At 64.0% G+C, this 114,592-nt stretch carries 103 protein-coding genes, 1 tRNA gene, 1 other RNA gene and 1 riboswitch; of the genes, 33 read left to right on the top strand and 72 right to left on the bottom strand.

Annotated elements, in window-relative coordinates:
- The first annotated feature begins 87 nt into the window (after positions 1-87).
- The 3 genes from ABD654_RS09605 (at position 88) to ABD654_RS09595 (ending at position 3,420) form a co-directional block, all read left to right on the top strand.
- Complete coding sequence (locus ABD654_RS09605; protein ID WP_344704650.1) at positions 88-1,680, top strand: MFS transporter; 1,593 nt, start codon at positions 88-90, stop codon at positions 1,678-1,680.
- 86 nt (positions 1,681-1,766) lie between these two features.
- A complete protein-coding gene (locus ABD654_RS09600) occupies positions 1,767-3,092 on the top strand; it encodes an MFS transporter (protein WP_344704648.1) in 1,326 nt (441 codons plus the stop codon).
- Between the two features lie 61 nt (positions 3,093-3,153).
- Positions 3,154-3,420, top strand: coding sequence for a DksA/TraR family C4-type zinc finger protein (locus ABD654_RS09595; protein ID WP_344704646.1), 267 nt, complete (start codon positions 3,154-3,156; stop codon positions 3,418-3,420).
- Between the two features lie 305 nt (positions 3,421-3,725).
- Here ABD654_RS09595 and ffs read toward each other — a convergent pair.
- The 3 genes from ffs to ABD654_RS09580 all read right to left on the bottom strand — a co-directional run bounded on the left by ffs (position 3,726) and on the right by ABD654_RS09580 (position 4,981).
- Positions 3,726-3,822: signal recognition particle sRNA small type (gene ffs, locus ABD654_RS09590), an RNA gene on the bottom strand.
- A gap of 41 nt (positions 3,823-3,863) precedes the next feature.
- Positions 3,864-3,940: transfer RNA gene (locus ABD654_RS09585), tRNA-Met, on the bottom strand.
- 96 nt (positions 3,941-4,036) lie between these two features.
- Complete coding sequence (locus ABD654_RS09580) at positions 4,037-4,981, bottom strand: choline ABC transporter substrate-binding protein (protein WP_344704644.1); 945 nt, start codon at positions 4,979-4,981, stop codon at positions 4,037-4,039.
- Between the two features lie 186 nt (positions 4,982-5,167).
- On the opposite strand from ABD654_RS09580, the gene betI reads away from it, so the two are divergent.
- The 4 genes from betI to ABD654_RS09560 all read left to right on the top strand — a co-directional run bounded on the left by betI (position 5,168) and on the right by ABD654_RS09560 (position 11,745).
- Positions 5,168-5,794 carry a transcriptional regulator BetI gene (gene betI, locus ABD654_RS09575; protein ID WP_344704642.1) on the top strand — a complete coding sequence of 209 codons (627 nt, stop codon included), beginning with the start codon at positions 5,168-5,170 and terminating at the stop codon, positions 5,792-5,794.
- Entirely contained in the window at positions 5,787-7,256 is a 1,470-nt protein-coding gene (betB, locus tag ABD654_RS09570) for a betaine-aldehyde dehydrogenase (protein ID WP_344704640.1), read from the top strand. The genes betI and betB overlap by 8 nt, the downstream gene beginning before the upstream one ends.
- A gap of 20 nt (positions 7,257-7,276) precedes the next feature.
- Positions 7,277-8,962: a choline dehydrogenase gene (gene betA / locus ABD654_RS09565; protein ID WP_344704638.1), complete on the top strand. Its 1,686-nt coding sequence runs from the start codon at positions 7,277-7,279 to the stop codon at positions 8,960-8,962.
- Positions 8,963-9,285: 323 nt separating this feature from the next.
- Complete coding sequence (locus ABD654_RS09560) at positions 9,286-11,745, top strand: acyl-CoA dehydrogenase (RefSeq protein ID WP_344704636.1); 2,460 nt, start codon at positions 9,286-9,288, stop codon at positions 11,743-11,745.
- 100 nt (positions 11,746-11,845) lie between these two features.
- Here ABD654_RS09560 and ABD654_RS09555 read toward each other — a convergent pair whose 3' ends face one another.
- The 3 genes from ABD654_RS09555 to cobA all read right to left on the bottom strand — a co-directional run bounded on the left by ABD654_RS09555 (position 11,846) and on the right by cobA (position 16,378).
- Positions 11,846-13,708 (bottom strand): SLC13 family permease, encoded by a 1,863-nt coding sequence (locus ABD654_RS09555; RefSeq protein ID WP_344704634.1) that lies wholly within the window; start codon positions 13,706-13,708, stop codon positions 11,846-11,848.
- 121 nt (positions 13,709-13,829) lie between these two features.
- On the bottom strand, positions 13,830-15,401 hold the full coding sequence (locus ABD654_RS09550; protein WP_344704632.1) for a coiled-coil domain-containing protein: 1,572 nt from the start codon (positions 15,399-15,401) through the stop codon (positions 13,830-13,832).
- 143 nt (positions 15,402-15,544) lie between these two features.
- Positions 15,545-16,378 (bottom strand): uroporphyrinogen-III C-methyltransferase, encoded by an 834-nt coding sequence (cobA, locus tag ABD654_RS09545; protein WP_344704630.1) that lies wholly within the window; start codon positions 16,376-16,378, stop codon positions 15,545-15,547.
- A 275-nt stretch (positions 16,379-16,653) separates the two neighbouring features.
- On the opposite strand from cobA, the gene ABD654_RS09540 reads away from it, so the two are divergent.
- Complete coding sequence (locus ABD654_RS09540) at positions 16,654-17,856, top strand: amino acid aminotransferase (RefSeq protein ID WP_344704628.1); 1,203 nt, start codon at positions 16,654-16,656, stop codon at positions 17,854-17,856.
- 224 nt (positions 17,857-18,080) lie between these two features.
- Positions 18,081-19,601: an NCS2 family permease gene (locus ABD654_RS09535; protein ID WP_344704626.1), complete on the top strand. Its 1,521-nt coding sequence runs from the start codon at positions 18,081-18,083 to the stop codon at positions 19,599-19,601.
- 56 nt (positions 19,602-19,657) lie between these two features.
- On the opposite strand, the gene ABD654_RS09530 is transcribed toward ABD654_RS09535, so the two are convergent.
- From ABD654_RS09530 to leuC, 18 genes are all read right to left on the bottom strand, one after another.
- Positions 19,658-20,917, bottom strand: a complete 1,260-nt coding sequence (locus ABD654_RS09530) for an MATE family efflux transporter (protein ID WP_344704677.1) — start codon at positions 20,915-20,917, stop codon at positions 19,658-19,660.
- Between the two features lie 170 nt (positions 20,918-21,087).
- A complete protein-coding gene (locus tag ABD654_RS09525; RefSeq protein WP_344704624.1) occupies positions 21,088-21,684 on the bottom strand; it encodes a YceI family protein in 597 nt (198 codons plus the stop codon).
- Between the two features lie 30 nt (positions 21,685-21,714).
- On the bottom strand, positions 21,715-22,269 hold the full coding sequence (locus ABD654_RS09520) for a cytochrome b (RefSeq protein ID WP_344704622.1): 555 nt from the start codon (positions 22,267-22,269) through the stop codon (positions 21,715-21,717).
- A gap of 117 nt (positions 22,270-22,386) precedes the next feature.
- On the bottom strand, positions 22,387-23,631 hold the full coding sequence (locus ABD654_RS09515) for an O-succinylhomoserine sulfhydrylase (RefSeq protein WP_344704620.1): 1,245 nt from the start codon (positions 23,629-23,631) through the stop codon (positions 22,387-22,389).
- 20 nt (positions 23,632-23,651) lie between these two features.
- On the bottom strand, positions 23,652-25,172 hold the full coding sequence (purF, locus tag ABD654_RS09510) for an amidophosphoribosyltransferase (protein WP_344704617.1): 1,521 nt from the start codon (positions 25,170-25,172) through the stop codon (positions 23,652-23,654).
- A gap of 100 nt (positions 25,173-25,272) precedes the next feature.
- A complete protein-coding gene (locus tag ABD654_RS09505) occupies positions 25,273-25,821 on the bottom strand; it encodes a CvpA family protein (RefSeq protein WP_344704615.1) in 549 nt (182 codons plus the stop codon).
- A 5-nt stretch (positions 25,822-25,826) separates the two neighbouring features.
- The gene (locus ABD654_RS09500) at positions 25,827-26,537 is read right to left on the bottom strand and encodes an SPOR domain-containing protein (RefSeq protein WP_344704613.1); all 711 of its coding nucleotides are present in this window, start codon (positions 26,535-26,537) and stop codon (positions 25,827-25,829) included.
- A gap of 45 nt (positions 26,538-26,582) precedes the next feature.
- Positions 26,583-27,890, bottom strand: coding sequence for a bifunctional tetrahydrofolate synthase/dihydrofolate synthase (folC, locus tag ABD654_RS09495; protein WP_344704676.1), 1,308 nt, complete (start codon positions 27,888-27,890; stop codon positions 26,583-26,585).
- Positions 27,883-29,007 (bottom strand): acetyl-CoA carboxylase, carboxyltransferase subunit beta, encoded by a 1,125-nt coding sequence (gene accD / locus ABD654_RS09490; RefSeq protein ID WP_344704611.1) that lies wholly within the window; start codon positions 29,005-29,007, stop codon positions 27,883-27,885. Before accD ends, folC begins: the two co-directional genes overlap by 8 nt.
- 90 nt (positions 29,008-29,097) lie before the next feature.
- The gene (trpA, locus tag ABD654_RS09485) at positions 29,098-29,934 is read right to left on the bottom strand and encodes a tryptophan synthase subunit alpha (RefSeq protein WP_344704609.1); all 837 of its coding nucleotides are present in this window, start codon (positions 29,932-29,934) and stop codon (positions 29,098-29,100) included.
- 54 nt (positions 29,935-29,988) lie between these two features.
- Complete coding sequence (gene trpB / locus ABD654_RS09480; protein ID WP_344704675.1) at positions 29,989-31,176, bottom strand: tryptophan synthase subunit beta; 1,188 nt, start codon at positions 31,174-31,176, stop codon at positions 29,989-29,991.
- A 203-nt stretch (positions 31,177-31,379) separates the two neighbouring features.
- On the bottom strand, positions 31,380-32,030 hold the full coding sequence (locus ABD654_RS09475; RefSeq protein WP_344704607.1) for a phosphoribosylanthranilate isomerase: 651 nt from the start codon (positions 32,028-32,030) through the stop codon (positions 31,380-31,382).
- Positions 32,027-32,965, bottom strand: coding sequence for a tRNA pseudouridine(38-40) synthase TruA (gene truA, locus ABD654_RS09470; RefSeq protein WP_344704605.1), 939 nt, complete (start codon positions 32,963-32,965; stop codon positions 32,027-32,029). Before truA ends, ABD654_RS09475 begins: the two co-directional genes overlap by 4 nt.
- A 13-nt stretch (positions 32,966-32,978) precedes the next feature.
- Complete coding sequence (locus ABD654_RS09465) at positions 32,979-33,962, bottom strand: FimV/HubP family polar landmark protein (protein ID WP_344704603.1); 984 nt, start codon at positions 33,960-33,962, stop codon at positions 32,979-32,981.
- A 158-nt stretch (positions 33,963-34,120) separates the two neighbouring features.
- The gene (gene asd, locus ABD654_RS09460; protein ID WP_344704599.1) at positions 34,121-35,233 is read right to left on the bottom strand and encodes an aspartate-semialdehyde dehydrogenase; all 1,113 of its coding nucleotides are present in this window, start codon (positions 35,231-35,233) and stop codon (positions 34,121-34,123) included.
- A 79-nt stretch (positions 35,234-35,312) separates the two neighbouring features.
- Positions 35,313-36,398, bottom strand: coding sequence for a 3-isopropylmalate dehydrogenase (leuB, locus tag ABD654_RS09455; RefSeq protein WP_344704597.1), 1,086 nt, complete (start codon positions 36,396-36,398; stop codon positions 35,313-35,315).
- A 33-nt stretch (positions 36,399-36,431) separates the two neighbouring features.
- Positions 36,432-37,079 (bottom strand): 3-isopropylmalate dehydratase small subunit, encoded by a 648-nt coding sequence (leuD, locus tag ABD654_RS09450; protein ID WP_344704595.1) that lies wholly within the window; start codon positions 37,077-37,079, stop codon positions 36,432-36,434.
- A gap of 2 nt (positions 37,080-37,081) precedes the next feature.
- Positions 37,082-38,548 carry a 3-isopropylmalate dehydratase large subunit gene (leuC, locus tag ABD654_RS09445; RefSeq protein WP_344704593.1) on the bottom strand — a complete coding sequence of 489 codons (1,467 nt, stop codon included), beginning with the start codon at positions 38,546-38,548 and terminating at the stop codon, positions 37,082-37,084.
- Between the two features lie 316 nt (positions 38,549-38,864).
- Here leuC and ABD654_RS09440 point away from each other — a divergent pair, with 316 nt between their 5' ends.
- The gene (locus ABD654_RS09440) at positions 38,865-39,785 is read left to right on the top strand and encodes a LysR family transcriptional regulator (RefSeq protein ID WP_344704591.1); all 921 of its coding nucleotides are present in this window, start codon (positions 38,865-38,867) and stop codon (positions 39,783-39,785) included.
- Complete coding sequence (locus tag ABD654_RS09435) at positions 39,782-41,065, top strand: dicarboxylate/amino acid:cation symporter (RefSeq protein ID WP_344704589.1); 1,284 nt, start codon at positions 39,782-39,784, stop codon at positions 41,063-41,065. Before ABD654_RS09440 ends, ABD654_RS09435 begins: the two co-directional genes overlap by 4 nt.
- Here the strand turns inward: ABD654_RS09435 and ABD654_RS09430 are convergent.
- A complete protein-coding gene (locus ABD654_RS09430; protein WP_344704587.1) occupies positions 41,047-42,258 on the bottom strand; it encodes a methyltransferase in 1,212 nt (403 codons plus the stop codon). The two genes, ABD654_RS09435 and ABD654_RS09430, sit on opposite strands and share 19 nt — an antisense overlap.
- 94 nt (positions 42,259-42,352) lie before the next feature.
- Here ABD654_RS09430 and ABD654_RS09425 point away from each other — a divergent pair, with 94 nt between their 5' ends.
- On the top strand, positions 42,353-43,672 hold the full coding sequence (locus tag ABD654_RS09425) for a hypothetical protein (RefSeq protein WP_344704585.1): 1,320 nt from the start codon (positions 42,353-42,355) through the stop codon (positions 43,670-43,672).
- 33 nt (positions 43,673-43,705) lie between these two features.
- Here ABD654_RS09425 and ABD654_RS09420 read toward each other — a convergent pair whose 3' ends face one another.
- Positions 43,706-44,221 carry a zinc ribbon-containing protein gene (locus ABD654_RS09420; RefSeq protein ID WP_344704584.1) on the bottom strand — a complete coding sequence of 172 codons (516 nt, stop codon included), beginning with the start codon at positions 44,219-44,221 and terminating at the stop codon, positions 43,706-43,708.
- A gap of 201 nt (positions 44,222-44,422) precedes the next feature.
- Between ABD654_RS09420 and leuS the strand changes: the two genes are divergently transcribed.
- The 5 genes from leuS (at position 44,423) to ABD654_RS09395 (ending at position 50,199) form a co-directional block, all read left to right on the top strand.
- Positions 44,423-47,020, top strand: a complete 2,598-nt coding sequence (gene leuS / locus ABD654_RS09415; protein ID WP_344704583.1) for a leucine--tRNA ligase — start codon at positions 44,423-44,425, stop codon at positions 47,018-47,020.
- Complete coding sequence (locus ABD654_RS09410) at positions 47,017-47,526, top strand: LPS-assembly lipoprotein LptE (RefSeq protein ID WP_344704581.1); 510 nt, start codon at positions 47,017-47,019, stop codon at positions 47,524-47,526. The genes leuS and ABD654_RS09410 overlap by 4 nt, the downstream gene beginning before the upstream one ends.
- Positions 47,523-48,581: a DNA polymerase III subunit delta gene (gene holA / locus ABD654_RS09405; RefSeq protein ID WP_344704579.1), complete on the top strand. Its 1,059-nt coding sequence runs from the start codon at positions 47,523-47,525 to the stop codon at positions 48,579-48,581. Before ABD654_RS09410 ends, holA begins: the two co-directional genes overlap by 4 nt.
- Before the next feature lie 219 nt (positions 48,582-48,800).
- On the top strand, positions 48,801-49,187 hold the full coding sequence (locus ABD654_RS09400; protein WP_344704577.1) for a PA2779 family protein: 387 nt from the start codon (positions 48,801-48,803) through the stop codon (positions 49,185-49,187).
- Positions 49,188-49,341: 154 nt separating this feature from the next.
- Positions 49,342-50,199 carry a PA2778 family cysteine peptidase gene (locus tag ABD654_RS09395; protein ID WP_344704575.1) on the top strand — a complete coding sequence of 286 codons (858 nt, stop codon included), beginning with the start codon at positions 49,342-49,344 and terminating at the stop codon, positions 50,197-50,199.
- Positions 50,200-50,292: 93 nt separating this feature from the next.
- Here the strand turns inward: ABD654_RS09395 and nqrM are convergent, their stop codons facing one another.
- The 8 genes from nqrM to ABD654_RS09355 all read right to left on the bottom strand — a co-directional run bounded on the left by nqrM (position 50,293) and on the right by ABD654_RS09355 (position 58,502).
- Entirely contained in the window at positions 50,293-50,550 is a 258-nt protein-coding gene (gene nqrM / locus ABD654_RS09390) for a (Na+)-NQR maturation NqrM (RefSeq protein ID WP_344704573.1), read from the bottom strand.
- 232 nt (positions 50,551-50,782) lie between these two features.
- Positions 50,783-52,015, bottom strand: a complete 1,233-nt coding sequence (nqrF, locus tag ABD654_RS09385) for an NADH:ubiquinone reductase (Na(+)-transporting) subunit F (protein WP_344704571.1) — start codon at positions 52,013-52,015, stop codon at positions 50,783-50,785.
- Between the two features lie 68 nt (positions 52,016-52,083).
- Positions 52,084-52,701, bottom strand: a complete 618-nt coding sequence (nqrE, locus tag ABD654_RS09380; protein ID WP_344704569.1) for an NADH:ubiquinone reductase (Na(+)-transporting) subunit E — start codon at positions 52,699-52,701, stop codon at positions 52,084-52,086.
- A 1-nt stretch (position 52,702) separates the two neighbouring features.
- A complete protein-coding gene (locus ABD654_RS09375; protein WP_344704567.1) occupies positions 52,703-53,371 on the bottom strand; it encodes an NADH:ubiquinone reductase (Na(+)-transporting) subunit D in 669 nt (222 codons plus the stop codon).
- A gap of 2 nt (positions 53,372-53,373) precedes the next feature.
- Positions 53,374-54,186 (bottom strand): Na(+)-translocating NADH-quinone reductase subunit C, encoded by an 813-nt coding sequence (locus ABD654_RS09370; RefSeq protein ID WP_344704565.1) that lies wholly within the window; start codon positions 54,184-54,186, stop codon positions 53,374-53,376.
- On the bottom strand, positions 54,186-55,412 hold the full coding sequence (locus tag ABD654_RS09365) for an NADH:ubiquinone reductase (Na(+)-transporting) subunit B (RefSeq protein ID WP_344704563.1): 1,227 nt from the start codon (positions 55,410-55,412) through the stop codon (positions 54,186-54,188). Before ABD654_RS09365 ends, ABD654_RS09370 begins: the two co-directional genes overlap by 1 nt.
- On the bottom strand, positions 55,412-56,764 hold the full coding sequence (locus tag ABD654_RS09360; RefSeq protein WP_344704561.1) for a Na(+)-translocating NADH-quinone reductase subunit A: 1,353 nt from the start codon (positions 56,762-56,764) through the stop codon (positions 55,412-55,414). The genes ABD654_RS09365 and ABD654_RS09360 overlap by 1 nt, the downstream gene beginning before the upstream one ends.
- Before the next feature lie 274 nt (positions 56,765-57,038).
- On the bottom strand, positions 57,039-58,502 hold the full coding sequence (locus tag ABD654_RS09355) for a glyceraldehyde-3-phosphate dehydrogenase (protein ID WP_344704559.1): 1,464 nt from the start codon (positions 58,500-58,502) through the stop codon (positions 57,039-57,041).
- Positions 58,503-58,714: 212 nt separating this feature from the next.
- Here ABD654_RS09355 and mfd point away from each other — a divergent pair, with 212 nt between their 5' ends.
- Positions 58,715-62,164, top strand: a complete 3,450-nt coding sequence (gene mfd, locus ABD654_RS09350; protein WP_344704557.1) for a transcription-repair coupling factor — start codon at positions 58,715-58,717, stop codon at positions 62,162-62,164.
- Between the two features lie 17 nt (positions 62,165-62,181).
- Positions 62,182-63,237 (top strand): L,D-transpeptidase family protein, encoded by a 1,056-nt coding sequence (locus ABD654_RS09345; protein WP_344704555.1) that lies wholly within the window; start codon positions 62,182-62,184, stop codon positions 63,235-63,237.
- Positions 63,238-63,339: 102 nt separating this feature from the next.
- Here the strand turns inward: ABD654_RS09345 and ABD654_RS09340 are convergent, their stop codons facing one another.
- From ABD654_RS09340 to topA, 4 genes are all read right to left on the bottom strand, one after another.
- On the bottom strand, positions 63,340-63,603 hold the full coding sequence (locus ABD654_RS09340) for an Lpp/OprI family alanine-zipper lipoprotein (protein ID WP_344704553.1): 264 nt from the start codon (positions 63,601-63,603) through the stop codon (positions 63,340-63,342).
- 221 nt (positions 63,604-63,824) lie between these two features.
- Positions 63,825-64,457, bottom strand: a complete 633-nt coding sequence (locus ABD654_RS09335) for a L,D-transpeptidase family protein (protein WP_344704551.1) — start codon at positions 64,455-64,457, stop codon at positions 63,825-63,827.
- Positions 64,458-64,501: 44 nt separating this feature from the next.
- Positions 64,502-64,966, bottom strand: coding sequence for a 2-hydroxyacyl-CoA dehydratase (locus ABD654_RS09330; protein WP_344704549.1), 465 nt, complete (start codon positions 64,964-64,966; stop codon positions 64,502-64,504).
- 37 nt (positions 64,967-65,003) lie between these two features.
- The gene (gene topA, locus ABD654_RS09325; protein WP_344704547.1) at positions 65,004-67,640 is read right to left on the bottom strand and encodes a type I DNA topoisomerase; all 2,637 of its coding nucleotides are present in this window, start codon (positions 67,638-67,640) and stop codon (positions 65,004-65,006) included.
- A gap of 339 nt (positions 67,641-67,979) precedes the next feature.
- Between topA and lipA the strand changes: the two genes are divergently transcribed.
- Complete coding sequence (lipA, locus tag ABD654_RS09320) at positions 67,980-69,053, top strand: lipoyl synthase (protein ID WP_344704545.1); 1,074 nt, start codon at positions 67,980-67,982, stop codon at positions 69,051-69,053.
- A gap of 124 nt (positions 69,054-69,177) precedes the next feature.
- Here the strand turns inward: lipA and lipB are convergent, their stop codons facing one another.
- From lipB to ABD654_RS09265, 11 genes are all read right to left on the bottom strand, one after another.
- The gene (gene lipB / locus ABD654_RS09315; RefSeq protein WP_344704543.1) at positions 69,178-69,843 is read right to left on the bottom strand and encodes a lipoyl(octanoyl) transferase LipB; all 666 of its coding nucleotides are present in this window, start codon (positions 69,841-69,843) and stop codon (positions 69,178-69,180) included.
- A gap of 1 nt (position 69,844) precedes the next feature.
- Positions 69,845-70,156 (bottom strand): HP0495 family protein, encoded by a 312-nt coding sequence (locus ABD654_RS09310; protein WP_344704541.1) that lies wholly within the window; start codon positions 70,154-70,156, stop codon positions 69,845-69,847.
- Between the two features lie 45 nt (positions 70,157-70,201).
- Positions 70,202-71,443: a D-alanyl-D-alanine carboxypeptidase family protein gene (locus tag ABD654_RS09305; protein ID WP_344704539.1), complete on the bottom strand. Its 1,242-nt coding sequence runs from the start codon at positions 71,441-71,443 to the stop codon at positions 70,202-70,204.
- Positions 71,444-71,515: 72 nt separating this feature from the next.
- Positions 71,516-72,430 carry a septal ring lytic transglycosylase RlpA family protein gene (locus ABD654_RS09300; protein WP_344704537.1) on the bottom strand — a complete coding sequence of 305 codons (915 nt, stop codon included), beginning with the start codon at positions 72,428-72,430 and terminating at the stop codon, positions 71,516-71,518.
- A complete protein-coding gene (gene mltB, locus ABD654_RS09295; protein ID WP_425552754.1) occupies positions 72,427-73,515 on the bottom strand; it encodes a lytic murein transglycosylase B in 1,089 nt (362 codons plus the stop codon). The genes ABD654_RS09300 and mltB overlap by 4 nt, the downstream gene beginning before the upstream one ends.
- A gap of 15 nt (positions 73,516-73,530) precedes the next feature.
- Positions 73,531-74,691: a rod shape-determining protein RodA gene (gene rodA, locus ABD654_RS09290; protein WP_344704535.1), complete on the bottom strand. Its 1,161-nt coding sequence runs from the start codon at positions 74,689-74,691 to the stop codon at positions 73,531-73,533.
- 2 nt (positions 74,692-74,693) lie between these two features.
- On the bottom strand, positions 74,694-76,616 hold the full coding sequence (gene mrdA / locus ABD654_RS09285; RefSeq protein ID WP_344704533.1) for a penicillin-binding protein 2: 1,923 nt from the start codon (positions 76,614-76,616) through the stop codon (positions 74,694-74,696).
- 91 nt (positions 76,617-76,707) lie between these two features.
- Positions 76,708-77,175, bottom strand: a complete 468-nt coding sequence (rlmH, locus tag ABD654_RS09280) for a 23S rRNA (pseudouridine(1915)-N(3))-methyltransferase RlmH (protein ID WP_344704531.1) — start codon at positions 77,173-77,175, stop codon at positions 76,708-76,710.
- Complete coding sequence (rsfS, locus tag ABD654_RS09275; protein ID WP_344704529.1) at positions 77,172-77,555, bottom strand: ribosome silencing factor; 384 nt, start codon at positions 77,553-77,555, stop codon at positions 77,172-77,174. The genes rlmH and rsfS overlap by 4 nt, the downstream gene beginning before the upstream one ends.
- A 67-nt stretch (positions 77,556-77,622) precedes the next feature.
- Entirely contained in the window at positions 77,623-78,339 is a 717-nt protein-coding gene (nadD, locus tag ABD654_RS09270) for a nicotinate-nucleotide adenylyltransferase (protein ID WP_344704527.1), read from the bottom strand.
- Between the two features lie 9 nt (positions 78,340-78,348).
- On the bottom strand, positions 78,349-79,635 hold the full coding sequence (locus tag ABD654_RS09265; RefSeq protein WP_344704525.1) for a glutamate-5-semialdehyde dehydrogenase: 1,287 nt from the start codon (positions 79,633-79,635) through the stop codon (positions 78,349-78,351).
- A gap of 180 nt (positions 79,636-79,815) precedes the next feature.
- Between ABD654_RS09265 and ABD654_RS09260 the strand changes: the two genes are divergently transcribed.
- Both ABD654_RS09260 and ABD654_RS09255 read left to right on the top strand, forming a co-directional pair.
- Positions 79,816-80,682, top strand: coding sequence for a hypothetical protein (locus ABD654_RS09260; RefSeq protein WP_344704523.1), 867 nt, complete (start codon positions 79,816-79,818; stop codon positions 80,680-80,682).
- Positions 80,682-81,620, top strand: coding sequence for a GGDEF domain-containing protein (locus ABD654_RS09255; RefSeq protein WP_344704521.1), 939 nt, complete (start codon positions 80,682-80,684; stop codon positions 81,618-81,620). Before ABD654_RS09260 ends, ABD654_RS09255 begins: the two co-directional genes overlap by 1 nt.
- Positions 81,621-81,700: 80 nt before the next feature.
- On the opposite strand, the gene ABD654_RS09250 is transcribed toward ABD654_RS09255, so the two are convergent.
- From ABD654_RS09250 to mpl, 3 genes are read right to left on the bottom strand one after another with little or no spacing between them, the layout of a single operon-like run.
- Positions 81,701-82,324 (bottom strand): LysE family translocator, encoded by a 624-nt coding sequence (locus ABD654_RS09250; protein ID WP_344704519.1) that lies wholly within the window; start codon positions 82,322-82,324, stop codon positions 81,701-81,703.
- A 12-nt stretch (positions 82,325-82,336) separates the two neighbouring features.
- The gene (locus ABD654_RS09245; RefSeq protein ID WP_344704517.1) at positions 82,337-82,987 is read right to left on the bottom strand and encodes a flavin prenyltransferase UbiX; all 651 of its coding nucleotides are present in this window, start codon (positions 82,985-82,987) and stop codon (positions 82,337-82,339) included.
- On the bottom strand, positions 82,984-84,399 hold the full coding sequence (gene mpl / locus ABD654_RS09240; protein ID WP_344704673.1) for a UDP-N-acetylmuramate:L-alanyl-gamma-D-glutamyl-meso-diaminopimelate ligase: 1,416 nt from the start codon (positions 84,397-84,399) through the stop codon (positions 82,984-82,986). The genes ABD654_RS09245 and mpl overlap by 4 nt, the downstream gene beginning before the upstream one ends.
- 212 nt (positions 84,400-84,611) lie before the next feature.
- Between mpl and ABD654_RS09235 the strand changes: the two genes are divergently transcribed.
- From ABD654_RS09235 to azu, 10 genes are all read left to right on the top strand, one after another.
- Positions 84,612-85,004 carry a glutaredoxin family protein gene (locus ABD654_RS09235; protein ID WP_344704515.1) on the top strand — a complete coding sequence of 131 codons (393 nt, stop codon included), beginning with the start codon at positions 84,612-84,614 and terminating at the stop codon, positions 85,002-85,004.
- Positions 85,005-85,156: 152 nt separating this feature from the next.
- Entirely contained in the window at positions 85,157-86,755 is a 1,599-nt protein-coding gene (locus ABD654_RS09230) for an ABC transporter substrate-binding protein (RefSeq protein ID WP_344704513.1), read from the top strand.
- 91 nt (positions 86,756-86,846) lie between these two features.
- Entirely contained in the window at positions 86,847-87,893 is a 1,047-nt protein-coding gene (locus ABD654_RS09225) for an ABC transporter permease (RefSeq protein ID WP_344704511.1), read from the top strand.
- A complete protein-coding gene (locus ABD654_RS09220; RefSeq protein WP_344704509.1) occupies positions 87,890-88,861 on the top strand; it encodes an ABC transporter permease in 972 nt (323 codons plus the stop codon). Before ABD654_RS09225 ends, ABD654_RS09220 begins: the two co-directional genes overlap by 4 nt.
- Before the next feature lie 52 nt (positions 88,862-88,913).
- The gene (locus ABD654_RS09215; RefSeq protein ID WP_344704507.1) at positions 88,914-89,930 is read left to right on the top strand and encodes an ABC transporter ATP-binding protein; all 1,017 of its coding nucleotides are present in this window, start codon (positions 88,914-88,916) and stop codon (positions 89,928-89,930) included.
- A complete protein-coding gene (locus ABD654_RS09210; protein ID WP_344704505.1) occupies positions 89,927-91,027 on the top strand; it encodes an ABC transporter ATP-binding protein in 1,101 nt (366 codons plus the stop codon). Before ABD654_RS09215 ends, ABD654_RS09210 begins: the two co-directional genes overlap by 4 nt.
- Positions 91,028-91,042: 15 nt before the next feature.
- Positions 91,043-91,960, top strand: coding sequence for a LysR family transcriptional regulator (locus tag ABD654_RS09205; RefSeq protein ID WP_344704503.1), 918 nt, complete (start codon positions 91,043-91,045; stop codon positions 91,958-91,960).
- A gap of 47 nt (positions 91,961-92,007) precedes the next feature.
- Positions 92,008-93,306, top strand: a complete 1,299-nt coding sequence (pepQ, locus tag ABD654_RS09200) for a Xaa-Pro dipeptidase (RefSeq protein ID WP_344704501.1) — start codon at positions 92,008-92,010, stop codon at positions 93,304-93,306.
- Positions 93,307-93,411: 105 nt separating this feature from the next.
- Positions 93,412-93,582, top strand: coding sequence for a hypothetical protein (locus tag ABD654_RS09195; protein WP_344704499.1), 171 nt, complete (start codon positions 93,412-93,414; stop codon positions 93,580-93,582).
- 11 nt (positions 93,583-93,593) lie between these two features.
- Positions 93,594-94,067, top strand: a complete 474-nt coding sequence (gene azu / locus ABD654_RS09190; protein WP_344704497.1) for an azurin — start codon at positions 93,594-93,596, stop codon at positions 94,065-94,067.
- Positions 94,068-94,172: 105 nt separating this feature from the next.
- Here azu and ABD654_RS09185 read toward each other — a convergent pair whose 3' ends face one another.
- The 14 genes from ABD654_RS09185 to cobT form a co-directional block, all read right to left on the bottom strand.
- Complete coding sequence (locus ABD654_RS09185; RefSeq protein WP_344704495.1) at positions 94,173-95,405, bottom strand: CynX/NimT family MFS transporter; 1,233 nt, start codon at positions 95,403-95,405, stop codon at positions 94,173-94,175.
- Between the two features lie 226 nt (positions 95,406-95,631).
- Positions 95,632-96,072 carry a YtoQ family protein gene (locus ABD654_RS09180; RefSeq protein WP_344704493.1) on the bottom strand — a complete coding sequence of 147 codons (441 nt, stop codon included), beginning with the start codon at positions 96,070-96,072 and terminating at the stop codon, positions 95,632-95,634.
- A gap of 197 nt (positions 96,073-96,269) precedes the next feature.
- Positions 96,270-97,040 (bottom strand): ABC transporter ATP-binding protein, encoded by a 771-nt coding sequence (locus ABD654_RS09175; protein WP_344704491.1) that lies wholly within the window; start codon positions 97,038-97,040, stop codon positions 96,270-96,272.
- Positions 97,037-98,011: a FecCD family ABC transporter permease gene (locus tag ABD654_RS09170; protein WP_344704489.1), complete on the bottom strand. Its 975-nt coding sequence runs from the start codon at positions 98,009-98,011 to the stop codon at positions 97,037-97,039. Before ABD654_RS09170 ends, ABD654_RS09175 begins: the two co-directional genes overlap by 4 nt.
- A gap of 8 nt (positions 98,012-98,019) precedes the next feature.
- Positions 98,020-98,931 (bottom strand): cobalamin-binding protein, encoded by a 912-nt coding sequence (locus tag ABD654_RS09165; protein WP_344704487.1) that lies wholly within the window; start codon positions 98,929-98,931, stop codon positions 98,020-98,022.
- The gene (locus tag ABD654_RS09160) at positions 98,921-100,759 is read right to left on the bottom strand and encodes a TonB-dependent receptor domain-containing protein (RefSeq protein WP_344704485.1); all 1,839 of its coding nucleotides are present in this window, start codon (positions 100,757-100,759) and stop codon (positions 98,921-98,923) included. The genes ABD654_RS09165 and ABD654_RS09160 overlap by 11 nt, the downstream gene beginning before the upstream one ends.
- 158 nt (positions 100,760-100,917) lie before the next feature.
- A riboswitch (cobalamin riboswitch) is annotated at positions 100,918-101,182 on the bottom strand.
- A 71-nt stretch (positions 101,183-101,253) separates the two neighbouring features.
- Positions 101,254-101,694, bottom strand: a complete 441-nt coding sequence (locus ABD654_RS09155; protein ID WP_344704483.1) for a bifunctional adenosylcobinamide kinase/adenosylcobinamide-phosphate guanylyltransferase — start codon at positions 101,692-101,694, stop codon at positions 101,254-101,256.
- Positions 101,640-102,329, bottom strand: a complete 690-nt coding sequence (locus tag ABD654_RS09150) for a histidine phosphatase family protein (protein ID WP_344704481.1) — start codon at positions 102,327-102,329, stop codon at positions 101,640-101,642. Before ABD654_RS09150 ends, ABD654_RS09155 begins: the two co-directional genes overlap by 55 nt.
- Entirely contained in the window at positions 102,281-103,048 is a 768-nt protein-coding gene (gene cobS, locus ABD654_RS09145; protein WP_344704479.1) for an adenosylcobinamide-GDP ribazoletransferase, read from the bottom strand. Before cobS ends, ABD654_RS09150 begins: the two co-directional genes overlap by 49 nt.
- Entirely contained in the window at positions 103,045-103,635 is a 591-nt protein-coding gene (locus ABD654_RS09140) for a bifunctional adenosylcobinamide kinase/adenosylcobinamide-phosphate guanylyltransferase (RefSeq protein WP_344704477.1), read from the bottom strand. Before ABD654_RS09140 ends, cobS begins: the two co-directional genes overlap by 4 nt.
- Positions 103,619-104,701 (bottom strand): threonine-phosphate decarboxylase CobD, encoded by a 1,083-nt coding sequence (gene cobD / locus ABD654_RS09135; RefSeq protein ID WP_344704475.1) that lies wholly within the window; start codon positions 104,699-104,701, stop codon positions 103,619-103,621. Before cobD ends, ABD654_RS09140 begins: the two co-directional genes overlap by 17 nt.
- Positions 104,701-105,681: an adenosylcobinamide-phosphate synthase CbiB gene (cbiB, locus tag ABD654_RS09130; protein ID WP_344704473.1), complete on the bottom strand. Its 981-nt coding sequence runs from the start codon at positions 105,679-105,681 to the stop codon at positions 104,701-104,703. The genes cobD and cbiB overlap by 1 nt, the downstream gene beginning before the upstream one ends.
- Positions 105,678-106,397, bottom strand: coding sequence for an adenosylcobinamide amidohydrolase (locus ABD654_RS09125; RefSeq protein ID WP_344704470.1), 720 nt, complete (start codon positions 106,395-106,397; stop codon positions 105,678-105,680). The genes cbiB and ABD654_RS09125 overlap by 4 nt, the downstream gene beginning before the upstream one ends.
- A complete protein-coding gene (cobT, locus tag ABD654_RS09120) occupies positions 106,394-107,482 on the bottom strand; it encodes a nicotinate-nucleotide--dimethylbenzimidazole phosphoribosyltransferase (protein ID WP_344704468.1) in 1,089 nt (362 codons plus the stop codon). The genes ABD654_RS09125 and cobT overlap by 4 nt, the downstream gene beginning before the upstream one ends.
- A 118-nt stretch (positions 107,483-107,600) precedes the next feature.
- On the opposite strand from cobT, the gene edd reads away from it, so the two are divergent.
- Complete coding sequence (gene edd, locus ABD654_RS09115; protein WP_344704466.1) at positions 107,601-109,460, top strand: phosphogluconate dehydratase; 1,860 nt, start codon at positions 107,601-107,603, stop codon at positions 109,458-109,460.
- Here the strand turns inward: edd and ABD654_RS09110 are convergent.
- From ABD654_RS09110 to ABD654_RS09085, 6 genes are all read right to left on the bottom strand, one after another.
- Positions 109,454-110,113 (bottom strand): bifunctional 4-hydroxy-2-oxoglutarate aldolase/2-dehydro-3-deoxy-phosphogluconate aldolase, encoded by a 660-nt coding sequence (locus ABD654_RS09110; RefSeq protein WP_344704464.1) that lies wholly within the window; start codon positions 110,111-110,113, stop codon positions 109,454-109,456. The two genes, edd and ABD654_RS09110, sit on opposite strands and share 7 nt — an antisense overlap.
- A gap of 42 nt (positions 110,114-110,155) precedes the next feature.
- On the bottom strand, positions 110,156-110,833 hold the full coding sequence (gene pgl, locus ABD654_RS09105; protein WP_425552753.1) for a 6-phosphogluconolactonase: 678 nt from the start codon (positions 110,831-110,833) through the stop codon (positions 110,156-110,158).
- A 1-nt stretch (position 110,834) separates the two neighbouring features.
- Positions 110,835-112,358, bottom strand: coding sequence for a glucose-6-phosphate dehydrogenase (gene zwf, locus ABD654_RS09100; RefSeq protein WP_344704462.1), 1,524 nt, complete (start codon positions 112,356-112,358; stop codon positions 110,835-110,837).
- A gap of 56 nt (positions 112,359-112,414) precedes the next feature.
- A complete protein-coding gene (locus ABD654_RS09095) occupies positions 112,415-113,215 on the bottom strand; it encodes a DUF2797 domain-containing protein (protein ID WP_344704671.1) in 801 nt (266 codons plus the stop codon).
- Positions 113,216-113,252: 37 nt separating this feature from the next.
- On the bottom strand, positions 113,253-113,540 hold the full coding sequence (locus ABD654_RS09090) for a YeaC family protein (protein WP_344704460.1): 288 nt from the start codon (positions 113,538-113,540) through the stop codon (positions 113,253-113,255).
- Between the two features lie 66 nt (positions 113,541-113,606).
- Positions 113,607-114,449 (bottom strand): rhomboid family intramembrane serine protease, encoded by an 843-nt coding sequence (locus tag ABD654_RS09085; protein ID WP_344704458.1) that lies wholly within the window; start codon positions 114,447-114,449, stop codon positions 113,607-113,609.
- Between the last annotated feature and the right edge of the window lie 143 nt (positions 114,450-114,592).

Below are 114,592 nucleotides of genomic sequence, written 5' to 3'. Positions count from 1 at the left end.
GGCTCCCCCGTTTATTCTCGTCTCGGCAATGCGTATCTTTCCGTACAGCACTGCTTTTTGCGCTACCTGTATCCAAGGGGATATGCCATGACCAGAAAAAATGCCGATATTGACCAGTGGGATATTGAAGATCCCGATTTCTGGCAAAAAGAAGGCAAAGCCGTTGCCACCCGCAACCTGTGGATTTCCATCCCCAGCCTGCTGCTCGGGTTTGCGGTATGGATGATGTGGGGCATGATCGCCACCCAAATGCAGAACCTGGGGTTTGCTTTCAGCGTCGATCAGCTGTTTTCGCTGACCGCCATTGCCGGGCTGGCCGGCGCCACGCTGCGTATTCCCGCCTCGTTCATGATCCGCGTGGCCGGCGGGCGCAACACCATTTTCCTCACCACCGCTTTGCTGATGATTCCCGCCGCGGGCACCGGCATTGCGCTGATGAATCCGGCCACGCCGTTCTGGGTTTTTCAGGCTCTGGCGCTGCTGTCGGGCATCGGCGGCGGCAACTTTGCCTGCTCGATGAGCAACATCTCCAGCTTTTTTCCCAAAAAGCAGCAGGGCTACGCGCTAGGGATGAACGCCGGGCTGGGCAACTTTGGCGTCACTACCATGCAAATTCTGGTGCCGCTGGTGATGACGGTGGGCATTTTCGGCCCTCTGGCCGGCGGCCCCATGGCGCTGGAAAGCGCCAGCGGCACGCTGATCGGGCGCATTGACGCGGGCACCGATACCTGGATTCAAAACGCTGGCTTTGTGTGGATGCTGTTTTTGATTCCGCTGGCGTTTGCCGGCTGGTTCGGCATGAACAATCTCAAAGCGCTCTCCCCCCAGACCGGCAACCCGGCCACGGCATTCGGCAAAATACTCGGGCTCTACGCGCTGGGCATGATAGCCTCTGTGGCAGGCGTCGTAGCGCTTGACTGGATCAACATGTGGCTGGCTCTGCCGCTGACTATCCTGCTGACGCTGGGTCTTTTGCTGCTGCTTCCCGGCACGCTAAAGCCTGCGATTCGCAATCAGTACAGCATCTTCGGCAACACCCATACCTGGGCGATGACCGTTATCTACACGGCCACGTTTGGCTCTTTCATCGGCTTTTCTGCTGCCCTGCCGCTTTCCATCAACATTATTTTCGGCAACATGATGGACGTAGCCGCTGACGGCACCGTGACCCGCATTACCAACCCTGATGCGCCCAGCGCACTGACCTGGTCGTGGATCGGTGCCTTCGTCGGCGCGCTGATTCGCCCGGTAGGCGGGTGGATTGCCGACAAATTCGGCGGCGCTATCGTCACCCAGATCATCTCGGCTGTCATGGTGCTGGCCTCTGCCGCCACCGGCTATGTCATGATGCTGGCGTACAACGCAACCGATCCCAACCAGTATTTCTGGGCATTTCTCGCGCTGTTCATCGTGCTGTTTGCCGCCAGCGGCATCGGCAACGGCTCTACTTTTCGCAGCATCGGGGTGATTTTCGACGCCAAGCAAAAAGGCCCGGTGCTGGGCTGGACGTCAGCCATCGCCGCCTACGGCGCCTTTATCGCCCCCCAGGTCATCGGCGAACAGATCAAGGCCGGCACACCAGAGCTTGCCATGTATGGCTTCGCTGCCTTCTACGCCGCTTGCCTGGCCATCAACTGGTGGTTTTATCTGCGCGGCAACGCCTATGTGAAAAACCCGTAGCGCTTCAGAGCATGGCCAGACTATGGCACTCCGGGCCATGCCGCCGAGCACGCTTATAGAACACTTCGCCACTGAAGAGGTAACCCATGGAACACCTTAAGGGCGTTACTCGCCCTCAACAGTACCGAGCGCTATCGTTTAGTACCCTGGCCTTTACGACCTGTTTTGCGGTCTGGACGATCTTTTCCATCATCGGGGTGAAAATCAAACAAGACCTGGGCCTGAATGAAACCCAGTTCGGCATTCTGGTGGCCACACCGGTACTCACCGGCTCTATCAGCCGCATCTTTCTGGGCATCTGGACCGAGCAGCTCGGCGGACGGCGCGTTTTCAGCCTGCTGATGCTGGTCACCGCCGCCTGTGTTTTCCTGCTGTCCTACGTCGAATCCTATGCGATGTTTCTCGTCGCGGCACTGGGCGTGGGCCTGGCCGGCGGCTCGTTTATCGTCGGCATCGCCTATACCTCTTACTGGTTTGAAAAGGAAAAACAGGGCACGGCACTGGGCATTTTCGGCGCGGGCAACGCCGGCGCTGCGGTAACCAACTTCGCCGCTCCCTTTTTGCTGCTGGCGGTCGGCTGGGAGAAAACGGCCGTCGTCTACGCCGTTGTGCTGGCGGTGATGGCTGTGGCCTTCTGGGTTTTCACACAGGAAGATCCGCTGACCCGCTCGCGGCGCGGTCAGGGCGGCAAGGCAACGTCTGCCATCGCCCAGCTGGCACCGCTTAAGGATATTCGGGTATGGCGTTTTTCTCTTTACTATTTCTTCGTCTTCGGTGCCTTTGTTGCGCTGGCTTCGTATCTACCCCGCTACTATGTCGGTGCCTACGAAGTAAGCATCACCGTGGCGGGCACCCTGGCGGCGCTCTATACCCTGCCGGCCAGCGTTTTCCGGGCCTTTGGCGGCTGGCTATCGGATCGTTACGGCGCTCGGGTTATCATGTATCTGACGTTTTTTGCCTCTCTGGCCTGCCTGTTTTTGCTGGCTTACCCGGAGACCCGCTACGTGGTACAGGGCAAGGAAGGCGAAATCGCCTTCTCCATGGCTATGCCGCTGTGGGGCGTGGTGATCATCACCGTGCTGCTGGGTTTTTTCATGTCGCTGGGCAAAGCGGCGGTCTACAAGCATATTCCCGTCTACTACCCCCACAACGTCGGCTCTGTCGGTGGCCTGGTCGGCATGATCGGCGGGCTTGGCGGTTTTTTCCTGCCGATTCTGTTCGGTGCAGTGCTTGACCTCACCGGCATCTGGACCAGCTCTTACATGGTGCTGTTCGTGCTGGTCGCCGTTTCTCTGGTTTGGATGCACGCCGCCATTCGCCGCATGGAGCGCCGGCAGATTCCCGAACTCAGCGAGGAGCGCTATCGCTACCTGCCGGAAGTGCAGGACCCAACGCACACGCCGTCTCGTTAACAAACCCTATCGCCGCTAGTATACTGATGGCCGTGACTCTCACGGCTATCAGGAGTGAATCATGGCAGGTGGCTGGACGCGCGACGGCGCCGTACAAGACCAGATTGACGCCAGCGTGGAAGACGCGGTAGAGCGTGCCAGAAGCGACTTGCACGCCGGCGACTCGGCGGCGTTTTGCGAAGAATGCGACGCGCCCATCCCCGAGGCGCGGCGCAAAGCGATTCCCGGGGTTCAACTATGCATTGATTGCCAGGCCGAGCGAGAAAAGCAGCGCAACGCATCGGGCGGCATCAATCGGCGCGCCAGTAAAGACAGCCAGCTGCGCTAGTACCCGATCGCCAGATCGCGGCGGTGCTCTACCAGCCGGCGATGGGTCAAGGCCACACCTTCGCCCTGGGCGGCAAGCGTGAGCGTCGATTGACACCTTCAGGGCACCTATCTGGACCTTGACCTGCTCGAATCACGTTTGCGCGTGCTGGCTCGCCGGGCGTAAGGCCAGCGTTCGCCCCGCCAATGTTCAACAAAGCTAAATACGCCGCTAGACGAGAGCAGCCGGGGAAAGCAAAAATCAGGAGGTCTGAAACGAGGAGTTTGAAACTGAGGCTTTGAGACAAGGGGCTAAAATGGAGGCGGCCCCAAAAGCCACATCCCGGCACACGCATCCACCACTACCGTTGCTCCCTTCCGGGCCTGGCGGGGTTCGCGGTTTCGCGTTGCGAGAGGACCTAAGGGGCCACCATCGCCGCAGGCTGGCGCCTGCGCTTTTCGCCGTGGTGGCTACGCCCTGATTCGAACAGGGGACCCCATCATTATGAGTGATGTGCTCTAACCAACTGAGCTACGTAGCCTTTTCGCCATCAGCGGGGACGTATTGTGCCTTCAGTTTGCGGCAAAGGCAAGCCCTTTTTCCTGCCCTTGCCGCCGATGGCGTTACCCGACTCGCATCAGTTCAGCGCGGAGCGCACGGCCGGCGCGCCCGGTTCACCGTTCACGGTGGTAACCCCGTCAAGCCAGCCATCGAGCACGTCGTCGTTGGCTTTCAGATAGGCCCGGGCGGCATCCCGAGGGTCTTCGCCCTCGTCCATGATGCTGGCCATCAGCCGGTTTTCCATCTCCAGGGTGAACGACAGGTTGTCCAGCAGCGCGCCGACGTTGGGGCACTCTTCCACGTAGCCTTCGCGGGCGTTGGTGTACACCGTAGCGCCGCCGAAGTCAGGACCGAAATACGCATCCGCGCCGGACAGGTAGGCCATGTCGAAGTTGGAGTTCATCGGGTGCGGCTCCCAGCCCAGAAATACCATCCACTTTTCCTTGGGCGTGCGGGCCTTTAGCTCGGAGAGCATGCCCGCCTCGCTGGAATCCACCAGCTGCCAGCCGTCCAGCCCGTAAGCGCCATCATCGATCATGCCCTGGATCATCTGGTTGCCGTCGTTGCCGGCCTCGATGCCGTGGATGCGGGCATCGAACTTGTCTGCGTGATCGGCAAGATCAGTCACCGAGGTCACCCCGGCGTCGTAGACGTACTGGGGAACGGCCAGCGTATACTTCGCCCCCTCCAGATTGGCACTCAGACGCTCAACGCTGCCGCCGTCGACGTAGCGGTCGCTGATGGTCGCCATGGTCGGCATCCAGTTGCCGAGAAAGACGTCGAAATCGTTGTTCTTCATGCCCGAGTAGGCAATCGGCACGGAAACGGTATCCACTCGGGTGTCATAGCCCAGCCCTTCCAGCACCTCAGCGGTCAGTGCCGTCGTTGCGGTAATGTCCGTCCAGCCGACTTCGGCAAAGCGTACGGTATCGCACTGCTGGGCCAGTGCAGATGCCGGCATACCGGCGGCGAACGTCAGGGCGGCAACCCAGCGCAGGGAAGACGAGGCAGACAAGCTCATGGGATTTTCTCCGAACACGTTGTTAATTGAACGTTCAATAAAAAGATGTCACGCTACACAGGTAATCACGCCTTCACGCTGGTTTCAAGGGCAACACGCCAGGCCATGATGCAATACGCGCATTGAACAATGGCATAATCGCCCGCTTTATCATGTCTTGTTCAACACGTTTCAGGAGGTACCGCCGTGCCCAAGGTGGGAATAGAGCCAATACGCCGCCGGCAGCTGATCAACGCCACCATGGGCGCCATTGATGAAGCCGGGCTGGCCGACGCCACCATTGTGCGCATCGCACGACGTGCAGGCGTATCAACAGGCATCATCAGCCATTATTTCGGCGGCAAGGACGGCCTTCTGGAAGCCACCATGCGCCAGATCCTCACCGATCTGGGCAATGCCGTCGGCGAGCGCCGGCGCAGACTTGCCGACGATTCGCCCCGGGCCTGCATCGGCGCGGTGATCGAGGGCAACTTCGATCGCACCCAGGTCACCGGGCCCGCTGCCAAGACATGGCTGGCGTTCTGGACGAGCAGCATGCACAAGCCGGCCCTTGCGCGGCTGCAAAACGTCAACGACCGTCGCCTATACGCCAACCTGTGCTTTCACTTTTCGCGGGTGATGCCCCGCGCCCAAGCTCGCGACGCCGCCCGGGGCCTGGCGGCGATGATCGACGGACTGTGGCTGCGCGGTGCACTCACGCCCGACGGGCTCGACGCCGAAAGCGCCCGGCGCCTGGCGTTTGCCTGCCTTGATCAGCTGTTGGCCCAACACGGCGGCACGCCGGCCGCCGCTACAGGAGAAACTCATGGTTAATGCTATTCAGCCGCTCTATATCGACGGCTCCCCCGTTGTTGCGACGTCAGGCGATACGTTCGATGTGACCAACCCCTTTGATGCCAGCCGGCTGGCCACCGTCGGCCAGGCAAGCCGGGAAGACGTGGATACCGCAGTGGCCAGCGCTGCCCGGGGGCAGAAAATCTGGGCGGCCATGACCGGCATGGAGCGCGGCCGAGTGCTCAACCGCGCCGCCGCCATGCTGCGCGAGCAAAACGACGCCCTGGCCGCGCTGGAAACCCGCAACACCGGCAAGCCGCTGAGCGAAACCGCCGCGGTGGACGTGCAGACCGGCGCCGATGCGCTGGAGTATTACGCCGGGCTGGCACCGGCCATCGAGGGCAGCCAGATTCCGCTGCGCGAGACTTCCTTCGTTTATACCCGCCGGGAGCCGCTGGGCGTGATCGGCGCCATCGGCGCGTGGAACTATCCGCTGCAGATCGCCTGCTGGAAAGCCGCCCCGGCGCTGGCCGCGGGCAACGCCGTGGTGTTCAAGCCCAGCGAAGTCACCCCGCTTACCGCGCTGAAGCTGGCTGAAACCCTCACCGCTGCCGGCCTGCCCGACGGCGTGTTCAACGTAGTGCACGGCGACGGCCGCGTGGGCGAAATGCTCACCGGCCACCCCGGCATCGCCAAGATTACCTTCACCGGCGAGGCCGGCACCGGCCGCCAGGTGATGGCCGCGGCCGGCGGCTCCACGCTGAAAGACGTCACCATGGAGCTTGGCGGCAAGTCGCCCATGCTGGTGTTTGCCGACGCCGATCTGGACCGCGCCGCCGACGCGGCGATGATGGCCAACTTCTACTCCAGCGGCCAGGTGTGCACCAACGCCACCCGGGTATTTGTCGAACGTTCGGTGAAGGACGTTTTCGAACACAAGCTGCTGGAGCGCGTGGCGCGCATTCGCGCCGGCGACCCGCTGGACCCCGAGGTCAACTTCGGCCCGCTGGTGAGCTTCGAGCACCAGCAAAAGGTGCTGGACTACATCGCCCTGGGCCGCGAAGAAGGCGCGCGGGTGCTGACCGGCGACGACGCGGCCTTTACGCAGGGCACGTTCGCCAACGGCGCCTGGGCGGCGCCCACCATCTTTACCGACTGCCGCGACGACATGCGCATTGTGCGCGAGGAAATCTTCGGCCCGGTAATGGCGCTGCTCGCCTTTGACGACGAGGCCGAAGCCGTTCGCCGGGCCAACGACACCGACTACGGGCTGGCCGCCGGCGTCTTCAGCGAAAGCCTCAACCGCGCGCACCGCGTCATCCATCAGCTGGAAGCCGGCATCTGCTGGATCAACACCTGGGGCGACTCCCCCGCGGAAATGCCCGTGGGCGGCTACAAGCGCTCCGGCATCGGCCGGGAAAACGGCGTGGAAACCCTGGCCCACTACACTCAGACCAAATCGATCCAGGTCGAAATGGGCCCCTTCGAATCAGCGTTTTAAAACGCCTCAAGGAGACTGCCATGTCCCGGACACGTGAATTCGACTACGTCATCATCGGCGCCGGCTCGGCGGGCAACGTGCTCGCCGCGCGCCTGACCGAAGATCCCGACACCACCGTTTTACTGCTGGAGGCCGGCGGCCCCGACTACCGCCTGGACTTTCGCACCCAGATGCCCGCGGCCCTTGCCTACCCGCTGCAGGGCACGCGCAACAACTGGGCCTTTGAAACCGACCCGGAGCCGCACATGGGCGGCCGGCGCATGGAATGCGGGCGCGGCAAGGGCCTGGGCGGCTCGTCACTGATCAACGGCATGTGCTACATCCGCGGCAACGCCCTGGACTATGACGGCTGGGCGCAGCGCCCGGGGCTTGAAGACTGGGACTATCTGCGCTGTTTGCCCTACTTCAAGAAGGCCGAACGCCGAGACATCGGCGCCAACGACTACCACGGCGGCGACGGCCCCATCGACGTGGCCACGCCCAAGCCGGGCAACAACCCGCTGTACCGCACCTTCATCGACGCCGGGGTGCAGGCCGGCTACGCCGAAACCGACGACGTCAACGGCTACCGCCAGGAAGGCTTTGGCCCCATGGACCGCTTTGTTACGCCCAACGGCCGGCGCGCCTCCACCGCCCGGGGGTATCTCGACACCGCCAGAAAGCGTGACAACCTGACCGTGGAAACCCACGCGCTGACCGACGTCATCGAGTTTGACGGCAAGCGCTCCGTGGGCGTGCGCTACGCGCGCAAGGGCAAGCCGCAAAGCGTGCGCGCCCGGCGCGAGGTGCTGCTGTGCGCCGGCGCCATTGCCTCGCCGCAGATTTTGCAGCGCTCCGGCGTCGGCGATCCGGCCCTGCTTGAACGCTTCGGCATTGCCCCCGTTCAGGCGCTGCCCGGCGTGGGCGAAAACCTCCAGGACCATCTGGAAATGTACCTGCAGTACGAGTGCAAAAAACCGATTTCGCTCTATCCCGCGCTCAAGTGGTACAACCAGCCCAAGATCGGCGCCCAGTGGCTGTTCGGCGGCACCGGCATCGGTGCGAGCAACCAGTTCGAGGCCTGCGCTTTCATCCGCTCAAGCGAAGACGAAGCCTGGCCCAATCTGCAGTATCACTTTCTGCCCATCGCCATCAGCTACAACGGCAAAAGCGCGGTACAGGCCCACGGCTTTCAGGCCCACGTAGGCTCCATGCGCTCGGAAAGCCGCGGCCGGGTGCAGCTCACCTCCACCGACCCAGCGGCCGCGCCCAGCATTTTGTTCAACTACATGGCCACGGAAAAAGACTGGCAGGAGTTTCGCGACGGCATCCGCCTGACGCGCGACATCATCGCCCAGCCGGCGTTCAACGCCTATCGGGGCCGGGAAATCGCCCCGGGTGCAGATGCGCAAACCGATGTCGAGCTGGACGATTTCATCCGCAACAACGCCGAAACCGCCTACCACCCCTGCGGCACCTGCCGCATGGGCGATGACGATATGGCAGTCACCGACGGCCAGGGCCGAGTGCACGGCGTTGACGGCCTGCGCGTGGTGGATGCCTCGCTGTTTCCGGTGATTCCCACCGGCAACCTCAACGCGCCGACCATCATGCTCGCCGAAAAGATCGCCGACCGGATTCGCGGCCGCGAGCCGCTGCCCCGGGCCGAGGTGCCCTACTACGTGGCAGGCCAGCCGGCCGGCGACGACGCGGCCAAGACCGGCTGATGCGATAGCGGCCCGGCGGCAAACGCCGGCAGCCTGCTACCCGCTCTGAAAAAGCGCTGCGGCCCGATCGCAGCGCTTTTTTGTGCCCGTCTGCGCTCAGCTCTACATTGACAGACAGCGCCGGCCTGCCCGATGCGGTGGCTCATAAAATGCCTCACGAAAACGACACGGCGCTTGCACGCTGCGGGCCGTGTCTGCCACTATCCAAACAGGCATCCAAACAACTGTTTGAAACCGGTTGCAACGCTGAGGCACAACCGCCGTAACGTTCGATGCCCCCACACAGACCGGCGTCTCGCTCGGACGCCATCGGGAGAAAACCTATGCTCACCCTGCTGCTGATCGCGCTGGCCGTGGCTGGCCTGCTGATAACAATGCGGCGCGAAGCCGGTGCCGGCGCCGCCCTGCTGGCCACCGGCATCCCCGGCCTTTTGGGCCTTGTCGCGGGCACGCCGGTCATCGGCGTGCTGCTTTTGATCGTCGCGGCGGCCATTGCCGTGGCCGGCCTTCCGGCGCTGCGCCGGCGCTGGCTCACCCCGCGCCTGTTTGCGCTGTTTAAAAAAGTAGCACCCAAGGTGTCGGCGACCGAGCGCACCGCGCTTGAGGCCGGCACCGTCGCCTGGGACGGCGAACTGTTCTCGGGCCGGCCCCAGTGGCACAGGCTGCTGGCCTATAGCGACGCCGGTTTGACCGACGCCGAGCAGGCGTTTCTCGACGTTCAGTGCGCCCGCGCCGCCGGCATGTGCAACGCCTGGGACATCACCCGGGAGCGCGCCGACCTGCCCCGGGCGCTGTGGGACTATCTGAAACAGGAAGGCTTTTTCGGGATGATCATCCCCGAAGCCTACGGCGGTCTGGGCTTTTCCGCCAAGGCGCAGTCCATGGTGCTGCAAAAGCTTGCCGTCAACGAGACGCTGATGGTCACCGTAGGTGTGCCCAACTCCCTGGGCCCGGGCGAGCTTTTGCTCAAATACGGCACCGAAGAGCAGAAAAACCACTACCTGCCCAGGCTTGCCGACGGCCGGGAGATTCCCTGCTTTGGCCTCACCGGCCCGCGGGCGGGCTCGGACGCCACCTCACTGCCGGATACCGGCATCGTCTGCAAACAGACCGTAAACGGCGAAGAAGTGCTGGGCGTGCGCCTGAACTTTGAAAAGCGCTGGATCACGCTTGCCCCCATCGCCACCGTGGTGGGCCTGGCCTTTCGCCTGTTCGACCCGGATCATCTGCTAAGCGAGGAAGCCGACCGCGGCATTACCCTGGCGCTGGTCCCCCGGGATACCGCGGGCATGGAAATCGGCCGGCGCCACGCGCCCATCGGCAGCCCGTTTTTGAACGGCCCGATCAAGGGCCGGGACGTGTTCGTGCCGCTTTCCACCGTCATCGGCGGCGAGGCGATGATCGGCGAAGGCTGGCGCATGCTGGTGGAATGTTTGTCCATCGGCCGCTGCATCACTCTGCCCTCCGGCGCTACCGGCACCGCGCGCTACGCGCTGGGCTGGAGCGGCGGCTTTACCCGCATTCGCCGCCAGTTCAACGTGCCGGTCGCGGATATGGAGGGCGTGCAGGAGCCCCTGGCGCGCATGGCATCGCTTGCCTACATTGCCCGGGCCACGGTCTACCAGACCGCCAACCTCATCGACCACGGCGAAAAGCCCGCCGTGCCCTCGGCGATTTTGAAAAGCCAGCTCACCGAGTTCCAGCGCGTGCTGCTCGGCGATGCCATGGACGTCCACGGCGGCAAGGCGGTCACGCTGGGCCCGCGCAACTATCTCGGCATCGGCTACAGCGCCAACCCGGTGGCGATTACCGTGGAAGGCGCCAACATCATGACCCGCAACCTGATGATCTTCGGCCAGGGGGCGATCCGCTGCCACCCCTACGTGCTTGACGAGCTCGCGGCCAAGGACGCCGACGACGCCTACGCCTTCGACAAGGCGTTTTTCGGCCACGCCGGGCTGATATTCGGCAACGCTGCCCGTGCGTTCACCATGGGGCTTGGGCTGGGCAGGGCCAAGGTGCCCTTCAGCGAGCCGGCGCGCACCTACGCCCGGGATATTTCTCGGCTTTCCGCCGGTTTCGGCCTGTGCGCCGATGCCGCCATGGCAAGCCTGGGCTCGGCGCTAAAAAAGCGCGAAATGCTCTCCGCTCGACTGGGCGATGTGCTTTCCAACCTCTATCTGGCCTCGATGACGCTCAAACACTGGGAAGCCGGGAACAGAGTCGAAGGCGAAGAGGCGCTTTTGCACTACAGCTGTCGCTTTTTGCTCTATCGCGCCGAGCAGGCGCTTGTGGAGATCTTCGATAATCTGCCCAACCGCGCGCTGGGCAAAACGCTAAGGCGGATCGTCATGCCCACTGGCCGGCGCTGGCATACGCCCCACGACGATCTGGCGCGGGATATCGCCAAGCGCGTATCAACCCACTCGGCGCTGCGCACGTATCTTCTGGAAAACACATGGGATAAAAACGACGGTGACCAGCCCAATCCGCTGGCCACGTACAACGCCCTGCTGGCCGACTACGATCGCGCCGAGGCGCTGTACCGCACGCTCAACCGCGCCTACGCCAAGGGTGAGCTTCCCGAGACTGCGCTGCACCCCGAGCAGCGGGTCGAAGCCGGGCACAAAAAAGGCCTGATCAGCGACGAGGACGCGCAGTTCATGCGCGGCTTTGAAGCCGAAGTGCTGGAGCTTCTCACCGTGGACGACTTCGCCTTTGACGCGCTGGCCAGCAACAAAGACGAGGTGATTGACCACCTCGGCCAAGCGCCCTCTGCCTGAGCGTTCAACGTTTTACCCGCCAACCCGCCAACCCGCATCGCCCCGGCCCGCCGGGGCGATGCGTTTTTGTGGCAGGTTGCAAGGGCGCAGGCGACGGGGGCTAAAGCGGCCAGCGCCACAAAATCACAGGAATGGCCACGGCCATGACGATAAGCGAAAGCGGCAGGCCCAGCTTCCAGTAGTCGCCAAAGCGGTAGCCTCCGGGGCCCAGCACCAGCGTGTTGGACTGATGCCCGATGGGCGTTAAAAAAGCGCAGGAGGCGCTCACCGCAATCACCATCAAAAACGGGTCCAGCGAGACGTTCAACCCGTTTGCCAGGCTGGCCCCGATGGGCGCCATCAAAACCGCCGCTGCGGCGTTGTTGACCACGTTGGACAACAGCATCGAAACGACGAACAGCCCGACCAGCGTCACCACTGCCGGCCACTGGCTCCCCGCCTGAAGCATACTTTCGGCAATCAGCTCAGCACCGCCGCTGCTGTCCAGCGCCTTGCCCACCGGCAGCATCGCGCCCAGCAGCACAATCACCGGGCCGTCAAGCGCCTGATAGCCTTCGCGCAGGGTAAGCACCCCCGCCAGCAGCGTGACCACCGCCGCTGCGCTAAGCGCGACCGCGGCCGGCAGCCAATCCAGCAGCATGGCGATAATCGCCAGGCCGAATACGCCAAGCGAGAGCGCCATCTTGCGCGGCTTGCCAAACGTCAGCTCGCGGTTTGCCAGCGGCAAACAGCCCAGGGTAGCAAGACTTTCATGCATCTCGCTTTCGCTGCCCTGAAGCAGCAGCACATCCCCGGCCTGAAAGCGGATATCACGCAGGCGCTGCTTTAGCCGGGTGCCGTCCCGGGCCACGGCAACCAGGTGCAGCCCGAACTGATGCTGCAGCCGCAGCTGGCGCACGCTGCGATGGATCATCATTGAATCGTTGCGCACCACCGCTTCCACCAGCTGCAGCCCTTCTGTGTCCACTGCGCGGGAGCGGCCGTCACTTTTATCGGCATCGGCACGCGCATCCTGGTGGGCCTGCGGCTTCGAGTCCTTGCCGGTATCGTCGGGCTCACGAACCACGCTCAGGCCGAGCTTGTCTTCGAGCTGCTTGAGCTCATCGGTATTGGCTTCCAGCAGCAAAATATCGCCGGTTTCAAGCGCGCCGTAAAACGCATAGCCGGCGCGGCGCTTGTCATCGCGCACCACGGCCAGCACCGGAACCGCCTCGTCGATCTCCTCGCGCAGCTGCTGCAGCGTCAGGCCGTTGGCCCCGGCGTCTTCGCCGACTTTCAGCTCGACCAGATAGCTTGCGGTATCAAACATGTCGCTATTGGCAGCCTGCCCGGCACGCCGGGGCGTTAAACGCCAGCCCACCAGCACGATAAACCCCATCCCGGCCAGCGCCACTGCCGCCCCGACCGGAAAAAAGCTGAAAAGGCCGAAATTCTCACCGGTAATGTTGCCGCGAAAACTGGCAATAATGATATTGGGCGGCGTGCCGATCAGCGTAGTCAGCCCGCCCAGCAGCGAGCCAAACGCCAGCGGCATCAACAAAAGCGACGACGAGGTATCGTGTTCGCGTGCCAGGCGCAGCGCCACCGGCAGCAAAAGCGCCAGCGCGCCGACGTTGTTCATGACCCCGGAAAGTACCACCACGGTTCCCACCAATACCGTTAGCTGCAGCGTCAGCCGCTCACCGGCTTTGAGCACCTGCTCGGCGATCAGATCCACCACGCCGGCCCGCTCGAAGCCGCGGCTTAGCACCAGCACCGCCGCCACGGTAATCACCGCTGGATGACCAAAACCGGCAAACGCGTCGGCGGCGGGCACCAGCCCCAGCACCACCGAGGCCAAAAGCGCGCAGAGGGCGACCAGATCGTAGCGCACGCGCCCCCACATAAAGGCGACAAGCGTTACCCCCAGAACCACAAACGCCACAGTGCTAGGCGCTATGCCAACGGGCAGCGTGTCCAACATTCCGGTCTCCTGTCAGGACGGAAAGGCGTTATGAAAGCAGCCCGCGATACGCGCGGGCAATAAAAACGGGTACCTGCAAGAATACAGGTACCCGTCGAGGCGTCATGCTATGGCCGTCAGGCTATGCGTTGCCGGCCTTGCCCTGGGGCTCGGCTTTTTTATCCTTGCCGCTTTGGTTCTTGCCGTTTTGCGCGCCGGCTTCGCCACCTTTCTGCTTAGGCGCGGGGTCAACGTTTGCGTCTTGGCCCGGCTTACCGGCGCCGCGCTGGCTATCGGACGATTGCCGGTCTGACATGTGTTGCCCGGCTTTTTTACCTTCGGGTTTTTTGCCTTCGCCCTTCTTGTCTTCAGCCTTCTTGCCTTCAGCCTTCTTGCCTTCGGCCTTTTTACCTTCGCCTTTTTTGCCTTCGCCCTTAGCGCCTTTTTGTCCGGCGCTTTGCGGCTTGGCGCTGTCCTGGGTCAGCTGCTGTTCCAGCGAGCCAAGCTCGGTGCGCCACTGGTCAAGCTGGCTCTGCAGGCTTTCCAGCTGCCCCTGGCGCCGGCTGATACCGCTATTGACCTTGTCTAACGTGCCGCTGCCGGCAGTCAGTTCGCGGGTCAGCTCACCGAGCTTGCTGCGCGTTTGCTCAAGCTCTTGCGCCTGCGCGCCGCGTTTATCTTCCAGCGCGGCGGCTTTATCCCGCAGCGCTTTAATATCGTCGCGCAGCGCGTTACGCGTTTGGCTCAGCTCGTCACGCTCGCGGGTAACGCGGGTGATCTGCTGGCGCACGCCGTCCAGCTCATCTTCTGCGCTGTCGATATCCTGCTTAAGCGCTTGCAGGCGCTCTTCGGCCGCCTGGCGCTGCTCTACCGCCTGCTGGCGCTCGTTTTCTGCCTGCTGGCGGGCCTGCTCCGCCTTTTGCCGCGCGTCTTCCGCGCTTTGGCGGGCTGCTTCGGCTTCCTTGCGCGCCGCTACCGCTTCGTTTTGCGCGGTCTTGATCTGCTCTTCCTGTTCGGCAAGCTCGGCAAGCTCCTGCTCGGTATCGCGCACCTTCTGGTTGAGCGTCTCAAGCTTTTGCTGCTGGGCCTCACGCTCGTCTTGCTGGCTTGCCAGCGCCGCTTCGGCGTCTTCGATCTTGCCGCGCGTCTCGTCCAGGGTGGCCTGGGCGCTGTCCTGCTGCGCTTTAAGCGAGGCAATCTGCTCTTCCAGCCGGGCTATATTCTGCTCGGCTTGTTGCTTTTCGGAGAGCTGATCGTTGAGCTGGCTGTTTTTCTGCTCGATATCGGAGAGCCGGTCGTTAAGCTGGCTGTTTTTCTGCTCGACATCGGAAAGCTGGTCGTCGAGCTGGCGGTTTTCCTGCTGGGCATCGGCCAGCTGGCCTTCCAGATTTTCGATGCGCTCACCGCGAGAGCCGGCGCTGGACTGGGCGATAATCGCCCATACCACGGCAATGGCGGCCAAACCGGCAATCGCCTTGACGCGGTTGTCTTTCATCAGCGAGCCCGCCGCAGGCGCAGCCGGCGACGCTGGCGTGCGCGCCTGAGACGCGCCGCTGTCGGCGGCCGCGCCGGACTGGCTGCTCTGGCCATCGGCCGACGGCTGCTGCGTATCCTGCGTCTCGCCTTTGGCATCGGGCTTGCTTTCTGCCGGGTCCGAATCTTTCGCGTGATCGTCTTGTGAGCGCTGATCTTCTGGACGATGATCATCTGCCATAGTGGACTCCCCTTTGCATTGACGCGGTCAATAAAACGTGATGAATGAGACGATACAGTAAGACTGCGCATACCGCCCGCTTGAACGGCCGCCCCTTACCAGCATACACACCGAGTCGCGTCTGGCTACCCGCAGCGCCGTTGCTAGGTCACACCGCGCGCCGGCGCGGGCCGATCCTCGTCGATAAAGCTGTAGGCACGGCCACCGGGCGCATTAAACCAGGCAAGCGAGCGATGAAGCTTGACCACCTCGCCGATGAGCAAAAGCGTCGGCGATTGGATCGCATCGGCCCGGTCGCATTCAGGCAGGGCCCCAAGGGTGCCAATATGCACGGTCTGGTCTCGCGTGGTGCCCTGGGAGACCAGCGCCAGCGGCGTATCCGGGGCCAGACCGTGCTCGATGAGCCCCGCGCTGATCGCCGCCAGGCTGGTCAGGCCCATATAAAACACAAGCGTTTGCCCCGGCCGCGCAAGCGAGGCCCAGTCAAGCTCGCAGCGCCCGCTTTTCAGATGCCCGGTGACCAGCCGCACCGACTGGGCATAGTCGCGGTGCGTCAAAGGGATACCGGCATAGCTTGAGCAGCCCGAGGCGGCGGTAATGCCGGGGATGACTTCCACCGAAATCCCCTGCTCGACCAGCGTTTCCAGCTCCTCGCCGCCGCGGCCGAAAATAAACGGATCCCCGCCTTTAAGCCGCACTACGGCGTACCCTTTAAGCGCCCAGTCCGCCAGCGCCTGGCTAATATCTTCTTGCGCTACGCTATGGTGGGAGCGCACTTTACCCACGTACCGTCTGTGCACGCCGGCCGGAATAATCGCCAGCACTTCCTGGCTGATCAGGCGATCGTGAAGCACGATATCGGCGTTTTGCAGACGCTGATAGGCTTTCAGCGTCAGCAGCTCCGGGTCGCCGGGGCCGGCACCGACCAGGCTGACGCTGCCGGACGGCTGGCGAGAAATTTGATCCAACAAAGCCACTAAACACCTCGACAAGAGTCTACAACCGGGGAAATTCCAAAGAGAACAAAAGCAAGATAGCGAACTTTACGCCGTCTCAGAAGCAATCCATCACAAAAACACAAGATTGAAAAAAATCGCGATGCGATCGATAAAACATGGACAGTGGCAGAGTATCCGCCACGATGGCATGATGATGGACCCATGGGGCCGGCGCTTTGGCGTTATCGGCAAGCGTTTTGTCAACGCCAAAGCCGCTTCATTACCACACCGCCAGCAACGAGGTAGTTCTATCCATGTTCGAGCATATTGAGCGAGTCCCCGGCGATGCCATTCTCGGGCTGATTGAGGCCTTTAAAAAAGACACCAATCCGCAAAAAGTTGATCTCGGCGTCGGCGTGTATCGCGATGCCGCCGGCAATACGCCGGTCATGCGGGCGGTGAAAGATGCCGAAGCTCGCCTGCTCAACAATGAAACCACCAAAGCCTACATCGGCTCTCACGGCGCGCCGGCCTACGCCGATGCGGTGCTGCCGCTGGTGCTGGGCGCCGACTCTCCGGTGCTGGAAGCCGATCGCGCCAGCGCTACCCAGTCTCCCGGCGGTACCGGCGCACTGCGCCTTGCGGCAGACTTCATCGCCAAGGAGCTGCCCGGCAAGGGCATCTGGGTCAGCGATCCGACCTGGCCCAACCACCACGGCATCTTCACCGCGGCCGGCATCACGCTGCACAAGTACCCTTACGTGGACGCCGACAACCGCCTGGACTTCGACGGCATGCTGGCCGCGCTGAAACAGATCCCCGAAGGCGACGTGGTCGTGCTTCACGCCTGCTGCCACAACCCCACGGGCTTTGATCTCTCTGCCGAGCAGTGGCACGCCGTGCTGGAAGTGGTGCGCAAGCGCCGCCTGCTGCCGCTGATCGACTTCGCCTACCAGGGTTTTGGCCAAGGCCTCGACGAAGACGCCTACGGCGTGCGCCTGTTTGCCGAGCAGCTCGACGAAGTGCTCATCACCAGCTCCTGCTCGAAGAACTTCGGCATCTACAACGAGCGTACCGGCTGCTTGATCGCCGTGGCCAAGGACGCCGAGCAGAAGGACAACGTGCGCTCGCAGTTTGCCATTGTCGCCCGGGAGAACTATTCCAACCCGCCGGCCCACGGCAGCTCGATTGTGGGGGAAATTCTCCACGATCCGGAACTTGCCGCCACCTGGCGCGAGGAGCTCACCGAGATGCGCGACCGGGTCAACGGCCTGCGTCAGGACTTCGTCAAGGCGCTGGAACCTTACGGCCTGGCCGACAAGTACGCCTGCGTGGGCGAGCAGCGCGGCATGTTCTCCTACACCGGCCTGACGCCGGATCAGGTAGACCGCCTGCGCGACGAGTTCGGCATTTACATGGTGCGCTCGGGTCGGGCCAACGTGGCCGGTTTCTCCCGGGAAAACCTGCCCTACATCGCCCGCGCCATTGCCGTGGTCAACGGCGTCAAGGTCGACTGATGCTGCATTGATTCGGCGCCGCGATTGCGCGCCGCCTCTACACGCCCGGCCGTGCCCTGCACGGCCGGGCGTTTTACTGCAAAGCTCGCCGCCAGCGTGTACAATCCGCGCCTTCGCCGCCAGAGCCTGGGGCGCCCGTGCGGCGTCTCACGCTTGCGCAGCGCTTGACCGTTCAGTCAGCAATACGCTGCGCCTCCCACTCAAGCGCAACCAAGAGGCTTACCATGGCGGCCGACCACTCTCACGACGCTTCTCTTTCTACCCACCCTCGCATCCGCTATCCCTGGTACAAAAAAGAAGATACCGACGCGTTTTTTGCGCTGTTTCAAAACAACATTGCCAATTTCGTCATTATTGCCATCTCCATGCTGGGCATGGGCTTTCCGGCGTCTATCGTCTACGGTCAGGTGCTGCCCGGTGCTGCCATGGCGGTCATGGTGGGCAATTTCTACTACGCTTTTACCGCCGCGCGGCTGGCCCGGCGCGAAAACCGCAGCGACGTCACCGCGCTGTCCTACGGCATTTCCACCCCGGTCATGTTTGTATTTTTGTTCGGCGTGCTGCTGCCGGCCAAACAGCTCACCGGCGACGCTGAGCTTGCCTGGAAAGTCGCCGTGGCGGCGTGCTTTATCAGCGGCGGCATCGAAGCGGCCATCAGCCTGGTGGGCCGCTGGGTGCAGTATCACCTGCCCCGGGCCGCCATGCTGGGGGCCGTGGCCGGGGTGGCGCTGACGTTTATCGCCGGCGAGATGCTGTTCAAAACTCTGGAAATTCCGCTTGTCGGACTGGTGGTGCTGGCACTGATCATCGTGGGGCTAATCGCCCGGGTCAGCATGCCGCTGCGCATTCCCACCTCGCTGTTTGCGATTATTCTGGGCACGCTGCTGGCCTACCTGATCGGCGAAGCCGACGGCAACACGTTCAGCGATGCCTTCACGCACCTGGGGTTTTATCCGCTGCTGCCCAACGCGGCGTGGTTTGAAGGGCTGGGGCTTTTGTTTACCGGAATGCTGGCCGTTCTCACCGTGGTGCTGCCCATCACGCTGTATAACGCCATTGAAACCATGAACAACGTCGAGGCCATGGAAGCCGCCGGCGACAAGTACGACGTGCGCGAGTGCCAGGCCGTGGACGGCGCCGGTACGATGATCGGCGCGCTGTTTGGCGGGGTGTTCCCGACCACGGTATACATCGCCACCGTCGGTGCCAAATGGATGGGGGCCGGACGCGGCTACAGCCTGCTCAACGGCGCGGTATATGCGCTGGCCACCATGTTCGGCCTGATCGCCGCGCTGGCGGCGATTATCCCGGTCTCGGTGGTCGCACCGATTCTTGTGTTTGTGGGGGTGTCCATGATCGCCACGGCGTTTCAGTCCAACGATACCCGCTACTATCCGGCCGTGGCCCTTGCCATGCTGCCCTACTTTGCCAACTACCTGATGACGCGGTTTAACCGCGACGCCGGCGAGGTGGTCAGCGGTATTTCCAGCTCGATTGAAGCGATGGGCCAGGGGGCCATGTTCATGGCGATTTTCCTCGGGGCGATAACGGTATCGGTCATTGATCATCAGTTCCGCCGGGCTGCGGCTTTTGCCGTACTGGCCGCCGGCTTTGCCTTTGTCGGGCTGATGCACGCGTCGAAAATGGCCTTCAACGCCGCGCCGGACTTTGTCATCGGCTATCTGGCCATGGCGGTGTTGTTTATCTACTTTGCGTTCCAAAAGCGCCGCAGCAGCGAGATGTAACCCCTGCTGGCCGTCAAAGACTCATAGCCTGCCGGAGGGCTGCCCCAGCGGCAGGGCTATGCCTTGATCATTCGCCGCAGCAGCTGCCAGGCCACAAAGCCCGCCAACAGGTTGCCCAAAGCCGCCCCCGCGGCGAGCCCTGCCCAGCCGCCAAGCTGCATACCTGCCCACAGACAGGGCAGGTAGCACACAAACAGCCGTACCCCCGACATGGCCATGGACCACAGCGGAAAGCCCAGCGCGTTGCCCGCCGACACCACCAGCATGCACACTCCCAAAGCGGCGTAGCTGGGCAGCAAAAAGCGGATCAGCAGCGTAAGCTCTTGCTGCACCGCGGGCTGGCCGGCCAGCACCGTGGCGACCCAGTGCCCGGCCAGCGCCATGATGCCCCCAAGCGCCAGCTGCCAGACCACCGCAACCGTTAGCGCCAGCCGCATCAGCCGGCGTATCTGGGGCCAGTCGCCGGCCCCGTAGCAGCGCCCGAGCCACGGCGGCAGCGACATGGTCAACGCCAGAATCGCCATCAGCGAAAGCGTCTCCAGACGGCTGGCAAGCCCCCAGGCAGCCACGAAGGTTTCACCCAGCGAGGCCACCACGGCCACCGCCAGCATGGCAGAAAGCGGCGGCATGAGCTGGCTGATCATCGCTGGGCCGGCAATACCGGCAAAGGGCCTGAACGATTGTCGAGCCTCGGCGCCAAGCCCCCGGCGGGTCAGCCACTGGCGGCGGGTCAGCCGATGCAGGGTAATGCCCAACCCCGCGGCAAAGGCGATGACGCTGGCCCAGGCCGCACCGGGCAGGCCCAGCCCGCCAACGGGGCCAACGCCAAAAATCAGCACTGGATCAAGCGCCAGGTTAATCAGGCTGGTCACCAGCATCATGTTGCCGGGCAGGCGCGTGTTGCCGTGAGCGCGAAAAACGCTGTAGGCAAAGTACGCCAGCGCGCCAAGCCAGCCGGCCAGCAGCTGCACCGGCCAGTAGCGGGCAATATAGCCAAGCGCGGCATCGTCTGCGCCCATGGCAATAAACACCGGCCGCTGGCCTAGCCAAAGTCCCAGCGCCAGCGCGCCGATCATCGCACTGCCTGCCATCAGCACCAGCGTACTCAGCCGCCGGGCACGCGCGTGCTGCAGCGCGCCCAGCGCCCGAGAAATCAGCGCGGCGATGGCAATGCCGATACCCACCTGAAAGCCGATCAGTAAAAACGACAGCGGAAAGGTAAACGACTGGGCCGCCAAGGGCCCGGTACCCAGCCGGGCAATAAAGGCGCTGTCCACCAGCTGAAAGCCCAGAAGCGAGAAAACGCCGATCGCCATAGGCCAGGTTTGCTGCCATAGCTGCCGGCCCAGCGATGCGGATGCCGGCGGCACGGTTGTCTGCGGTGCTGCTGCCAAGGGGGGCTCCTGTGTAAAAAACCGCTTTTTGAACGCAAAACGCCACCGCCTCGGCCAGGCCAAGGCGGTGGCGTTTCGGGTATCAGGCCGGGTTACTGACGAATGCCCTCAAAGGTAACGTAAAGCTCCAGCTCTTGCATGGGCTCGGGAAATTTCTGCATATTGATGCCAAAGTCCGAAAGCGTAAGCGTGGTGCTGCCTTCAAAGCCGGCGCGATAGCCGCCCCAGGGGTCTTCGCCTTCGCCCACCAGCGTCACCGGCATGTCGATGGTTTGGGTTTCGCCGTGCAGCGTCAGCTCACCGGTGATGACCCCTTCTCCCTCGCCGGTGGATTCAAAGTCAGTAGAGGAAAACGTTGCCGTGGGGTATTTATCGGCGTTGAGAAAGTCCTCGCCCAGAATATGACGATCGCGCTCGGCGTGGCTGGAGTTAAGGCTTGCCACGTCTACTTCAAACTCAACGGAGGAGGCTTCAGGATTGGCCGAGTCGTAGTCGAACTCGCCGCTGTATTCCTCAAAGCTGCCGAGGATGTAGGAATAGCCCAGGTGGGTGATCTTGAACTGGACAAACGCATGCTGGCCGTCCACGTCCACCTTGTAGGTATCGGCCTGGGCCTGGGTGAACGGCAGCAGTACAGCGGCAACGGCCGCCGCCGTGGCGGTCTTTTTAAGCGTATTGACGGTCGACATTCTGTGTTCTCCTTGCAGAAATGGTCTGTGTTAATCACGTTTTGCGTACTGGGCGCTGATCATGCGCACAAGCGTTTGCCGCTTGTCGATCCAGTGGTGTTTCAGCGATATCAGGCCGTGGCCGGCGGCCAGCACCAGTAGTGCAAGCGCGCTGTACCAGTGAACGGTTCCGGCGATCTCTGCCTGGTTATCGTAGCCGTATAGCGTCGCCGGCAGCTCAAACCAGCCAAAAACGCTCACCCCGCTCCCCTTGGCCGTGGTAATCAGATAGCCGCTGACCAGCGCCACCAGCAGCAAGACATACAGCAGCAGATGGCCGGCGCGCGCCGCTGCGGCCTCAAAGCGGCTGCCGTCTTCCCGAGGTGTCGGATGAAAAAGCCGCCAGACCAGCCGGAAAACGGTCGCCAGCAGCAGCAGCGCACCTACCGAGCGATGAAGCCACGGGCCCTGGTTATACCAGGGGTCGTAGTAGTCCAGCCCGGTCATCCACCAGCCCAGGGCAAACAGGCCAATAACGGCCAGCGCGCTAAGCCAATGCAGCGTAATGCTGACCCACCCCCAGCCGCTACGCGTGTTGCGCCACATATCCACGTTCCTTTTTTAATAGTTCAAGGTGACGTAGCAGCATAACCAACGGGCGACGCTACAGCATTGAAAATACTCGTACGCTGTCGTGCAAAAAATCGTTGCCGGCCCGCGGACTCAGCTGCGCGCCAGCGCGTCCAGCCCTCGCGCCAAATCCGTACGAATATCGGTCAGCGCCTCAAGCCCGACCGACACGCGCAGCAGGCCGGGAACAATGCCCGCGGCCTGTTTCTGCTCGCTGGAAAGCCGCCCGTGGGTGGTGCTCGCCGGGTGGGTAATGGTTGATTTAACATCGCCCAGATTGCCGGTAATCGAGAGCAGCCGCGTGGCGTCGATCACCTGCCAGGCGCCCGGCTGCCCGCCTTTGACGGTAAAACCCAGCACCGCGCCGAAGCCTGCCTGCTGGCGCGATGCCAGCGCATGCTGGGGATGGCTTGCAAGGCCGCTGTAGTAGACCCGCTCCACCGCCGGATGCGCCTCCAGCCATTCGGCCAGCCGGGCGGCGTTGTCGCAGTGGGCGCGCATACGCAGCCCCAGGGTTTCCAGCCCCTTGGTGAAAATCCAGGCGTTGAACGGGCTCAGGCACGGCCCGGCGGTGCGCACCGCGCCGAACACGCCTTCGAGCAGGTCATGGCCGCCGACCACCGCGCCGCCAACCGCCCGGCCCTGGCCGTCAAGGTATTTGGTCGCCGAGTGAATGACCAAATCCGCGCCCAGCGCCAGCGGGCGCTGCAGTGCCGGGGTCAAAAAGCAGTTGTCGATGGCCAGCCACGCCCGGTGGCGATGGGCAATATCGGCAAGCGCGGCGATGTCGGCGACTTCCGACAGCGGATTGGACGGCGTTTCGGCAAACAGCAGCTTCGTCGCCGGCGTGATCGCCGCCTCCCAGGCGTCAAGGTCGGAAAGCTCGACGTAGCGGGTGACGATGCCGAACCTGGCCAGGTACTTGTCCAAAAGGCTCACCGTGGAGCCGAACAGCGAGCGCGAGGCGACGATTTCATCGCCGGCGGACAAAAGCGCAAGCGCGGTACATAAAATGGCCGACATCCCTGAGCTTGTCGCCACGCAGCGCTCGCCGCCTTCCATGGCCGCCAGGCGACGCTCAAAGGTGTTGACCGTAGGGTTGGTAAAGCGCGAATAGATATTGCCCGGCTCTTCGCCGCTGAACTTGCGCGCCGCCTCGGCGGCGCTTTGGTAGACAAAGCTTGAGGTAGGGAAAATCGGCTCGGCGTGTTCCTGCTCAAAGCTGCGCTCGTGGCCTGCGCGAATGGCCAGCGTTTCCCGCGACCACGGCGCCTCGTATGCGCCGTCGTGCGGTGAATGATCGTGCGATGAATCGTCGTGCGATGAATGATCGTGCATACAGGCTCCCGGGTAATCGCTCAGTCGTCCAGATCGTCGTCCTGGTTGTGCATGCCGACCAGCGCGTGGTCCCCGGCGCTTTCGTCCATGGCGGCGTCGCTGCGGCTGGCTTCCAGGGCATTCAGGTAGGCCGCGTCGATGTCGCCGGTCACGTAGTCGCCGTCAAACACCGAGCAGTCAAAGCCTTCAAAATCGGGATTGACCTCGCGGCAGGCGGCCTTGAGGTCGTCCAGGTCCTGATAGAAAATCCGGTCAGCGCCGATCAGCTCGCCCACTTCGGCCTCGCTGCGGCCGTGGGCGATCAGCTCGCTGGCCGCGGGCATGTCGATGCCGTAGACGTTGGGATAGCGCACCGGCGGCGCCGCCGAGGCAAAGTAGACGTTGCGCGCCCCGGCGTCCCGGGCCATCTGGATAATCTGCTGGCAGGTGGTGCCGCGCACGATGGAGTCGTCCACCAGCAGCACGTTTTTGTCCTTGAACTCGATGTCGATGGCGTTGAGCTTTTGACGCACGGATTTCTTGCGCTGGGTCTGCCCCGGCATGATGAAAGTGCGCCCGATATAGCGGTTTTTCATAAAGCCTTCGCGATAGGTCACGCCCAGATGCTGGGCCATTTCCAGCGCTGACGTCCGCGAGGTATCGGGAATGGGGATGACCACGTCGATGTCGTGGTCGGGCCATTCGTTGAGCACGCGATCACCCAGCTTGCGCCCCATGTGCATGCGCGTGCCGTAGACGTAGGCGCCGTCGAGAATCGAGTCCGGCCGCGCAAGATAGACATGCTCAAAGATACACGAACGCAGTCGCGGGCGGTCGGCGCAAATCTGGGTATGCACGCGGCCGTCCATGTCGACAAACACCGCCTCGCCCGGCGCCAGATCACGCGCAAGCTCGAAGCCGCCCACGTCCAGCGCCACGGATTCCGACGCCACCATAACTTCCTGCTTGCCCTCGATTTCCCGAGTGCCGAACACCACCGGACGAATGCCGTTGGGATCGCGAAACGCCACCATGCCCACGCCGTTGATCACAGCAACCGCCGCGTAGCCGCCGTTACAGCGGCGATGCACCCGGCGCACGGCATCAAACACGTCTTCGGGTTCGAGATGAAGCCCCTGCTTGCCAAGCTCATGGGCAAACACGTTAAGCAGCACTTCCGAATCCGAGCTGGTATTGATGTGGCGCAGATCGGTGGAAAAAAGCTCCTGTTTGATCCGATCCGAGTTGGTCAGATTGCCGTTATGCGCCAGCGCAATACCGTAGGGCGAGTTGACGTAGAACGGCTGGGATTCCGCCTCGCTCGACGAGCCGGCCGTTGGATAACGCACATGCCCGATGCCCAGGTTGCCTTTCAGCCGCGCCATATGGCGGGTGTGAAACACATCGCGCACAAGACCGTTGCTTTTGCGCAGAAAAAAGCGTCCTTCGTCCCAGGTCATCATGCCGGCGGCGTCCTGGCCCCGGTGCTGAAGCACGGTCAGGGCGTCGTAGATCGCCTGGTTCACCGCCTGGGTAGCCATAAGGCCAACGATACCGCACATGCTATTTACCTCGCGTTGTCACGACTTGCCAAGCAGGCCTAAGCCATTGGAATTCATAAGCGCCCGGCGCCCGGGCGGATGCTGCGTTGGCCGGTGCGCGTCAGGTCGCGTCGCCCCGGCTGAAACCCGGCAGTCCAATATCGCGAATGGATCGCGGCGCTTCCGGCAGCGGCTGGCCCCACTGCTCAAGCTGGCCCAGCGCCCAGCCGTGCAGCTGCTCGAAGGTCGGGCGCAGGCGCGCGTCCTGCCACGCCTGAAGCTGCTCAAGCGGGGTGAGCGTCAAAAGCACAGTGGCGACCAGCAGCACCGCCACACCGCGTATCACCCCGAATACTGCGCCGGCCAGGCGATTGAGAAAACCCATGCCTACCCAGACAATCGCTGCGTGCAGCAGGCGAATGACCAACCCGGCAAGCAAAATGACCGCCAGCACCACCAGCACAAACGCCAGCACCAGGCGCGCATCGAAGCTTTCGATAACGCCGTCAAGCATCGCGGCCACAGGCTCCGCCAGCGCCTTCGCCGCCACCAGGGCCGCCACCCAAGCGGCAAGCCCCAGCGCTTCGCGCACCAGCCCCCGGGCAAACCCGGCCAGCATGGAAAGCGCCATCACGGCAAGAAACAGCATGTCGATCCAGGTCAGCGCCACGGAGTCTAGTCCTTGATGCGAATCAGCAGGCCCTGCTGATTGGCCTTTTGCTTGATCAGCGCACGGGCTCGCTCGCCGTCTTCGGCGCTGCCGTAGGGGCCTGCCAGCACGGTGGTCAGGTCGTTATCCCGGGCGCGGGTATACACGCGAAAGCCTTGGTCTTCGAGCCGTTTTTTCAGCCGACGGACGTTGTCGGCCTGGCCGAAACTGCCGACCTGAACCGCCCATTCCCCGCTCTCGACGGCCTCGGGGCCCCTGCCGCCCTGGCGCACCAGCGCGGCGATGGGATCGTTTATCGTATCGCTGCTTTGCGGCCGGCGACCGGCCTCGGGCGAGGCCTCGGCGTTTTGCGCATCGTCGACGGTGCCGGCCGGCGGCTCGGCGGCGGCCGGCGCATCGGCCCGGGCCCTATCCGGGTCAGTCCTATCCGCCTCAGTCCTGTCAGGCTCGGTTCCAGCAGAGTCGGCCACACTGGGGCCTTGCGTGCCGAGCTCAGGGGCCGCCGGCTCGGGCGCAGTGGGCTTTGCAATGGACGCGGGCTTTTGCGGCGCGGAGATGTCGCGACGCGGCGCATCCACGGGCGTTTCGATGTCAAAGGACGGCGGGGGCGACGCGTCGCGCGGGGCCGGATCGCTCATCAGCCAGGGAACGAGGATCGCGGCCAGCGCCAGCAGGATAACCATACCGCAGATACGTTCGGTCTTGCCGTATTTCATAGCTGTCCCCTCCAGGTCAGTCCCTGCCGAGCCGTCTTACGGCGGTTAAACGTCGGCGGCAAAGCGGGGCATAGCCAGCAGCGCCCCAACGGTGAAAAACGAACCGGCCACCAGCACACGATCGTCGTCCGCCAGCTGCTCGCCGAGCCATTCGGCGCCGGCCTCGGGCGAGGCCGCGCAGTAGCGCACGCGCCCGCCCCCGGCCACAACGTCCGCTGCCAGCGCCTGGGCATCGCGCCCTCGCGGGCCGGCAAGGCTGACGCATACCCAGTCGCTGATCGCCGGCGCCAGCGCTGCTATCACGCCGGCCGCGTCTTTGTCGTCTAGCATACCCAGCAGGCACCAGCGGCGTCCGCGCTGGGGCAGCGTTTGCAGGCGGCCGGCTACGTAAGCGGCGGCGTGGGGATTGTGGGCTACGTCCAAACACCACTGGCCGCGCCACTGCATGCGTCCGGGCAGGCAAACCTGTCCCATGGCCCGGCGGGCCGCGGGCGACGTGAGATCGACGCCGGCAAGCGCCAGCGCCTGTAACGCAGCGGCGGCGTTATCCAGCGGCAGGCCGGGGTCAGGCAAGGCGGCAAGCGAAGGCCCCGCCGCGCGGTGAAACGCCCATTCGCCCGGCTCGCATCCGGCATCACCCGCCGGCGTGCGAGAGAAATCCCGGCCCAGCGCGTACGCCGGCGCGCCAAGGTCGGCGGCTGTCTCGGCAACGCTTGCGGGCAGTGCCTCGCTGCCCAGCACCGCCGGGCGCCCGGGGCGGAAGATACCGGCTTTCTCCCGGCCGATCTGGTCGAGATCGCAGCCCAGAAAGCCGGCGTGATCCCGGGCGATGGTGGTCACCACGGCGACGTCGGCGTCGATGATATTCACCGCGTCCAGCCGCCCGCCCAGCCCCACTTCCAGCACCAGCACGTCCAGCCCGGCCCGGGCCAGGCACCACAGCGCGCAAAGCGTTCCCGCCTCGAAGTAGGTCAGGCTGACACCCGCCTCGCGGCGCGCCTGTTCCACCGCGGCAAAGCCGGCCGCCAGCCGGGTATCGCTTGCCGGCTCACCGTTGAGGTTGACCCGCTCGTTGTAGCGCAGCAAGTGCGGTGAGGTATACGTGCCGACGCGCTTGCCGTGCGCCTGCGCCAGCGCTGCTATCAGCGCTACCGTGGAGCCTTTGCCGTTGGTGCCGGCCACGGTAATCACTCGGGCGGCGCTGGCTGACAGGCGGCCATCCTTGAGCAGCGCCATGCGCCGAGCCACTTCGCGCACGCGTTCAAGCCCCATGTCGATACCCGTCGGGTGCAGGCGCTCCCAGTAGGCCAGCCAGTCACCCAGAGACGAGGATGCTCCCGGCGAATCACCCATTGCGGGGCGTGTCACCGGCGTCATCGTCTGGTTTTTCCTCGGCCGCAGGCGGCGTTTCATCGGCGTTTGGCAAGGCGTCTGCACTGGCGTTTTCGCCATCGTCGGCGGGCGCGTCTTCGGCTTTTTCCGGCTCTGCCTGCTGGGGCGGTTCAGCCATCGCGTCGCCGCTATCGTCGGTCTCACCGGCGGGCTCTGCTACGGCGGCTTCGGCCCGGGGCTCAGGGGCCGGCTCCGCATCGTCACGCGGGGCCTCAGCCAGCGGCAGCCCGGTCAGCTTGCGCAGCATCCCGGCCAGGCGAGCACGCATTTCGTGGCGATGTACGATCATGTCCACCGCGCCATGCTCAAGCAAAAATTCGCTGCGCTGAAAGCCTTCGGGCAACGTTTCACGCACGGTCTGCTCGATCACCCGGGGGCCGGCAAAGCCGATCAGCGCATTGGGCTCGGCCACGTTAAGGTCGCCAAGCATGGCAAGCGAAGCCGATACGCCGCCGAAAACCGGATCGGTCAGTACCGAAATATACGGCACGCCGGCCTCTTTCAGCCGCTCAAGCGCCGCTGAAGTCTTGGCCATTTGCATCAGCGAAAACAGCGCTTCCTGCATCCGTGCCCCGCCGGAAGCGGCAAAGCAGATCAGCGGCAATCTCTCTTCCCGGGCAAGCGTTGCCGCACGAACGAACTTTTCACCGACCACCGCGCCCATGGAGCCGCCCATGAAGGTAAACTCAAACGACACCGCCACCACCGGCATGCCGTCAAGACGGCCGCGCATGACAATCAGCGCGTCTTTCTCGCCGGTGGCTTTTTGCGCCGCCGTCAAACGGTCGCGGTACTTCTTTGAGTCACGAAACTTCAGCCGGTCCACCGGCTGCACGTCGGCGGCAAGCTCTTCGCGATCATCCGTGTCGAGAAACCAGTCCAGCCGCTTGCGCGCGGTCAGGCGCAGATGATGGTCGCACTTGGGACACACGCTGTTGAGCTTTTCCAGCTCGGGCAGGTAAAGGACGGCGTCGCACTTGGGGCACTTGCGCCAAAGGCCGTCGGGCACCGTGGCACGACGGTCTTTACGCTGGATTCGCCCCATCGTCGAGGGCACAATTTTATCTAGCCAGCTCATATCACAAAGCTTCCGTTATCAAAGGCTTCCGTTACGGGTTTACGCCCGGCAGGGCCGGGTTCGGAACATCGCACGACCGCAAAGGCCGCATCAGCGCGGCGCATCTGCCGAGGCCGGTGCGGTGGCCGCGTCCATGGCCCGGCGCATATCGCCAAGCACGGCTTTCAAAGCATCGGGAATCGCCTCGGGCGTTGCCGTGTTATCGGCGATGCGGCTGACCAGCGCACTGCCGGCAATGACGCCGTCGGCTACTTTGGCCACTTCAGCGGCGGTGGCGCCGTCACGGATGCCGAACCCCACGCACAGCGGAAGCGTGGTCAGCGCGCGCAGCGGCGCCAGGTGCTCAGCCACATCGACGGCGTTCAGCGTCGCCGAGCCGGTCACGCCCTTGAGCGAGACGTAGTACAGATAGCCTTGCCCCTGGGCACAGATGGTCGCTGCGCGCTCCCGAGAGGTCGTCGGCGCGACAAGGAAAATCGCGGCCACGCCCTGCTCTTTGAGCAGCGGGGCCAGCTCGTCGGCCTCTTCCGGGGGCATGTCAACCATCAGCACGCCGTCAACGCCGGCCCGGGCCGCCTGTTCGGCAAAGGCCCGGTAGCCAATGCGTTCCACCGGGTTTAAATAGCCCATCAGTACCACCGGCGTGGCCGTATCGCTGCGGCGAAATTCGGCCACCATGTCCAGCAGGTCCACCAGCCGAGTGCCGGCCGCCAACGCTCGCTCACAGGCTTTCTGGATTACCGGACCGTCGGCCATGGGGTCGGAAAACGGCACGCCCAGTTCGATGATATCGGCACCGGCTTCTACCAGTGCATGCATGAAGGTAACGGTATAACGCGGCGCCGGATCACCGGCGGTAATGAACGGGATCAGCGCACGGCGCCCTTGCTGTTTAAGCTCGCTGAATCGTTGATCAATACGGTTCATGATTGTCCCTTGAAAACGGGCTATTAAAGACGAGCCCTGAAAAAAATCGGGTCTTTAAAATTCGATGCCGTCCAGCTTGGCCACCGTCATGATGTCTTTATCACCGCGCCCGGAAAGGTTGACCACGATGTGCTGGTCAGGCCGCATGGTGGGGGCCAGCACCTTGGCATGTGCCAGCGCATGGGCCGACTCCAGCGCCGGCATGATGCCTTCCATGTGCGTCAGTTCGCGAAACGCATCGAGCACTGCGTCATCGTTGGCGGCCACGTAGTGAACGCGTCCGACATCTTTCCACAGCGCATGCTCAGGGCCCACGCCCGGGTAGTCCAGCCCGGCGGAAACCGAGTGGGTATCCGCCACCTGGCCGGCCTCATCGGACATCAGGTAGGTACGGTTGCCGTGGAGCACGCCGCGCGGCGCGCCGGACGACAGCGGGGCGGCGTGGCGGCCGGTTGCCACGCCGTCGCCGCCGGCCTCAACGCCGTACATGGTGACGCCTTCGTCTTCCACGAACGGATAAAACAGCCCCAGGGCGTTGGAGCCGCCGCCGACGCAGGCAATCAGCGCATCGGGCAGCCGGCCGATTTGGTCAAGCGACTGGCGGCGCGCCTCGCGCCCGACCACGGCGTTGAAATCGCGCACCAGCAGCGGATACGGATGCGGCCCGGCCACGGTGCCGATGATATAGAACGTGTTATCCACGTTGGTGACCCAGTCGCGCAGGGCTTCGTTCATCGCGTCTTTCAGCGTTTTGGTGCCGGATTCCACCGGGATCACCCGAGCACCCAGCAGCCGCATGCGGTAGACGTTGAGCTTTTGGCGCTCGACGTCGGTCGCGCCCATGTAGACGTCGCACTCAAGCCCTAGCCTGGCGGCTACGGTGGCGCTGGCAACGCCGTGCTGGCCGGCGCCGGTTTCGGCAATGACCCGCGGCTTGCCGCTTTTCTTGGCCAGCAGCGCCTGGCCGATGGTGTTGTTGATCTTATGGGCGCCGGTGTGATTCAAGTCTTCACGCTTAAGCCAGATCTGTGCGCCGCCAAGGGCGTTGGACCAGCGCTCGGCGTGGTACAGCGGCGATGGCCGGCCCACGTAATGGGCCAGATCACGGTCAAACTCCGCCTGAAAGGCGGGGTCGTTACGCAGACTGGCGTATGTCTGCTCCAGATCTTCCAGAGCAAAGCTTAGGGTCTCGGATACGAAGCGACCGCCGTAGGGGCCAAAGTGGCCTCGGGCATCGGGCATCCGGGTCAGTTCGCTAAACGGGGTCGCGCCGGGCTGGGTAGCAGAAACGCTCACGGGTGCACCTCACAAAAAACGCCAAGAGTTAAGCCAGCCGCCTGCTCCCCGGCGCGCGGCCCCGAGGTGACTTCCCTCACGGGAAGGCGGTTCTGGCAAAAAGTAGTTGACCGGTAAACGCAAGGCCCGGTTCCTTGCCGCGCAAGCCGTTATCCGGTCGTCTTGCGCGTTTGGTTGGCAATAGCCACCTCGCGGACAAAAGCCGCCATGGCGGCCGATTCCTTGCCGCCGGGAAACGCCTCGATGCCGCCGGAAACGTCAACGGCATGCGGGCCAACCTGATGGATCGCGCGGCCGATATTATCAGGCGTCAGGCCCCCGGCGAGAATAACAGGTTTTGTTAGCGTAGCGGGAATTCTCGACCAGTCGAAAACCTCGCCTGTGCCTCCCGGTACGCCGGGGCGGTAGGCGTCCAGCAGCAGCGCCGAAGACGCCGAATAGCGCGCCGCTTCCCGGTGCAGATCAAGGCCGTCGCGCATGCGCAGCGCCTTGATCCAGGCGCGGCCGTAGCGCTCGCACTCGGCGGGCGACTCGTTGCCGTGAAACTGCAGCAGATCAAGATGCGGCGCGCACTGCTCGACAAGCTCGGGCGCGGCGTCCACAAACAATCCTACTCGCGTCACAAAGGCCGGTACCTCGGCGGCAAGCTCGGCAAGGGTTGCGACATCCACGGCGCGCTTGCTGGCGGGCCACAGCACAAAGCCCAGCGCATCCACCCCGAGCGCCACGGCCCGGCGAACATCCGCCGGGCGCGTCAGCCCGCAGAACTTGATGCGGGTACGGGCAGGCACTGCGCTCATGACACGCTCTCCCGGCGGCCGTTACCGCACTCGGCCATGCGCGGCCGCCCGCGGCGCAGGCGCACCATGTGCGAATCAGGAATCGGCCGCTCGCCGGTCCACTCCCCGGTCGAGAACAAAAGCCCCGGCCCCAGCGGCTCCTCGGGCAGGGCAAAGGCCTCTTCGTAGCGCACGTCCACAAAATGCAGCCCGCAGGCCGGCGCGGTAACGTCACCCTGCTTGCGGTCTTTCAGCGCCAGCAGCCGGCCCATGTAGTCTTCCTGTTGGGCACCGCGCCCCACGCTCACCAGCGCGCCGACTACGTTGCGAATCATGTGGTGCAAAAACGCGTTGCCCTGGATATCCACCGTCACCAGCGGGCCGTGGCGGGTGACCTCAAGAAAATGCAGGTGCCGCCAGGGGGTCTTCGAGCGGCAGCCGGCGGCGCGAAAGCTGGAAAAATCGTTTTCGCCGACCAGCGCCTGAGCGGCGCGATGCATGGCATCAACGTCCAGCGGGTCGCGACACCAGGTCACGTTGGCGCGCTCCAGCACCGGCCGGTGGAGCTGGTTGACCAGCACGTAGCGATAGCGCCGGGCCAGCGCGCTCAAACGCGAGTGAAAGTCATCGGGCACGGCCTTGACCCAGCGCACGGCGATATCCCGGGGCAGGTTGGCGTTGGCGCCAAAAACCCAGCCTTTCTCGGTGCGCAGCGCCGGCGGATCAAAGTGGATGATCTGGCGCGTGGCGTGTACGCCGGAGTCGGTACGGCCGCTGGCGTGAACACGCACCGGCGCATTGGCCACCCGGCTTAGAGCATGCTCCAGCGCGCCCTGGATCGAGGCGGCGTGGCTCAGGCGCTGAAAGCCGCAGTAGCCGCTGCCGTCGTATTCGATCCCCATGGCCAGCCGCCCGGTCAGCGGCGTGGTTTCGTCAAAGCGGTCAAACAGCGTCATCAACTCACATCATTCAGGAAAACGAACGCGTATTATCCTGACTCGACGGCGTGAATGCCACCTTTTCGCCGCTGCGGGCGGCATTCTCCTGCTCGCCCCGGGAAGGGGCAAATCCGGCGGTAAAGCGCCGGCGGTAGCGCCAGCCCAGCCACACCGTCACCAGCGCGCCCGCCACCAGCGGCCAGCGGTATTGCGCGGCCAGGCTCAGCATGCCGCGCCGGGCCACGGCCAGCTCGCTGGCCGGTGCGACAGGCGCCCCCTGGCCGGTAGCGCCCTGCTCGCCGGCGCCCCCTGGCGCTGCGCGCTCGCGAACTTCCCGACGCGCAAGCTCAACTTCCTGAAGCGCCAGCTCTTCGGTCAGCCGCGTCATTTCGGTTTTCAGCCGGGTGACCTCGTCGCGCAGCCGGTCACGCTGAGCGGTGATACGCTCCAGTTTGATCTGCATGGCTTCACGCTCGTCTTGACCGTTCAGCTGGCCCAGCCGGGCGGCCAGGGCCGCCGCGTCGGCGTCCAGAGACGCCGTATCTTGCACCGGCAGCGCCGGCTTGCGCGTCCGGTCTGCCAGCGCCTGCTGCGCGGCGGCGTCTTCCGGCCCCAGCGGCACGTGCACCGGCCCGTTCGGGCCGCGGATACGCCAGGCGATATTCATGTAGTCGATGGTTTGTATCGCCTGGGCCTTGCTGCGGCTCAGCATGCGCGCAACGCCGGGCACGCGAAGCTCGGCGTTGGCGTTCATGTCGTTGATGTTGCCGCTGGGAAAGGCCTCGGGGTTGGCGGCCACCAGCGCCAGCATGGCCTGCTCGACGCTGGCCGCGGCGGGCTTGACACGCTTGGCGACGTTCCATAGCGCGTCACCGCTGCTGACATGGAGTGACTGCTGCGTATGAGACAGCGCATCGCGCAGGCCGGCGCTTTCTGGCTCGCCGTCGTCAGCACAGGCCGGCAGCGGCGCCAGCATCAGCACGAGCAGCCCCGCCAGTACGGGTGATCGTTTCATGAGTCGCTTATCTCTTGTGAAAGTGCATCACGCTGTACCGGAAACGTCAGTACCGGAAAAGCCAGTATCGGAAAAGCCTGCACCGGAAAAGCCAGCACGATCTGCAAACAAAAAACGGGCGCTGGCCCGGCGCCCGTTCGCGGTGACTTCACCGTTTTTTACTGCTCGCGCAGTATGGTCAGCATGCGCTTGATAGGCTCGGCGGCACCCCACAGCAGCTGGTCACCGGCGCTGAAGGCCGAGAGATACTCCCCGCCCATGGCCAGCTTGCGCAGCCGCCCTACCGGCACGTTAAGCGTTCCGGTAACGGCCGACGGCGTCAGCCGCTCGATGGTGGCGTCCTTGTCATTGGGCACCACGCTCACCCAGTCGTTGTGTTTGGCCAGACGGTCTTCTATCTCGTCAAGCGGCACGTCCTGCTTGAGCTTGATGGTAAACGCCTGGCTGTGCGAGCGCATGGCACCCACGCGCACGCAAAGCCCGTCGATGGGCACGGGGTTGTCTTCCAGGCCGAGAATCTTGTTGGTCTCAGCACCGCCCTTCCACTCTTCGCGGCTCTGGCCGCTGTCCATTTTGCTGTCAATCCACGGCAAGAGGCTGCCGGCCAGCGGCGCGCCGAAGTTGTCCGTGGGAAAATCGCCGCTGCGCATGGCCGCGGTGACCTTGCGATCGATGTCGAGAATCGCGTTGGACGTATCCTTGAGCTCTTCACCGACGCTGTCGCGCAGCCCGCCCATCTGGTTGAGCAGCTCGCGCATGTGCTTGGCACCGGAGCCGGACGCGGCCTGATAGGTCATCGAGGTCATCCACTCGATCATGTCGGCCTCAAACAGCCCGCCAAGGCCCATCAGCATCAGGCTGACGGTGCAGTTGCCGCCGACAAACGTTTTTGTTCCGCGGGCCAGATTGGCATCAATCACCGCACGGTTGACCGGGTCGAGCACCACGGTGGCGTCGTCGGCCATGCGCAGGGTGCTGGCCGCGTCGAGCCAGTAGCCGTTCCAGCCGCCGCTACGCAAATCGGCGTAGACCGCCTTGGTATAGTCGCCGCCCTGGGTGGTGACGATAACGTCAAGCGCTTTGAGCTCGCTCAGGTCAAAGGCGTCTTTCAACGCGGGGACCTCAGCGCCGATATCTGGCCCGGGCTGGCCGACCTGGGAGGTGGTGAAAAAGGTAGGCTCGATGCCGTTGAAATCCCCGTCTTCAAGCATCCGCTGCATGAGCACCGAGCCCACCATGCCGCGCCATCCAACAAAACCGACTTTCAGCATGAAAAGTCCTCCGTTAAAAATTGTGACGCCATTATACACGATTGCGCGGCGCGTTTTTTAACTGCCCAGCCGGCAACGCTCAGGGTGTCTGACGGATAAAAGCCTCAAGCACGGCGTCACCCATGGCGCGGGTGCCGACGGCCTGGCTGCTGTCGTCGGCCAGATCGGCGGTGCGCAGGCCGTCGTCCAGCACCTGGCCCACGGCCTTTTCGATACGCTCGGCGAGCGCGTTTTCGTCAAGCGAATAGCGCAGCATCATGGCCACCGAAAGCATCATCGCCAGGGGGTTGGCCATGTCTTTGCCGGCGATGTCCGGCGCGCTGCCGTGGCAGGGCTCAAACATGCCCCGGCCGGACGCGTTCAGCGAGGCCGAGGGCAGCATGCCGATGGAGCCGGTGAGCATGGCGGCGGCGTCGGACAGGATATCGCCGAACATGTTGCCGGTGACCACCACGTCAAACTGCTTGGGCGCGCGCACCAGCTGCATGGCGGCGTTGTCCACGTACATGTGGGAAAGCGCGACGTCCGGGTACTCCGGTGCCAGCCGCTCCATCACCTCGCGCCACAGCATGGTCGCTTCCAGCACGTTGGCCTTGTCCACCGAGCACAGCTTGCCGCCGCGCTTTTGCGCCATCTCGAAGGCCACCCGGCCGATGCGCTCGATCTCCGACTCGCTGTAGACGTAGGTGTTGTAGCCCACGCGCTCGCCGCCCCGCTCTTCGATGCCCCGGGGCTGGCCGAAGTAGATGCCGCCGGTGAGCTCGCGCACGATCATGATATCCAGCCCCGAGACCAGATCGGGCTTGAGGCTTGAGGCGCCGGCCAGCTGCGGATACAAAAGCGCCGGACGCAGGTTGCCAAAAAGCCCCAGATGCTTGCGCAGGCCCAAAAGCCCCTGCTCCGGACGCTTGGCACGGTCTTCCAGCGCGTCCCACTTGGGGCCGCCCACGGCCCCCAGCAGCAGCGCATCGGCGGTTTTGGCTTTTTCAAGCGTTGCCGCCGGCAGCGGCTCGCCGTGGGCGTCATAGGCCGCCCCACCCACCGGCGCTTCTTCAATCTCGATATCCAGCCCGGCCTTTCGGCAGGCGTCCAGCAGGCGCGCGGCCTGGGCGGTGATCTCCGGGCCGATGCCGTCACCGGGAAGTAGCAGTACCTTGCGTGTCATTGAGCGCTCCTTGTGGGGTATCCGGGTGGGCCATCAGGCGTGATCGCGGAACAGCCAGGGGCGGCGGGCGCGATGGCCGGCCTCGAACTCGCGAATGGCGTCTTCGTCTTTCAGCGTAATACCGATGTCGTCGAGGCCTTCCAGCAGGCACTGCTTGCGAAACGCGTCCACCTCAAAGCCGATGGCTTCGCCGTCGGGCGTGGTGATTTGCTGGTTTTCCAGGTCCACGTCCAGCGCGTAGCCGTCGTTCGCCTCGACGGCCTTGAACAGCCGGTCCACGGTGTCTTCGTCGAGCGCAATCAGCAGCAGGCCGTTTTTGAATGCGTTGTTGTAGAAGATATCGGCGAAGCTCGGGGCAATAATCGCGCGAAAGCCGAAGTCCTCCAGCGCCCAGGGCGCGTGCTCCCGGGAGCTGCCGCAGCCGAAGTTGCGCCGGGCCAGCAGCACCTCGGCGCTTTGATAGCGCGGCTGATTGAGCACAAAGTCCGGGTTGAGCGGGCGCTTGGCGCAGTCCTGGCCCGGCTGGCCTTCGTCGAGATAGCGCAGCTCGTCAAACAGGTTGACGCCAAAGCCGCTGCGCTTGATCGACTTCAAAAACTGCTTGGGAATGATCAGATCGGTATCGACGTTGGCGCGGTCAAGCGGGGCGACCACGCCTTCAAAACGGGTAAACTGTTTCATGTTCAGGCCTTTTGCGCGTGGCGTTCATCGTTGGCGGGCAGGCGGCGCACGTCCACAAGACGTACATCAACAAAGTGGCCGGCAATCGCGGCGGCGGCGGCCATGGCCGGGCTGACCAGATGCGTTCGGCCGCCGTAGCCCTGACGCCCTTCGAAGTTGCGGTTGGAGGTAGACGCGCAGTGCTCGCCGGCGCCGAGCTTGTCGGCGTTCATGGCAAGGCACATCGAGCAGCCCGGCTCGCGCCATTCAAAGCCCGCCTCGATGAAGATCTTGTCCAAGCCTTCTTCCTCGGCCTGGCGCTTCACCAGCCCCGAGCCCGGCACCACCATGGCAAGCGTAACGCTATCGGCGACTTTTTGGCCCTTGGCCACCGCGGCGGCCTCGCGCAGGTCTTCAATGCGCGAGTTGGTGCACGAGCCGATAAACACCTTGTCGAGCTTGATGTCGGTGATCTGCTGGTTGGGCGTAAGCCCCATGTATTCCAAAGCGCGCGTGTAGCTGGCAGCGACCGTTTCATCCGGCGCGGCCTGGGGGTCGGGCACCTGGCCGGAAATGCCGGTGACCATCTCGGGGCTGGTACCCCAGCTCACCTGGGGCTCGATCTCGGCGGCGTCAAGCGTTACGACCTTGTCAAACTCGGCGTCGGGGTCGGAGACCAGCTGGCGCCAGTCGGCCACGGCGGCGTCCCAGGCCTCGCCGGTGGGCGAGTACGGGCGGTTGCCGATGTAGTCGACAGTGGTGTCGTCCACCGCGATCATGCCCACCCGGGCGCCGGCTTCGATGGCCATGTTGCAAACCGTCATGCGCCCTTCCATGGAAAGGCTTTCAATGGCGCTGCCGGCAAACTCGATGGCGTGGCCGGTGCCGCCGGCGGTGCCGATGCGGCTGATAATCGCCAGCACCACGTCCTTGGCGGTCACGCCCGTGCCCAGCTCGCCTTCCACGCGCACCTGCATGTTTTTCATCTTTTGCGTCAGCAGGCACTGGGTAGCCAGCACGTGCTCGACCTCGGAGGTGCCGATGCCGTGGGCCAGCGCGCCGAATGCGCCGTGGGTGGCGGTGTGCGAGTCGCCGCAGACCACGGTCATGCCGGGCAGCGTCGCGCCCTGCTCGGGGCCGACCACGTGGACGATGCCCTGGCGCGGATCGTTGATGCCGAACTCGACAATGTCGTATTCCCGGCAGTTCTCGTCCAGGGTTTCGACCTGGATCAGCGATATCGGATCCTTGATGCCCTTGTTGCCCTCGGCGCGCTCGGCCACCGTGGTGGGCACGTTATGGTCGGCGGTGGCGAGGTTGGCATCCAGCCGCCAGGGCGTGCGCCCGGCCAGGCGCAGGCCTTCAAAGGCCTGGGGCGAGGTGACTTCGTGGAGCATGTGGCGGTCGATGTAGATCAGCGCGGTGCCGTCGTCGCGCTGCTTGACCAGGTGCTGCTCCCAGAGTTTGTCGTAAAGCGTTTGCGCTGCCATGTGGTCTCCCGGGCGGCTGCCCTGTCTCACGCATTTTGACGTACCCGACGCGCGCAGCGTGTGCTCTGTGTGGTGTGCGTAACGCTGCGCGATGCATAGCGGTATCGTATAAACGTCGTCGTTATTATGTGTTGTATAAAAGGCTTGTATAACTGATGATGTGGCCTTCGCGCCGGTAAAAGGGCCAGAACGTGCCGAAGCCCCGCTTTACAAAGCCATCACCGCCGCTGCCTTGGCCATAACGGCAGTGTTGCTTGCTGCATAAATAAATGCAATTCATGTTATTTATGGTTTGGATTCCCTAAAGGAATACATTATGGATACCCAAAGCCTGCAAGCCTTTCTTGCCGTGGCCGACTGCCAAAGCTTTTCGCGGGCAGCAGACAAGCTGCACCTGACCCAGCCGGCCATCAGCAAGCGTATTGCCGTACTGGAAGAGCAGGTCGGGGTGCGCCTGTTTGACCGCATCAACCGGCGCATCGCCCTGACCGAGGCGGGCCATCTTCTGCGGCCCCGCGCCCGGCATATTCTTCTGGCCGTCGACGACAGCCGCCGAGCCCTGGCCAATCTGTCAGGCAAGGTGGGGGGCCGGCTGAGCATGGCCACCAGCCACCATATCGGCCTGCACCGCCTGCCGCCGCTGCTCAGGCGCTACACCCAGCGCCACCCCGAGGTGCAGCTGGGGCTTGAGTTTCTCGACTCCGAACAGGCCTACCAGGGGGTGCTGGACGGCCGGCTGGAAATCGCCGTGGTCACCCTTTCACCCGAGCCCCACGAGCGGCTGGACGTGGTGCCGATCTGGGTGGATCGCATGTGTTTTGTCTGCGCGGCGGATCATCCGCTGCATCGCGCCGCTTCGCTGACGCTTGGCGAGCTGTGCCAGCATGCAAGCGTACTGCCCGGCCCGCTGACCTTTACCCGCACGCTGCTGCGCCGGCGTTTTGAAAGCGAAGGCCTGCGCCTGACGGCGAGCATGTCGACCAACTATTTGGAGACCCTGAAAATGATGTGCCGCGTAGGGCTGGGCTGGAGTATGCTGCCCGAAAGCATGATCAGCCAGGATCTGGTAGAACTCGACGTTGCCACCCCGCCGCTTTATCGCCCGCTGGGCTATCTGGTCCACCACGACCGCACGCTATCCAACGCTGCGCGCTGCATGATCGAAGCGCTTGAGCAGGCTTGCGATCTCGGCGCCGACTATCGAGCTACGTTTACCGACCAGGACATCACGCCATGACGCTATCAAGGCCCTCTCTGTGGAAAACCTACCGCGATACCCCGCTGGTGCTCAAAATGGCGACGGGCTTTTTGCTGGGCATTGCCGCCGCACTGCTTTTTCGCGAGCAGGCCACCCTGGTCAAACCGCTGGGCACGCTTTTGATCCATCTGTTGAGCCTGATCGCCATTCCGGTGATTTTTCTCACCGTGGTGCTCGCCGTCAGCCAGATGAACCTGCCTCAGCTGGGCAAAATGGGCGGCAAGCTGTTTCTCTATTACTTGACCACCACCGCCCTTGCGGTGCTGATCGGCGTGTCGCTGGCGCTGTTTTTCAGCCCCGGCGAAGGGCTTTCGCTGCCGGATACCAGCGTGGACAAGCCCGACGTGCCGCCGATGTCGGACATTTTGCTGCGCATCGTGCCGCGCAATATGTTCGCGGCGTTTAGCGCCGGCGACCTGATGGCGATTCTGTTCGTGGCGATCATCATCGGCATGGCGATATCGACCATGCTGTTTTCCACCGACGACGCCATGCGCGAACACGGCACCCTGCTGAATCGCTTTTTCACCGCGATAAACGAAATGTTCTACCGCGTGTTAAACGGTATTCTGCTGTATGCACCCATCGGCATCTTTGCCATCAGCGCGTCCACCTTTGGCAGCCAGGGGTGGGAGACCCTGAAGTCGCTTTTGTACTTTACCGGGGTGTTTTATCTAGGGCTGATTATCCTGTGGAGCGTGGTATACACCGGCTTTATCAGCCTGTCTCGGCACTCGGTGGGGGCGTTTTATAAAAATATCCGTGAGGCGTTTACCACGGCGTTTTTTACCTCCAGCAGCCTGGCTACCTTGCCCGTTGCCATCAAGGCGGCCAAAAAAGCCGGCGTGTCGGAAAAAACCGCCAACTTTACTCTGCCTCTGGGGGCCATTTTCAACTCCGACGGCGGCGCGCTGCGCATGGGCGTTTCTCTGGTATTTGCCGCCAATATCACCGGTCTTGATCTGGCGTTTTCCAGCTTTGTGGTGATCGTGGTGATCGGCACGCTGCTCTCGGTAGGCACCGCCGGCGTGCCGGCGGCGGGGCTGGTGACGCTTTCTGCCGTGCTCAGCATGTTCGGTTTGCCGCTCGAAGTGGTGGCGCTGATTGCCGGGGTGGATGCGCTGATCGGCATGGGCGGCACCGCGCTCAACGTCACCGGCGATATTGTCGGTGCGGCCGTGGTCGACGACGAGAAACCCAACGCCCGGCGCCACGCGTCACGCCTGCACGAGACCTCTGCTCAGCCGCTTTCCGACTGACCGCCCGGCGTCGCGCACAGCACCGCGTTGCGCGGCGTCAGCGCCCGGTCGCAAAACGTCGCCAGGCTCGCCGTAAAGCCCGCCTCGCGCAGAAACATCAGCCGGTCGAGCAAAAGCCAGACCTCCAGCGGCCGGCGAAAAGCGTGGCGGGCAAGCTCCAGCCGCTGAACCTCGGCAAGCCGCGCCTGCCCGGCGGCCTCCCAGTTTCGCCGGGCAAAAACGTCAGCCGGCAGCGTAATGCCCTTCTGCGCGGCCGCCCAGCGGGCAAAGCCGGCGAAGTCCGCCGGCATCTTGCCGTAGGCCAAACTGGGTACCGGCAGGTACGCATCCACCCCGCGCACCTCGCGCTGGAGCAGATCAAATCCCAGCCGCCGGGCGCCGGCGCGCTCGCGCTGGCGGCTGACCGCCGGCGGCGCGGTGACGGTTTCCTGCACGGCAAGCGCCAGATCATCGCGCTCAAGCACAAGCCCGGCATCCGCCATCAGCCGACGGCCCAGCATCGACAGCGGCCGATAGCGCTCGGCCGCCGTGCGCTGATAGCAGCACGGCGCCAGCGTAACGGAGACACCCCGGCACGCGGCCTGCTGCAAAAGCGCGACGTGAAGGTCGCCGCAGGCGTGAAGCGCTACGGCGTGGCCGCCGCCGTCCAGCCAGCCGCCAACGTTCGGCGCCAGCACGTCCTGCTGCGCCAGGGTGACCGCCACCCCTTGCTTTTGCGCCAGGCGCTGCCCCTGCTCGCAAAGCATGGCCTGCCATTCAAGCCCTGTGACCTTGCAGCCGCGCATACGGCTTAGCGTGCGCGCCAGGTGCCCTTTGCCGGCGCACCATTCCACCAGTGGCCCCGCGTTAGCGGGCACGCAGCGCGCAAACGCCTGTAACTGGCGCCATTTACGCCCGCCGACATGATCGCCCCAGGCATTGGGCAGCGCCGGGACCCTGGCCGGATGCTCCGACAGATGAGAAAGCGCGCGCAGCTCGGTTACCGGCAGCCACGCCGCCAGCGCGTCATCCGCCAGCGGGGCGTTTTCCAGCCGCTCCACGCAGGCGTCGTCCAGCGCCAGCAGCGCCTGGTACAACTCCGGATACGCGCCGGCCCAGGGCAGGCAGCGATGGGTAAACGGCGGCGTGCCCCAGAGCGGCTGCCAGTGAGCCAAAAGCGCTGTCAGGCGCTGGAAGCGCTCGGCATACATCATGATCGACTCTCTCCATGCGGGTATAGCGGTGGCGGCGCGCTGGCTTTTCCACGGCGTTGCCGTTAGCCTGCCAAAAATTTTCAGGAAGGCGGACATGCACGAATACTCTCCTCGGCGGCGCATCGCCGGCGGGCTGATTCTACTTGCGCTGCTGCTGCAGATTGCCGGGTTCAGCGGCGTAGTCAGCACCGCGGTAGCGGTGAGCTACGCACTGTGGCTGGCCGTGGTCCTTTTGTGGCGGGATATTCCCACGCGCTCGCGCCGCCAGGCCGGCGCGCTGATTGCGCTGGGGGTGAGTATGCTGCTGGGCGCGCGCCTTGGCTACGGCGCTGAAGTTGACTGGCCGGCGATGCTTACGCGCAACGCCTTTGTTGTCGCCATGCTGGTGGGGGTGAGCTTTATCGGCCTGGTTGGCACCCAGGGCAACCGCGGCGCACCCGGCGCGCGGGTCACCGGCACCGGCGGCGTGCTGAGAAGCTGGGCCGGGGTGCACTTTCTCGGCACCATTTTAAACCTGTCGGCGGTGTTTATGGTCGGCGATCGTCTATCCCGGGAAAGGCCGCTGTCCACGCCCCAGCTGCTGGCGCTGAACCGCGGGCTTTCCAGCGCGGCACTGTGGTCGCCGTTTTTCGCCTCCATGGGCGTGGTGATCGCGCTGGTACCCGGCATGCAGTACGGCTACGTGGCGCTGGCGGGCTTTCCGCTGGCCATGTGCGCGGGGCTTTTCACCGTCGTGGAGCTGAGACGACGCTTTGATCTCGACGACGTCGACGGCTTTTCGCTGGCCCCCCAAAGCCTTTTGATGCCGCTCGGCATGGCGGTACTGGTAATGCTGTTTCACTTCTGGCTCACGCCTGCGCTTTCCATTGTCAGCATTATTACCTTTTTGCTGCCGAGCGTGGCGCTTGTGGCCAACCTGGCCTACGGGGCGCGCTATACCGCCCGTCGCATCCGTCAGCACGCCATGACCCGGCTGCCGGCCATGCGCGGGGAGATTTCGCTGTTTCTGGCCGCCGGGCTTTTCACTCTGGGGCTTTCTACGCTGGTCGACGCGGCCACCCCGGACGACTGGACGCTGTTTGCCCGCTTCGGCATGCCCCAGGCCATGGCCAGCCTTGTAGCGATTGTGCTCAGCGCGGTGATCGGCCTGCACCCGATTATCGGCGTATCCACGCTGGCCTCGATTCTCTCGCTTGAAGGCAGCGCTCAGACGCTGTTCGCCTTTGTCGCCCTGGCGGGCTGGGCGGTGGGCACCGCGGTGGGGCCGCTTTCCGGCATCAACCTGTCGCTGCAGGGGCGCTACGGCGTCAGCGGCTTTTTTATCATGCGCCAGAATTTGGGCTACGCGGCGATGACGGGCGCGCTGGCACTCGCCGCCATTGCTGCGCTGGCGCTGCGGCTCGGGCTTGGCTGACGGGCCCGGCGGTGCCGGGCCGCCCGGGCGTTTTCAGCCCTTGCGCGTGGCGGTCAGACGGGTGAAATAGCGCCCGCCGCACTGGTGGCAGGGTTCCAGCAGCTGCACCCGGTCAAGCACGACTTCAGCGTCGCAGTGGGTGCAGGCCATTTTACCGGGCGCGGCCATTTCGCCTTCGCAGTAGTCGGCCCGGGCGGCTTCCAGATCCTCATCAAAACGCTCGCGCTCGACCACGCTGCGATCGGCAATGGACAAAAGCGACTCGCTCACCCGGCGGGAGAGCTGCTCCAGATCCACGCCCAGCCACTCGGCCACCTGGCGGCCGGTCGCGCTGAGATAGCCGCGCATATCGCGCAGGTCGCGCTCGACCCAGGCACGCAGCAGCGCCAGCTCATCCCGGGTGTATTCGGCCAGTTCGCTTTCAAATTCGACGGCGTCGTCCAGCTCTTTTTGCAGATTATCCCACGTCAGCTCTTCAGTGCCGCTTTTCACCCGTTCCAACAAGCGCTCATAGCCTTCACGCAGACGGCTTTCGCTGTGCTTTTCCATGATCTTCTCCTTTGCCGTTTCAACTTCGACCCGACGGGCACGCCCGGCGTGCACCGATGCCGATGCGTGTGCTTTGCCTGCTTGCCCGTTCAAGGTTACCCCTTCATAGGATACAATCGAGACAACGCAAGCATTCAACTTTTTCTCATTCACGCTCGCCCGGCTACGCCGGGTGAGCAGCCCAAGGCCTTGAATAAACCGATGGACGCACAATACAGCCCCCGCGAGATTGAACGCGACGCCCAGCAGTACTGGGACAAACACCAGTGCTTCAAAGCCGTGGAAGACGCCAACCGCGAAAAATTCTACTGCCTGTCGATGTTTCCCTACCCCAGCGGCAAGCTGCACATGGGGCACGTGCGCAACTACACCATCGGCGATGTAGTATCGCGGTTTCAACGTATGCAAGGCAAAAACGTTCTCCAGCCCATGGGCTGGGACGCCTTCGGCATGCCGGCGGAAAACGCCGCGATTCAAAACCAGGTGCCGCCGGCCCGGTGGACCTACGGCAACATCGACTACATGCGCCGCCAGCTCAAGGCGCTGGGCTTTGCCTACGACTGGGACCGTGAGTTTGCCACCTGCGACAGCGACTACTACCGCTGGGAGCAGTGGTTTTTCACCCGGCTTGTTGAAAACGGCATGGTCTACAAAAAGATGGCCACGGTAAACTGGGACCCGGTGGATCAGACGGTGCTGGCCAACGAGCAGGTCATCGACGGCTGCGGCTGGCGCTCCGGCGCGCCGGTGGAGCGCCGCGAAATCCCGCTGTGGTTTTTGAAGATTACCGACTACGCCGACGAGCTATTGGCCGATCTGGACAAGGTCGAATGGCCCGAGCAGGTCAAGACCATGCAGCGCAACTGGATCGGCAAGTCCCGCGGGGTCGAGCTTTCCTTTGCCATCAACGACGAAAACGGCGGCGAGTGCGCGCCGCTATCGGTCTACACCACCCGCCCGGACACGCTTTTCGGCGTGACCTACGTGGCCGTGGCCGCGGACCACCCGCTGGCCAAAAGCGCCGCTGAACGCCGCCCTGAGCTGGCCGCCTTTCGCGAGGAATGCGCCAAGGGCGGCACCACCGAAGCCGAAATGGCCACCAAGGAGAAAAAGGGCCTGCCCACCGGCCACGTCGCCATCCATCCGCTTACCGGCAAGAAGGTGCCGGTCTATGCGGCCAACTTCGTGCTCATGGAGTTCGGCACCGGTGCCGTGATGGCGGTGCCCGCCCACGATCAGCGCGACTGGGAGTTTGCCCACGAATACGCGCTGCCGATTACGCCGGTGATCGCCGACCCCGACGGCAATACGCCGGACTTAACCGACGGCGCCTACGTCGAGCACGGCCGGCTGATCAACTCCGGTGAGTTCGACGGGCTGGACTTCGAGGCCGCCTTTGACGCCGTGGCCAAGGCCCTTGCCGAGCAGGGCCGCGGCGAGGTCAAGACCAACTACCGCCTGCGCGACTGGGGCATCGCCCGCCAGCGCTACTGGGGCGCGCCGATCCCGGTGAAGTACGGCCCCGAAGGCCAGACCGTACCGCTCACCGACGACGAGCTGCCGGTGAAGCTGCCCATGGAGGTCACCGTGGACGCCTCGGGCTCGCCGCTGAAGAAGATGCCCGAGTTCTCGGAGCTTGGCGACGGCTGGACCCGCGAGACCGACACCTTCGACACTTTCATGGAGTCGTCCTGGTACTACGCACGCTTCTGCTGTGCCGACAACGCCAGTGCCATGCTCGACGAGCGCGCCAACTACTGGCTGCCGGTGGATCTCTACATTGGCGGCATCGAGCACGCCATTTTGCATCTGCTCTACGCGCGCTTTTTCCACAAGCTGATGCGCGATTTTGGCATGGTGGATTCCGACGAGCCGTTCCAGCAGCTGCTCACCCAGGGCATGGTCATCGCCGAAACCTACTACCGCCCTACCGCAGGCGGCGGCAAGCAGTGGTTCAACCCGGCGGACGTCAAGGTCCAGCGCGACGACAAGGGCCGTGCGGTCAGTGCGGTGCTGCTCGCCGACGGCGAGCCGGTCACCGCCGGCGGCATTGAGAAGATGTCCAAGTCGAAAAACAACGGCGTCGATCCTCAGTCGATGATCGATGAGTTCGGCGCCGATACCGTGCGCCTGTTCATGATGTTTGCCGCCCCGCCGGAGCAGTCGCTGGAATGGTCAGACGCCGGCGTGGAAGGCGCCCACCGTTTCATCAAACGCCTGTGGCGCCAGGTCCACGAGCACGTCGCTGCGGGCACACCGGCCGCGCTTGCCGAGGTGGCGCTAAACGACGCTCACAAAGCGCTGCGGCGCAAAACCCACGAGACCATCAAAAAAGCCAGCGACGACATTGGCCGGCGCACCACCTTCAACACCGCCATTGCCGCGGTAATGGAGCTTTCCAATACGCTGGGTCGCTTTACCCACGAAGTTGACGCCGCCGACGCCGACAACCTGGCCGTGGCCCGCGAGGCGGTGGAAACCTGCGTGCTGCTGCTCGCCCCCATCACCCCGCACCTGTGCCATGCCCTGTGGCAGCACCTGGGCCACGATGGGCCGGCCATCGACGCCGCCTGGCCGGCGCTTGACGAAAAGGCGCTGACCCGGGACAGCATTGAGCTGGTGGTTCAGGTCAACGGCAAACTGCGCGCCCGCCTCAACGCCCCGGCAGACGCCGACAAGGCCGCTGTGGAAGCGCTTGCCATGAATGATGACAACGTCAAGCGCCACATCGACGGCAAGACCGTGCGCAAGGTCATCGTGGTGCCCGGCAAGCTGGTCAATATCGTGGTGAGCGGATGAGCGTCACCGACCGCACACGCCGCGCGCTGATAGGCGCGACGCTGGGCACCTCGGCCGCTGTTCTGCTGGGCGGCTGCGGCTTTCATCTGCGCGGTCGCAATGGCCTGCCCACGCTTCCGCTCTTTACCCTTGAAGGGCAAAGCCAGAGCGATTTGGGCCAGGCCCTGCAGCGCCAGCTGGAACGCTATGACAGCGGCACAAGCGCTAATGCCCCCTGGCGGCTAACGCTTGGCAACGTGGATATGCGTAGCCGCCGCCTGGGGGGCGACGGTCGCGGCAGCCGCGAACACGAATTCACCCTAAGCGTTCGCGTCTCGCTACAGCAGCGCGACAACCAGGCCTACGTGTGGAATCGTAAATCCCTCAGCCGGTCGGTCAGACAGCGCGTCAACGATGACGACCTGCTCAACCGCGACGTGCTGATCAATGAAGCCCGCCGGCAGCTGGCCGATCAGCTGGCCCGGCGCATTAGCGAACGCCTGGCAAGCCTTGAGGCGCTCAAGTGAAGGTCTTTGCCGATCAGCTGCCCGGGGCGCTGGCTAAACGCCTGCCCCGCGCAGTCATCGTCTCCGGCGACGAGCCGCTGCAGCACCGTGACGCCTGTGACGAGGTGCGTGCAGCCGCGCGCCAGGCCGGCGTGGAAGAGCGCGAAGTACTGGACATCGAGCCCAATTTTGCCTGGGGCAGGCTTTTTGAAGTAGCGGGCAATCTCTCGCTGTTTGCCACCCGCAAGCTGATCGAAGTGCGTCTTGGGCGGCACAAGCTGGGCCAGGAAGGCGCCAAGGCGCTTGCCGAATACGCTGAACGGCTGGCCCATGGCGACGATATTCTGCTGCTTAGCACCGGCAAACTGGATGCCCGCCAGCAAAAAAGCGCCTGGTTCAAGGCGCTGGACAAGCAAGGGCTGTTCGTGCCGGTATGGCCGATTGATGCCTCGCGGCTGGGCTTTTGGCTGCGTGATCGGGCGCAGCGACACGGCCTGCAGCTGGAACTTGACGCCGCTCGCCTGCTCGGCGAGCGCACCGAGGGCAACCTGCTCGCCGCCGATCAGGCACTGCAAAAGCTCGCGCTGATACTGCCGCCTCATGCCCGAGTGAATCTGGAAAGCATCGCCCAAGGGGTGGAAGACAGCACGCGCTTTGACGTTTTCAACCTGGCAGATGCCTGCCTGAAAGGGGAAATTGCCCGTACTTCGCGCATTGTCTACGGGCTGAAAAGCGAAGGCACCGAAGCACCCGTCGTACTCTGGGCGCTGGGGCGAGAAATGCGCACGCTTCTATCGCTGCACCAGCATCTAGAACAGGGCCAAAGCTTCGAGCACGCCTGCAAGGCGCAAAAGCCGATGATTTTCGATCGCCGCCGCCCGGCCTATCAGCAAGCCATCCGGCGGCTTCCCATGCGCCGGCTGCACAAGCTATTGCTCATGGCCCAGCGGCTTGACCTGGCCGTCAAGGGCGCCTCCCCGGTGCCGCTGTGGCAGGGCCTGCACGATCTGGCCATCACCCTTGCCGGCGGACGCGGCCCGCTGGCTGAAACGGCCTGGACATACCGGATTCATTAATGTGCCGGCGACGTTACCGGAAGATACAAACTTGGCATTTTACTGCACAGCCCGATGTTAACCGCGCCGATGCTTCTTTCTATACTCCAGAGGTAGGATAAAACCCGGATACCGCCGCACCGGCTATCCCGGTTCGGCGGTATCTTCTCTATGCAATGCAATTCTATGCAATGCCATACAACGCACCGCAAGACCACGCCATTTACCGAGGGAACCGCCATGCCATATTTTCGTCGTTACGTCGCCGTTTTACTGATCGCGGTACTTAGCCTTGGCGCCCTGCCTGTTGGCGCTGCACAAACCGCCGGTTTGGTGAGCACCCAAAGCGCTCTGCAGGCGGATACCGCAAGCAGCGACCGCCAGCGTATCAATGACGTGCTGGCCCGGGCCGATGTCCAAAAACAGCTGCTGGCCCAGGGCGTCAGCGTCGACCAGGTTAAAAACCGCGTGGCCGCGCTGAGCGACGCCGAGGCGAAACAGATGGCCGAACGCCTCGACGCGATGCCCTCCGGGGCCGGCGTGGTTGGCGCTTTGTTTGCGGTATTTGTGATCTTGCTCGTCACGGATATTTTGGGCCTGACCGATGTCTTTCCCTTTACCCGCTAAGCGCGACGCGCACCGCAAAAGCCCGCAAAACGCCCGCCGCGCGGGCGTTTTACTGTGTGGCGCCTTGCTTGCCGTGTTACTCAGCGGCTGCGCTACCGGCCCGGCTCTGCAGCCGGCAACGTATCAGCTTCCTAAACGTGTAGAGCTTACAAACGTGCCGTTTTACCCGCAGGAAAAATACCAGTGCGGCCCGGCGGCGCTGGCCACGGCGCTCAACTATGCACCGGCAGCCAAGCCGCGTTCAGCGGCTGTCTGGAAAGCCCCTCAAGCCCGGGGCCGCAAAAGAGACACCCACATCACCGCTAAAAACCTGGTGCCCCAGGTATTCATTCCCGGCCGTGACGGCAGCGTACAGCCGGAAATGCTGGCCACGGCGCGCCGCCATGAGCGCATCGCCTATCCCGTACGCCCCACGCTTGATGCTCTATTGGCACACGTTGCCGACGGCTACCCGGTGGTGGTCATGCAAAATCTGTCGCTGCCGGTTTGGCCCATGTGGCACTACGCCGTGGTGATCGGCTACGACCTGGGCGAAGAGTCCCTGATACTGAGAAGCGGCGAGACCCGCCGGCACCGCGTCTCATTCCGTCGCTTTGACGCAACCTGGGCACGCAGCCAGCGCTGGGGTTTTGTGCTGGCAAGACCAGGGCGTATCCCCTCGGGTATTACGCCCCGGCGCGCGGTGCAGGCCATCAGCGACTATCAAGCGCTGCACGGCATCCGGGCCGCCCTTTCCAGCTGGCAGGCGCTGACCCAGGCGCAGCCGCACAATGCCATGGCGCATTTTGGTTTGGGCAACGCCTACTACGAGCAGCAGGCGCTGCAGAAATCGGCCTTGGCCTTCCAGCGTGCCACCGCAGCGGATGCCGCACTGGGCGTGGCGTGGCTGAATTTGGGGCTGGTAAACCGCGAACTGGGCCGCATGAACCGGGCGCGCAAAGCGCTGGAAAAAGCCGCCGAGCTTGACAGCACTTGGCAGGAGAAAGCCCGCACCGCTCTGGAGACGCTCTAGCGCACTCGGCTTCTGAGCCGAGGCCTGCGACGTGCAAAAAAAGCCCGCGCTGAGCGCAGGCTTTTTTCATGGCGTTAGTGTGGCAGGTGCCGATCAGCGGGCGATGTTATAGCCCAGGTCCGCGCCGCGGCCTTCATCGCTTTGCCGGCGGGCGCTGATGCCCTGGCGCTTGCGGTTTTTTTCTTCGCAGACATCGTCCTTGCCGCCGCATACCTCGCAGCCTTCCTTCAGCCCCAGCTGGTTCAGCCCGCCGCAGGAGCCGGCGATGGGCTTGCGCCCCATCAGCACGCCCACGGCCATGGCGGTCATCAAAAGCAGCATAAAGCCCAGTGCCAATAGCCAGATCGTCATTGTCTACCTCCCGATGCGGCGGCTTGCCCGGTGACTGCCGACCGCTTGTCTGATTGAGCCGATACGGCTCGAAGTCTGTACCAAAACGTTTTGCCTGTGCCGCCATTATCGTAATAAACGGCGGCAAACACAAAGGGATGGCCCGCTGTTGCGCAGCCTGCCTGTATCGCATAAAAAAGGGCCGACTCTATGGCCGGCCCCTCGTCTTTCTCATCACCGAATAGCGCCGACGTTAACCGCCGAAGTCGTCCAGCATGATGTTTTCCGGCTCAACCCCGAGATCCAGCAGCAGCTTAACCACTGAGGCGTTCATCATCGGGGGGCCGCACATGTAGTACTCACAGTCTTCAGGGGCCGGATGGTCCTTGAGGTAGTTTTCGTAGAGCACGTTGTGAATAAACCCGGTGGGGCCGTCCCAGTTGTCTTCGTCAAGAGGGTCAGACAGCGCCAGGTGCCACTCGAAGTTGTCATGCTCTTCGGCCAGCTTGTCGTACTCTTCGTTATAGAAGGTCTCGCGCCAGGAGCGCGCTCCGTACCAAAAGCTCACTTTACGGTCGGTATTCAAACGCTTGAACTGATCGAAGATGTGGCTGCGCATGGGCGCCATGCCGGCGCCGCCGCCGATAAAGATCATTTCGGCGTCGGTGTCCTTGGCAAAGAATTCGCCGAACGGCCCCATGACCGTCACCTTGTCGCCGGGCTTCAGGCTGAACACGTAGGTCGACATCAGGCCGGGCGGGTGGCTGGTTCCCGGCGGCGGCGTGGCGATACGGATATTGAATTTGAGAATGCCCTTCTCTTCCGGGTAGTTCGCCATGGAGTAGGCGCGGATCACCTCCTCGTTGTTTTTGTGCGAGACGTCAAAGAGGTTGAACTTCTTCCAGTCGCCCTGGTATTCCTCGTCGATATCAAAATCGGAGAACTTGATATCGTAAGGCGGCGCTACCAGCTGCACGTAGCCGCCGGCACGGAAATCCACTTCTTCGCCTTCCGGCAGTTTGAGGTTCAGCTCCTTGATAAAAGTGGCAACGTTGGGGTTTTCGATCACCTCGCATTCCCACTTCTTCACGCCGAAGACTTCTTCAGGCACCTCGATCTTCATGTCCTGCTTCACCGGCACCTGGCAGGAAAGACGCCAGCCCTGCTTTTTCTCACGCATGGTGAAGTGGGACTCTTCGGTAGGCAGAATCGAGCCGCCCCCTTCTTCTACCCGGCACTTGCACTGGGCGCAGGAACCGCCGCCGCCGCAGGCGGACGACAGGAAAATGCCGTTGGCCGCCAGGGTGTTGAGCAGCTTGCCGCCGGCCTGGGTGGTGAGCGTGCTATCAGGATCGCCGTTGACCTCAATGGTCACGTCACCGCTGCTCACGAGTCTGCTGCGGGCTGCCAGGATGATCGCCGTCAAACTGATGACGATGACCGTGAACATGACAACACCGAGCAAGATGATGGATGTATCAACCATGTCGGTTTCCTATTGCTGAGGGTTATTCCGAGACCGGCGATGCCGGGCATCGCCGGAGAACCGCTGCATCAAAGCTGAATGCCGGAGAAGGACATAAAGCCCAGCGACATCAAACCCACCGTAAGAAAGGTGATGCCAAGCCCCTGCAGGCCCGCGGGAACGTCGCTGTATTTCAGCTTTTCACGAATGCCGGCCAGTGCAGCAATCGCCAGCGCCCAGCCCACGCCTGCACCGAAGCCGTACACCACGGACTCGCCGAAGTTGTAGCTACGCTCAACCATGAACAAAACGCCGCCCAGAATGGCGCAGTTAACGGTAATCAGCGGCAGAAACACGCCCAGCGCGTTGTAAAGCGCCGGTACGTACTTGTCCAGAAACATCTCCATGATCTGTACAAGCGCGGCAATCACGCCGATATAGCTCAGAAGCCCGAGGAAGGACAGATCGATGTTTTCTGCACCGGGAATGCCGGTCCAGGTCAGCGCGCCTTCCTGCAGCAGATAGGTATAGACCAGGTTGTTGACCGGTACAGTCACCGAAAGCACCACGATCACCGCAACGCCCAGCCCCAGTGCCGAGGAGACTTTTTTGGACACGGCAAGAAAGGTACACATGCCCAAAAAGAACGCCAGCGCCATGTTCTCGACGAAGATCGCTTTCGTCAAAAGGCTCAGATAATGTTCCATGCTACACGGCCTCCTTCGGCTGAGTGTTGTTCTTCATCTGGAATTCGTTTTCTTCCACCTGTTCGGGATTGATGGAGCGCAGCACCCAGATCAGAAGGCCGATGACGAAAAACGCCGACGGCGGCAGCAGCAAAAGGCCGTTGCCGATATACCAGCCGCCGTCCTGCACGGTCTGCAGCACGGTAAAACCGAACACGCTGCCCGAGCCGAGCAGCTCACGGACAAAGCCTACGACCATCAGCACAAAGCCGTAGCCCAGGCCGTTGCCCACGCCGTCGAGAAACGAAAGCCCCGGCGAGTTGGACATGGCAAAGCCTTCGGCGCGCCCCATAACAATGCAGTTGGTGATGATCAGCCCCACAAACACCGAAAGCTGCTTGGACATCTCGTAGGCGTAGGCCTTGAGAATCTGATCCACCACGATGACCAGCGAGGCGATGATGGTCATCTGCACGATGATACGAATCGACGACGGGATGTGATGGCGAATCAGCGAGACGAAAAAGCTCGACAACGAGGTAACAAAAATGACCGCCAGGGTCATGACCAGCGACACGCTCATGCTGGTGGTTACCGCCAATGCCGAACAGATGCCCAGAATCTGCAGGGCGATGGGGTTGTTCTGGAAGATCGGCGTCGTCAGGACGCTTTTGGGAGTAACGTCTGCCATGATTAGGCTCCTTCGGATTCGCGTTCAACATCGGCACTTTGTGCCTGCGCCGGGCTGACATCGCTGCGGAACCTGGCCAGATAGTTACCAAAGCCGCCTTCACCGAGCCAGAACTGCAGCATGTTGGTCACGCCGTTGCTGGTCAGGGTCGCACCGGACAGCGCATCCACTTCGTACTTGCCGGATGCCCCGCCCTTGGCCAGATGGATTTCCGGTGACAGATCGCCCTTGTCGTCGTAAATCTTCTTGCCTTCCCACAGCGCCTGCCAGCGCGGGTTGTTGACTTCGGCACCCAGTCCGGGGGTTTCGCTGAGCTCGTAATAGGTGATGCTGACAATGGTATTGCCGTCACCCTTGACCGACAGGAAGCCGCGCATCAGCCCCCACAGGCCCTGCCCGCGAATCGGCAGCACAATCTGGCTGGGATCGTTCGGATCGCCCACCAGGTATACCGTGGAGTATTCCTCCACCCGGGAAAGCCCGGCGATATCCTCGGGGCCGGAGAGGGTACGGCCGGTCGCCGGATCGCTTGCCGCCTCGAAGTGGTTGAAGGTATCCGGATCATACTTGTCGGTATATTCACCGGTACGCATATTAACGACGCGGGCCGCCATGCGCTCGCTGAACACCTCTTCTACGTCCATGCCCGGCTCATAGAGGTTGGCGACGTTGAGGATGTTGGTCTTGCGGTCCAACTCCTGGTTGAGCTGCTGCTGCGGGCGCAGCGCCACCGCCGCTGTGGATACAATCACAGAGCAGACGATACACAGCGCAAACGCCACAATCAGCGTTTTTTTGATCGAGTTGTTACCCATCAGGCAGTCTCCTCGGCCGGCACGCCCACGCGCTTGACGCGACGCTTGATATTGGCCTGGACAAAGAAGTGGTCAATAAGCGGCGCGAACAGGTTGGCAAACAGAATGGCCAGCATAATGCCTTCAGGGAAGGCCGGATTGACCACGCGGATCAGCACGGTCATAAAGCCGATAAGCACGCCGAACAGCAAACGCCCCGGATTGGTCATGGAAGCTGACACGGGGTCGGTCGCCATGAACACCGTACCGAAGGCAAAGCCGCCTACTACCAGGTGCCAGTACCAGGGCATGGCAAACATGGCGTTGGTATCAGAGCCGATCAGATTAAACAGCGTACTGGTACCCACCATGCCCAGCAGCACGCCCAGCATGATGCGCCAGGAGGCAATCTTGGTCCACAGCAGCACAATTGCCCCCAGCAGAATCGCAAAGGTCGACACCTCTCCGACCGAGCCGGGCACAAAGCCCCAGAACGCATCCCACCAGCTGAAGGTGGAAGCCACCTGATCCATACCGTTTTGAAACGCCATGGACAGCGCGGTAGCCCCGGTGTAGCCGTCGGCCGCCACCCAGATGGAGTCACCGGAGATCTGCGCGGGGTAGGCAAAGTACAAAAAGGCACGCCCGGTCAGCGCCGGGTTGAGGAAGTTCTTGCCGGTACCGCCAAACACCTCCTTGCCGATCACCACGCCAAAGGTAATGCCCAGGGCTACCTGCCACAGCGGAATCGTGGCCGGCAAAATCAGCGCGTAAAGCACCGAGGTTACAAAAAAGCCTTCGTTGACTTCGTGGCCGCGCTTGATGGCAAACAGCACTTCCCAAAAACCGCCGACCACAAAGGTCACCAGATAGATCGGCAGGAAATAGGTGGCACCCAGCACGAAGTTGGCCCACAGGCTGTCGGGGTTATGGCCCGACGCCAGCAGCATCATCAGCCCCTCGCGCCAGCCGCCCATTGACGCATAGCCGGCTTCAATGGCGGTGTTGGCCTGCCAGCCGGCGTTCCACATGCCAAAAAACATGGCCGGGAAGGTGCACAGCCAAACGGTGATCATGATGCGCTTGAGATCGATACCGTCGCGCACGTGGGCGGTGGTCTTGGTAACGCTTGGCGGGGTGTAAAAAACCGTGTCTACCGCTTCAAACAGCGGATAGAACTTTTCAAACCGGCCGCCTTTTTCAAAATGCGGCTCGATGTTGTCGAGCGTTTGTCGAATACCCATCATCAGGCCTCTTTCTCGATCATGGTGAGATTGTCACGCAGGATGGGGCCGTACTCGTACTTGCCCGGGCAAACGTACGTGCAAAGCGCCAGATCCTCTTCATCCAGCTCCAGACACCCCAGCTGCATGGCAACCTCAATGTCCCCCACGATCAGTGAGCGCAGCAGCTGCGTCGGCATGATATCCAGCGGCATGATTTTTTCATACGCCCCTACCGGCACCATCGCCCGCTCCGACCCGTTGGTCGTGGTCGTCGGTGCGTAGTGGCTCAGACCGGTAATTTTGGACAGATAAATGCCCAGCACGGAGTGGCGATTGCGCCCCGGCGACAGCCAACCCATGAAGCTGCGCTTGTTGCCTTCTTCAAGCAGGCTGAACTGATTATGAAAGCGCCCGGCATAGCTGAGCTTGCCTTCGGCGGTAAAGCCGGAAAACACCGCGCCGGAAATCACGCGCGTGTCGTCAGGCTTGACGACTTCATCTGCGAGCAGCTCATCAACGCTTGCACCGATGCGCGTGCGCAGCAGGCGGGGCGACGCTGCCCGCGGCCCGGTCACGGCCATGATGCGGCTGACGTCAAGCTTGCCCTGGGTAAACAGCCGCCCCACGGCAATCACGTCCTGATAGCCGATGTGCCAGACCTGCCGATGCAGCGCCACCGGCGACAGGTAGTGGATATGCGTGCCTACCAGGCCTGCCGGGTGCGGCCCGGAAAACGTCTCGACGCTTACGCCGTTCACATCGCCGCCGGGAATCGACGCCTCGTTTCCGGTGCACAGATACACCTTGCCTTCGGTCAGGCGGGCCAGCACCTTCAAGCCGTCTTCGAACGCCTCGGGGGCTTCGTTGATGATCGTTGCAGGATCCGGGCTTAGCGGCTGGGTATCCACAGCGGTAACAAAAATATCGGCGGGCTGGCTGTCGAGTGCCGGCGTGCGGGAATACGGGCGCGTGCGCAGCGCGGTCCACAGCCCGGAGTCTACCAGCTGGTCCACGACCGTCTGGCGCTCCAGACGCTCCAGAGCGCTGCGCGAATGTGCGGTGAAAGAGACGGCTTGCTCTTCCCCTTCATCGACTTTGATCACCACCGACAACAGGCGGCGCTTTTCGCCACGATTGATAGCAGCAATCTCACCGGCTGCGGGTGCCGTAAAACGAACCCCCGCTATTTTCTTGTCAGTGAAAAGCAGTTGGCCCAGTTTGACCTTTTCCCCAACCTGCACTTCCATGGTCGGCTTCATGCCGACATAGTCAGTGCCCAGGATAGCTACGTGACGTGCCGGCTTTGCCGCGTCGATGCGCGGCACCGGCACCCCCGTGATGGGGAGATCCAGGCCTTTCTTGACTTCGATCATAGTCTCGCCCAGTTGATGGATCGGATATACGAAGATAAGGGGTTCGAAAAGTTTCGAATTCTTGGTATCCGCTAGATTGTTACCAGTCGGGCCCGAGACGTGCTCGAACCACCCCAAAAATCCACCGTATTATAAAGATAAGCGCGGCCAATGACCACATCCATCAGGCCTCACCAAAGTGGTAGGCGCCTGTGCCAACCGTCTCTCGACAACGCAAAACGCCACCCGAAGGTGGCGTTTACACAGCCCTTGGCAATACGCTAACAACGGCGCATCAGCTCGCCTCGTGGGGCAGTTTGAGGAAATTGACGTGGGAGATATGCTGCAACAGGCGAATCACCTGGCAGCTGTAGCCGAACTCGTTGTCGTACCATACATACACCACGGCATGGTTGTCGTCGGCGATGGTGGCCTTGGCATCGACGATGCCCGCCTTGCGATTCCCCACAAAGTCCGAAGAAACCACTTCGGCGGAATCGACAAAGTCGATCTGCTTTTGATAGGCCGAGTGAATCGACATTTGCCGCAGATAATCGTTGAGCGATTCGGCATCGACGCCTTTTTCCAGGGTCAGGTTGAGAATGGCCATGGAAACGTTGGGCGTGGGCACGCGAATAGCGTTGCCGGTCAGCTTGCCGGAGAGCTCGGGCAGCGCCTTGGCCACGGCCTTGGCCGCACCGGTTTCGGTCAGCACCATGTTAAGTGCTGCACTGCGCCCGCGGCGATCGCCCTTGTGGTAGTTGTCGATCAGGTTTTGATCGTTGGTATAGGCGTGGACGGTTTCCACATGCCCGGTCGCTACGCCGTACTCGTCGTTGATGACCTTGAGCACCGGCACAATCGCGTTAGTAGTGCACGACGCCGCCGAAAGAATGCGGTCGTCTTCCTGAATGTCGTCGTGATTGATGCCGTAAACGACGTTTTTGATATCGCCTTTGCCCGGCGCGGTCAGCAGCGCCTTGGCCGCGCCCTTGCACTCAAGGTGCTGCCCCAGACCGGCCTCGTCGCGCCAGATACCGGTGTTGTCCACGATCACGGCGTTATCAATGCCGTAGTCGGTGTAGTCGATATCGGCCGGTGAATCGGCGTAGATCATCTGAATGACGTTGCCGTTAACGGTCAGCGTGCGCGTCTGGACATCCACGTCGATGGTGCCTTCAAAGGGACCGTGGACGGAATCCCGGCGCAGCAGGCTTGCGCGCTTTTCCAGATCCCTGGCGATATCGCCGCGGCCGCGCACGACAATCGCCCGCAGGCGCAGCAGATTGCCGCCGCCGGCCTTTTCGATCATTACCCGGGCCAGCAGCCGGCCGATGCGACCAAAGCCGTAAAGCACCACGTCCTGGGGCGTACCGGTGCTCGCACCGGGCTGATAGGCGTCGACGATTTCGTGCAGCTCGCGGCGCAAAAACGCCTCAACGTCGCCGCCGCCCTGGCGCTTGAAGCGCACCGCAAGCTTGCCCACGTCAACGTGAGCCGGCCCCAGATTCAGCTCGCCCATGGCCCGCACAATAGGGTAGGTGTCTTCTACGGTCAGCTCGGTGCCTTCGATTTTGCGCACAAAACGGTGATCCTTGAGAATACGAATCACCGATTGCTTGATCAACGAACGGCCAAACATGGTGGCCACGACGTTATTTTGGCGGTACAAGCGCCCGACCAGCGGCACCATCTGCTCGGCCAGAGCTTCGCTGCTCTGCCATTCCCGAAAAACGTTATCAAGCATTGGCTGACTCACGTGCGACCTCTTTGGGTAATGAAGGAAGTTCGTGCGCGTATTATCCTGACCTGCCGGCCGTCGCGCAAATTTTGGATGGTCGCAGCGCCTGTAAACCGACTACAGCGCGCCTGGCTTGCCACCCCGTCCGCGCCGGATGACCGTGCCCGGCCGGCGTATCGTGTATGATCGGGGCGTTCATTTTTGCGTCAACCCGCCAACTGATATCGACTATGCCGACTTTTTCACTGCTCGACCCGCCCTCTCCTCAAGGCACCCGCGATACGCTGTACTGGACAACGCCGCCGGGCAGCGCACCGGCGCTGGCGCTTGCCCGCGCGGCGGCGCAGGCGCCCTTGCTGGTCATCACGCCCAGCACCGCCAGCGCCCAGCAGCTGGAACAAACGCTGGCCTTTTACAGCGATATGCCGGTACTGCCCTTTCCTGACTGGGAAACGCTGCCCTACGACAGCTTTTCCCCGCATCAGGACATCGTATCCACCCGGCTGCGCACCCTGCGCGAGCTGCAGGGCGGGGTCCACGGCATCGTACTGGTACCCATCAACACCTTGATGCAGCGCCTGCCCCCGGTGGACTACATCGCCGGGCGCGTGCTGACCCTTTCCGCCGGCGACACGCTGGATCGCGAACAGCTGCGCACCTCGCTTAGCCGCGCCGGCTATCGCGCGGTGGAAACCGTTTTCGAGCCCGGCGAGTACGCCATGCGCGGCGCACTGATCGATCTGTATGCCATGGGCATGGAGCAGCCTATCCGCATCGATCTGTTCGACGACGAAATCGATACCCTGCGCTATTTCGACCCCGGCACCCAGCGCTCCAGCGACAGGGTCGAACGCGTGGAGCTGCTCCCGGCCCATGAATATTCGCTGTCACGCAGCGCCATCGCCTGTTTTCGCGAACAGTTCGAAACCCTGTTCGACGTCGACCCGCGCCAGTGCCCGCTGTACAACGACGCGCTCAAGGCCATCCCCTCGCCCGGGCTTGAACAGTATCTGCCGCTTTTTTTCGAACACACCGCTTCGCTTTTCGATCACCTGACCGACGCCACCCGCGTGGCGCTGCTGCCCGGCGTGTACGACGCCGCCGAACAGCACTGGAACGCTATCGAAGCGCGCTACACCAACCTTGGCGTAGACCCCACACGCCCGCTGCTGCCGCCTCATCGCGCGTTCTGGCCGGTCAGCGACATTTTTGCCGCGATCAAGCAGCGCCCGCGCATCGAGCTGACCGATGACCCCGCCCATCCCCACGCGCAGCCGTCCAACGCTGTCGCGCTGCCCGATGTGGCCATCAACGCGCGCAGCCCAGCGCCGCTGGCCGGCCTTGAGCGCTTTATCGACGGTCATCCGGATACGCGCATCCTGTTCGTGGCCGAATCCCGCGGCCGGCGCGAAGCGCTGGAAGAGCTGCTGGCACCGCTGGCGCTGTCGCTGCCTCACGTTGACGGCTTTGCCGAGTTCATTGCCGGCAACGCCCGCTTTGCCCTGACCGAAGGCCAGGTGGACGCCGGCCTGTGGCTTGATCACCCCAACCTTCTGGTTCTGACCGAAACGGAGCTGTTTGGCGAGGTGGTACGCCAGAGCCGGCGCCGGGAAAAAGCCACCGACGACAATGATTTCGCCGTGCGCCACCTGTCTGAGCTCAAGGCCGGCGCGCCGGTGGTGCACCAGGCACACGGGGTGGGCCGCTACCTGGGGCTGGAAGCCATCGAAGCCGGCGGCCAGGCCAGCGAATTCTTGGCGCTGGAATACGCCGGCGGTGCCAAGCTTTACGTGCCGGTCGACAACCTACACCTGATCTCACGCTACAGCGGCGTCGACGACGAGCTGGCGCCGCTGCACAAGCTGGGCTCGGACCAGTGGGACAAAGCGCGCAAGAAAGCCGCTGAAAAAATCCGCGATACCGCCGCCGAGCTGCTGGATATCTACGCCCGTCGCGAAGCCCAGCAAGGCGTGGTTTACGACGCGCCGGGCAGCGACTATCAGCGCTTTGCCGCCAGCTTCCCGTTCGAAGAGACCCCCGACCAGAAAGCCGCCATCGACGCGGTCATCAGCGATCTGACCGCACCCCAGCCCATGGACCGCGTAGTCTGCGGCGATGTCGGCTTTGGCAAGACCGAAGTGGCCATGCGCGCGGCCTTTCTCGCCGTCCAGTCCGGCCGCCAGGTGGTGGTGCTGGTGCCCACAACGCTGCTGGCCCGCCAGCATTTCGAGAACTTCCGCGATCGCTTCGCCGATACCGCCGTCAACATTGGCCTGCTGTCGCGCTTTACCGGCGGCAAGGGCGCCAGCGAAGCGCTGGAGAAGGTCAAAAGCGGCCAGACCGACATCGTCATCGGCACCCACAAGCTATTGTCAAAAAGCGTTGCGCTGCCGCAAATGGGGCTATTGATCATTGACGAAGAGCACCGCTTCGGCGTCGCGCAGAAAGAAAAACTCAAGACCCTGCGCGCCGAAATCGACATCCTCACGCTGACCGCCACGCCCATTCCGCGTACGCTCAACATGGCCATGAGCGGCATTCGCGACCTGTCGATCATTGCCACGCCGCCGGCCCGGCGGCTGTCGGTGAAAACCTTTGTTCAGCAGCGCGCCGACGGCGTGATCAAAGAAGCCCTGCTGCGCGAGCTTTTGCGCGGCGGCCAGGTATATTTTCTGCACAACGAAGTCAAAACCATCGACAGCGCTGCGGAAAAAATCCGCGAGCTGGTGCCGGATGCCCGGGTAGCCGTGGCCCACGGCCAGCTGCCCGAACGCAGCCTGGAGCGGGTCATGTCGGATTTCTACCACCGCCGCTTCAACGTGCTGGTATGCTCAACGATTATTGAAACCGGCATCGACGTGCCCAGCGCCAACACCATTGTGATCGAGCGCGCCGACAAGTTTGGCCTGGCCCAATTGCACCAGCTGCGCGGACGCGTGGGGCGCAGCCACCACCAGGCTTACGCCTACCTGCTCACGCCAACGCCCAAGGCCATGACCCGGGATGCGGTCAAGCGGCTCGAAGCCATCAGCGCCTCCGACGATCTGGGCGCCGGCTTTACCCTGGCCAGCCACGACATGGAGATTCGCGGCGCCGGCGAGCTTTTGGGCGACGAGCAGAGCGGCCAGATGGAAACCATCGGCTACACCCTGTACATGGAAATGCTCGACCGCGCGGTGAAGGCGATACGGGCGGGCAAAACGCCCAACCTTGATGCCCCCTTCGACAGCGGCATTGACATCAATCTGAACCTGCCGGCGCTCATTCCCGACGACTATATTCACGACGTGCAGCAGCGTCTGGTGATGTACAAACGCATCGCCAGCGCCCGGGGCGACGCAGACCTCAAAGAGCTTCAGGTAGAGCTGATTGATCGCTTCGGGCTGCTGCCCACCCCGCTTAAGCATCTGATTCGCCAGACGCGGCTGCGCCATCGCGCCGAACCGCTGGGCATTCAGCGCCTGGAAGCCGGCGAATCGCGCGGGCGAATAATCTTCGCCGCCGATACCCGGGTGGATCCCATGACGCTGGTCAGCCTGATTCAAAAAGCCCCGGATGCCTATCGTTTGGACGGCTCGGATACGCTGCGTTTCACCCAGCCCATGGAAAGCGCCGACGCTCGCTTTGAGCAGGTGGAGTCGCTGCTGCACACTCTCAACCAGACCTCTTCCGCCGCCTGATCCCCCAAGGAACCGCCATGCACGCGCCCCCTTTCTACCGACGCTTACCGGTCGCCATGCTGCTCGCTGCCGCCATCAACGCGGGCTTCTCTCTACCTGATGCGGCTGCAGCGGCCTCTGATCTGTCGCGCGGGCAGTTTTCTCTGCCCGACACCGGCGACGTCATCGGCACGCCTTATACGGTCACGGTGCAGGATCACGAACAAACGCTGATTGACCTAGCCCGCCAGCACAACATCGGCTATGAAGAAATCCGCATGGCCAACCCCGATATCAGCCTCTGGGTGCCGGGCAAGGGCACCGAGGTCGTCATTCCCCGCCGCTACCTCCTTCCCGATGCCAAGCGCGAAGGGATCGTCATCAACCTCTCTGAGCTGCGCCTTTACTACTATCCTGCCGACCGGCCGGACATCGTGGAAACCTACCCCGTCAGCGTCGGCCGCGAAGAGTTTGCCACCCCGGTAGGCGTCACCAAAACCACCGTCAAGGTCAAGGATCCGGCCTGGGCCCCGCCGGCCTCCATGCGCCGGGAGGCCGCTGAGCGCGGCGATCCGGCTCCCAAAGTAGTGCCGGCCGGCCCTGACAATCCGCTGGGCCGCCATGCCATTCTGCTGGGTATTCCCAGCTATCTGATTCACGGCACCAATCGCCCTGAAGGGGTTGGCATGCGGGTCAGCCGCGGGTGCATTCGCATGTATCCCGAAGATATCGAGTCGCTTTATCAGCGAATCCCGGACAGCACCCGGGTCAACATTATCGATGCGCCGTTCAAAGCCGGCTGGGATAGCGACTCAAGCCTGCTGGTGCAGTCGTTTCCCCGGCTGGTTGAACAAGGCGCCGGCTTCGAGCCGCTGCTCAATGCGTTTGAGGTTATCGAGGCGCAGATCGACGACGACATTGCCATCGACTACGCAGGCGTTAAGCAGGCCGTTGAAAATCCCAACGGGACGATGGTGGCGCTTTACGGGCCTCAGGCGCCCACCCTCAGCGGCGGCTTTAACTGGATGAACGCGCTGCAGCTTCATCCCCCGCTTTCCGCCGGAACGCCGGACCGCGGCGAATATCCTGAATAACCCCGGGGCCAGACAGCAAAAAACCCTGCCGAAGCAGGGTTTTTGTGCTATGCAAAAACGACCGCGAAGAGCCTATGCTCCGTTCGCGGCTTGCACGCAATATTACTTCTGCATGGAGCGCTCGAACATGCGGTTCATTTCTTGACGGTTCTTTTCCGACATCTGCAGTGCCGCACGTGCGTCGCGCTGCGCCTGTTTTGCGGTGTTCAGCGCCTGGGAAGCGGTGCTGCGTGCTTCAGCGGCGTCGGCCTGAGCGGATTCTGCGGTTGTGCGGACTTCTTCCAGCGCGCTGGTAGAAGCACAGCCGGCCAGAATCGCCAGAGAAGCGGCAGCGGCAGACATTTTCAGGGTCGTCTTCAGAGTCATAGTGTTCTCCTTGAGTCTTCCTTGGTGCTACGTGGATGAAACGACAAGAACAAGGCTAAAGGCCTTATACAATCTTGTCTACCTGCGATTGGCAGGTTTCACGGCAGCGACATATGCCGCAAGGCACAGACGCGAAACACCGTTGTATTATAGCAGAAAGCGTTTGTCTATTGCCGCACGATCAGATGCTAAAACTTTGAACAATCTTTAACAACAATACCTTAGCGAATGACCACGCGAGTGCCCATGTCTACCTGCGTTTTCAGCCGATCGATTTGCGCATCCGTCATCGCCACGCAGCCCTGCGTCCAGTTCATCCGCCGATGGATGGCCGGATCCGCCGGCCCCAGCCCGTGAAGACCGATGGCCCCGCCAAGCACGGTATCTTGCGGCGGGGTTTTATAGCGCCGATAGTGGTCAAAATACGCCTGATACTCTTCGCGCGAATAAAGCCCGGTGCGCAGCGCCATTCTGGCGTGGTCAGGCGTCGGATAGTCAACGCCCATAAACAGATGCCAGCGGCTGTCAAAGTTAAAGCGGTTGACGCGAAACTCGCCTTTGGGCGTTACGCTGCTACCGCTGATCCGCTGAGTGGCCGCACCGCCACGCCCGATCGACACCGGGCTGAAACGTTCGATGCGCGTGCCGCCACGATAGACGTCAAGCATGCAGGCCCGGTCATCCACCAATACCCACACTTCATCAACGTGCTGCGGCCGCACGGCATCGGCCAGCTGCTGCTCGACCAGGTCAACAAAAGCGACCCGGGCCATAAACGAAGCGCTGGCCGGCGCGGCATAAAGCGCAAGGCACCCGGCGGTGCCGGCCAGAAAGCGGCGGCGGTCCAGAGGCATACAAAAATGCTCGGCAGATAAAAGACGACGCGGCCGGGGCGGGCCTAGATGTCGTCAAACTCTTCAAACTGCGACACGATGCGGCGCACTTCGGCCTCGTGGCCTTCGGCCAGCGCGCCAAAGAACTCTTCTTCGGCAGGAATAACGGCTTTTTTGGCGCGATATTCATACAGCTTCTGCAAGGCCTTGTGCGCCTCGGTTGCGGCCTGCATCGCCGCGTCAATGCTGTCGTAGGTGGCATACTGTGCCAGACGCTCAAGCTCGGGCGGCTGAGGGAAATCCGCCGGGTTGTCAAACCAGGTGTTAAGCACTTTTTCATGGCCCGAGGCTTCGGCCAGCACCTCTTCAAGCCCGGTTTTCATGCGCAACTCTTCTTCGGCCAGATAATTCAGCGCCATGGTCAACCGCTCGCTTTGCGCGGCTTTCGCCTTATCGCTGAACTGCCGCGCCATCCGCGCATGAAAGTCGGCCGCCCAGGCTATCAGGTCACGTACTTGGTTATAGCGCATATCCTCTCCTTTTCCGATCGTCACGCGGACAGTGTAGCTATTGTTTTGCCTTGCGTTTGTCATCGACTACCCAGCGCCCGCCCTCGAAGGTGGCTTTCCAGCCCGTAGCTTTGCCCCCTTCATCACTCATCACAAACTGCGCTTTGTTCTTGCGCGAAAAGCGGACCTGCGCCGGCCGGCCGTCAGGGTCTTCGTCGGGCGCATCGAGAATGAAACGGTATTTTTCCGGCAGCTCATCGGCATGCGCCTTGAGCTCTTTGACCAGAGGCGGGCGCGTTTCGCGGTTTTTGGGAAACTGGCTTGCCGCCATAAAAAGCCCGCTGGCACCGTCGCGCAGCACGTAGTGATCGTCGACTTTCTGGCAGGCAAGCTCCGGCATGGCAATCGGATCCATCTTGGGCGGGGCCACCTCGCCGCTGCGCAGCAGTTTGCGGGTGTTTTTGCATTCGCTGTTGGTACAGCCGAAATACTTGCCGAAGCGTCCGGACTTCAGCTGCATCTCGGCGCCGCATTTATCGCATTCGATCACCGGCCCTTCATAGCCTTTGATCTTGAATTTGCCGCTTTCGATTTCATAGCCCGAACAGTCCGGGCTATTGCCACAAACGTGCAGCTTGCGCGCCTCGTCGATCAGGTAGCTGTCCATGGCCGTTTCACAGACCGGGCAGCGGCGCTTGGCGCGCAGCGCATCGGTTTCGGCGTCTTCGCCGGCATCGGCGGCCACGGCTTCTTCACCGGGAAGCAGGTCAATCGTGGTCTTGCAGCGCTCCTTGGGCGGCAGATTATAGCCGCTGCAGCCCAAAAAAACGCCGGTGGACGCCGTACGAATCTGCATGTGGCGAGCACATTTTGGGCAGGCAATCTCAGTGGGCACCGGCTGGTTGGGGCGCATGCCGTCTTCGCTTTCGGCGCGGGCCAGTTCTTGGCGAAATTCGCCGTAAAAAGCGTCCAGCAGCGCACGCCAGTTGCGCTCACCTTCCGCTACGTCGTCCAGCTCATCTTCCATGCGCGCCGTGAACGAATAGTCCATCAGATCGGGAAACGACTCCTTGAGCCGCTCGGTGACGATATCGCCGAGCTTTTCGGCATAGAAGCGCCGGCTTTCCAGCTTGACGTAGCCGCGATCCTGAATCGTGGAGATAATCGCCGCGTAGGTCGACGGCCGGCCAATGCCCTGCTTTTCCAGCTCCTTGACCAGAGCCGCTTCGGTATAGCGCGCCGGCGGCTTGGTGAAATGCTGCTGCGGGTCGAGCGCATCCAGGGTCATCGCCGTGCCCTCGGGCAAATCCGGCAGGTGCTGGTCTTCGTGCTTGCCGCTTGGCGGCATCACCCGGGTAAAGCCGTCAAACTTGAGCACTCGGCCCTTGGCACGCAGCGCATAGCCGTCAACGTCGATGCTCAGGGTGCTGGAAAGATACTCGGCCGGCGTCATCTGACAGGCCACGAACTGCCGCCAGATCAGCTCATAGAGGCGTTCGGCGTCGCGCTCCATGCCGGACAGATCCGCAGCCCGGCGCGCCACGCTTGAGGGGCGAATCGCCTCATGGGCCTCCTGGGCGCTTTCCTTGCTGGCATAGCGGTTGGCCGTCTCCGGCAGGTAGCGCTCGCCGTATTCGTCACGGATAAAATCGCGCGCGCCGGCCACCGCCTCGTTGGACAAGTTGGTGGAATCGGTACGCATGTAGGTGATGTAGCCGGCTTCATACAGCCGCTGGGCCATGGTCATGGTCTTTTTCACCGAAAAGCCCAGCCGCCCGCTGGCCGCCTGCTGCAGCGTCGAGGTGATAAAGGGCGCGTTGGGTCTGGAGCGCGTAGGTTTGTCTTCCCGGGCGGTAATCGCCAGATCGGCGCTTTTGAGCCCGGCAATACGTTCAAGCGTCTCGCTTTCGGTGGCAGGGCGAAACGCTTTGCCGTGCTGGCGCGCCAGCACAAAGCGCACCGCTTCGCCCTCGGGGGTGACCAGATCGGCATGAACGTCCCAGAACTCTTCGGGAATAAACGCGCGGATTTCGCGCTCGCGCTCAACGATCAGGCGCATCGCCACCGACTGCACCCGCCCGGCGGAAAGCCCGCGGGCCACCTTGGCCCACAAAAGCGGCGAGAGCATAAAGCCCACTACGCGGTCGAGAAAGCGCCGCGCCTGCTGTGCTTCAACGCGCGGAATGTTCAGCGTACCCGGCGCCTTGAACGCGTCCTGTATGGCGTTTTTGGTGATTTCGTTGAACACCACGCGCTTGTAGCGGTTTTCATCGCCGCCGATGGTCTCGCGCAGGTGCCAGGCAATGGCCTCGCCTTCGCGGTCCAGATCCGTCGCCAGGTAGACGGCGTCGGCGTTGGCGGCCAGCTTTTTCAGCTCGGCCACGACCTTTTCCTTGCCCGGCAAAATCTCGTACTGAGCGTCCCAGCCGTTATCCGGATCAATCCCCATGCGCCGGATCAGCTGGGTATGCGCCTTGCGCTTTTTATGCGCCACCTTTTCTTCTGCGGACATCTTGCGGGTCAACGCCGCCTGGCGCGCCCGCTCCTTCGGGTCCGCAGCGGGTTTGCCCGAGCCGCTGGTCGGCAGGTCACGAATGTGACCCACGCTCGACTTGACGATAAAATCGCGGCCGAGATATTTGTTGATCGTCTTCGCCTTGGCCGGCGACTCAACGATGACCAGTGACTTGCCCATAGTGCTCCACTTAATACGATGCCGACAAACATGAAACGGCGGTTAAACAGGCGTATCGCGCTGTCTGGCACTTTTGCGCGAGTGAAAAAATGCGCCTACCCTAACCCACGCCCCAACGAAGCGCTAGCCCCGCAAGCGGCATTTGTCCTGCTGCCTGCAGCGGCCCGGGCCAGGGCATGCACGTCTTTCACCGGCGTCACGCGTACAGGGAAATATCGTACGCGCCTGTAGCTATGTTACATTAGGCGGATTGATCGACGTATCCATCGACGAGCCGACGCCCCCCACTGAGTTTTGGCGGTTTGGCGCGTCACCGCACAGTAGAGGCTGTTTTCCGTTATGAGCAACGATACCTCACAGCGCGTACAAAGCGGCGAAAAGTTCCGCAACGAGCGCGGCATGTCAGTCATCAAAGACGGGATCAAACAGCGCAAAACGGCGAGTGATTCCGCAACCGCCGAAAGCGCCTCGCTGGCACGCAAGCCCAAGTGGCTACGCGCCCGCATTCCCGGCGGCGAGCGCTTTGATGCGGTCAGGAAAAACGTTGCCAAGCATCGTTTAAGCACCGTATGCGCCGAATCCCACTGCCCCAACCTGGGCGAGTGCTGGAGCAACGGCACGGCGACCATCATGCTCATGGGGTCGGTTTGCACCCGAGCCTGTCGCTTCTGCGCGGTGGATACCGGCAATCCGCAAGGGTGGCTCGACGCCGAAGAGCCGGCCAACACCGCCGAGTCCGTAGAGCTGATGGGGCTGCGCTATATCGTGCTGACCTCGGTGGACCGTGACGATCTCGACGACGGCGGTGCCGGCCACTACGCCAGCTGCATCCGCGCCATCAAAGAGCGCACCCCCGAGGTCGTAGTAGAGGCCCTGACGCCGGACTTCGACGCTGATCCCACCGCGATCGAGCACGTAGTGGATGCAGGCCTTGAAGTGTTCGCCCAAAACGTAGAGACCGTCGAGCGGCTGACCGAACGGGTGCGCGACCCTCGTGCCGGCTACCGCAAGACGCTGGACGTGCTGGCACATGCCAAGCGCCATCGCCCGGACATTATTACCAAGACCAGCATCATGCTGGGGCTGGGCGAGACCGACGAGGAAATCCTGCAGACCTTCGACGACCTGCGTGCGATCGGCGTGGATATCGTCACTCTCGGCCAGTACCTGCGCCCGACCCAGAACCACCTGCCGGTAGAGCGCTGGGTAACGCCCGAAGAGTTTGAAAACTACCGCCAGCTGGGGCTGGAAAAAGGCTTCATGGAAGTGCCGTCCGGCCCGCTGGTGCGCTCAAGCTACCGCGCCGACCGGGTATTTGAAAAAAACAACCTGGGACTTGCCTCCCCGGCGGCGGTGCCCGGCCAAAAAGCCGGCGGCGACGACAACCTGATTGCGGTGCAAAGCGTCGGCTAACCGGCGATACCGCCTGCCCCGATCAGCACAAGGGCCGCCGTGAAAACGGCGGCCCTTTTTTTAAGGTCAGCCCATATCTCTTTAAGGTCGTCAGCTAAGGTCAGCGCATACCTCGCAACGCCGCTCAGGCAGGCACCAGCGGGCGCTGAATGCGCGCTGCCAGCGCCGCGGCCAGCCGCTCGCCGACGCCTTGCGCATCGACATCGCGCGCGAGCAGCGCAGCCAGCCTTGCCATGGGCATCCCCGCATAGCCGCAGGGATTGATGCGCGAAAACGGCGCCAGATCAACGTCGACGTTCAACGCCACGCCGTGATAGCTCGACCCGCGCCGAATACGCAGGCCCAGAGAGGCGATTTTAGCCTCTTCGCCGCGATCGTCGATGACATACACCCCGGGGGCGTCCGGCCGGGCACGCGCGGCGATGCCGTCGTCGGCGAGCACGTCGATCACCGCGTTTTCCAGCGCGGTGACCAGCTGGCGCACGCCGAGCCCCGCGCGACGCACGTCGATCAGCGGATAAAGCACGACCTGGCCGGGGCCGTGATAGGTCACCTGGCCGCCGCGATCGGTCTGGACCACGGGAATATCGCCGGGCATCAGCAAATGCTCGGCCTTACCCGCCTGCCCCTGGGTAAACACCGGGTCGTGCTCGACAAGCCAGAACTGATCCGGCGTCTGCGCGTCGCGCTTATCGGTCAGCTCGCGCATGGCCTCCCACACCGGCAGGTAGGCGCGCCGCCCCAGACGGTGCAGCCGCACAGGGGGCCGGGCAGTGCTTGCATCGCTCATGCTATACCACCATGTGCACGCGGCCGGTCGCCTTAAGATCGTCAAACAGCGCCTTGAGCTGCGCCTCGCCGGTGGCCCTGATGCTCAAGCGCACCGACTGAAAGCGGCCGTTGCGGCTGTCAATCACTTTGACACGGGCGGCGTTGAAGTCGGGGTCGTGGCCCTTCACCACCTCGCAGACCGCGGTGGCAAAGTCCGGTGCCGCATCGCCGACCACCTTGACCGGGTAGTCGCACGGGAAGGTGATTTTGGGAGGGTTGTTCTCCGCTTTCGGGCGCAAATCACGAAACGACCGGTTACCGCCTGGCTGCATGGTGTCCTCCTGGCATACGTTGCGAAACGACACTGATAAAACGGCTCAGCCCGTAAAACGGCTCAGCAGGCCGCTGAAAAAGCGCTTGACCTGATCAAACAGACGCTTGAAGAAGCCGCCCTCTTCCACGTCCTCAAGGGCCACCAGCGTACGCGTACCCACGACCTGGTCGCCCAGCATCACCTCAAGCGTGCCTACGTCGGCCCCCATGGTGACAGGAGCATTCAGATCGCCGGACACATCCAGCCGAGCGCGCAGCTCCTGGCTACGGTTGCGCGGCAGCGTCATGCTGACGTCGCTGTCCACGCCTACGCGCACCTTGTCGCTCTCTCCGCCCCAGATGCGCGGCGAAGCCAGTACGGCGCCCCGCTCGTAGAGATGGCGGGTTTCATAAAAGCGAAAGCCGTAGCTGAGCAGCTTTTGGGTTTCCTGCACCCGGGCTTCTTCCGACTTGGCGCCCATCACCACCGAAATCAAACGCATATCGTCGCGCTTGGCCGACGACACCAAGCAGTAGCCGGCGGCGTCTGTCCAGCCGGTTTTCAGCCCGTCCGCCGAGGGGTCACGCCATAGCAGGCGATTGCGGTTGGGCTGCTCGATGCCGCCGTAGCTGAACTGGCGCTCGGAGTACATTTTATAGTGCTCGGGATAGTCGTTGACGATGTGGCGGGTCAGCTTGGCCAGATCGCGCGCGCTGGAGTAGTGCCCCTCCACCGGCAGGCCGGTGGCGTTTTTGAAATGGGTGTTGTCCATGCCCAGCCGGGCCGCGTGCTGGTTCATCAGGTCGGCAAACTGCGCCTCGCCGCCGGCCAGATGTTCAGCCATGGCGACGCTTGCGTCGTTGCCCGAGACGATCACAATGCCGTGCAACAGCTTTTTTACCGCTACCTGGTTGCCCACTTCGATAAACATCTTCGAGCCGCCGGTACGCCAGGCTTTTTCGCTGACGCTGACCTTGTCGTCCGGGCGGATGCTGCCCTGATTGAGCTCACGCTCAACCAGATACGCCGTCATCAGCTTGGTCAGGCTCGCCGGAGGCAGGCGCTTGTCGGCATTGTGCTGGGCAAGCACGTGGCCGCTGTTGGCGTCCATCAAAATCCAGGAGCTGGCGGCAAGCCGGGGCGCGGCCGGAATCAGCGTCTGCGGCTGCGGCGCCGTCTGGGCCTCGGCCGGTACCCAACTAAAGGCCAGCGTCACCGCCGCCGCCAAAGCCACTGCCGCCGCCCGCAAGCGGCGTGCCGAACGCCCAGCGGCGTCGAAAGAAAAGTTCGTTACCAACGCTTTCATCACATGATTTCTCGTATAAAACATTCAACAACGGCAAGGCGGGCACTATACGCCGCTTACGCCCGGGACGCATTATCGCACGATAAACGCCCGGGGAAAGCCTGCCCGGCGCAAGGCGGCGCGCAGCGTTTTGTCGTCAACGCCGGGGGCGATGGGCCCTACCTGCACCCGATGCACACCGTTGCCCCGGGCAATTCGCACGCGCTGCTCAAGCTCGTCTTGCAAACGGCGCTTGAGCTTTTGTGCCCCCGTGCGGCTTTCCAGCGCCGCTACCTGCCAATAGGTGCCGCCCTGTGACGCAGCGGGCACGGCAGCGCTGCTCGGCGCCGGGTCAACGGCTTGCGTGCTTTTTTGCTGTGCCGACCAGGTCTCCGGATCAATGGCTTCCACCCTGACCCGGCCCGTACCGTGATCCAGCAGATCCAGCCGCGCAGCCGCGGCATAGGAGAGATCAATGATCCGATCGCTGTGAAACGGCCCGCGATCGTTGACGCGCACAATGACCGACTGTTCCGTGCCCACCCGGGTCACCCGGGCAAACGTCGGCAGCGGCAGCGAACGGTGGGCCGCGCTCATGCGGTACATGTCGTAAATTTCACCGCTGGATGTGGCATAGCCGTGGAACTTCTTGCCATACCAGGACGCGGTGCCCACCTCGTCGTAGCCGGTCGCATCGGGCAGCACCCGGTAGCTTTTGCCCCATACCGTGTAGGTTGCCTTGTTGCCCGCCCGGGAGCGCAGCTGCGCGCGCGGTACGGCATCGGGCACCTGCGAGACATCCGGCGGGTCCAGCGGATAGGCGTCGGCGTTCATGGCATAGCGCCCGCCGCTACCGGCCGTGCCGGCGTCCGGCTCGGCATCGAAAGCCGCAGTACGCGGGCTTGGCCCGGCACAGCCGGCCATGATCAGCAGCGCGCAAACAGCGCCTGCCAACGCCAAAAAACGGGAGAATACGGCAAGGCGCCGTACAAAAACGCGCTGTCTCATGCCGGCTCCTCATCTTCCGGGAAGGGCCGGGGGAGCGCAGCAATGGCCCGGGCCAGCTCGGCCACCGCCATCGCATACAGGTGGCTGTGGTTGTAGCGTGTGATCACGTAAAAGTTGTAGCCGCCCAGGCGATACTGCGGCGCGCCGTCGGGCATGTTCAGGCGCAGCGCCACGATACGCCGGTCGGCATACTGGATCTGTGTGGCCAGCGCACCGCCTGGCAGATACAAGCCGGCGGCAGCGGCCTCGCCCAGCGTCAGCTGCGGGGCGGTGGTCTGGTTGAAGGCGATCGCCTCGGGCGGCGTGGCAGGCCCCAGCGCCAGCTGATAAATCGCCGCCCCCGGGCGCCAGCCGTGCTCGGCAAAGTAGTGGGCCACGCTGCCGATGGCGTCCACCGGGTTGTGCCACAGGTCGCGCCGGCCGTCGTCGTCGAAATCCACAGCGTAGGCATCATAGCTGGTGGGAATAAACTGCGGGTAGCCCATGGCCCCGGCGTAGGAGCCCATCAGCGCCCCCGGATCCTTGCCCTGCTCATGGGCCAGGCGCAGAAAAGCGGCCAGCTCGCCGCGAAAGAATTCACCGCGGCTGGGGTGCTCAAACGCAAGCGTTGCCAGCGAATCCAGCACCCGATGGCTGCCTTTGTAGCGGCCGTAGAAGGTCTCCACGCCGATAATGGCGGCGATAACCTCCGGCGGCACGCCGTATTCGTCGCGGGCCTTGTTCAGCGCGTCACGGTGCTCGCTGATGAACGCAGCCCCTTGTTCAATGCGCTCATCGGTGAGAAAAATCGCGCGATATTCGGGCCATTCAAGGCGGCGCTCGGCGGCGCCGGACATGGCGTCAAGCACCTGCTGGCTGTGGCGTGCCCGGCTCAGCGTTTCGACCAGATAGTCCCGGGGCAGCCCCTGTTCGCTGAGCTCATCTACCAGCGCGGCGGCCTGGCTGCCCGGACGCGCCGGATCAAAATCCACGGCGGCGCGGGCGTTGCCCGCAAGGCCCGCCCCGCTTGCCAGCATGACGCCGGCCACCGTGGCACAGGCCGCGGCCCACCCCTTGAGCCGTCGCTGAATGGCGTTGTACAGCATGTCTGCCTCCTGGGATCAGCGCGGCAGCAGCCGGCGATGAGCGTGAATGGACATGAGAATACCGAACCCTGCCAGCAGCGTCACGCTGGACGTCCCGCCGTAGCTGATCAGCGGCAGCGGCACCCCCACCACGGGCAGAATGCCGCTGACCATACCCACATTCACGAATACGTAGATGAAAAAAGTAAGGATAATGCTGCCGGCCACCAGCCGGCCGAAGGTATCCTGGGCGCCGGCGGCCAGCCACAGCCCGCGGCAGACAATCACCAGATAAAGCGCCAGCAGTGCAACCATGCCCACCAGGCCAAACTCTTCGCCCAGCACAGCGATGATGAAGTCGGTATGGCGCTCGGGCAGAAACTCAAGCTGGGACTGGGTGCCCTGAAACCAGCCTTTGCCCCAAACGCCGCCGCTGCCGATGGCCGTCGTCGACTGAATGATGTTCCAACCGGCCCCCAGCGGGTCGCTTTCCGGGTTCAAAAACGTCAGCACGCGCTGGCGCTGATAGGACTGCAGGTTGATCCACAAAAGCGGCAGCGCCGCTGCCAACAGCAGCGCAAACATACCGATCAGCCGCCAGGAGAGCCCGGCCAGCAGCACCACGATCAGCGCCGCACTGGCAACCAGAATGGACGTGCCCAGATCGGGCTGCATGGCGATCAGCACCACCGGCACGCCGATAATCAGCGCACAGACCGTGAGATGGCGCAGCCGCGGAGGAATGCCCGTGTGCCCCAGGTAGGCGGCCACCATCAGCGGCGTGGCGAGCTTCATCATTTCCGAAGGCTGAAAGCGCACCACCCCGGGAATTTCCAGCCAGCGCTGGGCGCCCATGCCGATATCGCCCACCAGCTCCACCGCGATCAGCATGGCAACGCCCGCCCCGTAGGCCAGCGGCGCCCAGCGGAAAAACGTCGCGGGGGAAAACTGGGCCAGCACGGCCATAACCGCAAACGCCACGCCAAAGCGCAGCGCCTGGGCCATAACCGTATCACCGCGCTGCCCCGAGGCGCTGTACAGCACCAGCAGCCCCGCACCGACCAGCAGCAGCAAAAGGACCAGCAGCCACGGGTCCAGGTGCAGATTTTCCCACAGGCTTTTGCGCCGCGACATGCCGCTGTCCGGCGGGCGTACAGGATGGCGATTGAGCAAACGCGACAGCGTGGCCCGGGGCATGGCTAGCGCTCCTCTGTGCGGCGGCGAGCGGTGGCGGCTGAGTCGCCTGCGGTATCGTCGCTGTCATCTTCACCGGGCATATGGCCCTGCTCCAGCAGCCAGGCATCGGTCATTGCCCGCGCCAGATGGGCCGCGTGGGTGCTGCCGCCGCCGGCGTTTTCCACAATCACCGCAACGGCAATCTGCGGATCGTCGACGGGGGCAAAGGCAATAAACAGCGCGTGGTCGCGCAGCCGCTCGGCCAGCTCCTCGGCGTTATAGCGTTCGTCCTGGCCCAGCGAGAACACCTGGGCGGTGCCCGACTTGCCGGCCATACGGTATTGCAATCCTTTGCCGGTGCGCCGGGCCGTACCTTCACGGCCGCTCAGCACTTTTTCCATGCCGTTGAACACAGCGTCCCAGCCGTCGGGGTCGGAAAGCGCAATATCTTCAGGCGTGCCGGGCAATTCATCGGGCAGGGGCGCATCGCCGATTTTGCGCGCCAGGTGCGGTTTGACCCAGTCGCCCTTGTTGGCAAGCGTCGCCGTGGCCGTGGCCAGCTGTAGCGGCGTCAGCTGCAAATAGCCCTGGCCGATGCCCACCGACAGCGTTTCGCCGGGATACCAGGGCTGATTGTAGCGCTTGCGCTTCCATTCCCGGGACGGCAGCAGCCCCCGGCTTTCGCCCTGAACGTCGTGAGCCACGCGCTGGCCCAGGCCAAACGCCGCCAGCTGGCGCTGCAGCCGGTCGATCCCCAGGTCGTGGGCCAGCGAATAGTAGTAGGTGTTGTTGGATACCGCCAAAGAGCGCTCCATGTCCACCTTGCCATGCCCCCAGCGCAGCCAGTTGCGGTAGCGGCGCGAGTCGTTGGGCAGTTTGAAATAGCCCGGATCGTGGATGACTTTTTCCGGTGTGATCACGCCTTCGCGCAGCCCGGCAATCGCCACGAACGGCTTGATCGTCGAGCCGGTGGGATACTGGCCGCGAATTGCACGGTTGAAAAGCGGCAGATCGATATCCTGCTGCAGCGCCCGGTAGGAGGCGACATCAATGCCGGTGACAAACTGATTGGTGTCAAACCCCGGCGCCGAGGCCATGGCGAGAATATCGCCGCTTTCCGGCTGAATGGCGACAATCGAGCCGCGCCGGCCGTCCAGCAGCTCAAGCGCCAGCTGCTGCATGTCGGTATCCAGGGTCAGCGTCAGGTTCTTGCCCGGCACCGGGTCCTGGCGCCCCAGCTCGCGCAGCACGCGCCCCCGGGCGTTGGTTTCTACCTTGCGCAGCCCGGCCTCACCGTGAAGGGCGTCTTCGTAAAAGCGCTCAATGCCGGTTTTGCCGATAAAATGGGTGCCGGCGTAGCGCCCGGTGTCCAGCTTTTTGAGCTCCTCGGCGTTGATGCGCCCCACATAGCCCAGCGCATGGGACATAATGCGGGCGTAGGGATAGTAGCGCAGAAGCTGCGCTTCGATCTCGACGCCGGGCAGCCGGTGGCGATTGACCGCCAGCCGGGCGATCTGCGCCTGGGTCAGATCACTCATCAAAAGCGCCGGCTGAAAGGGGCGCTGACGCTGGCGGGAGCGCTTTTTAAACGCCGCGACGTCCTCTTCGGGAAGATCCAAAAGACTCACCAGCCGTTCAAGGGTCCGGTCCAGATCGTCAACGCGTTCGCGCACCAACGTCAGGTTGTAGGTCGGTCGATTTTCCGCCAGCAGCACGCCGTCGCGGTCGTAAATCAGCCCGCGGGTCGGCGGCAGCGGTTCCACGCGCACGCGATTGCTTTCCGAGCGGGTGCTGTACTTGTCGTGCTCGATGACCTGCAGATAGACCAGCCGGCTGGCCAAAAGCCCCGTCAGCACCATAACCACCGCCAGCGCCAGCAGCGCCCGGGCGCGAAAAATGCGCAGCTCCTGTTCGGTGTTTTTCAGCGTATCAAGACGCGGCGGCATGGCAGCAGGTCACGGTTACACAAGGAAAAAACAATCGAAAAACCCCCGGCTTTTGCGGATGATCGCGCCGACGCGCGCCGGCGGCGCCGCATCAGCGGTGGTACGGATGGCCGACCATCAGCGTCCAGGCGCGATACAGCTGCTCGGCCAGCATCACCCGCACCAACGGATGCGGCAGCGTCAAGGGAGAGATCGACCAGGCGCTTTCGGCCCGGGCCGAGAGCGCCGGATCCAGACCATCCGGCCCGCCTACCAGCAGCGCAATATCGCGCCCCTGCATGCGCCAGCCTTGCGCTTGGCAGGCCAGTTCAGCGGTCGTCCAGGGCTTGCCGTTTACCTCCAGCGCGATGAGGTGCTCGCCGCCTTTCAAGCGCTCGTCAATACGCCGCGCTTCTTGCTTTCGGGCCTTGTCGGCCGATGTGTTCTTGCCGCGCCGGGCCGGGGCAATCTCTTCGATTTCCAGCGCAAAATCCCGCGGCAGGCGTTTACGGTAGGTCGCCACCCCTTCTTCCACCCAGCCGGGCATGCGCGTGCCCACGGCCAGCAAACGCAGCTTCACCGACTGGCCTGCGGTTCTTCCACGCGCTCGCGCAGCTGCTCCACGCTGCCCTCGGCGGGCAGATCGGCCCACAGGCGCTCCAGGTCGTAGAGCGTGCGCGCCTCGGGGAGCATCACGTGCACCACCACGTCGCCCAGATCCACCAGCACCCAGTCGGCGCTGTTGCCGCCTTCAACGCCGCGCGGATGAAGTCCCTGAGCCTTGGCTTTTTCCACCACGTTTTGCGCCAGCGCCGCCAGGTGGCGCGTGGAAGTGGCGCTGGCAATCAGCATCACGTCGGTTACGTCGGTGAGCTTGGCCACGTCAAGGGTGCTGACGTCCCGGGCCTTGAGTTCTTCCAGCGCGTCAAGCGCCATCTGTTTTAGTGTCTCAATGTGCAACTGCCAACTCCGTTGGAAAGCGTATAAAAGCCGGCTATTGTAACGGCTTTAGGCGCGACTGCCAGCGCTATTCGCCCGTGCGATCGTCGCTTGGAGCGGCGCTTGGCTGATAGAGCCGCCGGATCACGGCGGCACGTTCCACCGCCTCGGGCAGCAGATAGCGCACGCTTTGCCCGTGCTGCAGCCGGTGGCGTATGTCAGTGGCGGAAATCGCCATGCGCGACGGCAGCGTTACCCGCAAAAGCCCGCCGCCGGGACTTTGCATCAGCGTCTCGGGGTCTGCGACCTCACGCGTACCGATGAGTTCCCGCAGCCGGGGAGAATCCGCCGGAGCATAGCCCGGGCGCGCCACCACCACGATATGCGCCAGCGCAAACAGCCGCTCGGGTGCGTGCCAGTCGGCCAGCCGGGCAAAGGCGTCCTGGCCCAGCGCCATGACCAGCCGCGCTTCCGGGCCGTATTCGGCACGCAGCTCCGCCAGGGTGTCGGCGCTGTAGGAAGGCCCGGTACGAGACAGCTCGCGCCCGTCGGCGTAAAGCCCGGGCGTATCGCCGATGCCGGCTTCAAGCAGCGCCAGACGCGCCTTAGCGGGTACCTGCGGCCGCCCGCGCAGGGGCGGCTGGGGAGCCGGAATCATGTGCAGCCGGTCAAGCGCCAGCGCCTCGTGCAGCTCCACGGCGCTGCGCAGATGGCCCAGATGCACCGGATCGAAGGTGCCGCCCAGCATGCCGATGCGCGGCGCGCGGCGCTCGGATGCGGCAGCGTCACGCAGGCCAGCACTCATGGGCATCTCCTATTGGCGAACATGGCCGTCACCGAACACCACGTACTTGCGCGTGGTCAAGCCCTCAAGCCCTACCGGCCCCCGGGCGTGGAGCTTGTCGGTGGAAATGCCGATTTCCGCGCCCAGCCCGTATTCGGTGCCGTCGGCAAAGCGCGTGGAGGCGTTGACCATTACCGAGCTGGAATCCACCTCGGCCATGAAGCGCCGGGCAAGGCTATAGTCCTGGGTGACGATGGTGTCGGTATGCTGGGAGCCGTAGCGCTCGATGTGTGCCGTGGCCTCGTCCATGCCGTCCACCACCTTGATCGCCAGTACCGGGGCGAGATATTCCTCGGCCCAGTCGGCATCAAGGGCCGGGGTAATGTCGCCGAGCACTTCGCGGGTGCGCTCGCAGCCGCGCAGCTCCACGCCGTGCTCGGCAAAGCGCTCGGCCAGCGCCGGCAGCAGCGAGCCTGCCACGGGCGCATCCACCAGCAGGGTCTCCATGGTGTTGCAGGTGCCGTAGCGCTGGGTCTTGGCATTGATCGCAATTGCCAGCGCCTTGTCGGCGTCGGCGGTGGCGTCGATGTAGACGTGGCACACGCCGTCCAGGTGCTTGATCACCGGCACCCGGGCCTCCCGGGAGATGCGCTCGATCAGCGACTTGCCGCCGCGCGGAATGATTACGTCGACGTAGTCGGGCATGCAAATCAGCTCGCCCACGGCGGCGCGGTCGGTAGTGGCCACTACCTGCACCGTGCCCGCGGGCAGGCCGGCGTCCTGAAGCCCGGCCTTGAGGCATTCGCTGAGTGCAGCGTTGGAGGCTCGGGCCTCGGAGCCGCCGCGCAGGATGCAGGCGTTGCCGGATTTCAAACACAGGCTGGCGGCTTCCACCGTGACGTTGGGCCGGGACTCGAAAATGATTCCGATCACGCCCAGCGGCACGCGCATCTGCCCGACCTGAATGCCGCTGGGCCGGGCGCGCAGGCCGTCGAGCTCGCCGACCGGGTCGGGCAGGGCTGCGACCTGATGCAGCCCGTCGATCATGGCGTCGATACGCGCCTCGGTCAGCGCCAGACGATCCAGCAGGGCATCGTCGAGGCCGGCTTCCCGGCCGCGCTGCATATCTTCAGCGTTGGCGGCAAGCACGGCTTGGCGCGCACGGTCCAGCCGCTCGGCCATGGCCTTGAGCGCCCGGTTCTTGCGCCCGGTATCGGCGCGGCGCAGGTGCTTTGCGGCTTGCCGGGCCGCCTGCCCCAGCGCCTGCATGTAAGCGGCAATATCGGTGGTGTCGTGTAATGCGGGGGAATGGCTCATACCTTGCTCCGTGTCGTCCACAATCGTTGATCACTTTTCAGCCTGCCGTTTTCAGCCTGCTTCAGCGGCCGGGACGGATCTGGTAACGTGCGCGGGTAATGCGCATGCCCACGCGGCACCGCCATCGCATCCGCCGGGTGCAAACGCCGCCCGTGGCCCAACGGTAAAGCATAAGCCACCATGCAAAACAAATACAAAGTCCATCCTTTGCGGGCCAACCTGCTGGCCGTTGCCGTCGCGCTTGTGCTCTGGACCCCGGCCGCGCCGCCGGCGGCCGCGCTCATGCTGTGGGTCAGCGTGGGCTGGCTTTTCATCACCGCACTGCTTTTGGACTTCAGCCACCGGCACAGCCGCGGCGGGCTGCCCTGGCAGCTGCTGCCCGGCGCGCTACTGGTGGGCCTGGTGGCCGCCGCGCCCCAGCGCCACATGCTGCTGGTGTGGGCTTGGGTGGCGCTGTTCATGCTGCCCCAGCCTCACTGGGTCGCCGCCTTTAACCTGAGCGGCATGCTGCTGAGCATGGCGATGATTCTACCGCGGCTGGGCCTGCCTACCGGGACGCTGATGCTTTGCACCCTGATCATTCTGTGCCTGGTGGCCATGTCCCGGGCGCGCCAGCTGACGCTGATCAACGGTGATATCCTCAAGCGTCTGCGCCTGATGCCCGGTATCAATTTCTGGGCCCGAGAGCAGCTGCTGCGCGATCTCCAGCGAGAAGCGGTGCGCTGCGAGCGCGAATCCATTCACGGTGAGCTGATACTGTTCCATGTCCGACGCCGCCAGCTGTGGCCGCTGGCCCAGCGGCTGTGCCATCTGCTCTACGACTTTGAAAACGCATACCGCTTTGACACCCGCACGCTCGCGGTAATACTGCTTTCGCGCTCGCCGCACGAGGGGGCACAGCGGCGCCGGCGGCTGACCCAGGCGTTCCCCGATAACGCCGTCAGCCAATACGTCACGCTTGCCGATGTGCGCCTGGAGCCGCTGGATCTCCAGGCGCTCAGCGATAGCATTCCCTGTCGATCCGGCAACGCCGCGGAAACGCCGTGATGCAGCATCATATTTCGCACCGCTTGATGACCCTGGCGTTTGCCGCCAGCACCGCGCTCATGGGGCTCTATGCCGGCTGGCACTACGCCATGGGCGACTACGTTGCCCTGTTCACGCCGCTTTTCATGATGCTGGTGCTGCTGGCGGCACTGCTGCTGCACGTCTACCGCTCGCCTTCGCCGTACCTGCCGCGCCTTATATTGCTGCTGGCGACCTATCTAACAATGCTGGCCGCGATCTGGCATCCGCCGGATATCTCGCTGGTATGGCTGGGCCTGCCGCTTGCCGCCACCTTTCTTCTGCTGCCGCTTTGGGCAGCGCTTGCCATTACTGTGCTGCTGGCACCGGTATGGTGGCTCACTCCGCTGGCAAACGCCCCGGCCAGCTGGATCATGGGGTTTCTGGTCACCGCTTTGCTGCTGGCGCTGCCGCGTCTGGAGCACGCCCGGCGGCAAGCCCTGCTGCGGGCCACCGATCCTCACGACGCTGAATGCGATGCCTTTCACATCGAGGCCCTGCACCGGCGGCTGCGCAGCGAGCATCAGCGTGCGCTGGTGCTCAATCGTCATCTGGCGGTGCTGGTCATCCACTTGCCTCAGCTCGATATGGCCGGCGAACAGTTTGGCCACCGCGCTCAGACGGCGCTGCTGGCCACGCTGTGCGACGAGGTGCACCACCAGTGCCGAGGCTACGACGTGCTGGGGCGCGCAGCGCCGGCAACGTTCTGGCTGGCCTTGCCCCACACCAGCGAAAGCGGTGCGCTGCTGGTACAAGAGCGCCTAATGCGCGGGCTGTCTCGCCGCATCCCGGTGGAAACCGGCCGGCTGGAAGCGCGCATCGGCATTTGCCTGCTGGGAAACGAAGAAAGCATTGATGCGTTTCTCCAACGCTTGGCCCACCGCGGCGAAACGCTGTCTGCCCCGCCGGAAGCGCTATAGGAACAAACCCGCAAGGCTATTTCCGCGCAAGACCATCCCAGCGCAAGACTATTCCAGCGCAAGACTATTCCAGCGCAAGACTAGCCCAGCGCCAGCCATAGCCCCACGCCTGCCATCAGCGCCGCGGAAACCCGGTTGAGCAGCCGCACGCCGGCCCCTCGCGACAGCAGCCGTCGCAGGGTTTTACCGCCGGTGGCGTAGAGCACAAGACAGGCAAACTCGATAGTTAGAATCACCGCCACTAGTATGGCCAGCTGCGGCCCCAGCGCCCGGCTGTCATCCAGAAACGGCGGCAGCAGCACCATCAGAAATGCCCAGCCCTTGGGGTTGGCCACCGCGGTGACCAAGCCCTGCACAAAAAGCGGGCCGCGCCCCGCCCGCACGCCCTGATCCAGTCCTTCAGGAATTGCCATGCGCCCGCGCGAGCGCCACATCATCACGCCCAGATAGATCAGGTACGCCCCGCCCAGCCACTTGAACACCGCGAATACGCCCGGAGTCTTGAGCATCAGCGCGGCCACGCCGACACCGGCCGCCACGGCCACCAGCCCCACGCCCAGAAGCTCGCCGAGCATCATCCACAGCGTACGCTTCACGCCCTGGGTCATGCCCAGCACCATGGCCAGCGTCATGCACATGCCCGGCGTCAGCGATACCAGCAAAAAGGTCGGCACAAACACCGACAGCGTAGCGGGGGACAGCATAAAGGCTCCTGGTCAGTGCGGCGGCTCGCCGGCCTCGCCCCAGCGCGGCATCAGCGCATGCTCGATGCCCAGCTGGTTGAGAATGCGCGCGACGATAAAATCCACCAGATCGTCGATGCTTTGCGGGCGGTGATAAAAGCCGGGGGCCGCGGGCAGAATCACCGCGCCAAGCCGGGAAAGCGTGAGCATGTGCTCCAGATGAATCGGCGAAAACGGGCTTTCCCGGGGCACCATCACCAGCCGGCGGCGCTCCTTGAGGGCCACGTCCGCGGCGCGCTCGATGAGATTGTTGCTCGCCCCGGTGGCCACCGCCGACAGCGTGCCGGTGGAGCACGGGCAGATCACCATGCTGGAAGGCGCCCCGGAGCCCGAGGCCACCGGCGCCATCCAGTCTTCTCGACCGAAACAGCGGAGCTGGCCCTCGGCGGCGCCGCTGCGCTCGGCAAGCGCATCCACCAGCCGCCCGGGAGCGGCAGGCAGCGCAGCGTCGGTTTCGGTGGCAATCACCATGTGCGCCGCCTTGGAAATCATCACCCAGACTTCGTGGCCGGCCGCCACCAGCACATCGATCAGACGCAGGGCATACTGCGCGCCGGAAGCGCCGGTCAGCGCCACGGTCACCGGCGGCTTGAAGCCGGCCGTCTCGTTTTCTGCCCCGCTCATGCCCGGCTCCCCGCATGGGCGCGCTCAAGGGCGTCCAGCAGCCGCTGGTGAATGCCGCCAAAGCCGCCGTTGGACATCACCACGATGCGGTCTCCGGCCTCGGCGCGGCTGACCACGGCCGCCACCAGCGCGTCGATGTCGTCGTGCAGGCTGGCCCGTTCGCCCTGGGGGGCAATCAGCGAGGCAAGCGACCAGCCAAGCTTTGCCGGCTGGTACCAGAACGCATGATCGGCGCTTGCGACACTTGCGTTGAGCTGCGCTTTGAGCGCGCCCAGACGCATGGTGTTGGAGCGCGGCTCGATCACCGCCAGCAGCCGGCCTCGGGCCGTGGCGGCGCGCAGGCCGGAAAGCGTCGCGGCAATGGCTGTGGGGTGGTGGGCAAAGTCGTCGATCACCTGAACGCCGGCGACCTCGCCGCGCACTTCCTGACGCCGGTGCGGGTTCTCAAAACGCGCAAGCGCGGCACAGCCGCGCGCCAGGTCCACCCCGCAGGCGTGCGCCGCGGCCAGTGCGCCAAGCGCGTTATAGGCGTTGTATTCGCCGGTCAGCGACCATTCCACCACGGCGTCGTCGCCGTCTTCCACCGCGTGGGTTACGGCAAAGCGGCTGGCGTCGGCGTGCTCAAGGGCCAGCTGCCATTCGCTGGCGTTTGCGTCTTCCTTTGCCGCCTTGCCAAAGCGTGCCACCGGCGTCCACACGCCCTGGGCAAGCGCCCGCTCAAGGGCCGGCTGGCCGTTTGCCACCAGAATCTTGCCGTTTCCCGGCACGGTGCGCACCAGGTGATGAAACTGGCGCTCGATGGCGGCCAGATCAGAAAAAATATCCGCGTGATCAAATTCAAGATTGTTGAGCACGGCAATGTTGGGCCGGTAGTGAACGAACTTCGAGCGCTTGTCGAAAAACGCCGTGTCGTATTCGTCGGCCTCCACCACAAAGGGCGCATCAGCCCCGCCAAGCCTGGCCGACACGCCGAAGTTGCGCGGCACCCCGCCGATTAAAAAGCCCGGATTCTGCCCTGCACTTTCCAAAAGCCACGCCAGCATACTGGCCGTGGTGGTCTTGCCGTGCGTGCCGGCCACGGCGATGACGTTTCTGCCGGGCAAAACATGCTCGCCGAGCCACTGAGCCCCCGAAGTATACGCCAGCCCGCGGTTGAGCACGGCTTCCACCTCCGGGTTGCCCCGAGACAGCGCGTTGCCCACCACAACCAGCGCAGGCGCGCTGCCCGTAGCGGCGTCCAGATTCTCCGCGCCGTAGCCTTCCTGCAGGGCAATGCCGGCGTTTTTCAGCTGGGTGCTCATGGGCGGATAGACGTTGGCGTCCGAGCCGCTGACCCGGTAGCCCCGCTCCCGGGCGAGCAGCGCCAGGCTGCCCATGAAAGTGCCGCAGATGCCGATGATATGCAGATGCACGGTAGTCATGCCCTCCTGAAAATAACCCGTGTACGGCCGGCGTTGGCCGCCTTGGCAGCCGCGCGTGGACGGCGGCAAAGCCTAGCATGGCGTGGCCGGGGCTCACAGCGATGTGACAAACGCCGCTGCGTGCGTCACGATGGCCGGCACTACGCGCCGGTCAACGGCGTTTTCCTCCGCTGTTTTTTTACCTTTGCTGTTAAGGAAGGCCCATGCGTATTCTGATTCGCTACTTTTTTCGCGGCGTGCGGCTTTTGCTCGCGCCGGTGATGCTTGTTTCCGAGAAACTCTCCACGCCCAAGGCGGTGGAGCGCTCCGAGGCCGAGCAGGCCAAGGTCGATCGCGCCTGCGAAAAGCTCGCGCTGTATCAGTTTCGCACCTGCCCGTTTTGCATCAAGGTGCGCAAGGAAATGGCGCGGCTAGGGCTTGACATCGAGCGCCGCGACGCCCAGCTCGACCCGGCCCACAAGCAGGCGCTCAAGGAAGGCGGCGGGCGCGTCAAGGTGCCTTGTCTGCGCATCGAAAACGACGATCAAAGCGTTGAATGGCTGTACGAATCCGACGACATCAACGCCTATCTCAACCGCCGCTTCGGCGCGGCCTGAGACCTTGGCCGGCGGCGGCCGGCCGCCTTCATTCGGCGGATGAATACCCCCTGTCATTATTTCGATTGTACCGCTGGCGTGCTCGGCCAACAATCAACGACGCTACCGTCGTTATAAAGCGCTACCAACAACAACCACAGAGACTTTCCGCCATGACCGTGACTTGCACGCCCCGCGTCAACAAGACGCTGATCGCCGCCGCCGTTGCCGCCGCTTTTGCCGGCGGTGCGCTAAACGCCGCCGCCCAGGAAGATATCACGCTGCGCATGGCCTACGACGCCGACCCGGTGTCGCTGGACATCCACGAGCAGCTCTCCGGGGGCATCATGCAGCTGTCCCACCTTTTGTTCGACCCGCTGGTGCGCTGGGACCAGTCGCTGAACTTCGAGCCCCGCCTGGCCAGCGACTGGGAGCAGATCGATGACACCACCATGCGCATGTCGCTGCGCGAAGGCGTCACCTTTCACAGCGGCAACCCGTTTACCGCCAAGGACGTGGTCTGGACCATTGAGCGGCTGAAGCAAAGCCCGGACTACAAGGCCATCTTTGCTCCCATTGAGCGCGCCGAGATCGTTGACGAGCATACCGTCGAGATCCACACGACCAAGCCCTACCCGCTGCTGCTGAACCTGGCGACCTACATCTTCCCCATGGACAGCCGGTTCTACTCCGGCAGCGCGCCGGACGGCGACCCGAAAGACGAAATCGTCAAAAACGGCAACTCCTACGCCTCTTCCAACGTCTCCGGTACCGGCCCGTTCACCGTCACCGAGCGCCAGCAGGGCGTGCGCACCGAGTTTGCCCGCAACGCTGACTACTGGGATGAAAGCTCGCCGGGCAACGTCGACAACCTCGTGCTGACGCCCATCAGCGAAAACGCCACCCGTGTGGCCGCACTGCTCTCCGGCGACGTGGACTTCATCGCCCCGGTGCCGCCCAACGATCTGGAACGCGTGCGCCAAAGCGACGACGCCAAGCTGGTCACCATGTCCGGCACGCGCATCATCATGCTGCACATGAACCAGCAGCGCGTAGAGGCCTTTGAAGACCCGCGGGTGCGCAAGGCCTTTGCCTACGCCGTCAACCAAAAGGGCATCGCCGACCGGCTGATGAAAGGCTTCGCCACCCCGGCCGCTCAGATGTCGCCGGAAGGCTACGTGGGCCACGTGGACTCGCTCAATCCGCGCTACGACGTCGCCAGGGCCAAGGAGCTCATGGCTGATGCCGGCTACGCCGACGGCTTTGACATCACCATGATGGCGCCCAACAACCGCTACGTGAACGACGCCAAGATCGCCCAGGCGGTCGCCGCGATGCTGGCCCGCATCAACGTCGACGTGGACCTCAAGACCCTGCCCAAGGCCCAGTACTGGGGCGAGTTTGACGATCGCGCCGCGGACATGATGCTGATCGGCTGGCACGCCGACACCGAAGACAGCGCCAACTTCCACGAGTATCTCACCGCCTGCCCCGACGCCGACACCGGCGCCGGCCAGTACAACGCCGGCAACTACTGCAACCCGGAGCTGGACAAGCTGGTCAAGGAAGCCAACCAGGAAATCGACCTGGAAAAGCGCGCCGCGATGCTCCAGCAGGTCGAACAGACGCTGTACGACGACGCCGCTTTCGTGCCGCTTCACTGGCAGGATCTGGCCTGGGCTTCCGCGCCCAGTGCTCAAATCGAGCCGGTGCTCAACGTCATGAACTTCCCCTATCTGGGAGATCTGGTGGTCAACGCCGACGCGGAATAACCCCGCCGTCTGACCGCCCTGTCTGACCCGCTTGATGACGCGCCCCGCTCGGGGCGCGTTGCTTCCCTGTTGCCGCTACGGGATATTTTTCATGATCGCTTTTCTGATCAAGCGCCTTTTTCACGCGCTGCTGGTGATGTTTGTCATCAGCATCATTGCCTTCGCCATTCAGGACAACCTGGGCGACCCGATCCAGCAGCTGGTGGGCCAGTCGGTCCCCGAAAGCGAGCGCGAGGCGCTGCGCGAGGAGTTCGGGCTGAACGATCCGTTCTTGACCCAGTACCTGCGCTTTGCCGGCAACGCGCTGCAGTTCGACTTCGGCTACTCCTACGTGTTCAACCAGCCCACCACCGAGGTTATCGCCCGCCACCTGCCGGCGACTCTGGAGCTGGTGGCCGCCTCGACGTTTTTGATCATTGCGCTGTCGATTCCCATCGGCGTGTACAGCGCGATCAAACCCAAGGCCTGGCTGACGCGCTTTTTCATGAGCGTGTCGATTGTGGGCATCTCCATTCCGGTGTTTCTCACCGCCATTGTGCTGATCCAGCTGTTTGCCATCGGCGTGAGCGTCTCGCCCTTCCCGGCGGATACCGGCTGGGGCGCCTGGCTCAACGACGTACTCTCCACCGAAGGCGGCATGCCGGCCTACGGCCGCGGCGATCCGGTGCCCGTGTTCGGCACCTGGGAGACCAACTTCGCAAGCCTCGACGGCCTGACCTATCTGGTGCTGCCGGCGGTGTCGCTTGCCTCCATTATGCTGCCGCTGTTTATCCGCCTGATACGGGCGGAAATGCTGGAAGTGCTGCAGTCCGAGTACGTCAAGTTTGCCCGGGCCAAGGGCATCTCCATGCGCCGCATCTACTTTTTGCACGCGCTGAAAAACACCATGCTGCCGGTGATCACCGTAGGCGGGGTGCAGATCGGCACCCTGGTGGCCTACACCATTCTCACCGAGACGGTGTTCCAGTGGCCGGGCATGGGGCTGATGTTTCTTAACGCCATCCAGCGCTCGGATATTCCGCTGATCGTCACCTACCTGATGATCGTGGGCCTGATTTTCGTGATCACCAATACCCTGGTCGATCTGATCTACGGCCTGGTCAACCCCACCGTCAAACTCACAGGGAAACCCGCATGAGCCAGCCGACACCGACTCCCGAATCCCGGGCAGATGCCGCGCCGGCGCTACCCGGCCGCTGGGAACGCTTTCGCGATTCCTATCTGCTCTACAGCTTCAAGCGCGACGTCATCGCCCAGCTGAGCCTGGTAGTATTCATCGCGCTGGTGGCCATCGCCGTCTTCGCCCCCTGGCTTGCGCCGATGAACCCTTACGATCTGGCCCAGATCGACATTCTGGCATCAGAGCTTCCGCCCTTCTGGGTCGACGGCAGCGACCCGGCCTATCTGCTGGGCACCGACGCCCAGGGCCGGGACATGCTATCGACGATTCTCTACGGCGCCCGGGTCTCGCTGGTGATCGGCTTTGGCGCGGTAGCGCTGCAGGCGATTCTCGGCGTCACCTTCGGCCTGATGGCCGGCTATCTGGGCGGGCGCATCGACGCCTTTTTGATGCGCCTGGCGGATATTCAGCTGTCGTTTTCCACCCTGATGGTGGCGATCATCGTCGGCGCGCTGGTCAAGGCGGTGTTCGGCGGGGCGACGTTCAGCACCTACGCCGTGCCGCTTTTGGTGGTGATTATCGGGCTGGCCGAATGGCCCCAGTACGCGCGCACCGTGCGCGCCTCGGTGCTGGCGGAGAAAAACAAGGAGTACGTCGACGCCGCCCGGGTCATGGGGCTCAAAAGCCGGCGCATCATGTTTCGCCACGTTTTGCCCAATACGCTGTCGCCGATATTTGTGATTTCCACGGTGCAGATTGCCAACGCGATCATTTCCGAAGCCGCGCTTTCGTTTCTCGGCCTTGGCATGCCGGAAACGCACCCGTCGCTTGGTTCTTTGATCAAGGCCGGCTTTGACTACATTCAGTCCGGCTCCTGGTGGATCACGCTGATCCCCGGCGCGGTGCTGGTGGTGCTGGTGCTGTCGATCAACCTGCTGGGCGACTGGCTGCGCGACGTGATGAATCCGCGCTTGTACAAAGGCTAAGTCGACAAGGGCTAAAAGCACAAAGGCTAGAACAACAAGGGCTGAAAACACTATGGCACTGCTGGAAGTCAACCATCTCGACGTTCGCTTCGCCCTGCGCAAGGGCGAGGTGCGCGCCCTGCGCGACGTCAACTTTACCCTGGAGCGCGGCGAGCGGCTGGGCATCGTCGGCGAGTCCGGCGCGGGCAAATCCGTGGCCGCCTTTTCACTTTTGAACCTGATCGCCAAGCCCGGCTTTATCGCCGGCGGCGAGGTCACCTTCGAAGGCAAGACGCTCAACCACATGAGCGAGCGCGGCCTGCGCAAGGTGCGCGGCAACCGCATCTCGATGATCTTTCAGGACCCGATGATGACGCTCAACCCGGTGCTGTCCATCGGCGAGCAGATGGTCGAGTCGCTCAAGGCGCACCGGCGCATCAATACCAAAGCCGCACGCGAGATCGCGCTTGATCGGCTGCGCCAGGTGCAGATCCCCTCGCCGGAGGCGCGGCTCGATCAGTACCCCCACGAGCTTTCCGGGGGCATGCGCCAGCGCGTGATCATCGCCATCGCGCTGCTGCTCGACCCCGACATCATCATCGCCGACGAGCCCACCACCGCGCTTGACGTGACCATTCAGGCGGAGATCATGGCGCTTCTGCTCAACCTTTGCGAAGAGCACAACGTCGGGCTGATTTTGATCACCCATGACCTGGGCGTGGTCAGCCAGGTCACCCAGCGCATGCTGGTGATGTACGCCGGCCGGGTAATCGAACAGGGGCCGACCCGAGAAATCATCAACGACCCCCAGCACCCCTACACCCAGGGGCTGATCAACGCCCTGCCGCAGATGGCCACACCGGGCGAGCCGCTCAACCAGATTCGCGGCAGCATGCCGTCGCTTTCCAATCTGCCCGGCGGCTGCGCGTTTCATCCGCGCTGCGACTTTATTCGCCGTGCCGACGGCGAGGTGCGTCCGGCCTGCGTAGAACAGGTGCCGGGCTTTACGCACTCGGGCAATTGCCGCGTGGCCTGCCACATGGTCGCGGAACTGCAGCAGGACCGCCGCACGAAGGAGGAAGGCCAATGAGCGCCCCCGCATCCCGCATTCCCGCCGTTGCGCATGCCGAAACGGCCCAGACCTCCGCGACGGCCCGGCCAAGCGAAACGCTGCTGGAAATTCGCGATCTGGAAAAACACTTCTCGCTTTCCGGCGATTTTCTCGACCAGCTCAAGTTCAAGGGCGGCAAGCTCATCCGCGAGCAGAAGTTTGTCCACGCCATCAACGGCGTCAACCTCAACATCCAGCGCGGCGAGGCGCTGTGCGTGGTGGGCGAGTCCGGCTGCGGCAAGTCCACCGTGGCGCGTACGGTGATGGGGCTTTTGCACCCCTCCGCCGGGGAGATCCGCTACGACGGCACGCGCATCGACAACCTTGATACCAAAGCGCTGATGCCGTTTCGCCGGCGCATGCAGATGATCTTTCAAAACCCCTACGCCTCGCTCAACCCGCGCATGACCATCCAGCAAACGCTGGAAGAGCCCGTGCGCCTGCACCACCCCGACTGGAGCCGCCAACAGGTGGCCGACCAGGTGGAGCGGGTGATGGCCTCGGTGGGCATCGACCCGGACTGGGGCAAGCGCTTCGGCCACGAGTTTTCCGGCGGCCAGCGCCAGCGCATCGCCATCGCCCGGGCGCTGGCGGTGGACCCTGAGTTTATCGTCGCCGACGAGCCCATCTCGGCGCTGGACGTGTCCATCCAGGCCCAGGTGCTCAACCTGCTGATGGACGCCCAGCGCGAACGCGGGCTGACGTATCTGTTCATCACCCACGATCTGGCCGTGGTGGAGCACTTCGGCACTCGCGTGGCGGTGATGTATCTGGGCACGGTATGCGAAATCGCCGACACCGCCACGCTGTTTGCTCGGCCGCGCCACCCCTACACCCAGGCGCTGCTCTCGGCGATTCCGCGCCTCGACGACGACGGCCCCCGCCACATCCGCCTGGAAGGCGAGGTGCCCACGCCGGTCAACCTGCCCTCGGGCTGCGTGTTCCACGGCCGCTGCCCCTACGCCAACGCCCGCTGCAAGGCCGAAGTGCCCGCGCTCATCACACAGGATGACGGCGTGCGCGTGGCGTGTCACGCTGTAGAGGAAGGACGCCTTCAGGCGGCCGAAGATTCCTGACGGGCAGAGCAGACTATGGAAATACGCTGGCTGGAAGACTTTATTGCGCTGGCCCGAACGCGGCATTTCTCCCGCGCCGCCGATGAGCAGCATGTCTCCCAGCCGACGTTTTCCCGACGTATCAGGCTGCTGGAAGAGGAAATGGGCGCCACGCTGATCAACCGCCAGACCCTGCCGCTATCGCTGACCGCCGAGGGCGAGGCGTTTCTCGCGCTGTGTGAAAAAACCACCGAAGGCGTGCGCCTGACCCGGGAGCGCATTCGCGATATCAGCGCCGGGCACGAGCGGCGCATCAGCGTGGCCGCCCCGCAAAGTCTGCTGGCGCATTTCTTCCCCGACTGGCTTGCCATCAACGGGCTGGAAGGCCGCATGCAGCCTGACCTGCGCGCTACCGGCTGGGCGGCGGCGGACTACTTCAAAGCGCTCAACCGCGGCGAATGCGACCTGGCGCTGTGCTACTGGCCGCTTGCGCGCTGCGACCTGGAGCTGGATACCCGGACGTGTCGCTACCGCACCGTCGGCCATGAGCGCTTGATCGCGGTCAGCGCGCCCACCTCTGCCGGTACGCCCTGCTTTACTCTGCCTGCCAGCCGCGAAGCGCCGGTGCCGTGGTTTGCCTACCCCCGGCTCGGGCTTTTGGGTGCAGCACTGCACACCCACCTGGCACGGCTGCCCGAAGCGCCGGGGCTGGCGGTCAAAAACCAGGACCTCTACGTGACCAGCATCAAAGAGCTGGTGATGCTGGGCTACGGCATCGGCTGGCTGCCCGAGCGCGCCATACGCCAGGCGCTTTATGCCAACACCCTGGTGCGCGCCGGCGACACCCGCTGGGATGTACCGCTGGCGCTCAGGCTGTATCGTCACCAGCACCACCATCATGCCGAGCTCGACACTATCTGGAATGCGCTGCCCCAGGCCAGCCCGCCCCCCTGATCTTTTGGTGTCAACGGCGTATCCCTGTCACCCACAAAGGAGGCCCCATGGCCCAGACTCTTGATCGTCTGCAACAAGACCACATCCAGCGGCTGCTGGCTGCCTATCGCACGCTCATGCAGCAGCACGGGCTGGACGCCATTGCCCTTTACAGCGGCCACGCGCTGCCCCACTACGGCGACGACCAGTACCCCAACTTCAAGGCCGCCGGGCATTTCGTCCACTGGTCACCGCTGTTTGAAGCCCAGCACAGCTGGCTTGTGATTACACCAAACGCCAAGCCGCGCCTTTTGCTCCACGCGCCCACGGACTTCTGGCACCTGACGCCTACGCTGCCCGACGAGCCCTGGGTCGGCGAGTTTGATGTTGAGCTTGTCAACGAGCCGGCCACGCCGGCCCTGCAAGGCAACGTGGCGCTCATCGGCGACGTGGACGCCCTGCAGCAAGGCCCCGTCGCGCTGCCCCACGGCGAGGCCAACCCGCCCGCCCTGGTGGCCGCGCTGGACGAGCTGCGCATGCACAAAAGCGCCTACGAAATCGCCTGCCTGCGCGAGGCCAACCGCCTGGCCATGGCCGGCCACGAAGCCGCCCAGGCGGCATTCGCCGGCGCCGGCGCAGAGCTTGATATCCAGCTGGCCTACCTGGGCGCCAGCCGCCAGCGCGAGTCCCACGTGCCCTACGACAACATCGTCGGGCTTAACCAGCACGCCGGCGTGCTGCACTATCAGCACTACGACCTCCACCCGCCGGCCGGACGCTACAGCCTGCTGGTGGACGCCGGCCGGCGCTTTCGCGGCTACTGCTCCGACATTACCCGCACCTGGGCCGGCCCGGACGCGCCGACGCTTTTTGCCGAGCTGATTAAAGCCGTACACGAGCTCAAGGACACGCTGATTGCACGCATTGCCCCGGACGTGGACTACGTCGAGCTGCAGCGGGCCATGCACCGCCAACTGGGCGAAATTCTTGTGCGCCACGACCTCTACCACGGCTCGGCCAGCGACTGCGTTGCCAGCGGCGTTACCCGCGCCTTCTGCCCTCACGGCGTCGGCCATTCGCTGGGTATCCAGGTGCACGATATTGCCGGACTCAAAGCCCCCGATGCCACGCCCGCACCGCCGCCCGAAGAGCATCCGGCGCTGCGGCTGACCCGCAAACTGACCCCGGGCATGGTCGTTACCATCGAGCCTGGGCTTTACTTCATTCCCATGCTGCTTGACCCGCTGCGCGATACCGGCGCTCCGATCAACTGGCCACTGGTTGAACAGCTCATGCCCTGCGGCGGCATCCGCATTGAAGACAACGTCGCGGTAACCGATACCGGCCATGACAATCTGACGCTTTGAATCCGGGTCTTGAAAAGCGGCGCTGAAAGATGCCGATAGAAAAATCCTGAACTTTATTTATACAGGCCAGTCACAAAAGGTGCACAAGCGCAGGGAGGCGCTGCCTTGACAGACACCGCCAAGGCATCAAGAATGGAGCGCGCATCACGTATGACTCACATAACCGAACGGCCAACAGCACCGCTGCTGTCCGGCAACGCCCTCACCCTGACGACCGTTGCCGCCACCGTTACGGTATTACCGCAACGCGGTAATTCGCCCGTCAACCAAGCGTAAGGACCATCACCATGAAAACATCCTGGATGCTGATTCCCGCCGCCGCTTTTGCCGCCATGGCTTTCGCATCTCCGACCATGGCCGCCGACGATGAGGCGTGTAACCTCACCATCGAAGGCAACGACGCCATGCAGTTCAACAAAGACGCAATGAGCGTGCCGGCCAGCTGCGACGAAGTCACCGTTACGCTCAAGCACACCGGCCAAATGGCCGCCAGCGCCATGGGCCACAACTGGGTGCTGTCCGACTCTGACGTTTACGAAGACGTCGCCAAGGCCGGCATGAGCGCAGGCATGGACAACGACTATCTGCCCCAGGACGACGAGCGCGTCATTGCCTCTACCGACGTCATCGGCGGCGGCGAAGAAACCAGCGTGACCTTCTCCACCGAAGGCCTGGAAGACCGCGATCTGACGTTCTTCTGCTCCTTCCCGGGCCACTACGCCGCGATGAACGGCAGCTTCACCATCACCAAGGAAGACTAACCGCAAAAGCGCTCGGGCCACGCCCGGGCCAGCGTTTAGCCGCACGCCGGCAGGCAAGCCCTGCCGGCGTTTTTGCGTGCCGGGCAAAGCCGGCCATCTGCTGGGTTACCGCGCGGCACGGCGCATGACCGCGGGGTAGCGGGCAGGATTAAAGCGCAGGGTAACGGCCAGCATAGCGACGATGCCCACGGCCAAAAGCGCCCAGGCTGCGATGAAGCTGCCGGTCATTTCCCGCAGGGTGCCGCTGATCCACGGCGACATGGCGTTGAGCATAAAGCCAAAGCCCTGCATAAAGGCTGCCAGCCGCCCTGCCGCACGGGCGTCGGGCAGATGATCCAGGGCAAGAATCAGCCCCAGCGAGAAACACGCCCCCAGCCCAAAGCCGCCAACGGCATTCCAGAGTAGCGCAAGCGAGGTCGGCATGAAGAGAAAACCCAGATACCCGATAAGCTGCATCACCAGGCTTATCGCCAGCAGCAGACGCCGGTCAGCGGTCTTCTGGCGCTGGGCGATCATCGGCATGGTCAGTGCGGCCAGCACCTGAAAGAGCGTCATCCACGCCAGCAGCCGGCCGCCGGCCACCGCGCTCCAGCCAAGCTCCTGGTAATACTGCGGAAGCCAGGTCACCACGCTTGAATAGCCCGAGTTGATCACACCGAAAAAAAGCGCCAAAAGCCAGGCGCGCGGCAAACGCCAGGGGCGCACGCCTTCAATCGCGGCGGTATTCGCGGCGGGCGCACCGCGGCGGCGAAAAATCAAAAACCAGCCGGCAAGCGTCACCAGCGCCGGCACCCACCAGATGCCCACGCCCAGCTGCCAGCCGCCCATCTCGGCCAGCCGCGGACTGATCCACGCCGAAAGCCCGCCGCCGGACATCAGCGAGGCCGAATAAAATCCCATGACCAGCGGCATGCGCGAACCAAAGCGGCGCTTGACCAGCCCCGGCACCAGCGCCTGAATCAAGGCAATACCCGCCCCGCCCAGAAGCGCCGTGGCGAGCAACGTCACGCCGGTGCCGCTTAGCTGGCGCAGCGCGCAGGCCACACCGATAGCGGCCAGCGAAAGCATGATGCCGCGATTTTCACCCAGCAGCCGGTGCAGCCGGCCGCTGGCCAGCGCCACCGCGCCCATGCACAGAAACGGCAGCGTGGTCAGCCAGGCAAGTATGCCGTAGCCCAGGCCCGTCGCGGCGCGAATATCCTCCATCAGCGGGCTGGCCGAAGCCAGCAGCGGACGCAGGTTAAGCCCCAGCGCCATGATGAGCAAAAGCCCGCCGATAAACGCCAGCGTTTCCGTGTGGGCCGCTTTTACGCTGGCCGTATTGCCCGATGTGGTCATCGTCGCCTCGTGGTTGCGGTTTAAAGTGAGGCACACTTTTAACACGCTACCGGATAAAACTGTATATAAGACCCGCCTGCATACCAGAACCTGCCTGCAGCAAGAAGTGGCCGGGCCGCTTCGCCGGCCCATGCGTGCCAGACAAGCCCCGGCCCCCGTCAACGCATAAAAAAAGCGCCCTTCCGGGCGCTTTTTACATGGCGCGGCAGGCGCTACCCCCTACCGATCAGGCCTTGAGCACGTAGCGCAAAATCTCCACCACCTGGTCGGTTGTGGTGCTCCACGCCTGGGCGTCGGCGTCGACTTCTTTCAGCGGGTGAACGATGTCTTCGCTGTGCAGGGTAACGTAGGGCTTGTCCAGCGCGGCGCAGTAGCCGGCGTCAAAGGCCGCATTCCACTGCTTGTACTTGTCGCCGAAGCGCACCACCACCAGATCGCTCTGCTCGATCAACGTGCGAGTGCGGATGGCGTTGATCTTGGACGACTGATGATCGCGCCAGAACGGTTTGTCCTGTGCGCCCAGATGGTCGCCGGCCGCATCGCTGGCGTCGTGGTCGGTGACCGGCGCGGTAAACACCACGTCCAGGCCGGCGGCTTCGGCGCCGCGCTGGATTTCATCGCGCCAGTCGGTGTGAATCTCGCCGGAAAGGTACACGTAAAAACTCATAATGATCGCCTCCTGCTATGGGTCACAGAACGTGTGTCACACACGGCCTGTCATAAATAATGCCCATGATAGCCCATATAACTTTTTATGGAAAACATTTCCATAAATATTTTCCATGAAGATCTTCCATAAAAACCTCCATAAAAAGCCTTTTAAAAAGTAGCTCTATAAAAAACGTGTCTGCAGACGCGCCGCCGCTAGCCGTTTACCGGCACAAACACCGGCGCGCCGTCGACTTCCACTACCCTGAGCCGCTGGCGGTAGAGCCGCTCAAGCGCGTCGGGTACCAGCATATTCTGCGCCGCGCCCCAGCAGGCCTCGCCGCTGGGGTAGAGCAGCAGTACGTGGCTGCACCAGCGGGCGGCCAGGTTCAAGTCGTGCAGGCAAAGCATCAGCGCCCGCCCCGCCGCGGCCTGTTCGCGCATTAGCGCCATCACCGCGCTCTGGTGGTGCAAATCCAGATGATTGGTGGGCTCGTCGACCAGCCACACCGCCGGGTCCTGGGTTAACAGCGTGGCAATCGCCACCCGCTGGCGCTCGCCGCCGGAAAGCGTGCCCACCGGCCGCTGCCTTAAATGCGCCACGTCCAGCCGCTCAAGGGCGGCCTGCACGCGGCGCATATCCTCGGCGCTTTCCCGCTGCCAGTACGATAAATACGGATGCCGGCCCAGCATCGCGGTTTCTTCAACCGTCGCGGGAAAGCCGTCCACTCGCTCCTGAAACACCACCCCCAGCCTTTGCGCAATCCGGCGACGGCGCAGCCGGGCAAGCGGCGTTTCATCCAGAATCACGCTGCCCGCGCGGGGCGGGTGCAGGCCGGCCAGGGTGTGCAAAAGCGTCGTCTTGCCCGCGCCGTTGGGGCCCAGCACGCCCCACACCTGCCCCGGCTCAACGGCGAGGTTCAGCACCTGGCCGCTTTGGCGGCCGGGCACGTCGATGACCAGATCACGCGCGGCAAGCACGCTCATGGCCCGCTCCGGTAGAGCAAAAACAAAAACGTGGGCACGCCGAGCAGCGCGGTGATCACGCCCACCGGCAGCTGCTCCGGGGCGATGACCGTGCGCGCCAGGGTATCCGCCAGCAGCAAAAGCGTGCCGCCGGCCAGCGCGCAGGCGGGCAGCGCAATACGCTGGTCGTTGCCCAGCACCAGGCGCAGCATGTGCGGCACCACCAGCCCCACAAAGCCGATGCTGCCCGCGGTGGCCACGGCCACGGCGGTGAGCAGGCTGGCGATGGCGTAAATGCCCCACTCCAGCAGGCGGGCATCCACGCCCAGCGCGGCGGCCTGACGGGGCCCGCGCGCCAGCACGTTCAGGCTGCGCCCCAGCGGCAAAAGCCCGATGCACGTCAGGGCCAACAGCGCCAGCGGCAGCCCCGGCTCGCGGGCGTAGGAAAGATCACCCATCAGCCAGTAGAGCATGCCCGGCAGGCGCTCCGCCGGCGTCATCGCAAGCATCAGCGTAATCATCGCGCCCCAGCCCGAGGCCACTACAATGCCGGTGAGCAGCAGCCGGGTAGGCGCCCAGCCGCCCCGGCCGTGGGCGAGGCCAAAGACCAGCAGCGTGGAAAACAGCGCACCGCCGAAGGCCGAGGTAGACGCCAGCATACCGCCCAGCCCCAGCATCATCGCGCCCAGCGCGCCCATCGCCGCGCCGCCGGAAATCCCCAGCACGTAGGGGTCGGCCAGCGGGTTGCGCAGCAGCACCTGCATTAAAGCGCCGGCCACGGCCAGAAGCCCGCCCACGGCAAACGCCGAAAGCGCCCGGGGCAGGCGCAGCTCCAGCACCATGGTGCGCGCCAGGCCGTCGCCCTCACCCAGCGCAATCGCCCAGAGCCGGTCAAGCGGGATCGACGCGCTGCCCACCCCGAGCGACACGCCAAGGGCCGCCAGCGCGCCCAGCGCCAGCAGCCCCAGCGGCACAAACGCTTGCAGACGCATATCCCGCATTACTCGGTGCGAGCCCGCTTTTCACGCGCCCGGTCTATACGCTCACACAGGCTTTGCGCGCCCTGCAAAAAGCGCGGGGTGGGCCGCACCAGCGGGTCGGCGGGCACCGTATAGAGGTTCTCGCGTTCTACGGCGGCCATGCTGGAATACGGCTGCCAGTGGGCAAGCCACTGGTTGCGCGCGTTCTCATCCGCATCGCGGCTGCCGGTAATAATCACCTCGGGGTTGGCGGCAAGCACCGCCTCGTCGCTCAGGCGCGGCACCAGCCGCGGGCGCGCGCCGAACACGTTGACCCCGCCGCAGTCACGGATCGCCCGGCCGATCAGATGCTCGTCGTTGAGGCTCATCAGCGGCGCATCCCACACCTGATAGAACACGCGCACCGGCGCGCGCTCGGCGTAGCGTTCCTTGAGCGCGGCCATGCCTGCCAAAAACGTCTCCGCTTTTTGTTCAGCGGTCGCCTCGCTGCCGGCAAGGCGGCCCAGGCGGGTCAAGGCGTTGGCCACACCGGCAGCCGTGCGCGGCTCGATGTAGAACACTTTGGTGCCCAGCGACGCCAGCGTTTCCAGCTGCTTGCCGGGATTGCCGGTTTCCCAGCCGACCACGAGATCCGGCTCAAGGCCCACCAGCGCTTCCAGATCAATGCGGTTGTAATCCCCTACCGAGGGCAGTTTTTGGGCAGGCGGCGGATAGTTGCTGTGCGCTGACACCGCAACGACCCGATCTCCCGCGCCGGCGGCAAAGGCAAGCTCGGTAGCGCCGGGGGACAGCGCCACAATGCGCCGAGCCGGCGCCTCAAGGCAGACCTTGCGCTCCAGATCATCCACGGCGCAGGGCTTGGCGCTGGCCTGGGCGACGCTGGCGACGGCGCCCAGCATCAGGGCGCCGACCAGCAGAGGCTTAGCGGCCATCGATACCCACGCTCAGCATGACGCTGCGGCCGGGGTTCTCATAGGCAAAGCCCTGAAAGCTATCAAAGGCGGTGACGTAGTCCTTGTCGAAGACGTTATCCACGTTGACCCGGGCAAACCAGGCCGGAGCAAAGCGCCAGGTGGTGCGCAGGTCGAGCTTGCCGTAGCCGCCCAGACGCTTGTCGTTGGCGCCGCCGTTATAGCGGTGGTCTTCCGCCACCAGCGAGCCGCCCAGGGTCCACTCGCCCAGGGTGCGGTCCACGTCAAGACGGGCGGACTGGGTGACCTCCCGGGCCAGGCGGTTGCCCGTTGCGCGATCTTCGGGGTCGGTGTAGGCCAGCGCCGCCTGGATATCCCAGCCGCTCATCGAGACGCCGCCTGCAAGCTCCACGCCGCGAATTCGGGCTTTGTCGACGTTTTCCGGCCGGGTGACAAAGACGATCTTGTCGTCGATATCGGACTGATAAATCGCCGCATCCCAGTACCAGCTGCCGTATTGGCCGCGAGCGCCCAGCTCGTAGGTTTTGGCGGTTTCGGCTTCTACGTCGGGGTTGTTGGCGCCCGGGTAGTACAGATCGTTGAACGTCGGCGCGCGGAAGGCGGTGGCGTAGCTGGCGCGCAGGGTGTGGGCATCGTCCAGGTCATAGCCCAGCGCCAGGCTGCCGGTAACTTCGTCGCCGTAGGCTTCGTTATCGTCAAAGCGCAGGCTGGGCTGCAGGGTAAAGGGGGCGAAGTCCAAAAGCCCTTGGGCAAACACCGCCTTGTTGTCGCGGCTGTCGGCGTTATAGGCCGTGGTGCTGTCGACCTTGTCTTCCAGATACTCGGCACCGACGATCAGCTGGTGGCGGCCGATGCTCAGCGTGTTATCCAGCCGTGCGACGCGGGTTTGCGTGTTGAACTCACCCGGAAAGCTGGAAAAGTCTTCCATCTCGTCGCGGGATTCGCTGAGCGTAAGCCGGCTGGTCCAGTGCTCGCCCAGCGCCACTTCGCCGTACACGCCGCCGACCTGCTGCACAAAATCCTGCTCGCCGCCGATATATTCGGTATTGCCCCGAGCGCGCAGCGCCAGCAGCCCCACTTCCGCCCCTTCGCCCAGCCGCTGAGACAGGCGCACCAGCGCGCTGGTGTTGTCGTAGGACTTTTTCTCGCCGCCCTCGCGCAGCTTGATGCCGTCGGTATCAAAGCGGCTGGCGGCCACGTGGTAGCGGGTGGCGCCGTCGCTGCCGGAAAACGAGGCGCTGGCGCGCCGGGTATCAAGGCTGCCGCCGCTGAGCGTCACGGAAGGCGTTGGCTTGCCGTCGCCCTTGGGGGTAAACAGCTGCACCACGCCGCCCATGGCGTCAGCGCCGTAGAGGCTGCCTTTGGGGCCGCGCACCACTTCGGCGCGCTCGAACATGCGCGGGTCCAACAGCTGCCAGGAGGCCCCGCCGGCGGTGGCCGAATGCAGGCGGATGCCGTCGATCATCAGCAGCGTGCCGCTATTGCCTGCGCCGCGAATGCTGACGCCGGTGGTTTTGCCAAAGCCGCCGTTGGAAGAGACGTTCACCCCCGGCTGGCCGCGCAGCAGATCGGTTACGTCGGCCGGGTCCTGGCGGCGCAGCGTGGCCTCGTCCAGCACGGTGACCGAGGACAGCGTCTCGTCTGCGGTGCGCGGCGCGCGGGTAGCGGTGACCACTACAGGGTTTAAGCTAGCGACAGCAGCCTGGTCGGCGGGCTCGGATGCAGGCGGGGTCTGGGCAGAAACGGCCAGCGGCAGCGCGGCCAGCGCGAAAGGCACAAGCGTTTTGCCGGCGGAAAAACGGTTAGACAGGAAAAGACGGTTGGACATGAAAGTTCCCTTGCTCATCGTGCTCACCCGCACGGATATTTTCGTTTTATGCCGGGCGAAGGGGATGGCAGGAAAGCAGCAGAGGGAGTCGGCGCGCGCCAGTCCGCCTGCCAGCGCCCACCGCGCCACGGCCTGTATCGCTCCGGCGCCGCGTTGAAGCGGGCCGGACGGCTCAGGCCGGTCTCCGGGCTGACGAGCAAAAGGCTTTTTTCACCCTTGCGGGCGCTGGGTCACCAACATAGAGCCTTTATGCCGCCGCGCCCTTCCCACGCGTTTTTCTTTATAAAACAGAAAAAGCGGCGCAGTGGCTTGCGTGGCGGCTGTCTCGATCACCGTTGCGGGGGCAGCGTCGGATTGGGCACCGACTTCCCGTTTCACCGCCGCGACGATCGCGCGGCTGGCACCTGAGAGTGCGCGTAAGCTAGCAATTTGCGCGCGCTAAAGCAACGCTGCCGGAAGGAGCAAAGAGGGCGTGCGCCGTGGGCAAGCCACTATTACCCTTTAAGCGCCATGACCAGCCCGTGGCGCACCAGCCAGACGCGCTCGGCGCTCGCGGCGACGTCCTGATTGAACCAGCCGTTCATGTCGCGCAGGCGGCGCTCAAGGCGCGCCACGGGCACAATGCCTCGCCCTATTTCATGGCCGATGATAATCAGCGGCGCGGCATGAAACCGCGCGTCGAGCGCGGCAAGCGCCGCCTGCCACTGCCGGCGCAGGGCGTCGTCGTCATCGCTTTGAGCCAGAGCATCTTCAAGCCAGGGCAAAACGCCGTGAAGCACCGCGGGCTTATCTTGCACCACGGGCGGCACGCGCGCTGCCCAGTCGGCGAGCGTCTCACCGAGCGTAAGCGGCTGCCAGCGGGCCCCGGGCCAGCGGGCGGCTACGGCGTCGCGCTTGCCGGCGCGGGCACCGCCGAGGAACAGCTGCACTGCCACGGGTCGTCTCCCTTTTTGTCTGCCTCGGGGGAATAGCTCAGCTGCCAGCGCCGGCCTTCGGCCTGGCGCACGGTGGAGTCCCAGAACGCCACCTTTTCAAAACGCCGGCGCAGCTCGCGAATCACCCCGCCGTGGGCCACGGCCAGCACCTTGACCGGCTGGCCAACCGGCGCTTCAACGCGTTCCGCCACCTGCCGTGCCGCGCAAGCCACGTCGTTTAGCCAAGCGTCCAGCCGGGCGCGCAGATCGGCGCCGTTTTCACCGCCGGGGATGCGCCGCTCGCCGACGCTGTCGATCCATGCGCGGTAGTCCGGGCGGTGTTTCAGCTCGTCGTAGGTTTTGCCCTCGTAGTCGCCGAAGTCGATCTCGCGCAGGCGCGGCTCCAGCGCGGGCGCAACGGCGCTTTTTTCTGCTGCGCCGGTCCACTCCAGCGTGCGGCGACAGCGGGTCAAATCGCTTGAGTAAATCAGCGCAAAGCGCTCACGCTCAAGGCCAAGACGCAGCCGCTCCAAGGCCGCCTCGGCCTCGGGAAACTTAAGCGCAATATCGCGCTGGCCCTGGTAGCGTCGCTCCAGGTTCCAGGACGTCATGCCGTGGCGAACGGCCACCAGCTCCACAGACACAGCAGCAGCCATAGCTCTCCTCCTTCAATCATCGCACCGGCCAGATCGCCGGTCACGCCGCCAAACCAGCGCTTGAGCGCGGCGCGCGCTACAAGAAAATAAAGCCCCGCGGCGGCAATGGCCAGCCACACGCCGGGCCAGATAAAGGCCAGCAAAAGCGGTGCCACAAGTCCCAGCGCGGCGTCCATGGGGGTAAGCGAGCGCTGCCAGGCATGCGCCAGCCCGCCGGGCTTGGCACAGGGAATCAGCGCCAATGAGGCCGCACCCAGCCAGCGGCCAAGCGCGGGTACGGCAACCAGCCAGCCCACCGGCGCGGCGTGCGCCAAAAGCGCCCACAGCAGCACGCCCTTCCACGCCAGCATAAAAAACAGCGCGAGCATACCGAAGCTGCCCACGTGGGGGTCCTGCATAATGGCAAAGCGGCGCTCCAGCGGCTGGTTGCTGCCCAGGGCGTCGGCCATGTCCATCAGGCCGTCCAGATGCAGGCCGCCAGAAAGCCCCACCCAGAGGCTAAGCAGCACAAGGGCGGCAAGCGGCGCCGGCGTGGCGGGGAATACGTGCGTCATGGCATACGCCGCCAGCGCCAGCACGCTGCCCAGCAGCAGGCCCGCCAGCGGATAGGCGCGCACCGCCCAGCGGCGAGTGGCGGGCGTCCAGGGGCAGGCCACCGGCACGGGGATGCGGGTTAAAAACTGCAGCGCAAGTATCAGCCCGAAGGCGGCGTTTTTCATCGCTTGGCGTCTCCTTGAAATGGCCTACTTCCCGCGCGGCTCTCAGGCTTCCACTCAACGCAGCCTCCGGCCACCACTTCCAACACCGAATCCGCACGGCCGGCGACCAGGCGGTGGGCGCGCTGTAAAAAATCCACGTAGCGCCACGTTTCAGCACTTGCGTCACCGGTGGGCAGCAGCGCTTCGTTAAGGTCGTTGGAGACGATTACAAGCGCCACCCCGCGCCGGCGGGCGTCTTCAAGGCAAGCAGCCAAATCCGCCAGCGCCTGCTCGGGCGTGGGGTGCCGGGCACTATCGGCCGGCGGGTAAAGCACCTGGCTTGCCCACAGCGTCAGGCAGTCGATTAGCCCTACCCCGCCGCCGGGCACCTGAGCGATGGCCGAGGCAAGCGCCAGCGGCGCTTCGAGGGTGACCCAGCCTTCGCCCCGGGAGCGCCGGTGGCGCGCCACACGCTCGGCCATTTCACCGTCGCTGACGTTGGCGGTAGCCACGTAATACGCTGGCTTCTCGCCGGCGGCTCGGCGCACCGCCGCCTCGGCCACCGCACTTTTGCCCGAGCGCGCCCCGCCGCTAACGAAGACAAGCATCAAGCACCTTGAGCAGCCGGTGGTTGGCGCGTTCATCGCGCAGGGCGAGGCGCAGCCATTCGCCGTCAAGCCCCGCGTAGCCGTGGGTGTGGCGGGCCAGTATTCCGCCGCCCAGTAGCCACTCAAGCATGACCTCGGCGGTGATGCCCTGCCGGCGAAGCGCAACGCCCGGACGCAGCAGAAAAAAGCACGTCGCGCCGGGGGCGACCTCAAGCCCGCGGCGTTCAAGCGCTTGCTGCATGCGCGGGCGCTCGGCGGTAAGCCAGGCCTGGGTGCGCGCGGCAAAGTCGCTATCTGCCAGCAGCGGCGCGACCAGCCCCGCCGCCAGCTGATTGACGCTCCAAGGCGGCTGGCGGCAGGCCATGGCGGCAATCAGCGCCTCGCTTGCCAGCGCGTAGCCCAGCCTGAGCCCGGGCAGGGTATAAAACTTGGTCATCGAGCGCAGCAGTATCAGGTTAGGATGCGCGGCCAGCCTTGCCGGCAGCGCATTGGCATCTTCATCAACGGTCAGATCAATAAAGGCTTCGTCGACGATTAACCGACAATCTGCCGCCGCGGCGCGGGCGAGCAGCGCCTCCACTTCTACAAGCGCCAGCAAACCGCCGTCGGGGTTGTTGGGCCGGCAAAGAAACACCGCGTCGAGGCCGTCGAGAGGGTGGGTAAAAGATATCTCACACACCTCAGCGCCTACGCCATCCAGCGCCCGAGCGTATTCATTAAAGGTGGGAGTCAGCACCCCGGCGCGGCCGCCGGCGCAGAGCGACGCGGCGAGAAAAATCGCCTCGCCGCCGCCGTTGGTGAGCAGCACCTGATCCCGGCTTACGCCGTGGTGAGCAGCAATGGCCTCGCGCGCTGCCACGTAGTCCACGTCCGGGTAGCGGGTAAGCTCGCTTACGTGGCGCTCAAGCCACGCGGGCACCCAGTCAGGCGGGCCCAGCGGGTTGAGGTTGGCGCTGAAGTCCTCAATGGGGTGATCCGGCGGCAGCCCGAAGCGGGCAAGCAGCGCGGCCGCCTGACCGCCGTGGCGGGGCCACTGTGAGGTTTTATATCGGCTCCTCAATGGCATTAGCTTCCGCCTCCTGCCGCCTGTATTAGCCACTCAATGGCAAGAATCAGCCCCGCCGCCAGCACAAAAAACCGCACCCAGGCGTGGTGCATCAGCGTAATAGCGCGCTGAATATGCCGCGCATCGGGGGCTTCAACGGGCTCGCCAAGCGTGGCGCTGTGCAACACCACGCCCTGATAGGTGCTAGCGCCGCCGAGCTGTACTTTCAGCCGGTAGGCCATGGCCGCCTCGGGCCAGCCGGCGTTGGGGCTTGCGTGTTTAGGGGCATCCCGCCGCGTGCCCTGCCAGGCTTTTTGCTCCATGCCCCGTCGACTCAGGCAAAAACACAGCGCAGTGAGCCTTGCCGGCAGCCAGTTGGCGGCATCGTCCAGTTTGGCGGCGGCGCGGCCAAAGTCTTCATGGCGCGGAGTGCGATAGCCGATCATGGAGTCCAGCGTATTCACCGCCTTGTAGGCCAGCGCCAGCGGCGCACCGCCAATCAGCGCCAACAGCAGCGGCGCGGTAATGCCGTCCGAGGTGTTTTCCGCGACGGTTTCGATCGCGCCTCGGGCAATGCCGGCTTCATCAAGCGCCTGGGTATCGCGCCCCACCACTCGGCCCAGCGCTTTTCGAGCGGCGGGCAAGTCGCCCCTTTTAAGCGGTTCCGCCACGGCGCGGCCGGCGTCCCCCAGCCCTTTTATCGCCACGGCGGTGGAGACCAGCCACAGCTCGGCGGCCGTGCCAAGCCAGGGGTGAATCGCCCCAAGCCCCCGGCAGATCAGCCAGGTCACGATGAACGTGCCGGCTACCGTGACCAGCACCGTCAACCGCCCGCCCCGCCGGCGCGCGCGGGCAGAGCCGCGGTTGAGACGGGCCTCCAGCACGCTGATCAGCCGCCCGATCAGCACCACCGGATGCGGCAGCCGGCGCGGATCGCCCACGACGAAATCCACCGCGATGGCGGCGGCCACAAGTGCGGTCAGCGCAATACCCGGCGTCATCGTCCGCGCTCCGCGTCGCTGCCGGCACGTAACGATTCACCCACGGCCAGATACACCGTGCGGCCGATGGCGCGGCCAAGCTCAGTGCCGGAGCCGGCATAGGGCGTGGCCGCGCCGCGCTGGGTGGCGGCAATGCTTACGCAGTCGGTGGAGGTGCCGGTGGCGAGCGTTTGGCTATGGGCATCGATGACATTTGCATCGCGCATGGCCGCCACCTTGGCTTCAGTTACCGATAAGCAGGCGTTGACTAATGCGCCGGGCGTCAGATGCGCGTCCACAAACACAAAGACGTTGACGGTGCCGGCCACCAGCCGGGGGTCTGTGCCCTCGGCGGTGATATCCACGGCGTTACCGCTGCCCGCGGTGGCAAGGGTCAGCACGGCGTTTTCACGATTACCCAGCGGAGCGCTGTGCATGGCGGCGTACTTGAGCTTTACCGCGGTCATCATCGCGACCGCACTGCCCGCCTCGATGTCGCGTTCGCCAAGCCAGCGGGCAAGGTCGTCCGCCGGCGCGTGGCCGGCGTAGTCCCTGTCCACGTAGAAGTTGCAGAAGTCCCGCGCCGAGCCCAGCCCGCCGCCGATAAGCGCGGAGCTTAGCGTGGCAAGCGGGGCGTCGGCGCGCAGGTGGATCGCGTCATGGGTAAAGTGCCCGCAAAGGCCGGCGCTAAAGGCCAGGCGCACGGCCCCGGCGTTGCCTAATACGCCTGTGGTCACGAGCGGCTGTCGTCAACGCCGGCATCGGCAAAGGTGGCCATCTCGCGCAGCATGGCGCAGGCGGCGTCCAGCAGCGGAAACGCCAGCGCCGCGCCGCTGCCCTCGCCCAGGCGCATGCCCAGCGCCAGCAGCGGCGCGGCGTCAAGCGCTTCAAGCGCCACGTCATGGCCGGGCTCTTCGCTGCGATGGCCAAATATCAGATAGCCGCGCACCTCGGGGCACAGCTCGCAGGCCAGCAGCGCCGCCACGGTGGCTATAAAGCCGTCCACCAGGCAAGGCACGCCGCGAGCGGCGCCGGCCAGGTAGGCGCCGGCCATGGCGCCGATTTCCAGCCCGCCGACGTTTGCCAGCACGTCCAGCGGGTTGCTTACGTCCATCCAGCGAGCCTCGATGGCGCGCTCGATCACGCTGACCTTGTGGCTCAACCCGGCGCTGCTGATGCCGGTGCCGGTGCCCACCACGCCGGACACCGGATGCCCGGTCAGCACGGCGAGCATCGCACTGGCCGCGGTGGTGTTGGCAATGCCCATTTCGCCCACGATCAGGCAGCGGCAGCCGGCATCCAGCGCACGGCTGGCGGCCTGGGCGCCGGCATCCAGCGCGGCCACGGCTTCTTCGCAGCTCATGGCCGGCTCGGTGAGGATATTGCCGGTGCCGCGGCGTATTTTGGCGTTGACCACCGGGTTGTCGGCAGTGCCGGTATCGGCCATATCGCCGGCGACGCCGACGTCGACCACCTCAAGGCGTGCATCAATACAGCGGGCAAAGGCGTTAATCGCCGCCCCGCCGGCGGCAAAGTTGGCCACCATCTGAGCGGTAACTTCCTGATCGAAAGCCGACACGCCTTCGGCCGCCACGCCGTGGTCGGCGGCAAACACGATGCACGCCGGCGGGGTGACCTCGGGCTTGGCCTGGCCGGTGATTTCGCCAAGTTGCACGGCCAGCGCCTCCAGATCACCGAGGCTGCCCGGCGGCTTGGTCAGCGTATCCAGATAGGCGCGGGTGGCGTCTCCGGCGCGCCGATCCACGGGACGAACGCGATCCGCCAGCGTTTTGAGCGCAGGCGCATCAGATAAAGGGGGCATGGCGGGGCTCCGGTGCTTCAGGTCATGGTTACAGGCGGCGATGATAACAAAGCCCTGCGCCCGATACCTGCATCCGCTGTATGCTGGTAGCAGCAAAGGACGATAATACGAGGTGCCCATGCCCGGCCAGCCGCACAGCCAGACGCTAAACCCTACGGTGGCCGAGGTGACTCGGCGCATTGCTCGGCGCTCCGCCAAGCGCCGTGCCCGGTATGAAGCGCGCATGGCCGAGCAGCACGCCCGGGGCGTACACCGCGCCACGCTGTCCTGCGGCAACGTGGCCCACGGCGTTGCCGCCTGCGGCTCTATTGATAAAAACGCGCTGAAGCTGATGAACGCCGCCAATATCGGGATTATCTCGGCGTATAACGACATGCTCTCGGCCCACCAGCCGCTGACGACGTTTCCCGAGACGATCAAGGCCGCCGCCCAGCGCATGGGCTCTACCGCGCAGTTTGCCGCCGGCGTGCCGGCGATGTGCGACGGCGTCACCCAGGGCCAGCCGGGCATGGAGCTGTCGCTGTTCTCCCGGGATGTGATCGCCATGTCCGCCGCCGTGGGGCTTTCGCACAACATGTTCGACGCCGCGCTGTACCTGGGCGTGTGCGACAAGATCGTGCCGGGGCTGTTTATCGCCGCGGCGCGCTTTGGCCACCTGCCGGCGATGTTTGTGCCCGCCGGCCCCATGGAAAGCGGCCTGCCCAACAAGGAGAAGGCGCGCATTCGCCAGCTGTACGCCGAAGGCCGAGTGGGCCGCGACGCGCTGCTGGAGGCCGAGTCGGCTTCTTATCACAGCCCCGGCACCTGCACCTTTTACGGCACCGCCAACGCCAACCAGCTGATGATGGAGATGATGGGCCTGCACCTGCCGGGCACCTCGTTTATCAATCCGGGCACGCCCCTGCGCGAGGCGCTGACCGCGTTTGCCGCCGAGCAGGCGATTCGCAACAGCGAGCCCGGCGGCGAATACCGGCCCTTCTACCGCCAGATCGACGAACGCGCCATCGTCAACGCCGCGGTGGGGCTTTTGGCCTCGGGCGGCTCAACCAACCATACCCTGCACCTGGTGGCCATGGCGGCGGCGGCGGGCATCACCCTGACCTGGGACGACTTCACCGCGCTGTCTGCCGTCACGCCAAGCCTTACGCGCATCTACCCCAACGGCGAGGCCGACGTGAACCACTTTCACGCCGCCGGCGGCATGGGCTACCTGTTCCGCGAGCTGCTTGGCGCGGGGCTCTTGCACGGCGATATTCCCACCGTGTTCGGCACGGATTTAACCGCCTACACCCGGGAGCCCAGGCTCAAAAACGGCGAGCTTACATGGGAGGAAGGTGCGACCCAAAGCGGCGACGTTAGCGTGCTGCGCGGCGTCGCCGAGCCCTTTGCGCCTACCGGCGGGCTTACCGTGCTTGACGGCAATCTGGGGCGCGGGGTGATCAAAACTTCCGCCGTCGCGCCCGAACACCGCGTCATCGAAGCGCCGGTGCGGGTGTTTCACGAGCAGGAAGAGTTAAAGGCCGCCTTTGACGCCGGCGAGCTGGACCGGGACGTGATTGCCGTGATGCGCTTTCAGGGGCCGCAGGCCAACGGCATGCCCGAGCTGCACCAACTCACGCCGATTTTGGGCGTGCAGCAGGATCGCGGCTTCAAGGTGGCGCTGGTCACCGACGGGCGCATGTCCGGCGCATCAGGCAAGGTGCCGGCGGCGATTCATATCACCCCGGAGGCGCTCGACGGTGGCCCGCTGGCGCGCCTGCGAAACGGCGACGTGGTGCGGCTGGACGCCAACGCCGGCACCCTTGAAGCGCATATCAGCCCGGCAGAAATGGCGGCACGGCCTGTTAGCAAGGGGACGCACCTGGCCGATCATCACTCAGGGCTGGGGAGAGAACTATTCAGCGGCTTTCGCCGGCTGGCCGGCCCCGGGGAGCTCGGGGCCAGCGTGTTTGGCGGGTTTGAAGACGATGATCAGTGATGAAACCGCTCGGCGGCCTGACGGGCCAGCTCACGGATGCCGTCCCAGTCCTCGGCGTCGATCAGCGCCTTCGGCGTCAGCCAGGAGCCACCCACGCACATGACGTTATCCAGCGCCAGATAGTCGCCGGCGTTGTCCATGCTGATGCCGCCGGTGGGGCAAAAGTGCGCCTCGGCCAGCGGCGCGCCAATGGCCTTGAGCGCGGGCACGCCGCCGCTGACCTCGGCGGGGAAGAACTTGAAGCGGCGGTAGCCGTACTGCCAGCCGGTCATCACCTCGGACACGCTGGATACGCCGGGCAGCATCGGCACCGGGCTTTCGATGCCGTGGCGATACAGCGCCTCGGTGGTGCCCGGCGTGACGACAAAATCCGCCCCTGCCTGCTCGGCCTGGCGGTACTGGGCCGGGGTTAACACCGTGCCCACGCCCACGCTTACGCCCGGCAGGGCTTTGCGGATGCGAGCCACGGCGTCCAGCGCGCAGGCGGTACGCAGGGTGACTTCCAGCACCGAAAGCCCGCCTTCCACCAGCGCCCGGGCCACGGGCACGGCGTCTTCCAGACGCTCGATGATCATGACCGGCAGCACCTCGGCCTTGAGGCAGATGCTGTCCAGCTCGGCGGTGCGGGTTGAGGGCAGCTGTTTATCGATCATGCGCGTCTCCAATGTGCCAGTATGTCGAAGGCCCGTTCAGGCTCAGGGGGCCCAGTATACCGCTAACGGGCAGGCCAGAAAGGTGCGTATGGGCAGCTCACGGACGTCGTCGCCCACCATGGCATGGGCCAGCACGGCGCGCTTGTGCTCGCCGGTAATGTGCAGAAAGTGCCGCCGGGCACGGTGCAGGTAGTCCGCCGAAAGCGTGATTCGCGGCTCAAGCCCCGGCGTACGCACCGCCACCAGGGGCTCCGAGGTGGCCAGCGCCCGCTCAAGCTCGGGGCTGTCGGCAAACAGCGAGGCGGTATGGCCGTCCTCACCCATGCCCAGCACTACCGCACTCGCTGGCCAGGCCAGCGGGGTGATGCGCTCGGCGGCTTCGGCCACGCCCTCCTCTGGCGTGCCGTCGGGGGTTTTCAGGCCGACGAATCGGGCACCGGCGGCGTGGTTTTGCCGCAGCGTCTCGCGCACCAAGCGAGCATTGCTGGCAGGATCGCTTTCCTCTACCCAGCGCTCGTCGGCAAGGGTGACGTCCACGTGTGTCCAGTCCAGCGGGAGGGTGGAAAGCGCACGCAAGAACGCCGCCGGAGTGCTGCCGCCAGAGACCACCAAAAGCACTCGCGACTGATGCTCAAGATCTGCTTTCAGCGCTGCGGCCACGGCCTCGGCCAGCTGTTGGGCCAGCGTTTCGCGGGGCGAATTCACATCAGCACCTTTCATATCAGTACTCCTCATACCAGCTGCGGCCGTCCCGGGTGATCATGGCGATGGAGGCCACCGGCCCCCAGGAGCCCGCCGGGTAGCGCCGGGGCGGGGTATCCAGCGCCTGCCAGTGGTCGAGCAGCTGCTCGCACCAGCGCCAGGCGTATTCGACCTCGTCCCGGCGCACAAACAGGTACTGCCGCCCTTTCATCACTTCCAGCAGCAGGCGCTCATAGGCGTCGGGGATGCGCGCCTCGGGGAAGGCGCTGTTGAAGTCCAGATGCAGCGGGCCGGGGCGCAGGCGCATGCCCTTTTCCAGCCCGCTGTCCTTGGTCAGCACCTGCAGGGCGATGCCCTCGTCCGGCTGCAGGCGGATGATCAGCTTGTTGGCGGCCAGGCTGCGCTGGTCGGGGTCGAAAATATAGTGCGGCTGCTGGCGGAAATGAATCACGATCCGGGAGCGCTTTTCCGGCAGGCGCTTGCCCGTGCGCAGGTAAAACGGCACGCCGGCCCAGCGCCAGTTGGCGACTTCGGTTTTCAGCGCAACGAAGGTTTCGGTGTGGCTTGCCGAGTCGGCGCCGTCTTCTTCCCGGTAGCCGGGCACCGGCTGGCCGTCCCGGGTGCCGGCGATGTACTGGCCGCGCACCACGTCCTGCTCAAGCGCTTCTTGAGTCAGCGGTTTCAGCGCCTTGAGCACCTTGACCTTTTCATCGCGAATGGCGTCGGCGTCAAGGCTCGAAGGCGGCTCCATGGCGATCAGGCATAAGAGCTGCAGCAGGTGGTTCTGCACCATGTCGCGCAGCTGGCCGGCGCCGTCGAAATAGCCAAAACGGCCCTCGATGCCGGCGGTTTCCGCCACGGTGATTTCTACATGGGAAATATGGTTTTGATTCCACTGGTTGCCAAACAGCGGATTGGCAAAGCGCAGGGCAATCAGGTTTTGCACCGTTTCCTTGCCCAGATAGTGGTCGATGCGGTAGGTGCGCGATTCGGGAAACACCGCGCCCACGGCGTCGTTGACCGCGTGGGACGAGGCCAGGTCGTGGCCCACGGGCTTTTCCACCACCACGCGGTCGTGTTCGCCCAGTGCGCCGCCGCGCTCAAGCCCGGCGCACACGTCGCCGTAAAGCGCCGCGCCCACGGCCATGTAAACCACCAGCGGGCGGGCGTTTGACCCCTCGCCCCTCAGCTCTTGTCGCCATCGGGCGATCGCGGCGTAGTCGTCGGGGCGGGTGAAGTCGAGCCGGCGATATTCCAGGCGCGCCGCGAAGCGTTCAAGGCTTTCGGCGTCGCGCTCGTCGCCGTTCAGACCGTCCTCAAGCAGGCCGACAATCTTCCGGCGAAAGTCGTCGGTGTCGCTTTCGTGGCGGGAAAGCCCCAAAAGCCGGGTGCTGCGCGCCAGCAGGCCTTCGCGGTCGAGCTGATAAAGCGCCGGCCACAGCCTGCCCCGGGCGAGATCGCCCAGGGCACCAAAAATCGCCAGATCCACGGCGCGGTCAGCGTTTTCAGCGCTACCGGCTGCGGCTTTTTGATCCGGCTTCATGGGCGCTCCTTGTAGCAGGCATCAAGCACTACCGGCGGCCGGCAAGCGTCTGGCGTTTATCCGGTCGTGACGCTTACCCGGTAGCCGCTGAACTTGCGCAGGTTGATAACGCCGGTATCGAGCAGCAGGTACTGGCCTTTTATACCCTCAAGCACACCTTCTATCCGGGGTGTTTTTTCCAGATTGAGCGATGCCACCTTGTGAGGAAACGTCCTGACCGGATACGTAAAGCGCTGAGCGGGTGCGTCCAGCCGCCGGATGGCATCCGCGCCGTGGGTCTTGCGCAGCTCGGCCAGCGCCGGCTCAAACCGCGCCAGCAGCCGGTCGCGCTCGGCGTCAAGATCCAGCAGGTCAATCTCACCTTTGAGCATGGTGCGCCAGTTGGTGCGGTCAGACACCGCGTCTTTGAGCATCACTTCTGCCTGCCCCGCCTGCTGGCGGGTGGCCACTTCCAGCATGGGGATGCCTTGCACTGCGCCCTGATCAAGCCAGCGAGTGGGCAGCTGGGTCTTGCGGGTAATGCCCACTTTCAACCCGGACGAGTTGGCCAGATACACCACATGAGGGGTGAAGCAGTGCGCCTCGCCCCATTCGGGCTCGCGGCAGGTCCCCTGAAAATAGTGGCACAGCTCGGGTTTGACGATGCACATGTCACACCGTGCCAGGCGCTTGAAACACGGGTAGCAGTGCCCCTGGCCATAGCTTTTGCGGGTGCGGCGCTTGCAATGCACGCAGTGAATAACGCCTTCCCACTCCAGGCGCAGCGGCGCACCGATGCAGGCGTTGAGGTCGGCTTCATACTCGCCTGCCCGCAGGCGGTATAAAACCTGACCCCGGGCATCCGGTGCCGCCTTCATTTTGCGCAAATCGCCAACGCCCTTTGCGGCCGGGAGCTCAGCGGCCACGCGTTGCGTCCGTGGCCAGGCCGGCCATTTCCGGCGATACGCCGCTGCCGTCGTTTCCGCCACCGCAGGTGCGGCGGCGCAAATAGCCGACGCGAGCCTCTTCGGGCACGTTGTTTTCCACCTCGTAGCGCATTACCGCTTCCAGGCACAGGTTTACCTGTTCGGTGCTCAGGCGCCTGCCGTCCGGCCATTTGCCAAGCGCCACCGCTTCTTTCAGGCTGGCGTATATGCTCGGCGTCATCTGGCCGATCATCTTGTCAAAGGTCATCTCAGTCATCCCATGCTCCAGGCCGATGTATGAAGGGGCTCAGCATAGCATTCTTACGAAAAAAACCCGCAGCGTTCAGCGCCGCGATGAGGCCACCCAGCCGGTAACCAGCCCAACTACCAGCCCGCCCAGGTGGGCTTCATTGGCAACGTTGCCAAACCCTACTCCATCTGCCATGGAGGTCATGGTGAAGACCATCCAGCCGAGCATGAAAATCACCAGCATGGACGGCACAAAAAATCCGCTTTGCGGCGCGCGGCGTGACATCACCCAGACGTGGCCCAGCAGCGCATACACCACGCCGGACATACCGCCAAACAGGGCCGTGCCTGCCGCGTACTGGGCCAGGTTGGCGCCCACCCCGGCAATCAGCAGCAGCGCCAGCATCCAGCGGCTGCCCTGCAGCGTTTCCACTTGACGGCCGAAATACCAAAGCCACATCAGGTTGAACACCAGATGCATCCAGCCAAAATGTAAAAACGCCGGCGAGATCAAGCGCCATAGCTGACCGTCGGCCAGCGCTTGGGTCAGCGTGCCGTAGGCCAGCTGGTCACCGGCAATATGCACCGGCACGATGGTCAGCTGCACGATCAGCCAGTCGCCGAATACCCCGATCAAAGCAAAGATGGCAAGGCAGAGTACAAGGGCCGTCGCCGTTACCGGCACGCGCTTGGCCAGCGCCGGCAGGCCGGCTGCACGCGCCCGCCGGCGCGACGCAGGCGGTGTGGTATCCAGCGGAGCACCGCGCTGCCAACGAGCGACAATTTCCTGCAGGGCATCGTGCTGGGCAGGATCGGCCAGCCACAGCAGCTGGCCTTGTTCCTGGGTGGTAATACGGTGGCCGATACGGTGCTGCCAGAGGGCCTGGCGCAGCGGCCGGGTATCGGCGTCGAGGGGCAAAAGCATGACAGGCTGCATGTAATGTCTCTTGTGGAAGGTGGCTTACACGAAACCGAAACGTAACTATTCAGGTGGCGTCGGGTGAGACTCGCCAACCCGCTGTTCCTTCAGGCATAGTACCGTCATTCGACTCCCCCACCCAGCAGGCAACATGACCATCA

Origin of the sequence: Halomonas cibimaris (assembly GCF_039537045.1) — a bacterium.
Taxonomy (GTDB): Bacteria; Pseudomonadota; Gammaproteobacteria; order Pseudomonadales; family Halomonadaceae; genus Vreelandella; species Vreelandella cibimaris.
Note: the sequence above shows the minus strand (reverse complement) of the source record. Positions and strands in the feature narration are given on the sequence as shown.

Coding starts and splice junctions, on each gene's coding strand:
- ABD654_RS09250 (WP_344704519.1), bottom strand. CDS start 82,324: ATGCTGTCCCCCGCTACGCTGTCGGTGTTTGTGCCGACCTTTTTGCTG.
- ABD654_RS09340 (WP_344704553.1), bottom strand. CDS start 63,603: ATGACTCTGAAGACGACCCTGAAAATGTCTGCCGCTGCCGCTTCTCTG.
- ABD654_RS09140 (WP_344704477.1), bottom strand. CDS start 103,635: ATGCTTGTCTTCGTTAGCGGCGGGGCGCGCTCGGGCAAAAGTGCGGTG.
- leuC (WP_344704593.1), bottom strand. CDS start 38,548: ATGGCAGCGCAAACGCTTTACGACAAACTCTGGGAGCAGCACCTGGTC.
- truA (WP_344704605.1), bottom strand. CDS start 32,965: ATGACGCTGTTTGACCGCTTTGACGAAACCACGCCGCTGACCGGGCGG.
- ABD654_RS09205 (WP_344704503.1), top strand. CDS start 91,043: ATGGAAATACGCTGGCTGGAAGACTTTATTGCGCTGGCCCGAACGCGG.
- nqrF (WP_344704571.1), bottom strand. CDS start 52,015: ATGGTTGATACATCCATCATCTTGCTCGGTGTTGTCATGTTCACGGTC.
- ABD654_RS09095 (WP_344704671.1), bottom strand. CDS start 113,215: ATGAAGGCGGCACCGGATGCCCGGGGTCAGGTTTTATACCGCCTGCGG.
- ABD654_RS09555 (WP_344704634.1), bottom strand. CDS start 13,708: ATGTTGGACACGCTGCCCGTTGGCATAGCGCCTAGCACTGTGGCGTTT.
- ABD654_RS09425 (WP_344704585.1), top strand. CDS start 42,353: ATGCACGAATACTCTCCTCGGCGGCGCATCGCCGGCGGGCTGATTCTA.
- ABD654_RS09410 (WP_344704581.1), top strand. CDS start 47,017: ATGAGCGTCACCGACCGCACACGCCGCGCGCTGATAGGCGCGACGCTG.
- ABD654_RS09165 (WP_344704487.1), bottom strand. CDS start 98,931: ATGGCCGCTAAGCCTCTGCTGGTCGGCGCCCTGATGCTGGGCGCCGTC.
- topA (WP_344704547.1), bottom strand. CDS start 67,640: ATGGGCAAGTCACTGGTCATCGTTGAGTCGCCGGCCAAGGCGAAGACG.
- ABD654_RS09150 (WP_344704481.1), bottom strand. CDS start 102,329: ATGGCTGCTGCTGTGTCTGTGGAGCTGGTGGCCGTTCGCCACGGCATG.
- cobS (WP_344704479.1), bottom strand. CDS start 103,048: ATGAAAAACGCCGCCTTCGGGCTGATACTTGCGCTGCAGTTTTTAACC.
- lipA (WP_344704545.1), top strand. CDS start 67,980: ATGAGCAACGATACCTCACAGCGCGTACAAAGCGGCGAAAAGTTCCGC.
- betA (WP_344704638.1), top strand. CDS start 7,277: ATGTCCCGGACACGTGAATTCGACTACGTCATCATCGGCGCCGGCTCG.
- ABD654_RS09525 (WP_344704624.1), bottom strand. CDS start 21,684: ATGTCGACCGTCAATACGCTTAAAAAGACCGCCACGGCGGCGGCCGTT.
- ABD654_RS09160 (WP_344704485.1), bottom strand. CDS start 100,759: ATGTCCAACCGTCTTTTCCTGTCTAACCGTTTTTCCGCCGGCAAAACG.
- ABD654_RS09335 (WP_344704551.1), bottom strand. CDS start 64,457: ATGCCTCTGGACCGCCGCCGCTTTCTGGCCGGCACCGCCGGGTGCCTT.
- betB (WP_344704640.1), top strand. CDS start 5,787: ATGGTTAATGCTATTCAGCCGCTCTATATCGACGGCTCCCCCGTTGTT.
- nadD (WP_344704527.1), bottom strand. CDS start 78,339: ATGAGTGCTGGCCTGCGTGACGCTGCCGCATCCGAGCGCCGCGCGCCG.
- ABD654_RS09500 (WP_344704613.1), bottom strand. CDS start 26,537: ATGAAATACGGCAAGACCGAACGTATCTGCGGTATGGTTATCCTGCTG.
- edd (WP_344704466.1), top strand. CDS start 107,601: ATGCCCGGCCAGCCGCACAGCCAGACGCTAAACCCTACGGTGGCCGAG.
- ABD654_RS09300 (WP_344704537.1), bottom strand. CDS start 72,430: ATGAGACAGCGCGTTTTTGTACGGCGCCTTGCCGTATTCTCCCGTTTT.
- purF (WP_344704617.1), bottom strand. CDS start 25,172: ATGTGCGGTATCGTTGGCCTTATGGCTACCCAGGCGGTGAACCAGGCG.
- cobT (WP_344704468.1), bottom strand. CDS start 107,482: ATGCCCCCTTTATCTGATGCGCCTGCGCTCAAAACGCTGGCGGATCGC.
- ABD654_RS09330 (WP_344704549.1), bottom strand. CDS start 64,966: ATGCGCTATAACCAAGTACGTGACCTGATAGCCTGGGCGGCCGACTTT.
- rodA (WP_344704535.1), bottom strand. CDS start 74,691: ATGCCCCGGGCCACGCTGTCGCGTTTGCTCAATCGCCATCCTGTACGC.
- nqrM (WP_344704573.1), bottom strand. CDS start 50,550: ATGACGATCTGGCTATTGGCACTGGGCTTTATGCTGCTTTTGATGACC.
- pgl (WP_425552753.1), bottom strand. CDS start 110,833: ATGAAAGGTGCTGATGTGAATTCGCCCCGCGAAACGCTGGCCCAACAG.
- ABD654_RS09210 (WP_344704505.1), top strand. CDS start 89,927: ATGAGCGCCCCCGCATCCCGCATTCCCGCCGTTGCGCATGCCGAAACG.
- ABD654_RS09435 (WP_344704589.1), top strand. CDS start 39,782: ATGACGCTATCAAGGCCCTCTCTGTGGAAAACCTACCGCGATACCCCG.
- ABD654_RS09400 (WP_344704577.1), top strand. CDS start 48,801: ATGCCATATTTTCGTCGTTACGTCGCCGTTTTACTGATCGCGGTACTT.
- ABD654_RS09085 (WP_344704458.1), bottom strand. CDS start 114,449: ATGCAGCCTGTCATGCTTTTGCCCCTCGACGCCGATACCCGGCCGCTG.
- folC (WP_344704676.1), bottom strand. CDS start 27,890: ATGGGTGATTCGCCGGGAGCATCCTCGTCTCTGGGTGACTGGCTGGCC.
- lipB (WP_344704543.1), bottom strand. CDS start 69,843: ATGAGCGATGCAAGCACTGCCCGGCCCCCTGTGCGGCTGCACCGTCTG.
- ABD654_RS09430 (WP_344704587.1), bottom strand. CDS start 42,258: ATGATGTATGCCGAGCGCTTCCAGCGCCTGACAGCGCTTTTGGCTCAC.
- pepQ (WP_344704501.1), top strand. CDS start 92,008: ATGGCCCAGACTCTTGATCGTCTGCAACAAGACCACATCCAGCGGCTG.
- ABD654_RS09595 (WP_344704646.1), top strand. CDS start 3,154: ATGGCAGGTGGCTGGACGCGCGACGGCGCCGTACAAGACCAGATTGAC.
- ABD654_RS09605 (WP_344704650.1), top strand. CDS start 88: ATGACCAGAAAAAATGCCGATATTGACCAGTGGGATATTGAAGATCCC.
- trpA (WP_344704609.1), bottom strand. CDS start 29,934: ATGAACCGTATTGATCAACGATTCAGCGAGCTTAAACAGCAAGGGCGC.
- ABD654_RS09600 (WP_344704648.1), top strand. CDS start 1,767: ATGGAACACCTTAAGGGCGTTACTCGCCCTCAACAGTACCGAGCGCTA.
- ABD654_RS09580 (WP_344704644.1), bottom strand. CDS start 4,981: ATGAGCTTGTCTGCCTCGTCTTCCCTGCGCTGGGTTGCCGCCCTGACG.
- mltB (WP_425552754.1), bottom strand. CDS start 73,515: ATGCTGTACAACGCCATTCAGCGACGGCTCAAGGGGTGGGCCGCGGCC.
- ABD654_RS09235 (WP_344704515.1), top strand. CDS start 84,612: ATGCGTATTCTGATTCGCTACTTTTTTCGCGGCGTGCGGCTTTTGCTC.
- ABD654_RS09420 (WP_344704584.1), bottom strand. CDS start 44,221: ATGGAAAAGCACAGCGAAAGCCGTCTGCGTGAAGGCTATGAGCGCTTG.
- ABD654_RS09365 (WP_344704563.1), bottom strand. CDS start 55,412: ATGATGGGTATTCGACAAACGCTCGACAACATCGAGCCGCATTTTGAA.
- ABD654_RS09090 (WP_344704460.1), bottom strand. CDS start 113,540: ATGACTGAGATGACCTTTGACAAGATGATCGGCCAGATGACGCCGAGC.
- asd (WP_344704599.1), bottom strand. CDS start 35,233: ATGCTGAAAGTCGGTTTTGTTGGATGGCGCGGCATGGTGGGCTCGGTG.
- ABD654_RS09345 (WP_344704555.1), top strand. CDS start 62,182: ATGCACGCGCCCCCTTTCTACCGACGCTTACCGGTCGCCATGCTGCTC.
- azu (WP_344704497.1), top strand. CDS start 93,594: ATGAAAACATCCTGGATGCTGATTCCCGCCGCCGCTTTTGCCGCCATG.
- ABD654_RS09375 (WP_344704567.1), bottom strand. CDS start 53,371: ATGGCAGACGTTACTCCCAAAAGCGTCCTGACGACGCCGATCTTCCAG.
- ABD654_RS09370 (WP_344704565.1), bottom strand. CDS start 54,186: ATGGGTAACAACTCGATCAAAAAAACGCTGATTGTGGCGTTTGCGCTG.
- cobD (WP_344704475.1), bottom strand. CDS start 104,701: ATGCCATTGAGGAGCCGATATAAAACCTCACAGTGGCCCCGCCACGGC.
- ABD654_RS09265 (WP_344704525.1), bottom strand. CDS start 79,635: ATGAGCCATTCCCCCGCATTACACGACACCACCGATATTGCCGCTTAC.
- ABD654_RS09465 (WP_344704603.1), bottom strand. CDS start 33,962: ATGAAACGATCACCCGTACTGGCGGGGCTGCTCGTGCTGATGCTGGCG.
- ABD654_RS09515 (WP_344704620.1), bottom strand. CDS start 23,631: ATGCACGATCATTCATCGCACGACGATTCATCGCACGATCATTCACCG.
- ABD654_RS09230 (WP_344704513.1), top strand. CDS start 85,157: ATGACCGTGACTTGCACGCCCCGCGTCAACAAGACGCTGATCGCCGCC.
- ABD654_RS09170 (WP_344704489.1), bottom strand. CDS start 98,011: ATGCGTCTGCAAGCGTTTGTGCCGCTGGGGCTGCTGGCGCTGGGCGCG.
- leuD (WP_344704595.1), bottom strand. CDS start 37,079: ATGAAACAGTTTACCCGTTTTGAAGGCGTGGTCGCCCCGCTTGACCGC.
- ABD654_RS09535 (WP_344704626.1), top strand. CDS start 18,081: ATGGCGGCCGACCACTCTCACGACGCTTCTCTTTCTACCCACCCTCGC.
- ABD654_RS09560 (WP_344704636.1), top strand. CDS start 9,286: ATGCTCACCCTGCTGCTGATCGCGCTGGCCGTGGCTGGCCTGCTGATA.
- mrdA (WP_344704533.1), bottom strand. CDS start 76,616: ATGCCGCCGCGTCTTGATACGCTGAAAAACACCGAACAGGAGCTGCGC.
- zwf (WP_344704462.1), bottom strand. CDS start 112,358: ATGAAGCCGGATCAAAAAGCCGCAGCCGGTAGCGCTGAAAACGCTGAC.
- cbiB (WP_344704473.1), bottom strand. CDS start 105,681: ATGACGCCGGGTATTGCGCTGACCGCACTTGTGGCCGCCGCCATCGCG.
- ABD654_RS09305 (WP_344704539.1), bottom strand. CDS start 71,443: ATGAAAGCGTTGGTAACGAACTTTTCTTTCGACGCCGCTGGGCGTTCG.
- ABD654_RS09530 (WP_344704677.1), bottom strand. CDS start 20,917: ATGGCGATCGGCGTTTTCTCGCTTCTGGGCTTTCAGCTGGTGGACAGC.
- ABD654_RS09225 (WP_344704511.1), top strand. CDS start 86,847: ATGATCGCTTTTCTGATCAAGCGCCTTTTTCACGCGCTGCTGGTGATG.
- ABD654_RS09540 (WP_344704628.1), top strand. CDS start 16,654: ATGTTCGAGCATATTGAGCGAGTCCCCGGCGATGCCATTCTCGGGCTG.
- ABD654_RS09215 (WP_344704507.1), top strand. CDS start 88,914: ATGGCACTGCTGGAAGTCAACCATCTCGACGTTCGCTTCGCCCTGCGC.
- ABD654_RS09475 (WP_344704607.1), bottom strand. CDS start 32,030: ATGAGCGCAGTGCCTGCCCGTACCCGCATCAAGTTCTGCGGGCTGACG.
- ABD654_RS09110 (WP_344704464.1), bottom strand. CDS start 110,113: ATGATCGATAAACAGCTGCCCTCAACCCGCACCGCCGAGCTGGACAGC.
- leuS (WP_344704583.1), top strand. CDS start 44,423: ATGGACGCACAATACAGCCCCCGCGAGATTGAACGCGACGCCCAGCAG.
- ABD654_RS09360 (WP_344704561.1), bottom strand. CDS start 56,764: ATGATCGAAGTCAAGAAAGGCCTGGATCTCCCCATCACGGGGGTGCCG.
- ABD654_RS09220 (WP_344704509.1), top strand. CDS start 87,890: ATGAGCCAGCCGACACCGACTCCCGAATCCCGGGCAGATGCCGCGCCG.
- ABD654_RS09255 (WP_344704521.1), top strand. CDS start 80,682: ATGCAGCATCATATTTCGCACCGCTTGATGACCCTGGCGTTTGCCGCC.
- leuB (WP_344704597.1), bottom strand. CDS start 36,398: ATGACACGCAAGGTACTGCTACTTCCCGGTGACGGCATCGGCCCGGAG.
- ABD654_RS09260 (WP_344704523.1), top strand. CDS start 79,816: ATGCAAAACAAATACAAAGTCCATCCTTTGCGGGCCAACCTGCTGGCC.
- ABD654_RS09180 (WP_344704493.1), bottom strand. CDS start 96,072: ATGAGTTTTTACGTGTACCTTTCCGGCGAGATTCACACCGACTGGCGC.
- accD (WP_344704611.1), bottom strand. CDS start 29,007: ATGAGCTGGCTAGATAAAATTGTGCCCTCGACGATGGGGCGAATCCAG.
- ABD654_RS09440 (WP_344704591.1), top strand. CDS start 38,865: ATGGATACCCAAAGCCTGCAAGCCTTTCTTGCCGTGGCCGACTGCCAA.
- ABD654_RS09550 (WP_344704632.1), bottom strand. CDS start 15,401: ATGGCAGATGATCATCGTCCAGAAGATCAGCGCTCACAAGACGATCAC.
- ABD654_RS09520 (WP_344704622.1), bottom strand. CDS start 22,269: ATGTGGCGCAACACGCGTAGCGGCTGGGGGTGGGTCAGCATTACGCTG.
- ABD654_RS09185 (WP_344704495.1), bottom strand. CDS start 95,405: ATGACCACATCGGGCAATACGGCCAGCGTAAAAGCGGCCCACACGGAA.
- ABD654_RS09310 (WP_344704541.1), bottom strand. CDS start 70,156: ATGCAGCCAGGCGGTAACCGGTCGTTTCGTGATTTGCGCCCGAAAGCG.
- ABD654_RS09175 (WP_344704491.1), bottom strand. CDS start 97,040: ATGAGCGTGCTTGCCGCGCGTGATCTGGTCATCGACGTGCCCGGCCGC.
- nqrE (WP_344704569.1), bottom strand. CDS start 52,701: ATGGAACATTATCTGAGCCTTTTGACGAAAGCGATCTTCGTCGAGAAC.
- mfd (WP_344704557.1), top strand. CDS start 58,715: ATGCCGACTTTTTCACTGCTCGACCCGCCCTCTCCTCAAGGCACCCGC.
- trpB (WP_344704675.1), bottom strand. CDS start 31,176: ATGCCCGATGCCCGAGGCCACTTTGGCCCCTACGGCGGTCGCTTCGTA.
- ABD654_RS09245 (WP_344704517.1), bottom strand. CDS start 82,987: ATGAGCGGGGCAGAAAACGAGACGGCCGGCTTCAAGCCGCCGGTGACC.